The 113,201-nt window shown below is 71.1% G+C and carries 100 protein-coding genes and 1 tRNA gene (2 of these 101 only partly in view); 53 read left to right on the top strand and 48 right to left on the bottom strand.

Annotation, left to right across the window (positions count from 1 at the left end; genetic code table 11):
* A protein-coding gene (locus Q0937_RS13230) for an MATE family efflux transporter (protein WP_299304373.1) crosses the window boundary here: on the bottom strand, positions 1–398 show its start. The gene continues 958 nt to the left of window position 1, outside the view; the window shows 398 of its 1,356 coding nt (coding positions 1–398); its start codon is at positions 396–398; the stop codon falls past the left edge of the window.
* A 166-nt stretch (positions 399–564) separates the two neighbouring features.
* Here Q0937_RS13230 and Q0937_RS13225 point away from each other — a divergent pair, with 166 nt between their 5' ends.
* The gene (locus Q0937_RS13225) at positions 565–4,095 is read left to right on the top strand and encodes an efflux RND transporter permease subunit (RefSeq protein WP_299304370.1); all 3,531 of its coding nucleotides are present in this window, start codon (positions 565–567) and stop codon (positions 4,093–4,095) included.
* A 51-nt stretch (positions 4,096–4,146) separates the two neighbouring features.
* Here the strand turns inward: Q0937_RS13225 and Q0937_RS13220 are convergent, their stop codons facing one another.
* On the bottom strand, positions 4,147–5,313 hold the full coding sequence (locus tag Q0937_RS13220) for a glycosyltransferase family 4 protein (protein ID WP_299304368.1): 1,167 nt from the start codon (positions 5,311–5,313) through the stop codon (positions 4,147–4,149).
* A 354-nt stretch (positions 5,314–5,667) separates the two neighbouring features.
* Between Q0937_RS13220 and Q0937_RS13215 the strand changes: the two genes are divergently transcribed.
* From Q0937_RS13215 to Q0937_RS13205, 3 genes are all read left to right on the top strand, one after another.
* Positions 5,668–7,260 carry a cell wall metabolism sensor histidine kinase WalK gene (locus Q0937_RS13215; protein WP_299304365.1) on the top strand — a complete coding sequence of 531 codons (1,593 nt, stop codon included), beginning with the start codon at positions 5,668–5,670 and terminating at the stop codon, positions 7,258–7,260.
* The gene (locus tag Q0937_RS13210) at positions 7,257–7,946 is read left to right on the top strand and encodes a response regulator transcription factor (RefSeq protein ID WP_299304363.1); all 690 of its coding nucleotides are present in this window, start codon (positions 7,257–7,259) and stop codon (positions 7,944–7,946) included. Before Q0937_RS13215 ends, Q0937_RS13210 begins: the two co-directional genes overlap by 4 nt.
* Before the next feature lie 103 nt (positions 7,947–8,049).
* Entirely contained in the window at positions 8,050–8,580 is a 531-nt protein-coding gene (locus Q0937_RS13205) for a hypothetical protein (protein ID WP_299304360.1), read from the top strand.
* 88 nt (positions 8,581–8,668) lie between these two features.
* Here the strand turns inward: Q0937_RS13205 and Q0937_RS13200 are convergent, their stop codons facing one another.
* From Q0937_RS13200 to Q0937_RS13190, 3 genes are all read right to left on the bottom strand, one after another.
* Positions 8,669–9,457: a ferritin-like domain-containing protein gene (locus tag Q0937_RS13200; RefSeq protein WP_299304358.1), complete on the bottom strand. Its 789-nt coding sequence runs from the start codon at positions 9,455–9,457 to the stop codon at positions 8,669–8,671.
* Position 9,458: 1 nt separating this feature from the next.
* The gene (locus Q0937_RS13195; protein ID WP_299304355.1) at positions 9,459–10,391 is read right to left on the bottom strand and encodes a hypothetical protein; all 933 of its coding nucleotides are present in this window, start codon (positions 10,389–10,391) and stop codon (positions 9,459–9,461) included.
* Positions 10,392–10,514: 123 nt separating this feature from the next.
* Positions 10,515–10,883, bottom strand: a complete 369-nt coding sequence (locus tag Q0937_RS13190) for a hypothetical protein (protein ID WP_299304353.1) — start codon at positions 10,881–10,883, stop codon at positions 10,515–10,517.
* Between the two features lie 54 nt (positions 10,884–10,937).
* Here Q0937_RS13190 and Q0937_RS13185 point away from each other — a divergent pair, with 54 nt between their 5' ends.
* Complete coding sequence (locus Q0937_RS13185) at positions 10,938–12,278, top strand: hypothetical protein (protein ID WP_299304351.1); 1,341 nt, start codon at positions 10,938–10,940, stop codon at positions 12,276–12,278.
* Between the two features lie 73 nt (positions 12,279–12,351).
* Here Q0937_RS13185 and Q0937_RS13180 read toward each other — a convergent pair whose 3' ends face one another.
* Complete coding sequence (locus Q0937_RS13180; RefSeq protein ID WP_299304349.1) at positions 12,352–13,962, bottom strand: aminotransferase class V-fold PLP-dependent enzyme; 1,611 nt, start codon at positions 13,960–13,962, stop codon at positions 12,352–12,354.
* Positions 13,963–14,091: 129 nt separating this feature from the next.
* On the opposite strand from Q0937_RS13180, the gene Q0937_RS13175 reads away from it, so the two are divergent.
* The 4 genes from Q0937_RS13175 to Q0937_RS13160 all read left to right on the top strand — a co-directional run bounded on the left by Q0937_RS13175 (position 14,092) and on the right by Q0937_RS13160 (position 17,685).
* Positions 14,092–14,421, top strand: coding sequence for a GNAT family N-acetyltransferase (locus Q0937_RS13175; RefSeq protein WP_299304348.1), 330 nt, complete (start codon positions 14,092–14,094; stop codon positions 14,419–14,421).
* Positions 14,422–14,762: 341 nt separating this feature from the next.
* Positions 14,763–15,272, top strand: a complete 510-nt coding sequence (locus Q0937_RS13170) for a mycothiol transferase (protein WP_299304346.1) — start codon at positions 14,763–14,765, stop codon at positions 15,270–15,272.
* A 240-nt stretch (positions 15,273–15,512) separates the two neighbouring features.
* Entirely contained in the window at positions 15,513–16,892 is a 1,380-nt protein-coding gene (gene dnaB / locus Q0937_RS13165; RefSeq protein ID WP_299304344.1) for a replicative DNA helicase, read from the top strand.
* Positions 16,893–17,139: 247 nt separating this feature from the next.
* Positions 17,140–17,685 carry a 2'-5' RNA ligase family protein gene (locus tag Q0937_RS13160; RefSeq protein ID WP_299304342.1) on the top strand — a complete coding sequence of 182 codons (546 nt, stop codon included), beginning with the start codon at positions 17,140–17,142 and terminating at the stop codon, positions 17,683–17,685.
* 86 nt (positions 17,686–17,771) lie between these two features.
* Here the strand turns inward: Q0937_RS13160 and Q0937_RS13155 are convergent, their stop codons facing one another.
* The 3 genes from Q0937_RS13155 to Q0937_RS13145 all read right to left on the bottom strand — a co-directional run bounded on the left by Q0937_RS13155 (position 17,772) and on the right by Q0937_RS13145 (position 23,137).
* Positions 17,772–19,463, bottom strand: coding sequence for an HNH endonuclease signature motif containing protein (locus Q0937_RS13155; RefSeq protein WP_299304340.1), 1,692 nt, complete (start codon positions 19,461–19,463; stop codon positions 17,772–17,774).
* 79 nt (positions 19,464–19,542) lie between these two features.
* Entirely contained in the window at positions 19,543–22,131 is a 2,589-nt protein-coding gene (locus Q0937_RS13150; protein WP_299304338.1) for an excinuclease ABC subunit UvrA, read from the bottom strand.
* A gap of 40 nt (positions 22,132–22,171) precedes the next feature.
* Positions 22,172–23,137 carry a DNA topoisomerase IB gene (locus tag Q0937_RS13145; RefSeq protein ID WP_299304336.1) on the bottom strand — a complete coding sequence of 322 codons (966 nt, stop codon included), beginning with the start codon at positions 23,135–23,137 and terminating at the stop codon, positions 22,172–22,174.
* Between the two features lie 142 nt (positions 23,138–23,279).
* On the opposite strand from Q0937_RS13145, the gene Q0937_RS13140 reads away from it, so the two are divergent.
* Genes Q0937_RS13140 through Q0937_RS13125 form a run of 4 tightly spaced genes read left to right on the top strand, consistent with a single transcriptional unit; the run spans position 23,280 to position 27,778 of the window.
* Positions 23,280–23,948 (top strand): (2Fe-2S)-binding protein, encoded by a 669-nt coding sequence (locus Q0937_RS13140; protein WP_299304334.1) that lies wholly within the window; start codon positions 23,280–23,282, stop codon positions 23,946–23,948.
* Positions 23,945–25,021: a xanthine dehydrogenase family protein subunit M gene (locus Q0937_RS13135; RefSeq protein ID WP_299304332.1), complete on the top strand. Its 1,077-nt coding sequence runs from the start codon at positions 23,945–23,947 to the stop codon at positions 25,019–25,021. Before Q0937_RS13140 ends, Q0937_RS13135 begins: the two co-directional genes overlap by 4 nt.
* The gene (locus tag Q0937_RS13130) at positions 25,014–27,086 is read left to right on the top strand and encodes a xanthine dehydrogenase family protein molybdopterin-binding subunit (RefSeq protein WP_299304331.1); all 2,073 of its coding nucleotides are present in this window, start codon (positions 25,014–25,016) and stop codon (positions 27,084–27,086) included. The genes Q0937_RS13135 and Q0937_RS13130 overlap by 8 nt, the downstream gene beginning before the upstream one ends.
* 44 nt (positions 27,087–27,130) lie before the next feature.
* Positions 27,131–27,778, top strand: a complete 648-nt coding sequence (locus tag Q0937_RS13125; RefSeq protein WP_299304329.1) for a nucleotidyltransferase family protein — start codon at positions 27,131–27,133, stop codon at positions 27,776–27,778.
* Between the two features lie 34 nt (positions 27,779–27,812).
* On the opposite strand, the gene Q0937_RS13120 is transcribed toward Q0937_RS13125, so the two are convergent.
* Complete coding sequence (locus Q0937_RS13120; protein ID WP_299304327.1) at positions 27,813–29,045, bottom strand: XdhC family protein; 1,233 nt, start codon at positions 29,043–29,045, stop codon at positions 27,813–27,815.
* Between the two features lie 359 nt (positions 29,046–29,404).
* Here Q0937_RS13120 and Q0937_RS13115 point away from each other — a divergent pair, with 359 nt between their 5' ends.
* The gene (locus Q0937_RS13115) at positions 29,405–29,776 is read left to right on the top strand and encodes a DUF485 domain-containing protein (protein WP_299304326.1); all 372 of its coding nucleotides are present in this window, start codon (positions 29,405–29,407) and stop codon (positions 29,774–29,776) included.
* A complete protein-coding gene (locus tag Q0937_RS13110; RefSeq protein ID WP_299304324.1) occupies positions 29,776–31,362 on the top strand; it encodes a cation acetate symporter in 1,587 nt (528 codons plus the stop codon). The genes Q0937_RS13115 and Q0937_RS13110 overlap by 1 nt, the downstream gene beginning before the upstream one ends.
* Positions 31,363–31,593: 231 nt before the next feature.
* On the opposite strand, the gene Q0937_RS13105 is transcribed toward Q0937_RS13110, so the two are convergent.
* On the bottom strand, positions 31,594–32,526 hold the full coding sequence (locus Q0937_RS13105; RefSeq protein WP_299304322.1) for a hypothetical protein: 933 nt from the start codon (positions 32,524–32,526) through the stop codon (positions 31,594–31,596).
* Positions 32,527–32,585: 59 nt separating this feature from the next.
* On the opposite strand from Q0937_RS13105, the gene Q0937_RS13100 reads away from it, so the two are divergent.
* Complete coding sequence (locus tag Q0937_RS13100; RefSeq protein WP_299304321.1) at positions 32,586–33,149, top strand: DUF421 domain-containing protein; 564 nt, start codon at positions 32,586–32,588, stop codon at positions 33,147–33,149.
* A 135-nt stretch (positions 33,150–33,284) separates the two neighbouring features.
* On the opposite strand, the gene Q0937_RS13095 is transcribed toward Q0937_RS13100, so the two are convergent.
* Both Q0937_RS13095 and Q0937_RS13090 read right to left on the bottom strand, forming a co-directional pair.
* Positions 33,285–33,722: an OsmC family peroxiredoxin gene (locus tag Q0937_RS13095; protein ID WP_299304320.1), complete on the bottom strand. Its 438-nt coding sequence runs from the start codon at positions 33,720–33,722 to the stop codon at positions 33,285–33,287.
* A 129-nt stretch (positions 33,723–33,851) separates the two neighbouring features.
* Positions 33,852–35,786, bottom strand: a complete 1,935-nt coding sequence (locus tag Q0937_RS13090) for a solute carrier family 23 protein (RefSeq protein ID WP_299304318.1) — start codon at positions 35,784–35,786, stop codon at positions 33,852–33,854.
* Positions 35,787–36,076: 290 nt separating this feature from the next.
* On the opposite strand from Q0937_RS13090, the gene Q0937_RS13085 reads away from it, so the two are divergent.
* From Q0937_RS13085 to Q0937_RS13075, 3 genes are all read left to right on the top strand, one after another.
* Positions 36,077–37,414, top strand: coding sequence for an MFS transporter (locus tag Q0937_RS13085; protein ID WP_363323236.1), 1,338 nt, complete (start codon positions 36,077–36,079; stop codon positions 37,412–37,414).
* A 45-nt stretch (positions 37,415–37,459) separates the two neighbouring features.
* The gene (locus Q0937_RS13080; protein ID WP_299304317.1) at positions 37,460–38,278 is read left to right on the top strand and encodes an alpha/beta hydrolase; all 819 of its coding nucleotides are present in this window, start codon (positions 37,460–37,462) and stop codon (positions 38,276–38,278) included.
* 233 nt (positions 38,279–38,511) lie between these two features.
* On the top strand, positions 38,512–39,045 hold the full coding sequence (locus Q0937_RS13075; RefSeq protein WP_299304315.1) for a hypothetical protein: 534 nt from the start codon (positions 38,512–38,514) through the stop codon (positions 39,043–39,045).
* Positions 39,046–39,179: 134 nt separating this feature from the next.
* Here the strand turns inward: Q0937_RS13075 and Q0937_RS13070 are convergent, their stop codons facing one another.
* The 3 genes from Q0937_RS13070 to Q0937_RS13060 all read right to left on the bottom strand — a co-directional run bounded on the left by Q0937_RS13070 (position 39,180) and on the right by Q0937_RS13060 (position 41,837).
* Positions 39,180–40,556 (bottom strand): phosphodiesterase, encoded by a 1,377-nt coding sequence (locus Q0937_RS13070; protein WP_299304313.1) that lies wholly within the window; start codon positions 40,554–40,556, stop codon positions 39,180–39,182.
* A 118-nt stretch (positions 40,557–40,674) separates the two neighbouring features.
* The gene (locus tag Q0937_RS13065) at positions 40,675–41,559 is read right to left on the bottom strand and encodes a hypothetical protein (protein ID WP_299304312.1); all 885 of its coding nucleotides are present in this window, start codon (positions 41,557–41,559) and stop codon (positions 40,675–40,677) included.
* Entirely contained in the window at positions 41,556–41,837 is a 282-nt protein-coding gene (locus Q0937_RS13060) for a hypothetical protein (RefSeq protein WP_299304310.1), read from the bottom strand. Before Q0937_RS13060 ends, Q0937_RS13065 begins: the two co-directional genes overlap by 4 nt.
* Before the next feature lie 106 nt (positions 41,838–41,943).
* Here Q0937_RS13060 and Q0937_RS13055 point away from each other — a divergent pair, with 106 nt between their 5' ends.
* Positions 41,944–43,314 (top strand): serine/threonine-protein kinase, encoded by a 1,371-nt coding sequence (locus Q0937_RS13055; RefSeq protein ID WP_299304308.1) that lies wholly within the window; start codon positions 41,944–41,946, stop codon positions 43,312–43,314.
* A gap of 64 nt (positions 43,315–43,378) precedes the next feature.
* On the opposite strand, the gene Q0937_RS13050 is transcribed toward Q0937_RS13055, so the two are convergent.
* The 4 genes from Q0937_RS13050 to Q0937_RS13035 form a co-directional block, all read right to left on the bottom strand.
* Entirely contained in the window at positions 43,379–45,004 is a 1,626-nt protein-coding gene (locus Q0937_RS13050) for a serine hydrolase (protein ID WP_299304306.1), read from the bottom strand.
* A 5-nt stretch (positions 45,005–45,009) separates the two neighbouring features.
* A complete protein-coding gene (locus Q0937_RS13045) occupies positions 45,010–45,858 on the bottom strand; it encodes an SWIM zinc finger family protein (RefSeq protein ID WP_299304304.1) in 849 nt (282 codons plus the stop codon).
* Positions 45,855–48,917, bottom strand: coding sequence for a DEAD/DEAH box helicase (locus Q0937_RS13040; protein WP_299304302.1), 3,063 nt, complete (start codon positions 48,915–48,917; stop codon positions 45,855–45,857). Before Q0937_RS13040 ends, Q0937_RS13045 begins: the two co-directional genes overlap by 4 nt.
* A gap of 99 nt (positions 48,918–49,016) precedes the next feature.
* Entirely contained in the window at positions 49,017–50,837 is a 1,821-nt protein-coding gene (locus Q0937_RS13035; protein WP_299304300.1) for a chromosome partitioning protein, read from the bottom strand.
* Positions 50,838–50,954: 117 nt separating this feature from the next.
* Here Q0937_RS13035 and Q0937_RS13030 point away from each other — a divergent pair, with 117 nt between their 5' ends.
* Positions 50,955–51,722 carry a protein phosphatase 2C domain-containing protein gene (locus Q0937_RS13030; RefSeq protein WP_299304298.1) on the top strand — a complete coding sequence of 256 codons (768 nt, stop codon included), beginning with the start codon at positions 50,955–50,957 and terminating at the stop codon, positions 51,720–51,722.
* Between the two features lie 767 nt (positions 51,723–52,489).
* Here the strand turns inward: Q0937_RS13030 and Q0937_RS13025 are convergent.
* Positions 52,490–53,251, bottom strand: coding sequence for a winged helix-turn-helix domain-containing protein (locus Q0937_RS13025; RefSeq protein ID WP_299304296.1), 762 nt, complete (start codon positions 53,249–53,251; stop codon positions 52,490–52,492).
* A gap of 501 nt (positions 53,252–53,752) precedes the next feature.
* A complete protein-coding gene (gene upp, locus Q0937_RS13020; protein ID WP_299304294.1) occupies positions 53,753–54,391 on the bottom strand; it encodes a uracil phosphoribosyltransferase in 639 nt (212 codons plus the stop codon).
* Between the two features lie 157 nt (positions 54,392–54,548).
* On the opposite strand from upp, the gene Q0937_RS13015 reads away from it, so the two are divergent.
* The 5 genes from Q0937_RS13015 to Q0937_RS12995 all read left to right on the top strand — a co-directional run bounded on the left by Q0937_RS13015 (position 54,549) and on the right by Q0937_RS12995 (position 58,502).
* Entirely contained in the window at positions 54,549–55,103 is a 555-nt protein-coding gene (locus Q0937_RS13015) for a dihydrofolate reductase family protein (protein WP_299304292.1), read from the top strand.
* Positions 55,104–55,124: 21 nt separating this feature from the next.
* Positions 55,125–55,616 carry a tRNA adenosine(34) deaminase TadA gene (gene tadA, locus Q0937_RS13010; RefSeq protein WP_299304290.1) on the top strand — a complete coding sequence of 164 codons (492 nt, stop codon included), beginning with the start codon at positions 55,125–55,127 and terminating at the stop codon, positions 55,614–55,616.
* Between the two features lie 93 nt (positions 55,617–55,709).
* Positions 55,710–56,498 carry an ABC transporter ATP-binding protein gene (locus Q0937_RS13005; protein ID WP_299304288.1) on the top strand — a complete coding sequence of 263 codons (789 nt, stop codon included), beginning with the start codon at positions 55,710–55,712 and terminating at the stop codon, positions 56,496–56,498.
* Positions 56,495–57,340 carry an ABC transporter permease gene (locus tag Q0937_RS13000; RefSeq protein WP_299304287.1) on the top strand — a complete coding sequence of 282 codons (846 nt, stop codon included), beginning with the start codon at positions 56,495–56,497 and terminating at the stop codon, positions 57,338–57,340. The genes Q0937_RS13005 and Q0937_RS13000 overlap by 4 nt, the downstream gene beginning before the upstream one ends.
* A gap of 136 nt (positions 57,341–57,476) precedes the next feature.
* Entirely contained in the window at positions 57,477–58,502 is a 1,026-nt protein-coding gene (locus Q0937_RS12995) for an ABC transporter substrate-binding protein (RefSeq protein WP_299304285.1), read from the top strand.
* 231 nt (positions 58,503–58,733) lie between these two features.
* On the opposite strand, the gene Q0937_RS12990 is transcribed toward Q0937_RS12995, so the two are convergent.
* From Q0937_RS12990 to Q0937_RS12970, 5 genes are all read right to left on the bottom strand, one after another.
* A complete protein-coding gene (locus Q0937_RS12990; RefSeq protein WP_299304283.1) occupies positions 58,734–59,381 on the bottom strand; it encodes a response regulator transcription factor in 648 nt (215 codons plus the stop codon).
* Positions 59,378–60,547 (bottom strand): sensor histidine kinase, encoded by a 1,170-nt coding sequence (locus Q0937_RS12985; protein WP_299304281.1) that lies wholly within the window; start codon positions 60,545–60,547, stop codon positions 59,378–59,380. The genes Q0937_RS12990 and Q0937_RS12985 overlap by 4 nt, the downstream gene beginning before the upstream one ends.
* A 76-nt stretch (positions 60,548–60,623) precedes the next feature.
* Complete coding sequence (locus tag Q0937_RS12980; protein ID WP_299304279.1) at positions 60,624–61,490, bottom strand: ABC transporter permease; 867 nt, start codon at positions 61,488–61,490, stop codon at positions 60,624–60,626.
* A gap of 2 nt (positions 61,491–61,492) precedes the next feature.
* A complete protein-coding gene (locus Q0937_RS12975) occupies positions 61,493–62,515 on the bottom strand; it encodes an ABC transporter ATP-binding protein (RefSeq protein ID WP_299304277.1) in 1,023 nt (340 codons plus the stop codon).
* Between the two features lies 1 nt (position 62,516).
* Positions 62,517–62,813 (bottom strand): hypothetical protein, encoded by a 297-nt coding sequence (locus Q0937_RS12970; protein ID WP_299304275.1) that lies wholly within the window; start codon positions 62,811–62,813, stop codon positions 62,517–62,519.
* A 230-nt stretch (positions 62,814–63,043) separates the two neighbouring features.
* Between Q0937_RS12970 and Q0937_RS12965 the strand changes: the two genes are divergently transcribed.
* From Q0937_RS12965 to Q0937_RS12950, 4 genes are read left to right on the top strand one after another with little or no spacing between them, the layout of a single operon-like run.
* Positions 63,044–64,060, top strand: coding sequence for a methionine ABC transporter ATP-binding protein (locus Q0937_RS12965; RefSeq protein ID WP_299304273.1), 1,017 nt, complete (start codon positions 63,044–63,046; stop codon positions 64,058–64,060).
* Positions 64,057–64,758 (top strand): methionine ABC transporter permease, encoded by a 702-nt coding sequence (locus Q0937_RS12960; RefSeq protein ID WP_299304271.1) that lies wholly within the window; start codon positions 64,057–64,059, stop codon positions 64,756–64,758. Before Q0937_RS12965 ends, Q0937_RS12960 begins: the two co-directional genes overlap by 4 nt.
* Before the next feature lie 54 nt (positions 64,759–64,812).
* Entirely contained in the window at positions 64,813–65,652 is an 840-nt protein-coding gene (locus Q0937_RS12955; RefSeq protein ID WP_299304269.1) for a MetQ/NlpA family ABC transporter substrate-binding protein, read from the top strand.
* Between the two features lie 31 nt (positions 65,653–65,683).
* Positions 65,684–66,460, top strand: a complete 777-nt coding sequence (locus tag Q0937_RS12950) for an SDR family NAD(P)-dependent oxidoreductase (protein WP_299304267.1) — start codon at positions 65,684–65,686, stop codon at positions 66,458–66,460.
* Positions 66,461–66,479: 19 nt separating this feature from the next.
* On the opposite strand, the gene Q0937_RS12945 is transcribed toward Q0937_RS12950, so the two are convergent.
* Positions 66,480–68,603, bottom strand: a complete 2,124-nt coding sequence (locus Q0937_RS12945; protein ID WP_299304265.1) for a S9 family peptidase — start codon at positions 68,601–68,603, stop codon at positions 66,480–66,482.
* Positions 68,600–70,732 carry a prolyl oligopeptidase family serine peptidase gene (locus tag Q0937_RS12940; RefSeq protein ID WP_299304263.1) on the bottom strand — a complete coding sequence of 711 codons (2,133 nt, stop codon included), beginning with the start codon at positions 70,730–70,732 and terminating at the stop codon, positions 68,600–68,602. The genes Q0937_RS12945 and Q0937_RS12940 overlap by 4 nt, the downstream gene beginning before the upstream one ends.
* A gap of 520 nt (positions 70,733–71,252) precedes the next feature.
* On the opposite strand from Q0937_RS12940, the gene Q0937_RS12935 reads away from it, so the two are divergent.
* The 3 genes from Q0937_RS12935 (at position 71,253) to Q0937_RS12925 (ending at position 73,341) form a co-directional block, all read left to right on the top strand.
* Positions 71,253–72,173 (top strand): helix-turn-helix transcriptional regulator, encoded by a 921-nt coding sequence (locus Q0937_RS12935; RefSeq protein WP_299304261.1) that lies wholly within the window; start codon positions 71,253–71,255, stop codon positions 72,171–72,173.
* 157 nt (positions 72,174–72,330) lie between these two features.
* Positions 72,331–73,191: a universal stress protein gene (locus Q0937_RS12930; protein ID WP_299304259.1), complete on the top strand. Its 861-nt coding sequence runs from the start codon at positions 72,331–72,333 to the stop codon at positions 73,189–73,191.
* A gap of 64 nt (positions 73,192–73,255) precedes the next feature.
* Positions 73,256–73,341: transfer RNA gene (locus Q0937_RS12925), tRNA-Ser, on the top strand.
* Positions 73,342–73,472: 131 nt separating this feature from the next.
* Here Q0937_RS12925 and Q0937_RS12920 read toward each other — a convergent pair.
* Positions 73,473–73,754, bottom strand: coding sequence for an HPr family phosphocarrier protein (locus Q0937_RS12920; RefSeq protein WP_299304257.1), 282 nt, complete (start codon positions 73,752–73,754; stop codon positions 73,473–73,475).
* Positions 73,755–73,978: 224 nt separating this feature from the next.
* On the bottom strand, positions 73,979–74,833 hold the full coding sequence (locus Q0937_RS12915) for a hypothetical protein (RefSeq protein WP_299304255.1): 855 nt from the start codon (positions 74,831–74,833) through the stop codon (positions 73,979–73,981).
* 86 nt (positions 74,834–74,919) lie between these two features.
* On the opposite strand from Q0937_RS12915, the gene Q0937_RS12910 reads away from it, so the two are divergent.
* A complete protein-coding gene (locus Q0937_RS12910; RefSeq protein WP_299304253.1) occupies positions 74,920–75,597 on the top strand; it encodes a TetR/AcrR family transcriptional regulator in 678 nt (225 codons plus the stop codon).
* 58 nt (positions 75,598–75,655) lie between these two features.
* On the opposite strand, the gene Q0937_RS12905 is transcribed toward Q0937_RS12910, so the two are convergent.
* The gene (locus Q0937_RS12905) at positions 75,656–77,014 is read right to left on the bottom strand and encodes a M20/M25/M40 family metallo-hydrolase (protein ID WP_299304251.1); all 1,359 of its coding nucleotides are present in this window, start codon (positions 77,012–77,014) and stop codon (positions 75,656–75,658) included.
* Between the two features lie 221 nt (positions 77,015–77,235).
* On the opposite strand from Q0937_RS12905, the gene Q0937_RS12900 reads away from it, so the two are divergent.
* Complete coding sequence (locus Q0937_RS12900) at positions 77,236–78,120, top strand: hypothetical protein (RefSeq protein ID WP_299304249.1); 885 nt, start codon at positions 77,236–77,238, stop codon at positions 78,118–78,120.
* Positions 78,121–78,201: 81 nt separating this feature from the next.
* Here Q0937_RS12900 and Q0937_RS12895 read toward each other — a convergent pair whose 3' ends face one another.
* Positions 78,202–78,681, bottom strand: coding sequence for a SufE family protein (locus tag Q0937_RS12895; protein ID WP_299304247.1), 480 nt, complete (start codon positions 78,679–78,681; stop codon positions 78,202–78,204).
* Positions 78,678–79,592 carry a sulfurtransferase gene (locus tag Q0937_RS12890; protein WP_299304245.1) on the bottom strand — a complete coding sequence of 305 codons (915 nt, stop codon included), beginning with the start codon at positions 79,590–79,592 and terminating at the stop codon, positions 78,678–78,680. The genes Q0937_RS12895 and Q0937_RS12890 overlap by 4 nt, the downstream gene beginning before the upstream one ends.
* 211 nt (positions 79,593–79,803) lie before the next feature.
* Between Q0937_RS12890 and Q0937_RS12885 the strand changes: the two genes are divergently transcribed.
* Both Q0937_RS12885 and Q0937_RS12880 read left to right on the top strand, forming a co-directional pair.
* Positions 79,804–80,226, top strand: a complete 423-nt coding sequence (locus Q0937_RS12885; protein ID WP_299304243.1) for a VOC family protein — start codon at positions 79,804–79,806, stop codon at positions 80,224–80,226.
* A gap of 187 nt (positions 80,227–80,413) precedes the next feature.
* Positions 80,414–81,757 (top strand): alkaline phosphatase family protein, encoded by a 1,344-nt coding sequence (locus Q0937_RS12880; RefSeq protein WP_299304241.1) that lies wholly within the window; start codon positions 80,414–80,416, stop codon positions 81,755–81,757.
* Positions 81,758–81,775: 18 nt separating this feature from the next.
* On the opposite strand, the gene Q0937_RS12875 is transcribed toward Q0937_RS12880, so the two are convergent.
* The 3 genes from Q0937_RS12875 to Q0937_RS12865 form a co-directional block, all read right to left on the bottom strand.
* Positions 81,776–82,864: an asparaginase gene (locus Q0937_RS12875; RefSeq protein WP_299304239.1), complete on the bottom strand. Its 1,089-nt coding sequence runs from the start codon at positions 82,862–82,864 to the stop codon at positions 81,776–81,778.
* Positions 82,861–83,592 carry an SRPBCC domain-containing protein gene (locus Q0937_RS12870; RefSeq protein WP_299304238.1) on the bottom strand — a complete coding sequence of 244 codons (732 nt, stop codon included), beginning with the start codon at positions 83,590–83,592 and terminating at the stop codon, positions 82,861–82,863. Before Q0937_RS12870 ends, Q0937_RS12875 begins: the two co-directional genes overlap by 4 nt.
* Before the next feature lie 78 nt (positions 83,593–83,670).
* Entirely contained in the window at positions 83,671–84,873 is a 1,203-nt protein-coding gene (locus Q0937_RS12865) for a methyltransferase domain-containing protein (RefSeq protein ID WP_299304236.1), read from the bottom strand.
* A gap of 260 nt (positions 84,874–85,133) precedes the next feature.
* Between Q0937_RS12865 and Q0937_RS12860 the strand changes: the two genes are divergently transcribed.
* A complete protein-coding gene (locus Q0937_RS12860) occupies positions 85,134–86,210 on the top strand; it encodes a hypothetical protein (RefSeq protein ID WP_299304234.1) in 1,077 nt (358 codons plus the stop codon).
* Positions 86,211–86,255: 45 nt separating this feature from the next.
* Here Q0937_RS12860 and Q0937_RS12855 read toward each other — a convergent pair whose 3' ends face one another.
* The 3 genes from Q0937_RS12855 to Q0937_RS12845 form a co-directional block, all read right to left on the bottom strand.
* On the bottom strand, positions 86,256–86,723 hold the full coding sequence (locus tag Q0937_RS12855; RefSeq protein WP_299304232.1) for a DUF3817 domain-containing protein: 468 nt from the start codon (positions 86,721–86,723) through the stop codon (positions 86,256–86,258).
* A gap of 232 nt (positions 86,724–86,955) precedes the next feature.
* Entirely contained in the window at positions 86,956–89,607 is a 2,652-nt protein-coding gene (gene hrpB, locus Q0937_RS12850) for an ATP-dependent helicase HrpB (RefSeq protein WP_299304230.1), read from the bottom strand.
* A 267-nt stretch (positions 89,608–89,874) separates the two neighbouring features.
* A complete protein-coding gene (locus Q0937_RS12845; RefSeq protein ID WP_299304229.1) occupies positions 89,875–90,423 on the bottom strand; it encodes a hypothetical protein in 549 nt (182 codons plus the stop codon).
* 73 nt (positions 90,424–90,496) lie between these two features.
* Between Q0937_RS12845 and Q0937_RS12840 the strand changes: the two genes are divergently transcribed.
* Positions 90,497–91,270 carry a hypothetical protein gene (locus Q0937_RS12840; protein ID WP_299304227.1) on the top strand — a complete coding sequence of 258 codons (774 nt, stop codon included), beginning with the start codon at positions 90,497–90,499 and terminating at the stop codon, positions 91,268–91,270.
* 31 nt (positions 91,271–91,301) lie between these two features.
* Here the strand turns inward: Q0937_RS12840 and Q0937_RS12835 are convergent, their stop codons facing one another.
* Positions 91,302–91,973, bottom strand: coding sequence for a MerR family transcriptional regulator (locus Q0937_RS12835; RefSeq protein WP_299304225.1), 672 nt, complete (start codon positions 91,971–91,973; stop codon positions 91,302–91,304).
* A 140-nt stretch (positions 91,974–92,113) separates the two neighbouring features.
* Between Q0937_RS12835 and Q0937_RS12830 the strand changes: the two genes are divergently transcribed.
* The gene (locus Q0937_RS12830; protein ID WP_299304223.1) at positions 92,114–92,617 is read left to right on the top strand and encodes a DUF2306 domain-containing protein; all 504 of its coding nucleotides are present in this window, start codon (positions 92,114–92,116) and stop codon (positions 92,615–92,617) included.
* A 261-nt stretch (positions 92,618–92,878) separates the two neighbouring features.
* Here the strand turns inward: Q0937_RS12830 and Q0937_RS12825 are convergent, their stop codons facing one another.
* Positions 92,879–93,544: a DUF4352 domain-containing protein gene (locus Q0937_RS12825; protein ID WP_299304221.1), complete on the bottom strand. Its 666-nt coding sequence runs from the start codon at positions 93,542–93,544 to the stop codon at positions 92,879–92,881.
* A gap of 212 nt (positions 93,545–93,756) precedes the next feature.
* Between Q0937_RS12825 and Q0937_RS12820 the strand changes: the two genes are divergently transcribed.
* Positions 93,757–95,556: a BCCT family transporter gene (locus Q0937_RS12820; protein ID WP_299304219.1), complete on the top strand. Its 1,800-nt coding sequence runs from the start codon at positions 93,757–93,759 to the stop codon at positions 95,554–95,556.
* Positions 95,557–95,643: 87 nt separating this feature from the next.
* Here Q0937_RS12820 and Q0937_RS12815 read toward each other — a convergent pair whose 3' ends face one another.
* The 3 genes from Q0937_RS12815 to Q0937_RS12805 form a co-directional block, all read right to left on the bottom strand.
* The gene (locus tag Q0937_RS12815) at positions 95,644–96,651 is read right to left on the bottom strand and encodes a bile acid:sodium symporter family protein (RefSeq protein WP_299304217.1); all 1,008 of its coding nucleotides are present in this window, start codon (positions 96,649–96,651) and stop codon (positions 95,644–95,646) included.
* A gap of 141 nt (positions 96,652–96,792) precedes the next feature.
* Entirely contained in the window at positions 96,793–98,295 is a 1,503-nt protein-coding gene (locus tag Q0937_RS12810) for a glutamate--cysteine ligase (RefSeq protein ID WP_299304215.1), read from the bottom strand.
* A gap of 159 nt (positions 98,296–98,454) precedes the next feature.
* Positions 98,455–98,862, bottom strand: coding sequence for a DUF2695 domain-containing protein (locus Q0937_RS12805; protein ID WP_299304213.1), 408 nt, complete (start codon positions 98,860–98,862; stop codon positions 98,455–98,457).
* A 159-nt stretch (positions 98,863–99,021) separates the two neighbouring features.
* Between Q0937_RS12805 and Q0937_RS12800 the strand changes: the two genes are divergently transcribed.
* The 8 genes from Q0937_RS12800 to Q0937_RS12765 all read left to right on the top strand — a co-directional run bounded on the left by Q0937_RS12800 (position 99,022) and on the right by Q0937_RS12765 (position 107,639).
* On the top strand, positions 99,022–100,254 hold the full coding sequence (locus Q0937_RS12800; protein WP_299304211.1) for an NAD(P)/FAD-dependent oxidoreductase: 1,233 nt from the start codon (positions 99,022–99,024) through the stop codon (positions 100,252–100,254).
* A gap of 32 nt (positions 100,255–100,286) precedes the next feature.
* On the top strand, positions 100,287–101,126 hold the full coding sequence (locus Q0937_RS12795) for a sugar phosphate nucleotidyltransferase (protein WP_299304209.1): 840 nt from the start codon (positions 100,287–100,289) through the stop codon (positions 101,124–101,126).
* The gene (locus tag Q0937_RS12790) at positions 101,123–102,373 is read left to right on the top strand and encodes a galactokinase family protein (protein ID WP_299304207.1); all 1,251 of its coding nucleotides are present in this window, start codon (positions 101,123–101,125) and stop codon (positions 102,371–102,373) included. Before Q0937_RS12795 ends, Q0937_RS12790 begins: the two co-directional genes overlap by 4 nt.
* 32 nt (positions 102,374–102,405) lie before the next feature.
* Entirely contained in the window at positions 102,406–103,200 is a 795-nt protein-coding gene (locus tag Q0937_RS12785; RefSeq protein ID WP_299304205.1) for a hypothetical protein, read from the top strand.
* 352 nt (positions 103,201–103,552) lie between these two features.
* Entirely contained in the window at positions 103,553–104,704 is a 1,152-nt protein-coding gene (locus tag Q0937_RS12780; protein WP_299304203.1) for a DNA/RNA non-specific endonuclease, read from the top strand.
* A gap of 71 nt (positions 104,705–104,775) precedes the next feature.
* Positions 104,776–105,258: a hypothetical protein gene (locus Q0937_RS12775; RefSeq protein ID WP_299304201.1), complete on the top strand. Its 483-nt coding sequence runs from the start codon at positions 104,776–104,778 to the stop codon at positions 105,256–105,258.
* 170 nt (positions 105,259–105,428) lie between these two features.
* The gene (locus Q0937_RS12770) at positions 105,429–106,550 is read left to right on the top strand and encodes a hypothetical protein (RefSeq protein ID WP_299304199.1); all 1,122 of its coding nucleotides are present in this window, start codon (positions 105,429–105,431) and stop codon (positions 106,548–106,550) included.
* A 192-nt stretch (positions 106,551–106,742) separates the two neighbouring features.
* Positions 106,743–107,639, top strand: a complete 897-nt coding sequence (locus tag Q0937_RS12765; protein WP_299304197.1) for an aminodeoxychorismate lyase — start codon at positions 106,743–106,745, stop codon at positions 107,637–107,639.
* A gap of 184 nt (positions 107,640–107,823) precedes the next feature.
* Here the strand turns inward: Q0937_RS12765 and Q0937_RS12760 are convergent, their stop codons facing one another.
* Positions 107,824–108,780 carry a sugar-binding transcriptional regulator gene (locus Q0937_RS12760; protein ID WP_299304195.1) on the bottom strand — a complete coding sequence of 319 codons (957 nt, stop codon included), beginning with the start codon at positions 108,778–108,780 and terminating at the stop codon, positions 107,824–107,826.
* 132 nt (positions 108,781–108,912) lie between these two features.
* Between Q0937_RS12760 and Q0937_RS12755 the strand changes: the two genes are divergently transcribed.
* The 4 genes from Q0937_RS12755 (at position 108,913) to Q0937_RS12740 (ending at position 111,736) form a co-directional block, all read left to right on the top strand.
* On the top strand, positions 108,913–109,470 hold the full coding sequence (locus Q0937_RS12755) for a PTS sugar transporter subunit IIA (protein ID WP_299304193.1): 558 nt from the start codon (positions 108,913–108,915) through the stop codon (positions 109,468–109,470).
* Entirely contained in the window at positions 109,467–109,940 is a 474-nt protein-coding gene (locus Q0937_RS12750) for an NUDIX domain-containing protein (RefSeq protein WP_299304191.1), read from the top strand. Before Q0937_RS12755 ends, Q0937_RS12750 begins: the two co-directional genes overlap by 4 nt.
* A 75-nt stretch (positions 109,941–110,015) precedes the next feature.
* Positions 110,016–110,864 carry an aldo/keto reductase gene (locus tag Q0937_RS12745; protein WP_299304189.1) on the top strand — a complete coding sequence of 283 codons (849 nt, stop codon included), beginning with the start codon at positions 110,016–110,018 and terminating at the stop codon, positions 110,862–110,864.
* 305 nt (positions 110,865–111,169) lie between these two features.
* Positions 111,170–111,736 (top strand): PTS sugar transporter subunit IIA, encoded by a 567-nt coding sequence (locus tag Q0937_RS12740; RefSeq protein WP_299304188.1) that lies wholly within the window; start codon positions 111,170–111,172, stop codon positions 111,734–111,736.
* 190 nt (positions 111,737–111,926) lie between these two features.
* Here Q0937_RS12740 and Q0937_RS12735 read toward each other — a convergent pair whose 3' ends face one another.
* Both Q0937_RS12735 and Q0937_RS12730 read right to left on the bottom strand, forming a co-directional pair.
* Positions 111,927–112,394: an SRPBCC family protein gene (locus tag Q0937_RS12735; RefSeq protein WP_299304186.1), complete on the bottom strand. Its 468-nt coding sequence runs from the start codon at positions 112,392–112,394 to the stop codon at positions 111,927–111,929.
* A 29-nt stretch (positions 112,395–112,423) separates the two neighbouring features.
* Positions 112,424–113,201, bottom strand: partial view of a glycoside hydrolase family 15 protein gene (locus Q0937_RS12730; RefSeq protein ID WP_299304184.1) — the end only. 1,196 nt of this gene lie beyond the right edge of the window; the window shows 778 of its 1,974 coding nt (coding positions 1,197–1,974); its start codon lies beyond the right edge, outside the window; its stop codon occupies positions 112,424–112,426.

The following is a 113,201-nucleotide window of genomic DNA, read 5'->3' as shown; positions in this document are numbered from 1 at the left end:
TCCAGGGACGGGCCGAAAGCGGCCAGCAGGGTCCGCCCGGCCACCAGCAGCAGCACGGTCGACAGCGCACCCACGGCCAGCGCGAGCCAGCAGGCGTCGATCCCGCGGGAGATCGCCTCCCGGGTGCGGCCGGCGCCGAAGGAGCGAGCCACCGCGGCGGTCGTGGAGTAGGCCAGGAAGATCGCCAGACCCACGATCGTGGTGAGCACGGTCGAGGCCAGGCCCAGACCGGCCAGCGACGTGGTCGAGACCCGGGCTATGAAGGCCGAGTCCGTCAGCAGGAACAGCGGCTCGGCCACCAGCGCCCCGAGGCTCGGGATCGCCAGCAGCAGGATCTCCCGGTCGACGGTCCGACGGGCGCGCTCCTCGCGGGGGGAGGGATCGGGGGACGCGGGCACCCCCCTATTGTGCGACGAGATTCGCGACGTTCGTCGGATCCGAGTTCGCAGGCAGGCGTGAGACAGTGCGCGAGGAGCACTCGACGCCAGGACTCCAGACCTCAGCACCATGGGGTCGCGGCGACGGGCCGCACCACCCCGTCGCGCATCGCCCCTGAGGAGCAGGATGAACCGCCTGGCCACGCTGAGCCTGAACAACCGGTCCTTCATCGCACTGGTGTGCATCGCCGTATCGATCATCGGCGTGTTCGTCATGACCACGATGCGCCAGGAGCTCATCCCCTCGGTGTCGCTCCCGCAGATCCAGGTGGTGACCATCTCCGCGGGATCCTCCTCCGAGCAGGTTCGTGAGCGGATCAGCGCCCCGGTCGAGCAGTCCCTCTCCGGGCTCGAGAACGTCGAGGGGACCTCGTCGAGCTCGCAGGCGGGCCTGTCCATGGTCACCGTCGAGCTCACCTACGGCACCGACGTGGCCCGTGCCTCGAACCAGGTCGACGCCGCCCTCACCCGCATCGAGGGTCAACTGCCCGAGGAGGCGGATCCGCAGGTCGTCGCCGGCGGCAGCAGCGACCTCCCAGCGGTCGTGCTGTCCGTCTCCTCGGACCTGGAGCCCTCCGACCTCGCCTCCCGGCTCGAGACCTCGGTCACCCCGGATCTCGAGCGGGTGGACGGGGTCTCCTCGGTGGCCGTGATCGGCGCTCCCGAGCAGATCGTGCAGATCACGCCTGACGAGGACGCCCTGGCCGAGAAAGGCCTCACCGAGAGCGACATCACCACCGCTCTGGACGCTCACGGCCTGTCCCTGCCCGGCGGTTCCGTCGTCGACGGCGACCGCACCCTGGACGTGGTGCTCGGCCAGAGCCTCGACACCGTCGAGAGCCTCGAGCAGATCGTGCTGATGCCCGCCGAGGGCAGCCAGGAGGCGGAGGAGGGCCAGCCGGGGGAGGGCCAGCTGGGTGAGGAAGGCCAGCCGCAGCCCGATGCACAGCTCCAGGAGCCCGCCGCGCCGGTCACGCTCGCCGAGGTCGCCACGGTCGAGCGCACCGAGCAGGAGGCCACCTCGGTCTCGCGCACGAACGGGCGTGAGTCGTTGGTGCTGCTGGTCACCGCGACCGTCGGCGGGAACGTCGTGGATGTCTCCGAGGGCGTCGAGGGGGTCCTTGCAGACACCCTCCCGAGCGTCGGCGGTGACGCGGAGGCCGACGTCGTCTTCGACCAGGCTCCCTTCATCCAGGAGTCGATCCTCGCGCTCGCCGAGGAGGGCCTACTGGGTCTGCTCTTCGCCGTCGGCGTGATCCTGCTGTTCCTGCGCCGGGTGCGCCCGACGCTCGTCACCGCGATCTCGATCCCCACCTCGCTGCTGATCGCCTTCATCGGCATGTTCGTCACCGGGTACACGCTGAACCTGCTGACCCTGGCGGCGCTGACGATCTCGATCGGCCGCGTGGTCGACGATTCGATCGTGGTGATCGAGAACATCACCCGCCACCTCGCCTACGGCAAGACCAAGCGCCGGGCGATCCTCGACGGCGTCAGCGAGGTCGCCGGCGCCATCACCGCCTCCACCCTCGCGACCGTGGTGGTGTTCCTGCCGGTCGCGGTGGTCGCCGGCCTGGCCGGAGAGCTGTTCCGTCCCTTCGCCCTGACCGTCGGCATCGCGATGCTGTCCTCGCTGCTGGTGGCGCTGACCATCGTGCCGGTGCTGGCCTACTGGTTCCTCAAGGTCCCCAAGGGGCATGAGGACGTCGACCCCGACGATGCCGCTCAGGTCGCGGAGATCCGTGAACAGGCCGAGGCCGGGGAGGAGCGCACCTGGCTGCACCGGATGTACGCGCCGCTGCTGCACCTGGTGCTGGACTCGCTGCCCAAGCGCCTGCTCACGCTCGGCGCCGCGATCCTGGTGCTCGTGGGGACCGTCTTCCTGATCCCGCTGGTGAACATCAGCTTCCTCGGCGACACCGGGCAGAACATCGCCTCGCTCACGCAGACCCTCCCCGCCGGCAGCAGCCTCGAGCAGTCCTCGGACAAGGCGGCCGAGAGCGAGGAGGCGCTGCTGGCGGTCGACGGCGTCGAGACGGTGCAGACCACCATCGGCGGTGGCGGCTTCGGCTTCGGCGGAGCGGAGAACGAGGTCAGCTTCTCGATCACCACCGACCCTGACGTCGATCAGGAAACTCTCCTGGACGAGATGGTCACGACCCTCGAGGCCCTGCCGGAGCCGGGCACCATCGACGCCGCAGACATCGCCTCGCCCACCGGCTCCAGCTCGGTGGACATCCTCATCACCGGTCCCACCGCCGAGGACCGGCAGGCCGCGAATGACGCGATCCTCGCCGAGCTCGACCCGCTGCCCAGCGGCGTCGCCGAAGTGGGCAGCGACCTCCAGGCCGACCAGCCCACCGCCGTGGTCACCGTCGACCGGGAGGCCGCCGCCCAGCGCGGACTCACCGAGGAAGCCGTGATCGGCCTGGTCGCCCAGCAGATGTACCCCGGCGCGATCGGGACCATCACCCTCGAGGACGACGAGCTGGACATCTACGTCGCCGGCGGCGAGAACATCGACACCTTCGCCCAGCTGCAGGACCTGACCCTGCTGGGCACCATCCCGCTGCAGGACGTCGCGACCGTCGAGGAGCAGCTCTCGCGCCCCTCCATCGACACTCAGGACTCCCTGGAGACCGTGACCGTCTCGCTCGCCCCGGCAGGGGAGGACGTCGGGGTCGCGACCGATGCGGCGAACGACGCGATCGATGCCGCGGAGCTGCCCGAGGGCGTCGAGGCGACGATCGGCGGCACCGCCGCGGACATCGACGAGACCTTCGGCCAGCTCGGCATCGCCATGCTCGCCGCGATCCTGCTGGTGTACGTGCTGCTGGTGTGGATCTTCAAGTCGCTGATCCAGCCGCTGATCCTGCTGGTCTCCATCCCCTTCGCCGCCACCGGCGCGCTGGGCCTGCTGGTCATCACCGGAGTGCCGTTGGGGCTCCCCTCCATGATCGGCCTGCTGATGCTGGTGGGCATCGTGGTCACCAACGCCATCGTGCTGATCGACCTGGTCAACCAGTACCGACGGGACGGGATGACGCTCGACGAGGCCCTCCACCAGGGCTCGGCCAAGCGCCTGCGCCCGATCCTGATGACCGCCGCCGCGACCATCTTCGCGCTGATCCCGATGGCGCTGGGCATCACGGGCAACGGCGGCTTCATCGCCCAGCCGCTGGCCGTGGTGGTCATCGGAGGCCTGATCTCCTCGACCCTGCTGACCCTGGTCATCGTCCCGGTGCTCTACCGGATCGCCGAGGGCCCGGGCGAGCGGAAGCGGATCCGTGAGGAGGCCCGGCTCGGGCAGCTGCGCGAGAGCCGTACGAAGGCGGAGAACGAGAAGCGGGAGCGCCGCGAGGCCGAGCAGCGGGCGCAGGCGCGGGCGGCGCTGGGCACGGCTGGCGCGACGGGCACGACGGGCACGGCTGGTTCCGCCGAGGCCGGCGGCGCCAGCTCCGCCGCCCGCGCTGGTGGCACCGATCGCCCCAGCGGCACCGATCGCCCCGGCGGCACCGATCACCCCGGTGGCACCGATCACCCCGGTGGCACCGTGGCCACGAGCCCGGCCCCCGCAAGTGCCCATGGCCGCCGCAGGTCCCTCAAGGAGCGCGGCGGGTTGGTCGGGATCGTGAAGCGGCGACTCGGCAGGGGCTGACCCCACCTGATCAGCGCATCAGCGCAGGATCCGAACGCGTTGAGCACCGGATCAGAGGCTGTGCTGTCCCTTGTCGGGTCGACCGTCCGCCCTGCAGGCACGGGCGATCGTGGCGCGATAGGTCGCGTGATCGTGACGCCGCAGCGCTTCCTGTCGACTGATGGAGAGCGATCGGATGATGGAGGACCAGGAGCTGGCGACGGCCTCGAGAGCGTCTGCGATCGCCCTCGCGTCCCCCGGGGGGACGAAGAACGTCGTGCGGTAGCCTCCTGCGGCTTCCTTGAGTCCGCTGGAGTTGCTCGCGATCACCGGTCTCAGGGCGAGGATTGCCTCGATCGCCGAGTTCCCGAAGGGCTCGTCGAAGCGTGACGGGGCCAGCAGGACGTCGGCTCTGGCGAGGAAGGGCCAGACATCGCGGTGGAACCCGGCGAAGTGGACCTCCACGTCACCGTTGGCTGCTTGGTCCCGCAGCTGCTGTGCGAACCCTTCGTCTCCTTCCGCGGGGGAACCCAGAACTGTGAGCTCCACCTGGCGGCCCGATTGCTGGAGCAGGGTCGCTGCTTCGAGCCCGAGATCTGCTCCCGTGCGCGGCGAGAGATGGCCCATGTAGAGGATCCGCAGGGGAGACTCCAGCGGCTCGCGAGGGAGTGTCGGTTCGTGCGGGGAGACGATTCCATTGCTGACGATCTCGGCTCGTCGAGCAAGAGCGGGCAGCACGCGACGGATGGTCTCGAGCGAGAATCGACTGGTGACGAGCGTCCGCTGCGAGGCGAGGTGCGGCAGATACATGAGTCGACGCACCCAGCGGCTGCCGGATCTCTCTGCCTCGTGGATATGGCTGATCGAACGGATGCCACGGCTACGGGCTACCAGCGGCCATTGAGGGATCACCATGGTGGAGACGTAGACGACGTCCGGGCGGACTCGTCCCATCACGCGCCAGATGCGGGGCAGCCCGAGGAGCGATCGACGGGCCAGCGTCGGCCAGCTGCGAGGGCGGAGCAGCTGCTTGCTCAGGACCAGCATCCCGATCACCTCGACCTCTGCGCCGATGCGTTCCAGCTCGACGGACAGGGGCCCGGTCGCGGGCAGCGCGATGACCACCCGGCATCCTGCTTCTCGCAGGCCGATCACGCTCTCCAGCAGCATGCGGTCCGCACCGAAGAGTCCGGTGCCGGAGTGGGCTGCGAGGACTGTCCGTGCGGTGCCTCCCATCATGTTCGTCCGGGCTCTCGACACGACAGGCAGCGGTCATCGGTGTGGAGGGTGAGGGTGGCCGGACGGTGCACCGCCTGGCGGCGGGCGGTGTCCAGGGCACGATGTGTGCAAGGGCTGTCCCGCTCCTTCGCCGCGCGATGGGCGTCGATGCACGCCCGCCCGGAGGTCGGATGTCCGTTTTGTCCCATAATTCACTAATGTAGGTCGGAATGTGCCTGGGGTCCATAGCTGGGGCCAGCAGCACAGAGGCAGCGTCATCGAGCTGGTGGGTCGCCCCGGTGTCGTGTTCGCCCTCAGCTCCGACGCCGCCGCGCCGCGGACCCCGCCTCAGACCTGTCGCCTACCATTCCTTCCATGGCCAAGGAACGCCCCCGCGCCCGCCCCGTCGGCGCCTTCTCGCGAGGGCGCACGGTCCGCATCCGCGTGTTGACGGCGATGATGGCCTTCATGACCGTGGGCCTCGCCGTCACCGGGGTGCTCACCTACGCGGCGCAGTTCCGGGCGCTCGAGACGCGTGTCAATGCGGAGCTCTGGCAGGAGCACAGCGAGCTCGGCCTGATCGCCGAGAGCGTGAACGAGGACGGCAGCCGCGTCCACACCACGGTGGACAGCGTGCTGCTCCACGCGACCGATTCCGCGGCGCCGTCGAACTATGAATCCGTCATCACCTTCCTGGACGGGGAACCCCTCTACCAGCCCCGCGCGCAGGACTTCGCGCTGCTTCCGAGCGATTCCGCGGAGTCGCCGCAGTTGCGCGAGCAGCTGCTGGCCGCGCATCAGCCCGGTTCCGCGGTGATCGTCCCGATGGAGGCTCACGGCAGAGACCTGCAGGTCCTGATCGTCTCCGTGAATGTCGCAGGGGACGACGCCCAGGGCATCTTCGTGGTCGCCAACGACATCGGCGCTCAGCGTCGCGACCTGTGGCAGAGCGTCCTCACCTTCGCGGGGCTCTCGGTGGTCACCCTGCTGGTCGCGGGATGGGTGGGCTACGTGGTCACCGGGCGCCTGCTGCGGCCGCTGGAGGACCTCCGTGCGGCCACCGAGCAGATCACGGTCGACGATCTCGAGTATCGGGTGCCGGTCCCTGAGGACCGGGACGAGATCGGTGCGCTCGCGCAGAACTTCAACCGCATGCTGGGGCGCATCCAGGCAGGGTTCGCCGAGCAGAGTCGCTTCATGAGCGACGTCGGCCATGAGCTGCGCACGCCGCTCACTATCGTGCGCGGCACCCTGGAGACCACCGACATCGAGGATGTCGAGGATGTGCGCGAGTCCCGCGACATCGCGATCGAGGAGCTGGACCGGATGGGCCGCGTCGTCGGCGACCTCTCCGAGCTCGCGGCCTCCGCGCGCCCCGACTATGTGCGGCTACGACCCCTGGACCTGGCCGGCTTCACCCGCTCAGCCTTCGCACGCATCGAGCACATCGCCGAGCGGGAATGGATCCTCGAGCGCACCGTCGACGTGGTGGCCGATGCCGACGAGCAGCGCCTCGCCCAGGCCGTCGTGCAGCTGGCCGCGAACGCCGTGCGCTACAGCGACGAGGGCAGCCGGATCCGCTTCGGGGTGGACCGCGTGCTGGGGCCGGAGGGCCCCGAGATCCACGTGTCCGTGCAGGACGAGGGCATCGGCATCGGCACCGAGGACCAGCGACGCATCTTCGAACGGTTCGCCCGCGTCGACGGCAGCCGCGGCTCGGGGACGGGACTCGGCTTGCCGATCGTGCTCGCGATCGCCGAGGGCCACGGCGGAGTGGTGCGCCTGCTCTCGAAACCGGGGAAGGGGTCCACCTTCACCATCGTGTTCCCGCAGTTCGCGGAGCGGCCATCGGCGGACGAACGACCCCAGGACAGCCCCGCCGGGGATACTGGCAGGCGGGCGCGGGCTTCCGCCGCCGACACCGACACCACCCCCACAACCACCATCACGAGGAGGGACGAGGGATGAGGATCCTCATCGCCGAGGACGAGGCGCGGATCGCCCGGTTCATGGAACGCGGGCTGAAGGCCAACGGCTTCGCCTCGACCGTGGTGGAGGACGGCATCTCCGCCCTCGACCTCGCCTCCAGCGGCGACTTCGACCTGCTGGTCCTGGATGTGGGCCTGCCGCGGATGGATGGCTTCCAGGTGCTCAAGGCGCTGCGGGAGATGGACGTGCAGATCCCGATCCTGATGGTCACGGCGCGCACCGGCGTGGACGACACCGTGCAGGGCCTCGAGGGCGGGGCGAACGATTACATCGCCAAGCCCTTCCGCTTCGAGGAGCTGCTGGCCCGCGTCAAGCTCCGCGCGCGCGAGGCCACCTCCGGCGCAGGCACCGTCAGCGCGGACGTCCTCCAGCTGGGGGACCTGTCGCTGGACCTCCGTACCCGAATCGCGAGCAGCACCGCCGACGGACAGTCCCGCTCGGTCGAGCTGTCCTCCCGAGAGTTCACGATGGCGCGCGTGTTCCTCGAGAACCCGAACCAGGTCCTCACGCGCGACCTGCTCCTGTCCAAGGTATGGGGCTACGACTACGACGGCGCCTCGAACGTGGTCGACGTGTATGTGGGCTACCTGCGCGGCAAGCTCGGGGCGGCGCGTCTGGTGACGGTGCGCGGCGCCGGCTACAAGATCGTCGATCCTGGGGCCTGAGCGAAGAGGATGCGAACCGTCGCGAGGCAGGTCAGTGCACTGATGAGAGGTCTCTCATCTCGACTTCACAGGCGTCTCATCGGCGGCGGTGAGCATGCTTGACATGAAGATCCTGCGGACCCTCGGGCTCATCGTGGCGGTCGCGCTCGCGGTGATCGGACTCGCCGTGCTGCCCTCGATGGATGACGCCCCGCAGGCGCGGGCCGGGATCTCGGTCGGGGAGACCTCTGCCGCCGAGGGTGGGGCGGCTCCGGCCCCGGCGTCTGAGAGCGCGGCGCTGCCCGCGAGCGAATCGGTCCCTCTGCCCACGCCCACCGCCTCCGAACAGCCGGTGCGCGGCATCCATTCCGACACCGGGGTGGGCACGATGGAGCCCTTGGCATCGCCCGAGCCCGAGCCCGAGCCCGAGCCCGCTCCGCAGTCCGCCGCGCAGACGCCGCGCTCCTCGGGATCCGGCTCGTCGACCCGAGCCCCGACCGGCGGCTCCTCCGGCGGCTCGAGCGGGAGCGGCTCTTCGTCCTCCTCGGGCGGCGGCAGCAGCACCCCGCCGCGTCCGGCCGGTGTCTGCGAGTGGGACGACGGAGAGCTGGAGTGCGAGGACGATGATGACGACGATGATGATGACGACGATTGACCGCCCCCACGTCGGTCGTCCGCCCCTCGACTGACCACCCCTGGCGGCCCCACGTCGGCCGACAGCACCTCGGCCCGGCTGCCCCGCCTCAGGCGGGGACGCCGAGGCGGGCGAAGGCGTTGCGGAAGATGGTCAGTCCGTCCAGGCCCGGCAGCTTCTGGATCCGCTTGTCGAGCTTGTCCAGCTCCGAGGACTTGCCGCCGAAGAGATGGTTCATCACGTGCACCACCTCGGATTCGTCCATCATCCCGCTGCCCACGGGCTTCCAGACGCGGGACATGATCAGCCGCACGATCTTCTGGGCCGCCTCTGAAGCCTCGAGCCGCTCCCGGCCCTGGGTGGTGTAGAAGGCGACGTGGCGGGTCTCCTGCTGGGCGATGCGCTTCAGCAGCGGCGACAGCGCCGGATGCTCGGTCATCGCGGAGAGCCGACGATAGGCGGCCACGGCCGAGAGCTCGTTGGCTGCACCCCACACCATGTGCACGGCGACGAAGTCGGTCCCGGCGAGGTTGGTGAGCACGGATTGCTTGAGCGGCCCGAGCGCCCCCACCCAGCCCAGCTTCACGCGCTTGGCCTTGATCTCGTCATAGTCGACGACGATCCCGTGCCGGGCCAGCACCATCGAGAGCGCCTCCCCGTGCCAGAACTCCTCCCGGTTCCACATCGTCATGAACCCGCCGGCCTCCTCCTCACGGTGCGAGGGGGTGACCAGCAGATCCCGCAGGAAGCAGGACGTGTGGTATTCGACATCGCACATATAGCGCAGCGAGCGCAGCGTCTGCGCATCCAGCGGCTGGGAGTCGAAGGAGTCGAAGTCGAGATCCTCGTACTTGACGGGGGCCGAGGTCTGGGCGAACTGGTCGAGGTCGAAAGCCATGTCACACTCCGGTGCTGGGCAGAGAGCTGAGGGAGGGGTCCGGGAGGTCAGGGCCGGGCAGGAGCCGGGTGATCTCATACCGGGCGCGGTGCAGGGCCGCGCGGTCGCGAGGGTCCGCGCCGAGCACGGCGAGGGCAGGGCGGAGGTCAGGATCGATGAGCCCGCCGCCGTGGAGCGGGGAGTCGAGCGAGAGCAGCACCCGGGCGATCACCGCCTCGCGGCGCGAGCGGGTGAGTCGAGCGATCGCCTCGGTGACGAAGAAGTCCACGGCGGCCTGGTGCCGCTCGGCGATCACGTCGAGGACGCGTCGCGCTTCCCCGGAGGTCCTTCGCGAGATCGCCACCACGGCGGCCTGCAGGGACGCCTCCTGGATCGCCATCCGCGCCATGTGCCCGGCGGGCATCGCCTCACCGGCCGTTCCGTTCCATAGCGGGGTCAGCAGCGGCTGCACCCGGTCCACATGGACTCGGCGCAGGGCGGCCAGCGGATGTGGACGGCGCCGGGGCGACGGCCGGTCGGTGGGGTGGTCCCCGGTGAGCAGGTCTCGCAGGGCGCGGGACTGCCAGAAGCGGTCCACCAGCCAGGTCGCCAGGAAGGCGGTGATCCGGGCCTCGTTGCCGGTGACGGTCGCGAGCATCGCCCTCGACTCCGCGAGCGCCGAGGACTCCAGGCGCTGCAGCACCCCGAGGGTGAGGTGCAGGTCCTCATCGAGAGGTTCTTCGGTCGCCAGCAGCGCGGAGTCCACCTCGAGCCTGGCGGTGCCACGGCGCACATATTCCGCCACGTCGAAGTCGGTGTGCAGCACCGGGGTGACGGTCTCGTCGAAGTGGAGATGACCGGCGAAGCGTCCCGTGCGGGGGAGGGTGGTGTGAGGATCCTGCACCGTGGAGACGGGGGTCGATGCCGCAGCAGCCCCTGTCAGGTCGACAGCCACCTTCTACCTCTTCTCATCGGTCGTGGCCGCGAGGGCCTCGGTCATTCTACGGAGAAGATCTGGCTGTGGGCTGATACACGGGCGCTTGGTAGGTTTCGGTCTGTGATCATTTCTGGTGCCTCCTCACTCCCGGGCCCCGGTGGTGACGAGGTCCGGAGTGACCTGCCGGATCTGTCCCGGTTTCGGGTCGCGCTGCGCCCCGCTGAGCTGCCGCTGCCGCACCCGGGGGACGTCCATGAGGCGGCGCACCGGGCGAGTGACCTTCTTCACGCCGAGCACCCCCGCCAGGCGCGTCGCCTGGTAGAGGAGTTCCGACGAGCTCCCGCCGCGCCCGCCGATCGCTTTCATCTGCTGCGCACAGCGCTGCACGGGGCGCTGCTGAGCGGCGACTCCTCCCAGCTCAGGGATGACACTGCCGATCTGGTCTCCCTGCTGCGCCGCCAGGGCTGCTCCGAGCAGGCGGCGGCGACGCTGATCGTCCTGCTCGAGCATGAGCCCGCAGCGCAGGGCACCCGCCTGCGGGGGACCGCCGCGCGGAGCCGGTCGGTGCTCGAGACTGCACCCACCTCACGCGGACGTCGCCGCGGGCAGGCGCCGCAGGCGTCGGCCGAGATGCTGGTGGTGATGCGCGCGCTCACCCGCTCCTCGCTGCCCGGGCCGCGCGCAGCCCCCACGGATCCGCGACGGGATGCGGCCCGGCTGCGGGCGGCGCTGTCGGTGCTTCCCCAGGTGCGGGAGCGGATGCTGGTCGACCCGGAGCGGGAGCTGCGGCTGTACCTCGCCCAGTCGCTCGAAGGCGCCGGTGACCTGACCGGCGCGACCACCGCGGCGCTGGATCTGCTGGAGCTGATCGAGCTCGCGGGGGTCGACGCCGACGGCCCGCTCGGTGACCCGGCGCGCACGCTCATCGGTGCGCATGCGGTGCTCGCCCGCACCCTCGGCATCGAGCATCCGCTGCAGGCGGTGCACCACGCGCTGGAGGCGCTCGAGGCGCTGCACGAGATCGAGGACCCGCCGCTGCGGGTCGGTCTGATCACCGCGCTGCTGCGAGCGCTGATGGCTGCCGGGGTCACCACGCATGCCTCGTTCACCGCGGGCAGACTGCTCTCCCTCCAGCGCACCCTCGGCCGGGAGGCGCTGCGGGTCGAGCCCTTGCTCGCCGTCGCCACGCAGCGGATCCAGGCGGAGCGCTATGACGCTGCATGGGTGCCCCTGGAACAGGCTCGCGCCATCGCCCGCGAGCAGCGTGACCAGCACGGACTGCTCGAGGCCGCCCGACTGGCCGCCAGCATCCACGAGCGGAGGGGCGACCAGGTCGCCTCGCTGCGTGAGCTGCGCACGCTGGCGATCGCGGCCCGTCGGCTCGCCGATGACCTCGGCACCCCTGCTGCGGCCCGCAGCGAGCTGATCCGCACGGAGCTCGAGGCGAGCGCCCTGGTGCTGCGACGAGCGCTCGACCTCGAACGGCTCGAGCCCGTCATCGCATCGGCGCGCTCGATCGAACGCCGCACCCGCCCGACCGGCGGCCGCCCGGTGCTGCCCCCGGAGCTGCTCTGGGATCACCGGGTCGATGCCCGGGTGGGCCTGTTCATCGCCACCGGCGACGCCCTGGCCCGCGGCGTGACGGGTGTGGAGGAGCAGGACTGCGAGCTGCGGCGCCGCGAGGCGATGCAGGCGATCGATGAGATGCCCCCCGGCCACGATGCTCGCGCCCGCTACTGGGCGACCTACCTCGATGATCGCCATGCCCATCTGCTCGCTGCACGGGGAGAGCGGGTGCAGGCACGCCGGGCCGCCCGCCGCGCCCGCGAGGGCTGGGCCCAGCTCGGCCGGGGCGAGGACGTCACCCGGCTCGACGCCCTGCAGGAGCAGCTGGCGGAGGAGTGACGGGCTCGCTGGCTCCGCAGCCGTCGGCCCCGCCGCTCGCTCCGTAGCGTCCGGGGCCTCTGCAGCGGGCGCCTCAGCTGCCGTCGGCCGCCAGCATCGTGGTGCGCAGCACCTCGATCACTGCCGCCGGATCCGTCGCCGGATTCACGAACGCGAGCCGCAGCGCGACCTCCCCCTGGAACGCGGTGGGCACGCATAGGAGCGTGCCCTCTTTTGCGAGGCGCTGCGACCAGCGGCGATAGTCGGCCGGGGTCCAACCGGGCCGACGGAACACCACCACCGACAGCTCCGGCTCGAGCAGCAGCTCGAGATGCTCCGATTCCTGGATCGCGTGCGCCACGGTGCGGGAGGCCGCCAGGCAGCGCTCGACGGCGGCGGTGTACGCGTCGGTGCCATGGGTGGCCAGCGAGTACCACAGTGGCAGCCCGCGGGCGCGACGCGAGAGGTGCGCCGCGAGATCGGCGGGATTGGACTCCCCGCGGTCGATCGAGTCGAGATAAGCGGCGTGCTGGGAGTGCGCGGCCGCGGCCGGGCGCGGATCCCGGTACAGCAGGGCGCAGCAGTCATAGGGGGCGAAGAGCCACTTGTGGGGATCCACGATGAAGGAGTCGGCCTGCTCGATGCCGGCGAAGCGCTCCCGGGCGCTCGGCGCTGCGAGGGCCGCCCCGCCGTAGGCGCCGTCCACGTGCACCCAGGCGCCGTGGCGATGGGCGGCCTCGATCACGGAGGCGAGGTCATCCACGATCCCCGCGTTGGTGGTCCCCGCCGAGGCGACCACCGCGCAGATCCGCGGGTCGGCCTCGAGCGCCCGCGCGAGCGCGTCGCCGGTGAGGTGCCCGCGGTCATCGACCGGCACGGAGATCAGGTCCATGTCCAGCAGCCGCGCGGCCGACGAGATCGAGGAATGCGCGGTCGAGGCGCAGGCCAGGGCCCAGCCACCCTCCGGCCTGCGGCCCCGCACGCCCAGCGCGTGATCACGGGCGGTCGCGAGTGCCGAGAGGTTCCCGTGGGTGCCGCCGGCGACGAACACCCCAGCGGATTCGGCGGGCCAGCCCAGCAGATCGGCGAGCCATCGCAGCACCTGGTTCTCGGCGAAGATCGCCCCCGCGCCGTTCTCCCAGATCCCTCCGAAAACGTTCGCGGCGGAGACCACGGAGTCGAAGGCGACCGCGGCCCGGGTGGGTGCGGCCGGGATGTAGGCGAGGTTCATCGGATCCTCGGCGGAGCGGGTCGCGGGCAGCAGCACCTGATCGAACAGCTCCATCGCCCGCGCGGCGCCGATGCCGCCCTCCGTGATCGTCTGGCCCACATCCTCCTGCAATGCAGCGGCGCTGCGAGCTGTGGTCTTCGGATCGGTGGCGACCGTGGTGTGCGCGGCAGCCCACTGCAGCGCGATGCTCACGGCCTCACGCTCATCCCCCCAGACCTCCGAATGCGCGCGATGGCTCTGCAGGGCGTCGGCAGCCCGGGTGAAGGCTGCCTGCTCCGACAGCTCCGTGAGGTCTGCGGAGAGTTCCGCGGGGCGGGCGTCACTGTTCGCCGCCCCCGCACCACCCGCAGCGGCTGCGGCCCCCGCGGCCCCCGCAGCGGCTGCGGCCCCCGCGGCCCGCGCAGCGGTTGCGGCGGAGGATGCCGCCGCGGTGGCGGTGGGGGCGGACGGATGGTCGGCGGTTTCCTCGGTCACGTCCAGCATGGTTGCACGGCCGTGGGGACCGGCGGAGCAGAACGAGGCCCGCACCGTGCTCCCCTCGTCACTGCCTGGCAGCGCGGTCCCCTTGCCCGTACCGTGGAGGTAACGCCGGAAGGAGCTCGGATGAGCAGCAGCGACGTCGAAGATCATATCCACGGCCCGGACGAGACCATCGCGGTCCGCGACAACCCGGCGATCGGGCGCTATGAGGCGGTGCGCAGCGGCGAAGTCGTGGGCATCATGCTCTACGAGCGCACGCGTCACCGGATCGAGCTGATCCACACCGTCACTGACCCCGCGCACCGTGGGGAAGGGGTGGCCTCCGTGCTGGTGCGCACCACCCTCGCCGAGGCCAGGGCGATCTCGCTGCCTGTCCTGGTGATCTGCCCGTTCATCGAGAGCTGGCTGCAGCGCCACCCCGAACAGGCCGCCGGCGTCATCGTCGAGGACTGAGACCGGGTCAGCTCACCTCCGGCCTCGCACACCGTCTCTCCACCAGATACCGGCTCTGCCTGCTGTCTCCCCACCAGAGATCAGTTCCCCCTTCTCGCCACCAGAGATCTGTTCCGCCTTCTCGCCACCAGAGATCTGTTCCGCCTTCTCGCCACCAGAGATCTGTCTCTGGTGAGCTCTGAACAGCTGTGGACCGTTCAGAGCTCACCAGCGACAGGAAACTGGTGGCACAGATGGCGGCTGCTGGGCGGGACGACGGAGCGGCCGACGGCCAGGACGACAGGCAGCAGCAGGTGCAGGTGGCAGGCCGGGCACGGACCGCGGCGGAGTACCGTCAGGACATGGACTCTCTCGACCTCCTCCGTGACCTGACCTCCCGCCCCCGCGACGCCGCCGAGCGCCTGCGGCACCAGCTGAATCCGGTGACCCTCAATGCTCGACCCGGCGGACACCCGAACTCTGTGGCCTGGCTGCTCTGGCATACCGGGCGCGAGATCGATGTGCAGCTCGCCGATCTCGTCGGCGGCGAGCAGGTGTGGACCGCGGGCGGTTTCGACCAGCGCTTCGGCCTCGGGCCGGCCGGCGATGCCGTCGGCTACGGTCACACCGACGCCGAGGCGCGCCGCATCGTCATCGAGGACGGAGGCGGAGTGCTCGACTACGTCCACGCCACGCTCGCCGCGATGGACGACTACCTCGGCACGCTCTCAGCCGCCGCCCTTGACGACATCATCGACGAGCAGTGGGATCCGCCCGTCAGCCGGGGCGCGCGCCTGGTGAGCATCGTGGACGACGCCGTCCAGCACCTCGCCCAGGCGGCCTATGTGCTCGGGATGCCACTGGGGGAGTGATCCTGGGCCGCGCCAGCGCTCAGATCAGCTCGTTCTCGATCTGCTCGAGGTGGGCGAGGCCGACCGGGGCGAGTGCGAAGTCATGGCGTTTGGCACCGGTACGGGCCACATCGAGAACAGACTCGAGTGCGCGGGGCGGCGCTGCGAGGCTCGGGGTGACGCTCCCTCCCCATCTGCCCGCCGTCCCCAGGGGCGAAAGATCACGTCCCAGCAGTCAGCCGGACTTCCTACACTGACTCGGTGACATCTACTCAGGCCTTCGAAGCTGGACCCGACCGCGGCTTGGAGCGCACCCCGCCCCAGGACCTCCCCGCCGAGCGCGGTGTGCTCGGCGGCATGATGCTGTCCAAGGACGCGATCGCCGACGTGGTCGAGATCGTTCGCGGCAATGACTTCTACCGGCCAGCCCACGAGATGGTCTTCGAGGCGATCATCGACCTCTACGGGCGCGGGGAGCCTGCCGACCTGGTGACCGTCTCCGATGAGCTCTCCAAGCGCGGCGAGCTGGCCCGGGTGGGCGGCGGAGCCTACCTCGCCGATCTCATCGACATGGTTCCCACCGCGGCGAACGCCGGCTTCTACGCCGAGATCGTGGTCGAGCGCGCCACCCTGCGCCGCCTGGTCGAGGCCGGCACCCGGATCGTCCAGCTGGGCTATGCGTCCGACGGCGGCGAGGTCGAGGAGGCCATCAACGAAGCCCAGGCCCAGGTCTATGCGGTCACCGAGCGTGGACAGAGCGAGGACTTCCTGCCGCTGGGCGAGGTGATCGATGAGACCCTCAACGCAATCGAGGCCACCCAGAACCGCGGCGGCCAGGTCACCGGCACCCCCACGGGCTTCGCCGAGATGGATGAGCTCACCCAGGGCCTGCATCCGGGCCAGCTGATCATCTTCGCCGGCCGCCCCGCGATGGGCAAGACGACCCTCGGCATGGATGTGCTGCGCTCCGCGTCGATCCACAACGGCAAGACCTCGGTGATCTTCTCCCTGGAGATGGACAAGACCGAGATCACGATGCGTCTGCTCAGCGCCGAGGCACAGGTGCCGATGAACCGGATGCGCGACGGCTCGATGGACGACCGCGACTGGCAGTCGATGGCCCGCGCGATGAGCCGCATCGCCGACGCTCCGCTGTTCATGGACGACTCGGCGAACATGTCGCTGATGGAGATCCGTGCGAAGTGCCGTCGGCTCAAGCAGAAGCATGACCTCTCGCTCGTGGTCATCGACTACCTGCAGCTGATGAGCTCGGGCAAGAAGGTCGAGTCCCGCCAGCAGGAGGTCTCAGAGTTCTCCCGTGCCCTGAAGCTCCTGGCCAAGGAGATCCAGGTGCCGGTCATCGCGATCTCGCAGCTGAACCGTGGCAGCGAGCAGCGCACCGACAAGACCCCGATGATGAGCGACCTGCGCGAATCCGGCTCGATCGAGCAGGACGCCGACCTCATCCTGCTGATCCACCGCGAGGACTACTACGAGAAGGAATCCGCCCGTGCCGGCGAGGCGGACCTCATCATCGCCAAGCATCGTAACGGCGCTACCAAGACGATCCCGGTCGCCTTCGAGGGCCACTACTCCCGGTTCAAGGACATGGCCCACTCCGGCGGCGGTTTCAGCGGCTGAGCTGCGACAACGGATGAACACAGCGGCTGAGGCCGAGCAGTGGCTTAGCATGGGTTGTGGCTGAGCCAGGACGACGGCCGAGCCGGGACATCGATGGAACTGGAACGACGACTGCGCGGGACCGCGCGCGGACTGCGACAGCGGAAAGAGGCCTGAGATGGACGTCGATATCCTGCCGGGCACCGACGTGACTCGGAACCATTGGCATTGGCGGCCGGGGTGGGGACCCGGACGCAGGATGTACACGATGCACCTGACTCTGCAGGACGCGCCCAGCGCGGAAGCCACGATTCGCCGAGTGCAGGAGTCGCTGGCTGAGGTCGACGCCGTCCGGCCGGTCCCAGTCCAGGGTCTGCACCTCACGATGGCCGGCGTCGGGTTCACGGACGAGGTCGCCGCCGGGCAGCTTCACGAGGTCTCCCAGCAGGTCTTCGCGAGGGCGGAGGCCATCGAGAGCACTCCGCTGGTCCTCGACTCGATGCTCATCGCCTCGGAAGCGGTCATGTTCTGTGCCCGCGAGGAGTCCTGGCTCGAGGAGCTCCTCACCATCCAGCGTGAGGCGGTGGATCAGGTGGTGGGTCGCCGCGAATGGGGGCCGTTCCACCCGCATGTCTCGATCGCCTACGCAGACGCGATGACCGCAGTCGATGAGGTGCGCGACGCTCTCGCGGATCACGTCGCCGTGCTCGAGCCCGTGGAGATCGAAAGGCCTGTGCTCACCCTCATGCGGCTCGGCCGTGACCGGAACGTCTACGAATGGGATGTGGTGCGCGAGCTCTCGCTGAGTCGCTGAGTCGTTCGGGCGTTCAGCCGTCGGGCCGTCGGTGATAGGGCGTTCAGCCGTTCAGGTGAAGAGCCCGGGGAGAGCAGTCGCACAGCTCACGCGGCGAGTTCTACGATGCTGCTGCAGAGGACATCCACGCAGTCAGCAAGTCGAAAACCTTCCCCGCCAGTCGTTGCGGCGATGCGCTCAGGGTCAGCCGCCGGAGGCGGTGCAGAGCACGTCGTATCCCTCGCCCCGTCATCCTTCGTATCGATGGTGCTGCGGAACAGGAGATGCTCGAACATTGCGGGCCATCGTGCCTGTACGGGGCGCCCGTCGGCGTCGACGACCGCGAGACGTCGGCTCAGTGACGTTGCGGTGCGGAACCCGGATCCGGGCACGAGGCGTAGGCCTCCCTCGTGAACCATCACGTGGTGGCGACGGCATAGCAGGGCGAGCCCTTCGATGTCGGTGAGTCCGCCCTCCGACCAGGGAACGACGTGGTGGGCGTCGAGATGTTGGGACTGGTGGCAGCCCGGGAAGCTGCAGGTCGTATCCCGCATACGCAGCGCGCGACGCTGGGCTCGTGATGCCAGGCGCCGTGACCTGCCCAGATGAAGAATCTCGCCGCCGGCATCGGTGATCGTGATCGCGACCTTGCCGGTGCATGCGAGGCGCTCGGCGGTGCGAATCTCCAGCGGACCCATCCCGAGTACTCCACAACGCTCGGACGTTCCCGCGGGAACGTTGTGCGGCGGTGCGCCGGACGTGATCGTGGGCTCTCGACCGCGGAGAGATTCGGTGGCTTGCTGCTCGTCGGCGTGGGGGAGAGCCGTGAGCGGTGACGCGGAGGAAGGCGTTCCCGCGGGAACGTTCTGGGAGAGCGACTCGGCGCTGACCTGGATGATCACCAGATGGCGATCCTCGCCGGAGCGATCGTCGGGCTCTGCGTCGAGGAAGGTGCGTGCGAGGTCCAGGAAGGCGTCTGCCCGACGCTGCTCGAGAGTCGGCGCCGTCGTGACGTCAGCCGCGAGTTCAGCGGCCTGCGCGTCCGACAGCTGCTCCACCCGGGTGGCTGTCGGCGCGGAGTTGCTGCGCGTGGAGTTGGGGTGAGGAGCGGCGTCACGTGCAGGGCGGTCTACCACCGATTCGCTCTGCGGCGGTTCTGTCCCGTCGCGGCCCAGGGCGAGCTCGAGGGCCGTGATGAGCTCGGCCCCCATGTCGGCGGGGAGCACCGCGTGGATCTCGACCATTCCATCCTCCCGGACCTGCCAGCGGGCTTGGCGCACGGCATCCTGGCCGAGGCGGGTGCCGTCCACCGCGCGGAAGGTGGAGATGGCCTGGGCCAGCTGCGACGCCGTCATGGAGCGGGCGAGTTCCACGAGGGCAGCCTCATCGACTCGGTCGACGAGGCGCGTCATCTCGCGGACCTTCGAGTAGGACAGGCGACCGACCCGGAATTCGGCGACGGTCAGCGGCATCCTCGGCAGCGCGCGGGCCACGCGGACGTGCTCCCGGGCGGTGCCCGGCGACATGAAGCAGGACCAGCCCAGCCAGTGCGCGGTGGACTTCAGCCCGTCGAACCAGGCAAACCCTTCTCGGGCGTCGAACTCACCGACCATCAGGAGGAGCTCGCACGTGGCCTCGGCGATCAGTGCCGCCTGCTGCTGGATCCGGGTGCCGAGCTGCTCGGCATCGGAGCACGTGAGCCGGGCACGCGCCTCAGGCTGGGGAGCGTCCGAGGAGCTCTCTGGGCCCTCCGGGCTCTGGGCGCGCTCGGGGCTCTGGGGCGGCGGGGTGCTGGTCATCGCAGTCTCCAATGGACGTCGACTCAGATAGTCGACGTCAGTCCATCAGAGGGGTGTGACAGATGACGCCCGGCGTCGCTCACACCGGAACTGGCTGGGCGACCTTCCGCAGCTCGGCGCCGGTCGCGCTGCCGTCGGCCGCGGCGATCTGCGCCGGAGCGCCCTGGGCGATGATCCGGCCACCCTTCGCGCCTGCCCCGGGGCCCATGTCGATCACGTGGTCGCTCTGGGCGATCACGCGCTGGTCGTGCTCGACCACGACCACGCTCTGGCCCGCGTCCACCAGCCTGTTCAGCTCCCTCACCAGCAGGTCCACATCTGCAGGGTGCAGGCCCGAGGTGGGCTCGTCCAGCAGGTACACGCTGTGCCTGCGCACGGTCCGCTGCAGCTCGGTGGCCAGCTTGATCCGCTGCGCCTCGCCGCCGGAGAGCTCGGTGGCGGGCTGTCCGAGGGTGAGATACCCGAGCCCGATCGCGGCCAGCGCGTCCAGCGCCCGCGAGATCCTCGGATCGGCGGCGAACACCTCGCGGGCGCGGGTCACGGACAGCTCCAGCACCTCGGCGATGCTCAGTCCCTCCCACCGGACCTCGAGGGTCTCGGGGTTGTAGCGGCTGCCGCGGCAACGGGGGCAGGTCGCAGAGGAGCCGGGCAGGAACACGAGCTCCACCTCGATCTGTCCGGTGCCGCTGCACTCGGGGCAGCGGCCCTCGGCGACGTTGTAGGAGAAACGGCCCACGCCCCAGCCGCGCCCCCGTGCCTCGGCGGTGTCGGCGAAGAGTCGTCGCACCCGGTCGAACAGTCCCGTGTAGGTGGCCAGGCACGAGCGGGGCGTCCGGCCGATCGGCTTCTGAGTGATGTGCACGAGCCGGTCGATGCCGTCGGTGCCGCGCACCTCACCGTGCCCGATCCGGTCATCTGCGAGGACGGACATGGCGGCGGGCGCAGTGTCCTCGGGTCCGTCGGCCGACGGGTCGGGCTCGTCGGCCACCGTGGTGCGCACGCGCTCGCCGAGGATCGTGCCCAGGCAGTGCGTCACCAGTGTGGACTTGCCGGCCCCCGAGACGCCTGTGACCGCGGTGAAGGAGCGCAGCGGCAGGCGCAGGTCGACGTCGCGCAGGGTGCGCGTGCTCAGCCCGTCGATCTCCAGCCAGCCTCCGGGCGCGCGCACGTCGGCGAGCCCGCGCAACGCCAGCGGTTCCGGATCGAGGTAGCGAGCGGTCACCGAATCCTGCGCCTCGCTCAGCCCTTCGGTGACGCCGGAGTAGAGGACCTCACCGCCGTCGGACCCGGCGCCCGGCCCGACGTCGATGATCCAATCCGCGTCGGCGACCAGCGCCATGTCGTGTTCGACCAGCAGCACCGAGTTCCCCTCGGCGAGGAAGGAGTCCAGCAGGTGCTGGAGCACCGCCTTCTCGCTGGGATGAAGCCCGGCCGACGGCTCATCGAGCACGTAGGCCACGCCGAACAGCCCCGAGCGCAGCTGGGCCGCGAGTCGCAGCCGCTGCAGCTCACCGGTGGACAGGGTGCCCGCCGGACGATCCAGGGCCAGGTGCCCCAGGCCGAGGCCCACGATCGTGCGCAGCACCGGCAGCACGGAGGGCAGCAGGATCCTCTCGGCCTCCTGCTCCGGGGTGCCCTCCCCGCGGGGCAGCGCCTCGATGCGGGAGTTCAGCGCAGTGAGCAGATCATCCAATGGCAGCGCGGTGAGCTGCCAGATAGGCAGGCCCGCGTAGGTGACGCGCAGGGCGTCCGGTCCCAGCCGATGCCCCTCGCACAGCGGGCAGGGGGAGACCTCGAAATGGGTGAGCGCGCGGCGGCGGGAGGACTCCGCCTTCGAGGTCGCCACCGTGTCGCGCAGATACCGCTCGACGCTGCGCCACTGCCCCTGGTAGGTGCCGTGGGCCTGGCCGGGCTCGCGCACCGGTTCGACGGTCACCACCGGCTGCTCCTCGGTGTGGAGGATCCAGTCGCGGGTCTCCTCCGGCAGCTCCCTCCAGGGGAGATGGATGTCGATCCCGAGGGTCGCCAGGATGTCGCGGAAGTTCTTGCCGAGCCATGCCCCGGGCCATGCGGCGATCGCGCCGCCCGCGATCGAGAGGGAGGGGTCGGGGACCATCGAGGACTCCGTCGGCTCGCGCAGCACACCCGCGCCGTGGCAGCGAGGGCAGGCGCCGTCCGGGGTGTTCGGGGAGAAGAAGTCTGAGGTCAGGCGGCCGCTGGGGAGGCCGCTGTGCTGGGTGGCATGGAGGTTGGTGCCGCGCTCGAGGACGTCGGCCGGATGGTCCCCGGCCCGCGAGTACAGCAGCCGGATCGCGTTGGAGAGGTTCGTCGTGGTGCCGACGGTGGAGCGGGCACCACCGGCCGTGGTGCGCTGTTCGAGGGCCACCGTGGGAGGCATCCCGGTCACCGCCTCGACGCGCGGATCCACGGCGCTGCCGATCAGCCGGCGCGCGAACGGCGCGACCGACTCGAGATAGCGGCGCTGGGACTCGCCATGGATCGTGCCGAAGGCGAGGGAGGACTTCCCGGAGCCCGAGACGCCGGTGAACGCCACGAGCCGACCGCGCGGAAGGTCGACATCGACATCCCGCAGATTGTGCAGCCGGGCGCCGCGCACGTGCACATAGCCGTCATCAGCGCCGGTCAGGGAGAGGTCGGGAAGATCCATCCGACCAAAGTAGCAAGCGGCAGCAGGGCCCGAGACCCGGTCATCCCCGCAGCAGGTCCCGCAGCGCCGCCTCCGGGCTGCGCGATCCGTCCAGCAGCTCGTCGCGCTGATACCGGGTGAACACGCGCGGGTCGATGTACGAGCTGCGCGCCACGGCCGCCGTGTTCCCGAGCGCGCTCGCCGTGGCGCGGACAGCCTCCAGCTCGACCTTCGCACGGGCGCGGCCACCGCGCACCGGCCCGATCGGGGCGAGGGTCTGGGCGGCGATCACGGTGCCGTGCAGGGTGCGGAAGTCCTTCGCGGTGAACGCCCCGCCGGTGACGGCCGCGATGTGCTCGTTGACCAGGGCAGGGGTGAGCGAGCGCCGTCGTCGGCCCTCCCGCCAGCTCAGCAGGAGGGTGCGCGGGTCGCCGGCGATCAGCTGTTCGATCGAGGCGGCGAGGTCCTCGTCCTCCAGCTCCAGCTGATGCTGGATCCGGTTCTTGCCGCGGAAGGAGAGCCTCACCACCGGGCCCTCGACCTGGGCGTGCCGGCGCTGCAGCGTGGTCAGGCCCCGGCTGCGCCCGCTGCGCAGGGAGGCCGTCGACCCCATCCGCACGGCCGAGAGGTCCAGCAGGCGGAAGGCGGTGGCCAGCACCCGCTCCTGGTCGAGGTCCTCGCCCCGCAGCGCCTGCGTCACCTGGGCGCGGGCCCGGGGAAGCGTCTCGGCCAGGTCGAGTGCGCGTTCGTACTTGCTGCGGCCGCGCCGGGACTGCCACTGGGGGTGATAGAGGTACTGCCGGCGCCCCGCGGCATCGGTGCCCACGACCTGGATGTGTCCCAGCGGGTCCGCGCAGATCCACACGTCGGTCCACGCGGGCGGGATCACCAGCGATTCGACGCGGCGGCGGTCGCCGTTGCCCGCGGGGCGACCGTCGGGCCGGGTCAGGCGCAGGGCGCCCTGCGAGGTGACGGAGCGGGACAGGCCCTGGTCGCGCTCCGGGGACACCCGATGCAGACGCGCCATGGTTCTCCTCCCGGCCGGATGAGGGGATCGTAGAACCCGCCCCCCGAGCGCGGGCGAACGATCGGTCGGTGCGTGCGCGACCGGTTGCCGGGCTCCTCCGCGGCCAGTAGGTTCGAACCCCGACCCGATCCGGAGGCGCCCGATGGGCTATCCAGTGCACCTCGTCATCGACGGTCAGCAGCATGATCTGATCGTGGATCCCCGCACCACCCTGCTCGATGCCCTGCGCGACCACCTGGGGAACATGTCCCCGAAGAAGGGCTGCGACCACGGCCAGTGCGGCGCCTGCACCGTGCTGGTGAACGGCAGGCGGCTCAACTCGTGCCTGCTCCTGGCCGTCTCCGTCGACGGTGCGGAGGTCCTCACCTCGGACGGGCTCGCCCCGGACGGCGAGCTCTCCGAGCTCCATCAGGCCTTCCTCGACCAGGACGCCTTCCAGTGTGGCTACTGCACCCCCGGCCAGATCTGCTCCGCGGCCGGAGTGCTCCAGGAGGCGGCCGACGGGCGCCCCAGCGTGGTCACCGAGGACCCCGTCGGCGTCGACCCCGAGGGCGCGAGCGGGGAGGATGCAGGCCCCGCGGGCGACCGGCCGGAGAACGCAAGGCGTGAGGGTGCGAGGTCGCGAGATGCAGAGCCGGGCCGCCCGGTCGCGCTGACCGCGGAGGAGATCCGCGAGCGGATGAGCGGGAACCTGTGCCGCTGCGGTGCCTACGTCAACATCGTCGCCGCGGTGCAGCAGGTCGCCGCGGTGCAGCAGGCGGCGCAGCAGCCGGCAGCGCGGCAGCCGGCGACAGGAGAGGACGGACGATGAGGCCCTTCGACTACGAGCGGGCGAGCGACCCCGCCGCCGCCGTCGCCGCGGTCGCTGAGCGGCCCCGCGCGACCTATCTGGCTGGGGGCACGAACCTGGTGGACCATCTCAAGCTCGGGATCACCGCGCCCGAGCTGCTGGTCGACATCGGCCGCCTGGACCTCGCGGACATCGAGGAGCTCGAGGGCGGCGGTCTGCGCCTGGGCGCCATGGTCCGCAACAGCGACCTCGCCGCCGACCCCCGCGTGCGCCGCGACTACCCGATGCTCTCCCGCGCCCTGCTCTCAGGCGCCTCCGGTCAGCTGCGCAACGCTGCCACCACCGGGGGGAACCTCCTCCAGCGCACCCGCTGCGTCTACTTCCAGGACACCTCCACCCCCTGCAACAAGCGCGAACCAGGCTCCGGTTGCTCCGCGATCGGCGGCTACGCCCGCTACCACGCGATCCTCGGCGCCTCCGAGCACTGCCTCGCCACCCACCCCTCCGACATGGCGGTGGCGCTAGCCGCGCTGGAGGCCACCGTGGTGGTGCTCGGCGCCGAGGGGGAGCGGCGGATCCCCCTCACCACCCTGCATCGGCTCCCCGGCGCCGAGCCCGAGCGCGACACCGTGCTCGAGCATGGCGACCTGATCACCGCCGTCGAGCTGCCGCCGCCGCTGCGCTCGGCGCGCTCCACGTACCGCAAGATCCGCGACCGCGCCTCCTTCGCCTTCGCGCTGGTCTCGGTCGCCGCGGTGCTCGACCTCGAGCCGGGCGAGCCGCAGGAGGACCCGCAGCAGTACGACCCGCTGCAGGGCGGCCCGCAGCCGCGGATCCGCTCGGCACGCCTCGCCCTCGGCGGCGTCGCCCACGCCCCCTGGCGCGCTCACCGCGCCGAGGAGCTCCTGGCCGGGGCGCCCGCCACCCGCGAGACGTTCCGCAGGGCCGCGGCCGCCGAGCTCGAGCACGCCCGGCCCGTCGAGGGCAACGAGTTCAAGATCCCCATGGCCCAGGGCGTGATGGTGAGCGTGCTCGCCGAGCTCGCGGGCCTGGCCGAGGACGCCGGGGAGCCCGAGGAGGCCCGCGATGAGTGACCTGCTGCGCACCTCCGCGATCGGTACCGGCCGGGTGCGGATCGACGGGCCCGACAAGGTACGCGGCCGCGCCCCCTATGCCTACGAGCATCCTGTCGAGGACCCGCTGCACCTCTACCCCTTGTGCTCGCGGATCGCCCGCGGCCGCGTCACCGCGATCGATGCGGCCGCCGCGCTCGCCCTCGACGGGGTGGCACAGGTGCTCACCCACCTGGATGCGCCCCGCCTGGCCGAGACCGAGGACGGGGAGCTCGCGATCCTCCAGGACGACCGGATCGGGTTCCACGGCCAGTACCTCGGCGCCGTCCTGGCCGAGACCCCGGAGACGGCCCGCCACGCCGCCGACCTCGTCGCGATCACCACCGAGGCCGCGCCGCACGATGCCCGCTTCCGTCCCGATCACCCGGACGTGCGGGAGCCGGAGGACGGCGCCGACGACGTCGAGACCGGGGACGTCGAGACAGCGCTCGCCGCCGCCGAGATCGTCGTGGACCAGCGCTATTCGACACCGCTGGAGCACAACAACCCGATGGAGCCCCACACCACCATCGCGCGCTGGGACGGCGAGGACCTCACCCTGTGGACCTCTACGCAGGGCGTCCACCCGGCCCGGCAGACCCTCGCCCCGATGCTCGGCATCGACCCCGAGCAGCTGCGGATCATCAGCCCCCATGTCGGCGGCGGCTTCGGCTCCAAGGGCGTGCCCCACGCGGACATGATGCTCACGGCGCTCGCCGCCCGCACCGTGCCCGGCCGCGCGGTGAAGTACGCGGTCTCCCGCCAGCACATGTTCGCGATCACGGGATACCGCCCGGCCACCACACAGCACTTCCGGATCGGAGCCCGGGCCGACGGCACCATCAGCGCCTTCGCCCTCGATGTCGTCTCCAGCTCCTCCCGCACCAAGGAGTTCCCGGAGGAGGCGATCAAGCCCTCCCGCCAGATGTATGCCGGCGCGCACCGCCACCTCACCCAGCGGGTGCTCCCGCTGGACCTCGCCGTCCCCTCCTGGATGCGCGCCCCTGGGGAAGCGTCCGGCATGGTGGGCCTGGAGATCGCGATGGACGAGCTGGCCGAGGCCTGCGGCCTGGACCCCATCGAGCTGCGGGTGCGCAACGAGCCCGAGCTCGACCCGGACACCGGCCTGCCCTTCAATCAGCGGCGCCTGATCGACTGCCTGCGCGAGGGAGCAGAGCGCTTCGGCTGGGACGAGCGAGACCCGCGGCCCCGTGCCCGCCGGGAGGGCGGGTGGCTGATCGGCAGCGGTGTCGCCTCCGCGACCTATCCCGCCGCCCGCCAGCCCGGCTCGGTCGCCCGGATCCGTCACGCGGCGGGCACTTACGAGGTGGGCATCGGCGCCGCGGATCTCGGCACCGGCACCTGGACCGCGCTGACCCAGGTCGCGGCCGACGCCCTCGAGGTGGACCCTGAGCAGATCGCCCTGCAGATCGGGGACACCGCGCTGCCGAACGCGACCGTCGCAGGCGGGTCCACGGGCATGGCCAGTTGGAGCGCGGCGGTCATCGCTGCCGCGGAGACCTTCCGCCGGGAACACGGCCAGGCGCCGGCCGAGGGCGCCGAGGCGACCGGGGAGGCGGGGGAGAACCCGGCCGAGCAGAGGTTCGCGATGCACTCCTATGGTGCCCACTTCGCGCAGGTCGCCATCCAGGAGAGCACCGGAAAGATCCGCCTGGACCGCATGCTCGGGGTGTTCTCCGCCGGCCGGATCATCAACCCCCGCACCGCCCGCTCGCAGTTCCTCGGCGGGATGACCATGGGGGTGGGGATGGCGTTGCACGAGAAGGGCGAGCTCGATCCCCGCTTCGGCCACGTCGTCAACCATGACCTGGCCGAATACCACGTGCCGGTCAACGCCGACATCCGCTCCCTCGAGGTGCACTGGCTGGACGAGGAGGATATGCAGGCCGGACCGCTCGGCGCGCGAGGCATCGGCGAGATCGGCATCGTCGGCGCTGCGGCGGCGATCGCCAACGCCGCTCACCACGCCACCGGGGTGCGGGTGCGTGACCTGCCGGTGTTCGGCAGCGCCTTCCTGTCCCGGTGAGCGCGCCCGGCCCTGCCCCGGTGAGCGCTTCCGGCCCTGCCCCGGTGAGCGCTCCCGGGGCCGACGGCCCGCGGCCCCGGGGCGAGGCTGAGCCCCCCGTCGGGCTGATCCTCGCCGCCGGTGCCGGCACCCGCCTCGGTCGCGGCCCCAAGGCGCTGCTGGTCACGCGCGGCGTCACCCTGGTCGAGCACCTCGCCCGGGCGCTGCTCGACGGTGGTTGCACCGAGGTCGTGGTGGTCACCGGAGCGGAGGCGGCACGGGTGCGTGACGAGGTGGCGGCTGTCCCCGGCGCACGGGCACGGGAGAACCCGCACTGGCGCCAGGGGATGGGGACCTCGCTGCAGAGCGGCCTGGCCGCGATCGGCCCCGGCCGCGACGTGCTGGTCACCCCGGTGGACCGGCCCGGGGTGAGCGCTGAGGAGGTGGCCCGGGTGCTCGCCGCCCACCGCTGCGGGGAGATCACCGCCGCCGCGCACCGTGACGCCTCCGGGCGGCTCCGCCGGGGCCATCCGGTGCTCTTCGACGCCTGCTGGACCGCTGCGGCGGCGGACGCCGCGCATGACGACGTGGGGGCCCGAGAGCTGCTGCGAGCCCAGCGCGAGCGGGTGCAGCTGGTGGACTGCACCGATCTCGAGGACGGCGCGGACCTCGACCTCCCCGAGCAGCTCTGGCACCTGGGCGACCCGGGCTGAACTCTCTGGCGCCTGGGCGCCCGGGGCGGACCCCTCAGCCGCGGGGGCCGCGGCCCACGTGCAGCGGCCCGCTCCCATCGCGCAGCGGCTCCACCGTCCCGCGGGCCGCTCGCACGGCGAGAATCTCCGCGAGGATCGAGACGGCGACCTCCGCGGGGGTGTCCGCGCCGAGGTCGAGTCCGATCGGAGAGCGCAGCCTGGCCAGCGCCTCCTCCCCGACCCCGGCCTCCCGCAGGGCGGCCCGCCGATCACGATCGCTGCGCCGGGATCCCATCGCCCCCACATAGGCGACGTCGAGCTCCAGCGCGGCCGAGAGGGCCGGCACGTCGACCTTCGGATCATGGGTGAGCACGCAGATCATGCTGCGGGGATCGAGGTCGCCGCGCTGGGCGGCGTCGGCCAGGAACCGGTGGGGCCAGGCGCGCACCACCTCCGCGCCGGGGAACGACGCCGGATCGGTGAACGCCGGCCGGGGATCGCACAGGGTGATCCGCAGCCTCAGCGGGCGAGCGGCCTCGACCAGCGCCTGCCCGAAGGCGTTGGCCCCGAGCACCACCAGATGCGCCGGCCGGGTGCGGGATTCCACGAAGAGCTCGCTCGGCGGCGCATCTTCGCTCGGTCGCGCGCCCTCGCCGGCCGGTGTGTCCTCGCTCGGCGGCACGCCTTCGCTCCGTGGTGCGCTCCTGTTCTGCGGGGCAAGCCGGATCGTGCCGGTGCGGCCCTCGCGGATCATCCCTGCGACCTGGGAGACGGCGTCCGCCAGCTGCGCACCGGGAAGCAGCGGGGCGAGCGACCGCCGCACCTCGTCCGGCCCGGCGCCGGGCACGAGGGCGGCCAGCGGCGGGGCGGCGTCTCGTGGCACCTGCGCGACATACGCGGCGGGCGGGCGCCCGTCGGCGGTGGGCCCCAGGAGTTCCCGCGCCGGCTCGGGATCCTCGGCCGACGGGGGTGTGAAGGGCTGCACCAGCACGTCCAGGGAGCCGCCGCACATCAGCCCGACGGCGAAAGCATCCTCCTCGCTGAACCCGAAGCGATGCACCGCGGCGTCCCCGGTCTCCATCGCCTCCTGGCAGGCCTCGAGGACCGCGCCCTCGACGCATCCGCCGGAGAGCGAGCCGTGCAGCGAACCGTCGGCGCCGACCAGCATCGAGGTGCCGACGGGTCGGGGCACCGAGCCCTGCGTCGCGACGATGGTCGCGACGGCACAGGCCACGGGGGCGGACGCACAGGTCAGCCGCTGCTGGGCGATCGCCAGGACATCGAGCACAGCCCCACCCTATGCGTGACCTCGCGCCGGATCGATGATCCCGACCGGCTGACCGGCTGACCGGCTGACCGGCTGACCGGCTGACCGGGTGACCGAGAGCCCGGCGCCGGTGCGACATGCCGGGCCCAGCGTGTCCCGTCGGCCGGATCCCCGGCATCGAAACTTCCGCGCCCTCGTGCGGCACCATCAGCGACGGACTCTCGAAACATCGCTCTGACGTCGTGCGTGGGTGAGGCCGGCCCCGGCGCTTTCCGGACGAACGTTTGTTGTGGTCGCCATCACAACTGCTACTGTCACAACGCACGAGAGACACCCCGCTCCCCACTGGGTGTCCCCGCAGAACGAAGGAGTTGTGCACTGTGAGCACCCCGTCCCCCGCGGCCCCCGGGGCCGCGCCGGATCCCGGCGGCCCGTCGTCCCCCACCCCCGAGCAGTTCCTCGCCGTCCAGCAGTCCGAGGAGTTCGGCCAGCTGCGCCGCAACTTCCGCGGCTTCGCGATCCCGATGACCATCGCGTTCCTGGTCTGGTACCTGGCCTACGTGCTGCTGTCGACCTACGCCGAGGGCTTCATGTCGATCCACGTGCTGGGGAACCTGAACCTCGGGATCATCCTCGGCTTCAGCCAGTTCCTGATGACCTTCCTGATCACCTGGCTGTACATCCGCCACGCGAACAAGTCGCTGGACCCGATCTCCTCGAAGATCCGCATCGAGCTGGAGGGTGATCTCTGATGGAATTCGGCAATCCCGTCCTCAACATCGCGATCTTCCTGGCCTTCGTGGTCGTCACCCTGGTGGTCGTCATCAGGGTCTCGCGGACCACCACCAGCGCCAGCGACTTCTACCACGGCGGCCGTGCCTTCTCCGGGCGCCAGAACGGCATCGCGATCGCCGGCGACTATCTCTCGGCCGCCTCGTTCCTCGGCATCGTCGGGGCCGTGGCGCTGTACGGCTATGACGGCCTGCTGTACTCCGTCGGCTTCCTGGTGGCCTGGCTGGTGGCGCTGCTGCTGGTCGCCGAGCCGCTGCGCAACACCGGCAAGTACACGATGGCGGACGTCCTCAGCTTCCGCATGCGGCAGCGTCCCGTGCGCACCGCCGCTGCGACCTCGACCCTCGCCGTCACCTTCTTCTACCTGCTCGCCCAGATGGCCGGCGCCGGCGCGCTGGTCTCCCTGCTGATCGGCATCGAGGGCCGGGTCGGGCAGTCGATCGTGATCGCCGTCGTCGGTGTGGTCATGATCCTCTATGTCCTCATCGGCGGCATGAAGGGCACCACCTGGGTGCAGATCATCAAGGCGGTGCTGCTGATCACCGCCGTCGGCGTCACCACCGTGTGGATCCTCGCCCTGAACGGCTTCAACCTCTCCGCTGTGCTCGGCAACGCGGTCGACGCCCATCCCGACGGCACCGCGATCCTCGAGCCGATGCTCCAGTACGGCACCTCCGGCGCCTCGAAGCTGGGCTTCGTCTCCCTCGCGATCGCGCTGGTGTTCGGCGCGGCCGGGCTGCCTCACGTGCTGATGCGCTTCTACACGGTGCCCACCGCGAAGGAGGCCCGCCGCTCGGTGGTCTGGGCGATCGCCCTGATCGGCTTCTTCTACCTGTGCACCCTGGTGCTCGGCTTCGGCGCCGCCTACATGGTGGGTGTGGACGTGATCGGTGACCTCCCGGGCGGATCGAACTCCGCAGCCCCCGCGCTCGCCTATGCCGTGGGCGGCACGGTGCTGATGGCCATCATCTCCGCGGTGGCCTTCGCGACCATCCTCGCGGTGGTGGCGGGCCTGACGATCACCGCCTCAGCCTCCTTCGCGCATGACATCTACAACGGGGTGATCAAGCGCGGCCAGGCCGATCCGAAGAAGGAGATCGCGGTGGCCCGCCGCACCGCGCTGGTGATCGGCGCGGTCTCGATCGTCGGCGGCATCCTCGCCGCCGAGCAGAACGTCGCCTTCCTGGTCTCGCTCGCCTTCGCGATCGCGGCCAGCGCCAACCTGCCCTCGATCCTCTACTCCCTGTACTGGAAGCGGTTCAACACCCGCGGTTCGGTGTGGAGCATCTACGGCGGTCTGATCAGCGCGATCGTGCTGATCGCTTTCTCGCCCGTGGTCTCCGGCGCGGACAATGCGATGATCCCGGGCGTCGACTTCGCCTGGTTCCCGCTGACGAACCCCGCGATCATCTCGGTGCCGCTGGGCTTCTTCCTCGGCTGGCTCGGCTCGGTGACCTCCTCGGAGCGCAACGAGCTCAAGCAGGCCGAGATGGAGGTCCGCTCCATGACCGGGGCCGGCTCCGAGAAGGCGGCCATCGACCACTGAGGTCACGCGGCCAGACGTCGAGTGACCAAGTTCTGCGCTCGCGGGGACCGATCCGGAATCCGGCATCGGTCCTCACGGGCGCAGAACTCTGCATCCCCGGCCGACGGGCCGTTCACCGGTAACCCTGCCGTGGCCGGCGTCGCGGTCGAAGAGCCGGACGAGCTGCGCAGGAGGCTGTTCCCACGAGGCCACGAGGCAGGGACCTCGCCACCCGGTATCGGCCGGAGGAGCTCAGGCCAGGCGCAGCCCCGACTCCGGACGCACCGCCCGGTCGTGCAGGTCGATGATCTGCTGCTCGACGGGGTCAGGTGCGGGTCCGGTGCTCGACAGGAGCCGGCACACGGCCACCTCCGCAGAAGCGGTCCGGTAGCGCTCCACCCACGCACGGTGGATGTCATCGGTCGCGGTGCGGGTGCCGAGCTCCTCGAAGCGGTCCACCTCCACGCGCCAGGGCTTCGGGGTCAGGCGCGCCCGATAGGTGTCGTGGACCCGGCACAGGATCATGTACAGCTCATCGCTGCGCACCTGCCCCATCAGCTTCTTCGCACGCTCGCTCGACGGTGCCGCGCCGCTGCCGGTGATCAGCAGACGGAAGCCGTTGCGGGTGCGGTAGGTGCGCACCCCCAGCTCGGGATGGAGGGTGCGGAAGTCCTCGATCAGGGCCAGGGTGCGCTCGTGATGCTCACCCCGACGACCCGGTGAGCGCAGGCCGAAGGCGTCCGGATCCTGCTGCTGCTCGGTGAGCTCCTCGGCGCGGCGGCCCCCGAACAGTCGCGAGAGCATTCCTCTGCCGCCCGCCGTCACACGGTCCGTCGAGGACGGCTCGACCAGGTCGATGTCGCTGATCAGCACCGCATCGGTGTTCAGCACCGCCGAGCCGTAGCGGTTGCGGGTGATCGCCGCGATCAGGGTGTCGTCGGGCCCATGGAGCTCCTCGAGCAGCTCCTCGGGAAGGCGTCGCAGCGGGTAGTACTCCAGTCCGTCGTCGGTCCGTCGCTCGGTGCCTCCGGCCGCGGCCACGCGCTGCAGGCGCTCACGCGCATCGCGCTGTGCGTCCTCGGGCGAGGTGTCGGAGGCGCCATGGATCGTGAGCGCCCACTCGTCCCCGCCGGGGACGGTGACGGTCTCGCGGACGGTGGCCCAGTGGCGGGGGTTCGGCTGCATGCCCCGACCGTAGTCCGTCATCGCGACGGGGCGGCTGGGAGATGCGGGAGAATGGGCCCATGACCTTCTTCGAGGAGCTCTGGTCCCAGATCGGGGCGTCGCCCGCGGGAGCGCTGGGCGTGCTCATCGCGAGCATCGTGCTCTACCTGATCTTCACCCTGATCCTCCAGGTCGCCGGGCCGCGGCTCAGCGCGAACCCGTCGATGCTGAGCTTCGCGGTGATGGCGCTGCTGGGCTCCCTCGTCGCCCGCGCGATCCTCGGCAACACACCGACGCTGGTGGGCGGGCTGATCGCGGTGATCACCCTGCTGGTGCTCGAGTTCCTCCTGGGCAGGCTCCGGCTCGGTGTCGACCGCATCTTCACCCGGCGCGGCCCGCGGCCGACGGTGGTGATGGTCCATGGCCATGTGCTCCTCTGGCATCTTCGTCATCTGGGGCTGCGCGAGACGCAGCTGCTGACGCTGCTGCGGCGCGGCGGCGTGCGCCACGTGATCGACACCGACCTGGTGATCCTCGAGCCGCGCGGAGGGCTGACCATCGTGCGCCGCGGCGAGACGATCGACGAGCGGTTAGTGCGCAATGTGCGCGGTGCGGAGATCATCCCTCGCTCACTGATGCACTGAGCGGCCCAGCCCCCGTCCACGCCAGTCGCACCCGCGCCTGCCTCGCTGCGCGTCCGCATGCATCCGGCCCCGCACCGGCGACGGTGCGGGGCCGGAGCCGGGGCCCGACGTCGGAGCGTCGGGTGGTGGCGAGGCTCAGGCGAGCTTCGCCTCCAGGGTGATGTCCACGGCGGCGAGTGCCTTCGAGACCGGGCAGCTGCTCTTGGCCTCGTCGGCGATGCGCTGGAAGTCGGCGTCCTCGATCCCGTCGATCTGCGCGGTGACGGTCAGCGCGATGCCGGTGATTCCGCCCTCGGCGATGTTGAAGGTGACGTCGGCCTTTGTGTCCACAGCAGTGGGCGGGGTGCCGTTCTCGGCGAGCATGTTCGAGAACTGCATCGAGTAGCAGGCGGCGTGCGCGGCGCCCAGCAGCTCCTCGGGGGAGGTGGTGCCCTGCGCGGACTCCTCGGCGCGGGCCTTCCAGCTGAGGTCCATGGTGCCGAGCTGGGAGGTCTCCAGTGTGGTGGTGCCGGAGCCGGAGAGCAGATCGCCCTTCCAGGCGGTGGACGCGGTGGAGGTGACGGGACGGGGCATGGTGACTCCTTCGGTCGACGGTCGCCCCGCGTTGCCGCGAAGGGCGCTCGCCTCCCACCGTAGCCCCGGGCCGCGCCGAACGGGAAGGACCGTTCGTCCTGGAGGCCCCCGCACGCGCGGCCGCGCCGCCTACTCCAGGGACTCGAACTTGCGGATCCAGGCGGAGCCGATGGGGTTCGCGTCGGCGACCATGATCACGAAGCGGTCCCCGGCGATCTCGGCGACCTCGGTCAGCGCGACCCGGCGCTCGTGGGCGGGGGAGTGATCCAGGCGTCGCACTCCGTTCTCGATGATCTTCGCGAAGGAGTCGGTGCGGCCGAGGTACGCGACGAAGGGCATGTCGAACTTCTCGGCGTAGCGGGCCGAGAGGTCGCGCACTGCGAGGATGTCCTCCTCGGAGAGGTTGTCCAGGGCGAAGGAGCCCACGTCCTGGCTGATCGCGCCGGCCTGCTCCTCGTCGGCCGTGACCAGGGTGGCCATGTCCGGATAGGCGCGCACCAGCGCGTCCTGCTCGGAGCGCTCCGCGGTGAGCACCGCGTCCTCGATCGCCGCGCGCAGGGTGGGGGCGTCGGCGAAGGGCCGAGACTCCCAGGCGCGCTCGAGCGGCCAGGTGGCGCCGTTGAACAGGGAGCCGAAGGTCGCCACGAAGGTCGCGCGGTCCATGTCGTTCACGTCGTCGATGCCGATCCGCTCGCCGTCGGCGGTGGTGGTGACCATCGAGCCGCGCTGGCCGCCGATGTGGAAGAACAGCAGGTTCAGCACGATCGCGCTGATCGCGCCGACGGTCACGCCCGAGGAGACGAACACCTGCGCCCAGGAGGGGAACACGCCCGCGATGTCCGGCTTGAAGCTCACCAGCATCGCCAGGCCCAGCGAGGTGCCGACGATGACGGAGTTGCGATTGTCGGTGAGGTCCACCTTGGACAGGGTCTGGATGCCCACCAGCGCCACCGAGGCGAACAGGGCCAGCGAGGCGCCGCCGAGCACGGGGGAGGGGATCGCGGCGACCACGGCCCCTGCCTTGGGCAGCACACCGAGGATGATCATCAGCACGCCCGCCCCGGCGACCACCCAGCGGGACTTCACGCGGGTCAGGCGCACCAGCCCGATGTTCTGCGCGAAGCAGGTGTAGGGGAAGGAGTTCAGCACCCCGCCCAGCAGGGTCGAGAGGCCGTCGGCGCGGATCGCCTCGGAGATGTTCCTGGGGCGGATCCGCTTGCCCACGATTTCGCCCGCGGCGAAGACGTCACCGGTGGTCTCCACCATCGTGATCAGCATGACGATGATCATCGAGATGATCGCGGTCGCCGAGAAGGTGGGGATGCCGAAGTAGAAGGGGGTGGTCACACCGAAGGCGGAGGCCTCGGTGACGCCGCTGAAGGAGGTGTCGCCCAGCAGCACGGCGACCGCGGTGCCGACGACCAGGCCCAGCAGGATCGCGATGGTGCCCAGGAAGCCGCGGAAGAACCGCTGCACCAGCACGATGATCGCGAGCGTGCCCAGCGCGTAGAGGATGTCGCGGGTGGCGGGGGTGCCCTCGGCGTAGTTGGTGATGTCCCCGGCGGAGACGCCCAGCAGGGTGATGCCCATCGTGGTCAGCACGGTGCCGATCACCACCGGCGGGAAGAACCGCAGGATCTTCGCGAAGTAGGGGGCGACCAGGAAGGTGAACAGGCCCGCGACGATGATCGAGCCGTAGATCATCGGCAGCCCCTCGGCGCCGCCCTCGCCGCCGGTCGCGGCCAGGCCTATCGCGATGATCGGGCTCACCGCGGTGGTCGTCACGCCCTGGATGATCGGCAGGCGCACGCCCACCTTCCAGAAGCCGACGGACTGGATCAGCGTCGCGATGCCGCAGGTGAACAGGTCGGCGTTGATCAGGTGGATCGTCTGCTCGGCCGTGAGGTTCAGGCCCGAGGCGATCAGCAGCGGCACGATCACCGCACCGGCGTAGAAGGCCAGCACGTGCTGGATCGACAGCACGGTGAGCTTCCCGGCGGGGGGCACCTGGTCGACGGGATGGGTGCGGGCTGCGGGGGCGCTCGGCGCGGCGGCGGTGGTCATCAGGATCCTTGGGGTCCGTCGAGGATGGGACGCTCGACGCGGGGGAGGAGGCGGGGCCGACGGGACGGCCGCGCACCAGAGTAGGCCCCTGCGTCGCCGCGGGCGCAGTGCGACCGCGGGTGAGACGGGTGAGATGGGACAACGCGTGGGCAGGGTCGGCGGAAAGGGCTGACGACAGCGGCGGATGACCGCAGCGGAGCACAGCAGCGGATGACAGCGGTGTCAGACCGGGGGCGTGAGATGGAAGGCACCAGGTGGCTTCTCCTGCGCAGGCGGGGTAGAAGGGTGTGGTGACGACTTCCCTGCCCCGCGACAGCGCCCCGTGCCCGGCCGACGCTCCTGAGGCCGGCGCTCCTGAGGCCGACGCCGCTCAGGCCGACGCCCTTCGGTCTGGCCCCGCTCAGGCCGCCCCCGCATCGACGGGGCGGGTCCCGGCGCGCACCACGGCCGTCGGCACCGTGCTCGCCGTGCTGGCCATCGCGACCATCGCGCTGAACCTGCGCCCCGGCGCGACCGGCGTCGGCCCCCTGATGGAGACCATCGTGGGTGCCTACGGGCAGGGAGCCTTCGCCTCCGGCCTGCTGACCGCCCTGCCGTGCCTCGCCTTCGGCGTGCTGGGCCTGCTGGCAGTCCCGATCTCCCGCCGGGTGGGGCTGACCGGCGCGATCGTCGCCTCCTTCGTGCTGGTCGCGATCGGGCTGCTGCTGCGGCCCGTCTCCGACGTGTTCTCGGTGTTCGTGGCGCTGTCGGTGCTGGGTCTGCTGGGCCCGGCGCTCGGCAATGTGCTCATCCCGGCCTGGGTCAAGCTCCACGGCGGAGCGCGCACGGTGGCGCTGATGACCCTGTACAGCGTGATGCTCGCGATCGGCGGGTCGCTCGGCGCGGCCCTCGCGGTGCCGCTCGCGGGCGGCGCGGCCGACGGCTGGCATGACTCGCTGCGGTTCTGGGGAGTCATCGTGGTGGTGCCCGTGGTGGTCTGGGCGATCGTCCTGACCCGCACCGGTCATGACTTCCCGCCGGCCCCGCCCCAGGGCGAGCTCGGAGGCTCGCTGCTGCGCTCGCCCACCGCGATCGCGCTGATGGTGACCTTCGCGATGCAGTCGCTGAATGCGTACACCCAGTTCGGGATGCTCCCGCAGATCCTCTCCGACGCCGGGGTGACGCCCGCACGCGCCGGGGTGCTCGTCGCCGTGATCGCCGGCTGGGGTCTGGTGGGCGGGCTGGTGATGCCGAGCGTGATCGCGAAGGTGAACGGCCTGCGCTGGATCGTGGGCGGCTTCGGCCTGCTCACCACTGCGGGGTACATCGGTCTGCTGCTGGCGCCCGGCGTGAGCCCGATGCTGTGGGCCTGCGTGCTGGGCATCGGCGGATTCGTCTTCCCCACCGCGATCGCACTGATCCCCGCCCGCACCCGGAACCCGCTGGTCACTGCCCGGCTCTCCGGCATGGCCCAGCCCTATGGGTACATCCTGGCCGCGCTCGGACCGATCGTGGCCGGTGCGCTGCTGGGGGCCACCGGCTCTCCGGATGTGGTGCTGTGGTTCCTCGCCGCGACGGGCCTGATGATGGCGGTCTCGGGCTTCCGGGCGGCGCTGCCGCGGATGGTCGACGACGAGATCGCGGCCTGAGCGGGAGACCCCTGCCGGCGGACGGTTCCGTGGCAGGATGCTCCCATGAGCCTCGTCCGCACCCTGCGCATCCTGGCCTCCCAGCGGCCCTCCATGCCCTCGCGCGCCGTCGCCGCCCCCATGCGGGTGAGACGCCGTCGGCACGGGCAGGTGCCCGTCACCTGGCTCGACCAGGAGCTCGCGGGGGCAGCGACCATCGTCCACCTGCACGGCGGCGCCTATCTGCGTGGTGAGAGCCCGCAGACCTGGAGCTGGCTCGAGGAGATCGCCCGCCGCTCCGGCGCTGCGGGCGCGATGATCCACTACCGTCTCGCCCCGCGGTACCGCTTCCCGGCCGCGATCGAGGATGCCCTGCACGCGATCGACGACATGGCCGCCGCAGCGATCCTGCGTCCCGGCCGCTGGGTGCTCTCGGGGGACGGTGCCGGCGCCGGCCTCGCCCTCGCGGTCGCCCAGGTGCTCGCGGAGAACTCCCACGATGCGCCGGCCGCGCTCCTGCTCGAATCCCCCTGGGCCGACCTCAGCCGGGAGGAGCACGGGCTCGAGGAGCTGAGCACCGCGGCCCGCCTGTACGCGGGTGCCGTGCCGCGCACCGCGCCGCGCCTCAGCCCGCTGTACGGAGAGCTGTCCGGTGTGCCCCCGGTGCACCTGGTCGCGGGCGCGCGCGATGAGCTGATCGGCGACAGCCGGAACCTGGACCGCGCGCTCACCGAGGCCGGCGTCGAGCACGAGTATCTCGAGATCCCGGAGGCGTCCCACGCCGTCGCGATCCGCGGCGAGGGGCCCGCCTCGCAGCGTGCCCGCCGGTTCCAGATCGCCGCGGTGCGTGGCGCACTGGGGATGGATGCGGGTACCACGCGCTGAGCACTCGCGGGCACCACGCGCTGAGGATGCGGGTGCCGCGCAGGCAGCGCGCGGGCGCCGCGCGGGGAACCCGCGGGCACCGCGCAGGGAGTTCAGCGCCTGGGGCTACTCTGTCCCTCATGGCGCGAGGCGATCAGCGGGTCAGCAGCAGTGACAACAGCGATGACAGCGGCAGCACTTCCAGCGGCACTTCCCACAGCAGCACTTCCAGCGGCAGCCCTCACAGCGAGAGCGTGACCTGGAGCAGCAGCCCCTCCGCGGTGTCCGCGATCCGTGACGCCTTGATCGTGCACTCCTCGGCGGGAGCCCTGCGCCTGGTGCTGCAGCAGCTCACGCTGCGCGACGAGGGAGCAGCCGTCGGGAGCCACGAGGTGATCGATGGGATCGTCGATGTGGAGGGCAACCTGGTGGTGGTGCCGCTCGCCGAGGCGGTGCGCGCAGATCCCGCAGCGTCCAGCGCGCTCGATGCAGCGCTTGCTCGCCTGCGTGCTGAGATCTCCGCAGTGCTCGGGTCTGCGCCGGATTCCCTCGAGGTGGTGATCGACGCCGACCGCACGCGCCGCGTCTTCGTCGTGCTCACGATGGAGATCTCGCCCGCGGATGTCACCGGCCCGCCCCCGCACCCGGCACTGCACGACGGCCGCCACCACATCGTCCATCACGCCCCCGCCCTCGACGAGCTGCGGGACAGGATGGCTCCACCGCCTCCCGGGCTCCTGGCCCGGCTCCGTGGCGTGCTGGCCCGGGGAGCGCCTCGCGACCGCTGAGCGCAGGGTGCCGTCCGAGAGCAGGGTGTCGTCCGAGCGCAGGGTGCTCTCGGAGTGCAGGGCGCCGTCGTGCTGCGAGCCGGTCAACCCACCGCGAGGATGCCCCGCGAGGTGCCGTCCCGCAGAGGCGCCGGTCAGGCGGGCGCTGCAGCCGGGGCGCCCATCCCCGCCGCGGTGGCGCCGGGCAGGCTGAGTCCGAACGCCTGCGCGAGGGTCACGCCGAGGTCGGCCCAGGACCCCTCGACGGTGCGCTCCGGCAGTCCCGGCCCGCGGGCGAGCACCACGGCGAGGGCCGACGGGTCGCTGACCGTGCGCGGACCCGCGTAGTAGGGGTCGTCCCCCTCCACCAGCGAGCGATTCGTCGCGGAGAGCCCGAAGACGGTGCCGGGACCTCCTTCGAGCACCGCGATCACATCGGTCTCCTCACTCGCCTCCACCCCGTCATCCACCGGGCGCAGCGACAGCCGGTCATGCGTGCCGACCCCGTTGGCCGGGCCACCCTCGCTGAGGGTGCTGAGTGCGTGGAGGACTCCTTCGCGGACTGCGGCGTCGACCTCACGTCGTACATGCACCACGCCGCGGGGGCCGTCGGGCCAGACCAGGGCATCGAAGTCCCTCAGATGATTCTCCTCGGTGCGGAGCAGGCCGTGGGCCGCCAGGGCCGTGTTGGGGTGCACCAGCAGGGCGGTCGGGATCACCGGCCGCCCGGGCACCAGGAGCACGCGGTCCTCGGCGAGGGGGGAGAAGGCGGTGAGGATCTGCTCGAGGGCGTCGGCGGTGTCCAGCAGCGCACGCCGTGCCTGCGCGGTCCCGGGCCCGAGGGTGCGGCGGACGATCGCGAGTCCGGTCAGCCGTGCGGCGAGCAGATCGATGTGTCCGTGCCCGAGGGCCTCGGCGGCGATCTCGGCGACCAGGTCGTCGGGAGGGACCTGGGAGAGCTGGACCCCGGCCTCGCGTCGGCAGGCGAGATGCTCCGTGATCATCCGAGGTGAGCTCGTGGCCACCGCCATCTCCCAGCGATTGCGATAGCGGTGCAGGTCCTCGACCAGGGGAAGGCAGAGATCGATCTCGGCACCGGCGGTTGCAGGCCACTGCAGCGCGGCGGTCACCAGCCCTGCCTCTCGCGCCTGCGTGAACAGGGTGGGGGCCGCCATCGAGCTCGCGTACCAGGTGGAGCGGCTCTCGGGACGGTCCACGAGGAAGGGCTCCGCGGTGGCGACCCCGGTGCGGGCGACGGAAGCCCCCGTGACCAGGCTCGCGAGCACAGGCGCCGGCTCGGAGGGTCCGCCTGGGCGGATCCGCAGCTCGGTCATCCCGGTGAGCACGGTCCGTGCCAGTGCCGGGAACCGGGTGTCGCCGTCGGCTGGCCGGGCAGGCCCAGCAGCCCCGTTGGCCCCAGCACCCCCGGTGGCCCCAGCACCCCCGGTGTTCCCGGCGGCGTGGCGGAGCGTCTCGAGGTCGTGCTCATCGAGTCCGTCGACAGCGAGCAGCAGCGTGCGGGAGCGGCCCATGGGATACCTCCTCCAGGTCCTTGACAGCGGTCCAGTGACCATAGGAGGGCCCTCTGGCCGCGACACGAGAACCCGGTGAGCACCGGGCCACCGCAAGATGAACAGCGCGTGCGGCTCCTCAGTCGCAGGTGAGGTAGGTGAGATCGTCCTCGGCGAACAGCGAGGACTCCTCGTCCAGGAGGTCCTCGAGCGGGATGTGGGGCGAGGCGAGGACCTTCTCCTGAGTGGCCTTCTGCACCTCCCGGTGCTGATCGTCGTCGGCCAGAGCTGGGACCAGCAGTCCCTCGTGCTCCGCGATCCCGCAGCCATCCAGACCATGAATGGTCAGGCGGATCGCGGCATCGGCGGCGCTGCCGTCCCCGGCGATCTGGGTGACGATGCCGAGTCGGTAGGCGAACACCCCGACGGCTCGGGTCTCGTTGTGGAGGGCGGTCCAGGCGATGGTGGCTCCCAGGGCGAGGGCTGGGCCGTCCTCCTGCTCGGTGCGGTGCCAGTCGGCGGCGATCGCGGGGCGGCCGACGGTGCGGAACGGCTCGGCGAGCGCGATCGCGTAGAAGAGCCGGTTGCCGTCGTCCCAGGCCGTGCGCAGCCCCTGCTGCCAGAACTCGGGGGAGTTCTTCGCGATGTGGTCGTGGGTGGCCTCATCGTCCAGGCCGCGCAGGTCTTCAGGTGCGAGATAGGCGGCGCCGACGAAGGTGGTGAGGAGGTCGCGGGCCGGGTCGACGAAGCTGTCGTCGGCGCTGAGATCGGCCCAGCTGTCCAGCTCTACGCTCGCGCCCTGGACGCTCAGACCGCGCAGCTCCTCGGCGGAGCGTGCGTTCCAGACCGCGGGATCGAGCGAGGCGAGCGGGTCGCGGGCGATGTCGGCGGAGGTGGGGACCGGACTGGGGCCGCCGCAGCCCGTGGTCAGCAGGACGGCACCGGGGACGGCGAGCAGCGCGGCCAGAGAACGTCGGCGCAGGGCCGGGTTCCCTCGGGTCCGCGGGGCCTCCCCGGCCGTCATCTCAGCTCGGGGTCCGCGGGATCGGCGCGGCCGCTGTCCGCATCGAGCCGGCGCCGGACGGTCACCGCGCTCTCGCGATCGTGCCGGACCGCCTTGTCGACCAGCGGCTTGGAGCTGTTCTCGGGCTCATCCGGCTGCACCACCAGCCAGACGATGAAGCCGAGCGTGAGCAGCAGGCAGATGGCGACCAGGATGAGCAGCAGCGGCCAGGAGAAGGGGACCGGGTCCCAGAAAGGGTCGCCACCGAAGGCGACGACGCTCCCGCCGATGATGCTCACGAATGCCCCCTCAGAGGTGATGCCGGGCCGCGGGTGGGATTCCCGGCCGTGGAGATCCCGCCCAGCATAACGCCGCGCCGCTTTCTGACGTTATGCTGGAAAGACTATGGCTGACGTTATTGTCGGGCGCTTCGCGCTCATCGACCTGATCGCGAAGGGCGGATCCGGGTCCGTCTGGCGCGCCTGGGACTCGAAGGCCCAGGAGCTCTGCGCCGCCAAGGTCCTGCGCCAGCGCGACTCCGCAGACCTGATGCGGTTCGTGCGCGAGAAGGGCGTCAGCTTCGATCACCCGCATCTGCTCACCCCCTACGGCTGGGGTGCCGAGGACGAGCACGTGGTGATCGCGATGCCGCTGATCTCCGGGGGAACACTCGAGTCCGTCGTGAAGAAGAAGGGCAAGCTGGGCGAACCCGCCGTGGTGGTGATCCTCGACCAGCTGCTGGACGGCCTCGCCCATGTGCATGCCGAGGGGTGGATCCATCGCGACGTGAAACCCGCGAACATCATGTTCGAAGCGCGCGGACGCGCCCACCCCGCCTCCCGGCTCGCCGACTTCGGCATCGCGGTCCATGAGACCGACGTGCGCTTCACGCACGTGGGCATGGTCAACGGGACCCCCGGCTATATGGCCCCGGAGCTGTTCTCGATGGCGGAGCCGGCACCCTCCCATGACCTCTACGCCGCGGGGGTCGTCGCACTGGTCGCGCTGAACGGGCCGATCAAGCTGCACGACGGCGCCTTCCGCCCCGATGAGCTGACCCAGCATCTGCGCGGCGTCACCCCGAAGCTCTCGGCCGTGATCCGACGCCTGGTCGCCGCCCAACCCGAGGATCGCTACCAGGACGCCGCCGCGGTGCGCCGCGATCTGCCGCGCGTCCCGCAGGGCTACCCGCTGGCGCATGCCGACGGCACGCCGCTCGAGTTCACCGACACCCTGGATCCGATGCCGGAGAACGCCCCCGGTGCTGCACGTCCAGAGCGCCCGGCGGCTCAGGTCGCTCCGTCCTCGCTCGAGGCGATCCGTGCCGGGCAGGTGCAGCAGGGCTTCAGCTCAGGCTCTCCCTCCCCGCAGACCGGCCCGCAGTGGGCGCGGCAGACACCACCGGGCACCCGGCCGCAGCAGGCGGCCAGGTTCAACCCGCAGGGCTACACCGCCACCCAGACCTCCACCGGCTTCACCGGTCCGAGCGGCGGGCGCAATCGCGGCACCCTGATCGCGGTGGCACTCGGGGCCGGTGCCGCGCTGGTGCTCGGTCTGATCGTCGCAGCGGTGCTGCTCATGGTCTTCAACGAGAGTCCTGCCTCCGCGCTCAGGGGCGCGACGGGCCCCGTCAGCAGCCTCGACGCCTCCTTCGCCGAGGTCGAATCGGGGCAGGAGTGCGTCGCCGAGGACGAGGGCGTCATCGCGCTCACCGCCGACGGCCACTACCTCTCCTGCACCCTCGCCGCCGACGGCGAAGGCCACACCTTCGCCTGACCGGCGCTGCTCGCACGCGCCTACACGCACGCGCCGTCGCCTGGTCGCGCCCGCGAAGCCGGTGTCAGTGCGCTGTGACGGCGATGGTGTCCAGCGACTGCAGCAGCGCCTCGCGCCGGGGGTCCATCAGCAGGTCGATCCGCAGCGACCGTGCATCGTCGCCTGAGCCGGGCACCGTCCAGCGCAGCTGGGCACGGCTGAGCACCTGGGCATCCTGGATCCGAAGCTGCTCGAGCACCCGTGCCTCGAGCCCGGAGGCGGCGAGCGCGGCGGAGAGGCGGCGTCGGCGTTCGGTGCGCGGCACGTCGAGGTCCATGTTGTCCGCGAACCAGGCGTCGGCCACGGTGTCATCGTCGGTGCGCAGCCACTGCAATGCTGCGTCAGCCGCCTCGAGGGTGCGGGACGCGGCCTGCACCGGGCGTCGGGCCAGCAGGCTCGGGACCTGCTGCTGGAGAAGGCGCAGGGTCCTCATCGACAGCGGGGTCGCCGGGGCGTACTTCGAGTTCGCAAGCGCCACGACTCCCACTCCGGAGTCTCGGTGCCAGACCATGAACGAGCCGTAGCCGGGATAGCCGCCCGAGTGGGAGATGACCTGGCCGAGGTCTGGGAAGTGTTCGATGACCAGGCCGAAGCCGTATCCGCGCACCCGGTCGAAGCCGGGAGAGGCGCCGCCGGGGGCAGTGGGGCCGCCGGGGGCGGCGGGGCCGCCGGGGCCAGCGGGGTCGCCCGTGCCAGCGGGGCCTCCGGGGCCGGAGGGCTCGACGGGCAGTGCCGCGAGCGCTTGGTGGCGGTGCAGCTGCTGCATCTCGCGCCGGGAGGCGGTGGCCAGTGGGCCGGTCTCGCGCTGCACGGCGTCAGGGGCATCGGCCTCAGCGAGGAAGCGCACCCAGGCCGCGATGTCGTCGACGGTGGAGAACAGCCCAGCCATCGCGCCGTACACGCCGTGGTCGTCCAGGGGCACCGGTTCGAAGCGGGTGGCATCGGTGCGATCGGCGAGGCGGTGGCCGGTGGCGAGGCACGCGGTGTCGATCTCCCGGTCGGACCAGCCGCTGGCCGTCATCCCCAGCGGATCGAGGAAGCGGCGCCGGATCTCGCTCGCGTAGTCGCCGCCGCTGATCTCGTCGATCACGCGACCCAGCAGGGCGTAGCCGGTGTTGGAGTACTCGAATCCGGTGCCGACAGGGTGGACGTGGCCCAGGCCCTTACGCAACGTCGCTGCGAACGCCTCCCGGCTCATCGCCTGCTGCCGATCGCCCCAGGGATTGTCGGTCACCAGCCCGCCGCTCATCGACAGCAGCTGGCGCAGGGTGGGCTCGCGCTCGTCGGTGGCGAGGTCGAAGGTTCCGGCGGCCTCGGGGACGTAGGTGGAGACCGGGTCGTCCAGGTGCAGGCGGCCCTCGTCCCGCAGCGCGAGGATGGTCGCGGCGGTGAAGGACTTCGTCATCGAGGCGATACGGGAGACGGTCCCGCGATCCATCGGCCCGGAGCCTGCGGCCTGCACGCCGTCCGTGAGCTCCCGCGCGCCGGCGGCGCCGGCGGCGAGCACTGCCTGCTGGTGGTCGTGGCCGCCGATGATCGCCCAGGTGATCCCGGCCGTGCGGTGCTGGGCGACCGCATCGTCGAACAGTGCGGCGACGGCGGAGGTCACGGAATCGGGCAGAGCAGGAAGGCCAGGGCTGGTCTCAGGCATGGCTTTCACTCTAGAGGCCGGGACGGAGCGGGATCGATGCCGGTGTAGAAGCTGTGGATCACGGCCGCGACCTCCTCACCGAGCACTTCGGCCAGGTGCCTGGGGTCCGTGCGCGCAGGATCGAAGGGTGCCCGTGGGGCAGGCTCTGCCGCCTCGCCGATGGCGCCGGGTGTGTCCATCTCACCGGGGGGCCTACCCTTGTCGGAGGGGCCAGCCTTGTCGGAAGGACCAGCATCCCCGGAGGAGCCATCCTCGTCGGAGGCTCCCGTTTCGTCGGTGGGGTCCAGGGGGGCGGCAGCGCCCGTCGGCTCCCGGGTGCGGAGAGGTGCCGGTGCCACCAGGTCCTCGAGGTCGAGCCCGCGCAGGGTCAGCAGCAGCACCGGGCGCTCATCCACAGCCTCGACCAGCACGTACAGCAGTGCGGCCACGTGCCGGCAGGGCCCGGGCCAGTCCAGGCAGGAGCAGTCATGGGTGAGCTCGGCGGCGCTCCGCGGCAGCAGCGAGATCTCGGATCTGGCCAGCTCCGCCTCGACCTCCTGGGGGTAGCTCCCGCCGGCCATCCGGGCCGGGAGCTCGGGTCGAGCCCTGGCCACCTGCAAGAACACCTGCCGGTCGCCGTCCCGCAGGGCGGGCAGCTCGAGGCGCGCCTGGTACAGCTCCCCGTCGGCATCCAGGACGTCGCCGCGCGCGACCCCCCTCGCGACATCCAGCCACTGCACCCTGCCGGCGCGGGCATCGGCCTTGCCGCGGCCCACCCGCGCCGCACCCAGCAGGTTCTCTGCGCCGTCGCGCAGGGCGACGGCATGCCAGGCTCTGCCGATCGGGCCGCGACGCGAGACCAGCTCGATGCTCATAGCCCGTCCTCCTCGTCCTCGAGGGAGAGCAGGTCGAACAGGCGATCGTCATCGAGGGAAGCCAGCCAGTCCTCACCGGGGCCGACGGTCAGATCAGCGAGCATCTGCTTGTCCTGGAGCACGGTGTCGATCTTCTCCTCGACGGTTCCGGCGCTGACCAGCTTGCTCACCGTCACATCCCGGCGCTGGCCGATGCGGAAGGCACGGTCGGTGGCCTGGTTCTCCACGGCAGGGTTCCACCAGCGATCCAGGTGCACCACGTGGTTCGCGGCGGTGAGGGTCAGCCCGGTGCCGCCGGCACGCAGGCTCAACAGCATCAGCCCGGGGCGGTCTCGGTGCTCCTGGAACTCGGCGACCATCTGATCCCGGTCCCGTTTGGAGACACCGCCGTGGAGGAACGGCGCGGACGACACTCCCAGCTCCGCGAACTTCTCCTCCCAGTAGGGCACCAGCAGGTGCCCGAAGGTCGTGAACTGGGTGAACAGCAGCACCTTCTCACCCTTCTCGAAGGCGGCGCCCAGCAGGTCATCCACCAGTTCGAGCTTTCCCGAGCGATGTTCGCCATCGCGCACCAGCGGCGACCCGTCTCCGAGATAGTGCGTGGGGTGGTTGCAGACCTGCTTGAGACGGGTGATCGCGGAGACCACCAGGGTGCGGGGGTTCTTCTCCTCGGCGCCGTCGATCTGGACCATCAGGTCCTGCACGATCGCCTCGTAGAGCCCGGCCTGCTCCGGGGTCAGGTTCACCACCCGCGTCAGCTCGATCTTGTCCGGCAGGTCCTTGATGATCGAGCGGTCCGTCTTCAGTCGTCGTTGGATGAACGGGGAGGTGACGAGTTTGAGGCGGCTGATCGCGGCGCCATCTCCCTCCTCCTCGATCGGGGTCGCGACCCGGTCCTGGAAGCTCTTCGCGGTGCCCAGCAGCCCGGGGTTCACCACCTCCATGAGGGAGTGGAGGTCCGCCAGCCGGTTCTCGACCGGCGTGCCGGTCAGCGCCAGCCGGTGCGGAGCCTGCAGGGAACGCGCGGCCCGGGTGACCTGGGTGGCGGGGGTCTTGACGTGCTGGGCCTCGTCGAACACCAGGCGATGCCAGGGCACGGCGGAGAGCACCGGCAGATCGCGGGTGAGCAGCGAATAGGTGGTGACCACCAGGTCGAGGTCCGCGGACCCCTTCACGAACGCCTCATCCCGCAGCCGGTCGCCGCCGTGATGGACATGCACCTTCAGCTGCGGGGCGAAGGTGGCGGCCTCGCGCTGCCACGCCCCGACCACGGACATCGGGCACACCAGCAGGGTGGGGCCCACGGGCGGAGGAGCAGCTGCAGGGGCATCTGCAGCCTGCAGTGGAGCCCGGCCGGGCAGCCCCTCCCGCTCCCGGCACAGCAGGGCGAGCACCTGCATCGTCTTGCCGAGCCCCATGTCATCGGCGAGGATCCCGCCCAGGCCCTGCTGGTCCAGGGCCCACAGCCAGTTCAGCCCGTCGAGCTGATAGAGCCGCAGGGTGGCCCGCAGCGAGCGGGGCTGAGGATAGTGCGGCGCGCCGCCACCGCCCGGCATCAACCGTGCCAGACCCTGGTTGCCCCCGGAGACCAGCGCGGAGACCCCGAAGTCGACGTCCGCCGCCTCGGGGGAGAGGATCAGGGAGAACATCTCCAGCCACGGGGCGCGGCCCGCGACCTCTGCCGGCTCCGGGGCGGGCGGCAGCGCCACGGCGCCGTGGTCGCCGCGGACCGGTGGGGGGACCACCTGCTTCCGCGTCTCGCGGGTCCGGCCCGCGAAGGTGTCGAGGAACTTCTCCGCGGCGCGCAGGGTGGTCGCATCCAGGCGCACCCACTGGCCGCGCAGCTGCACCAGTTCGGACTGCGCCTCCCGGATCGTCTCCATCTCCTCCTCGGTCAGCTCGGTCTCTCCCACGGCGACCCGCCAACGGAAGGAGACCATCGCTCCCAGTCCCACCCCCGAGCCCTTGCGCTCGCCCGGCTCCTCCTCGACCTCCTGCGGGCGCAGCGTGGTCTTCTGCTTCGTCCAGTCGCGGGGCAGCAGCACCGTCACCCCGGCCTCCTCGAGGGAGGGGGTGTCCCGGGAGAGGAACTCCGAGGCCTCGGCGGTGGTCAGCAGCCAGTCCACACCGGTGTCATCCACGGCGGCACCACGCACGGTGGGCGCCAGGTGCATCACCGCCGCGGACGCCTCAGCGGCGCCGGCGGTGCTCAGATCGCCCACCGCGCGCAGATCGGCGACCGGATGCACGGTCCCGTCGGGCTCCCGCAGGCAGGTCTGCAGCGGCCAGGCGGTGCCCAGCGGCGGCTCGAACAGCCGCACCACCAGCTCGCTCTCGCCCGAGCTGAGCTTCACCCCGGGGCGGCCGGAGTCCACGAGGGTGTCGAAGGCGGCGGTGATCCGGCGCTGCGTGGGCAGGTCGGCACGCAGCTCGCCCTCGTCCGCCAGGGCCCACAGCACCCCGTGCCGGTCTGCGGCCGGGGGCGCGGAGCAGCGCAGGTGTGCGGCGAAGGCATGCCGGGCATGCCCATCCACCAGGGCGTGCAGCATCCGGGGCGCATCGTTCTCCGGGGCGCGCCACTGCATCAGCGGACGCCCGTACCGCTCCACGGCCCGTGCCCGCAGATGGCGCTGCTCCACCAGCGCCTGGGCGCGCAGATCCAGCACGATCGCGGCCACCAGATCGGGCATCGCGATCAGCCCGTCGCGGAGCTGGGCAGCGGCGCCGTCGCTGATCAGGGTTGTGAGGCGGTCGGTGAAGTCCTCCCCGAACCGCTCCTCGAGCAGGGTGGTCGCCCCGCCCACCAGTGCGATCAGCGCCGGGCCGTCGAGCGCCAGGGCGGGCACCCGGCGGTCGCCGTCACGGCCGGGGATCCGCACCCGATGGCGCAGCAGGTCGGGTGCTGCGGTCAGCGCCTGGGCGATCAGCGGCGGGGCGTCCCTGCGCAGGGAGGTGAGGTCCTCGAGCGCGCGCGATCGGCCCGGCCCGGTCTGCTCTCGCACCCACAGCGCAGGGCCCAGGTCGTCATCGACGACGAGGTGCAGGCGACGGACAGGCATGACCTCAGACTATGCGGCGGGACGGACAGCCGCCGGACCGGGCGCACGATTGTGGATGAACCCTCAGATCTCGTCGGACACTCAGAGCCCGCCGGATATTCAGAGCCCGTCGATGATCAGCGCCGTCGCGTCGAGCCAGGCTTCCTTCGTCTTGGCGGAGACCCGGGCCCAGTCCAGATGGGAGCCGTCCACGAACTGCTGCTCGTAAGGCACCTCGGTGACCACGCGGGTGTGGGCGCCGAAGTGGGCGAGCAGGCGGCTGCGCAGGGTCGGATCGAACTTCCCCTTGGAGGAGTGGGACAGGATCGTGACCGCATTGTCGACCTGCTCGGCGAGGCCCGTCGCGCGCAGCTCATCGATCATCCAGGCTGCGGCGTTGAAGGTGTCTTCGCGCACCGTCGAGACGATGACCAGCTGGTCTGCGCTCCGGACTGCTGCGAGCCAGTTCGAGGCACGCACGTTGTTGCCGGTGTCGATGACCTTGATCCGGTAGAACCGGGAGAGGGCGTCGTTCAGGTCTGCGAACGCCGTGCCGTCGATCGAGGCGGCCGAGCCCGGGTCCTCGTCAGAGGCGAGGATGTCGAAACGCATCTCACCTTGAGGGCGCACATAGGGGTCGAGGTCCGCGTTGCTCGCCGCGGGAGCGCGCAGGGTCTCGATGTCGTGGAGCAGATCCACGGCGGTGCGGTGATGATCTGTGGGGATGCCACGCCAGCCCAGGGTTCCGCGGGTCTCGTTGTTGTCCCAGGCCAGCACGTTGCCGCCACGGGTCACGCCCAGGGTCGCCGCGACCATCAGGGAGGCAGTGGTCTTGTGGGCACCGCCCTTGAGGTTCACCACCGCGATGTTCCGAGGGCCTTCGAGCGGCCGACGGATCCGCTCCAGGCGCTCTGTCTCCATCCGTTCACGCCGGTTCGGCTGGGGGGAGATCGCACCACCGGTGAGACGCGTGATGAAGCCGGGCATCCCGCGTGTGGCCTTGACCTTCTCACGCCTCGAGGTCGCGGACTGCAGGTCCTGGAGGGTGGGCCGGCGGGAGTCCTTCTCCGGGACGGTCCGTGCAGGCAGCGGGCGCTTCGACGCGTTCTCCTGCGCAGCGCGCGGCGAGGATGCCGCGGACGGGGCGAGGGATGTCGACGGTGCACGCGATGCCGATGACGCCGATGACGCCGACGGGCCCGACGGAGCTGACAGAGCCGACGGGGCGGACAGAGCCGACGGGGCAGAACTCGCCGACGACGCCGACGACGCCGACGACGCCGACGACGCCGATGACGCCGATGCGGCTGATGAGGCGGACATCGCGGAGGACGCAGAGACAGCCGCCGGAGCGGGCACAGCGGACGGCGCGGAGGCAGCGGACAGCGGGGAGACGGCCGAAAGGCCGGAGGCGGCGGAGGCGGTCGGCGCTGCGGAGGTCCCCGAGGTGGCGGAGGCGCCCGACGAGCTCGAGCCGTTCTGAGCAGCGGGCAGCGTCGAGGGCGGCATCGCCGCGGCCCGACGACGGCGGGCTCCGTGCGGACGCACGGTGGGAAGCTCCCCGGTGGCCGGCGAGCCGATCGCAGCATGCTCACCGGTGAACGGGCCGCGGAGCGCCCTCTGGTCGATGCTGCTGAGGTCAGCGGTGTCATCGGTGGGCGGCGCGATCAGCGGATCGTCGATCCCGGGGCCGTACAGCGGGCGATCGTCCGCCTCGCGGCCGGTGATCCTGCCCGTCGGCTCCACCAGCAGGTGATGACGAACGTGCGGCTCGACGATCACCACGTCGATGTCCTGCCCGGTGGTCTTCGCGGAGGTGATGAAGGCCTGCTTCACCCGGTCCCGGATCTCCGGCAGATCAGCGCCGGAGACCTCGAGCGTCTCGTCGGCGAGGTGCACGGTGGCAGTCGTATCGGAGGTGATCCGCGCCTGCGCGATCATCTGGGTTCCTTCCCGGGTACAGAGCGCCTCCGCGTCCGAGGACGGGCGGCTTGGACCGGGACTACTCTACGGGCGCAGAGCCCGGCGCTCCTGCTGTCGCACACCTACAGTGGCGGCGTGCACACCACATTGCTCAGTGACTCCGCTGTCCCCGGGATGGATGAGGACGCAGCCGGGGTGCTCGGCGAGGTCGCGGTGCTGCTCGATGGTGCCGGGGTGCCGCCGCGCTTCCGGGCCGGCTGCCATCACTCGGTCAGCTGGTTCTCCCATGTGCTGGCAGCGCATCTGCTCGGCCACGCCCAGGATCCGACGGTTCCGCTCCGGGCCGCGCTGGCCGCGGCGATCGAGGACGTGCGTGCACTGCATCAGGGCACCTGTGATCTCGACCGCGGCGGGCCTTCGGCGACCGTGGTCGCGGTGCGGCGCACCGAGGAGCACCTGGAGCATCTGGTGCTCTGCGACTCCTCGCTGCTGCTGCACGGCGGGGAGGGTGGGGTGATGCGGGTGACAGACACCCGGGTCGATGAGGTGGTGCGCACCGAGCGCACTGCAGAGGCGATCGAGGCGCGCCGCAACAGACCGGGAGGCTTCTGGGTGGCTCGACATGAGCCTGAGGCCGCTGCGGAGGCGATCGTGGGGAGCGCCCCGCTCGCACGGTGGGAGAGGGCGCACCTGGTCTCTGACGGAGTCACCCGCGCCGCGGACCTGCTGGGGCTCCACGACGACGCGTCGCTCGCGGAATCCCTGACGCGGGATCCGCAGGCGGTGCTGAGCCAGCTGCGGGAGGCGGAGAAGGCACTGCCTCAGTCCCGTCGTCCCTCGAAGCTGCATGACGATGCGACCGTTGTCACACTGTGCCTGGCCGGTTCTCTAGGACGCTCCTGAAGCTGGGAGCTCACCGGGTGCTGGCCATGGCCACAGGCGTCGGACGCGTAGTCTGCAGCACGTCCCGCGGTGGCGGGGAACCCCCTCCAACCTGGCGATTTGCCCGATTCATGACGAATCCTTGAATCGGGGAGCACCGAGGAAGACCTTTGCCGAACCTGCATGTCACCTGCAAGAACACTCAGAACTGCCGCGTTTACAGAGTGGGATCGAGGGCCTAGACTCAAGAACAGGACGGGGACGCCGAGCAGGGTTCCTGTTCGGCGGCCAGGGGTGGCGCACATCCCCGGCCCGGCTGGTACTCTTCCGCATGTCGGAAGACGTTGAAAATTTTATAGATGTGCCGTTCCTCAAGACCCCCCTCATGGGGAGCGGCCAGACGGGCATCAATGCCAGGTTCCCCCACCTTTGGCAGCCCGTCCGCCTGTTCGCCCGCACCCACCCCTGACGGACGACAGGCCTGACGAGCGGCCCGCGAGCCCCCGACGTTGTCGGTTGAGTGCTCCGGGCCGCTCGTCGCTTTCTGCGCCAGGTCGGGCCTGTGCCGCGCCACCCTTCTCTGCACCCAGCCTTTTGTCGCGCTCACCACGGATCCCGGACGATCCCGAGCCACGATCGGTGCGGATCTGGCTCGGAAACGGCCGGAATCGTGAGGCGATCGCACAGCCCTGCTTTCTGGCTGCGCTCCTCGCGCTCGTTCCTCGCGATACGTCGCTCAGCCGCGCCTGTGGGCCGGCTCCTCTCGCTCGTTCCTCGCGATACGTCGCTCAGCCGAGGATCGCGACGTCGCTGCCGGGGTCGAGCCGGTAGCCGGCTCCGCGGACCGTCGAGATCAGGCGACGGTAGCGACCGAGCTTGGTGCGCACCCGGCGCACGTGCACGTCGACCGTGCGCTCGCCGGTCTCCTCGGGCGCCTCGACCCAGACCGTCTCCATGAGCTCGGTGCGGGAGATCGTGCGTCGGGCGTTCTGCGCGAGCTGGGCCAGCAGCTCGAATTCCTTGTAGGTGAAATCCACGTCGTGGCCGTCGATCCGCACCCGGCGCCCGAACAGATCGATTACCAGGCTGTCCGCCGGAGCGGCCGACGGGCTCGACGGGCTGACCGCGGTGGCCTGCAGCGTGCGCCGCCGCACAGCCTCGGCATCCCGGCGGGCGGGAGAGTTCGGCGAGACGATGCCCGTGCGGCGCGGACGCAGCGGGCTGACCGCGGCGACCCCCTGGCTGCGGGGCGGCAGTGCGCGGGAGTCCGCCCGGCCGGTCGTCGCGAAGGAGTTCGGGCTGTTCACCGCGACGGTGGTGCGCCCGTCGCGGGCTGCGACCAGGCGCTGAGCCCGAGTGCGCAGCTCATCGGCGATCAGCGCCGTCTCGACGTCGCCGGTGCCGGCGGGCAGGGTGACGGACACGGTGATGGTCACCGCATCCTCCGCGGCCCGCGGACGTGGGGCGGTGCCGCCGACCCGGTACAGGGGGCGCGGCGCGGGGGAGCGGAGGGCGGTGTGGTGAGCGGGGCGATCCAGGGTGATGGTCATGATGAGAGTTCTCCGAGGTGCGGCGCGGTGAGCGCGGCGGCTGGTGGACCCGGGATCCCTGGAGATCGACGCCCGCAGGCGGATCGTTCAGGGGGTGTGCTCCCGGTAGCACCTGGAGCCCGCGCCTTCCGGCCGGCTCCTGTCAGCCGACCCTGGAGGTGTCTTGAGCTCTAGAGGCTCGGCTGACGATGCATCATCGGCATCATCATCATGGACATCATCGAGCGCATCGCGGAGCGGACCACCCGGGGGGTGGTCTCGCGGAATGCGGCGGTCGAGGTCATGGGAAGAGCATGCCCCGCCCCGTCCCGGGGAGCAAGAGGCTGTTCACATTCCGGGACGATGACGGGGGAGGCGCGGCTGCGGGGCACGACGTGAGCGGCCGCCGGCCGACTTCTCGAGCGAGTACATGGCGCCACCACCGGCGGCGCAATGCACCGCGCGCCCCCACCGAGTGATGGGGGCGCGCGGGTCGTGCGGGGTGCGGCGGGGGCGGTGCGGTCAGTCGACGACGCCGAAGAGGCGGTCGCCCGCGTCGCCCAGGCCCGGCACGATGTAGCCCTTCTCGTCGAGCTTCTCGTCGATGGCGGCGGTGACGACGGTGAGGTCGATCGAGGGGTCGATGCGCTCCTCCATCGCCTTCAGGCCCTCGGGGGCGGCCAGCAGCGTCACGCAGGTGATGTCCCGGGCGCCGCGCTCGTGGAGGTACTCGCAGGAGGCGATGAGGGTGTGGCCGGTGGCGAGCATCGGGTCCAGCACGAAGCACTGGCGCCCGGTGAGGTTGTCGGGCAGGCGGTTCGCGTAGGTGGTGACCTCGAGGGTCTCGTCATTGCGCACCATGCCGAGGAAGCCCACCTCGGCGGTGGGGAGCAGACGGGTGAGGCCATCGAGCATGCCGAGGCCGGCGCGCAGGATCGGCACCACCATCGGCTTGGGATTGGTGAGCCGGGTGCCGGTCATCGTGGTCACCGGGGTCTCGATCTGCACCGGGGCGACGGCGACGTTGCGGGTCGCCTCGTACGCCAGCAGGGTCACCAGCTCATCGGCGAGCTGCCGGAACACTGAGGAGTGGGTGGCGCGATTGCGCAGCACCGACAGCTTGTGGGCGACGAGCGGATGGTCGATCTCGAGAACGCGCATGGGGCGAATCTACCGGAGCGCCGCGGCCCTCATGCGCGTTCCGCCCTCGCAGGAGGGGTGAGTCAGACCTCGTCGCGCAGCTCAGGGACGAGAGGTGGAAGTGATCTGCGGAAAGAGCGGGATGCTCAGGGCGCCGTCGTGCCGGGATACTGGTGGGGTGACTCCTGCGTACCTCTATTACACGGCCACCACCCTGGACGGGTTCCTCGCCGATGAGCACGACGGCCTCGACTGGCTGCTCTCCCAGCCGCTGACGCAGGGGAGCCTGCTGGACTACGACTCCTTCTACGCCCGCGTGGGCGCGCTGGTGATGGGGCGGAGCACCTATCAGTGGATCCTGGACCACCCTGCCGAGCAGTTCGCGGACACCGCCGGGTGGCCGTACGACCGGCCGACGTTCGTCTTCTCCCACCGTGACCTCCAACCCGCTGCGGAGATGGTCAGCATCATCTCGGGCAGCCCGCAGGAGCACCACGAGCAGATCACGGCCGCCGCCGGGGACGGTGCCGTGTGGATCGTCGGCGGTGGCGCTCTGGCCGCGGAGTTCGCGCGTGCAGGACTGCTCGACGAGGTGCTGGTCTCGATCGCGCCGGTGACGCTCGGATCGGGGAAGCCCCTGCTGGGCGGCGCATTCGATCTCGAGCTGCTCGAGCACGGTCGCAATCAGGCCTTTCTCGAGGCCCGCTACCGGGTGGCGGGCGAGCGTCCCTGAGGCGCGCGCGACAATGGACCCATGACCGATGACGAGCTGATGGGCCTGGCGATCCACGAGGCCCGGGCGGCCGCCGCCCGTGAGCCGGCCGACGTCCCGATCGGCGCGGTCGTCGTCGGCCCGGACGGTGCCGTCCTCGCCACCGCCGGGAACCGACGCGAGGCCGACGAGGACCCCACCGCTCACGCCGAGATCCTCGCCCTGCGCCGCGCCGCGGAGGTGACCGGCCGCTGGAACCTCACCGGCTGCACGCTCGTGGTCACCCTCGAGCCGTGCACCATGTGTGCGGGAGCGATCGTGCTGGCCCGGACGCAGCGCGTCGTGGTCGGTGCCATGGATCCCAAGGCGGGAGCGGCCGGGTCCCTCTATGACCTGGTGCGCGAGCCCCGGCTGAACCATCGGGTCGAGCTCACCGCCGGGGTGCGCGAGCAGGAGTGCGGGGACCTGCTGCGGGACTTCTTCCGAGCGCGACGGAAGCGCGCCGCAGAGGGGAAGTCCGACCGGCTCGTCTGACCCAGGCCATCTGTCCGATACGTGGGCTTCAAATCTCGCCATTCGAACGCCGCCGCTAGACTGGCACGATATCGAGCAGGTCGAGGAGCAGTCATGAATGCACGCAAGTCGTCATCGGCCGTGGTCGCCGAGGACGTCTCTAAGGTCTTCTTCTCCGGGCAGGACCCGGTGTGGGCCCTCGAGGACTTCTCGCTGACCCTCGAACCGGGATCCTTCACCTGCATCGTCGGCCCCTCCGGCTGCGGGAAGTCCACCTTCCTGCGGATCCTCGGCGGGCTCGAGGAGCGCACCGTCGGCACCGTGACGATGCCCGATGACGGCCAGCAGATCCCTGCGGCGTTCGTGTTCCAGGAGCACGGCGTCTTCCCCTGGATGACGGTGCTGGACAACATCGGCTTCGGCCTGCGGATGAGCGGACTGAAGAAGGCGGAGCGCACGGAGATCGCTCGTGACTGGCTCAGCCGGGTGCGGCTCGACGACTTCGCCGACGCCTACCCCCACCAGCTCTCCGGCGGCATGCGCCAGCGCGTCGCGATCGCCCGCGCCTTCGCCACCGGCTCCCCGCTGCTGCTGATGGACGAGCCGCTCGGCGCGCTCGACGCCCAGACCCGCATGCTCATGCAGGAGGAGCTCATCGCCCTGTGGGAGCAGGAGCGCAAGACGGTGCTCATGGTCACCCACGACATCGACGAGGCGATCATCCTCTCCGATCGCGTGATCGTGATGTCCGGTCGGCCCGGCACCCTGCGTGAGGACATCACCGTTCCCTTCGAGCGCCCGCGCACCTTCGACATCGAGCGCACCCCCGAGTTCAGCGAGCTGCGCTCCCGCATCTGGAATCTGCTGCGCGAGGACGCGCTCACCGCTGAGGAGAACGCATGAGCACCACGTCCACGTCCCTGCAGGGTGATCGCGAGCAGCGCACCCTCGTCGCCGCCACCGCGCAGCGCGCTCGCGAGCGCTCCCTCGCCACCCGCGACCTGGTGCTCTCGATCTCCACGCCGATCCTGCTGCTGGTGCTGTGGGAGCTCAGCGCCCGCTACCAGATCATCGACCCGCGCTTCTTCCCGCCGCCCTCACAGATCGTCACCGCCGGCTACGAGATGATCCTCGACGGCGAGCTGTGGATGCACACCGCCCCCACCTTGATGCGGCTGTTCGTGGGCGGAGGTCTTGGCGCGATCAGCGGCATCGTGGTGGGACTGCTGATGGGCTCCTCGCGCGCCCTGAACGCGGCGCTGGGCCCGCTGTTCTCGGCCCTGTACCCGCTGCCGAAGATCGCGATCTTCCCGATCCTGCTGATGATCTTCGGCCCCACCGAGACCCCGAAGATCATCGCGGTCTTCATCACCACCTTCTTCATCATGCAGATCAACACCGTCTCCGGGGTCTGGGCCATCGACCGAAAGCTGCTCGAGGCGGGCGCTGCATACGGAGCCAAGGGCTTCGATCGCTTCCGCTTCGTGGTCCTGCCCGGCGCGATGCCCTTCGTGTTCTCCGGGCTGAAGACCGCCACCGGCACCGCCGTGGTGGTGGTCACCGCCGTCGAGTTCACGGGCGCGACCACCACCGGTCTCGGCTATCTGATCTGGAACTCCTGGCAGCTGTTCATCCCCGAGAAGCTGTACGTGGGGCTGGTGGTCATCGGTGTCATCGGCGCCATCGTCACCACCCTCCTCAGCCGCTCGGAGAAGCTTCTGCTGCCCTGGCGCCGCGAGCGCTGAGCCGCTCGCCAGAGGAATCTCGCACCCGAGCCGGAACCTCACCCCGAGCCAGAACCTCACCCGAGCCAGAACCTCACCCCGAGGCCCCTCGTACTTCCGAAGACCACCCCCGAAGACCCCTGCATAGGAGCATGTCATGCGTCGTCGTACCGTTCTCTCCCTCGCCTCCGCGACCGCCATCGGAGGAGCCCTGGCCGCCTGTGGCTCCGCCGTGACCGGTGAAGATCCTGCTGCCAGCGGTGGGGACGGCTCCGGCGCCGTGCGCGTGGGCCACCTGCCCTCGGCGCTCTTCGCGCCGCTCTACGTCGCGGACTCGATGGGCTACTTCGAGGAGGAGGGCATCACCCTCGAGCTCACCCCGCTGAAGTCCGGGCAGGACGGCATCCCGATGCTCTCGAACAACCAGCTGGACGTCATGGTCGCGGGCGTCAGCGCCGGCATGTTCAACGCGCTCGAGCAGGGACTGGCCTTCAAGGTCGTCGGCTCGATGGGCATCTCCCCGGGCGACCCCGAGAACTCGCCCACCGCCCTCGAGGTTCGTCAGGAGCTCATCGACGACGGCTCGGTCACCTCCGTCGCGGACCTCAAGGGCCGCACCATCGGCGTCGCCGGTGGTCCCGGCGCGACTGGCGGCTACCTGCTCGCGGCGATGCTCGAGGAGGGCGGCCTGACCCTGGCCGACGTGGAGATCTCGAACCTCTCCACCCCGGACCAGGAGCCCGCCATCACCAACGGCTCGATCGACGCGGCGACCCCCTCGGCGCCCTTCTCCACCTCGATGGAGGAGGCGGGCGTGGCGTCCCCGATCGCGGTCCCCAAGCAGGGCACCACCGGCACCGGCGTGATCTTCTCGGAGACCTTCGTGGGCGCGGAGCTCGCTCAGGGCTTCTTCACCGCGCTGACCCGTGGCGCGCAGGAGCTCTCGGCGGACGGCGTCCAGACCGATGAGGTCTACCAGATCCTCGCCGACACCCTCGGCCAGGAGATCGACGTGCTCAAGGCCTCGCCGATGTACACCTACCTGCCGGATCTCGCGCCGCAGCCCGATCAGCTCGAGGCGATGCAGGCGGCGTGGATCCAGGCGGAGCAGATCACCTACACCGAACCGCTCGACGTGGCCGGAATCGTGGACGCGAGCTTCGCGGAGAACTCCGCCGACTGAGTCCGGGGCCGCCTGCCGTCTTCTACTCACCGCACGCCGCCTGCCGCCGGAGGCGTCGACAGTCCTCATGTGTACAGCACTCCCGCATACGGCTCGGGAGGTACGTATGAGGACCGTGGATGCACTATCTCCGGGGAGCAGGGAGCGGCGGCGGGGGAGCGAGAACAGGTCGCAGGCCGGCGAACAGGCCGAGGGCGCGCGAGCTGGCCGCGGACCAGGCCGCGGGTCAGCTCAGATCCAGCCCTGGCGCCGCGCGATCGCAACCGCCTCGTGCCGGTTGCTGGCCTGCAGCTTCGCCTGCGCGCTGGAGAGATAGTTGCGCACCGTGCCCTCGGCGAGGTGGGCGCGGCGGGCGATCTGCTCGATCGCGGCACCATCCGCGGCGAACTCCAGCACATCGGCCTCGCGCGGGGTAAGGGGCGAGTCTCCGGAGGAGATCGTCTCGGCGGCGAGCTCCGGGTCGATCACGCGACGCCCCGCGGCGACCGCGCGCACCGCGCGCGCCAGCTGATCGGCGGAGGTGGTCTTGGGCAGGAAGCCGAGCACGCCCTGGGCCAGGGCCCGCTTGAGGTAGCCGGGCCGGGCATGCGAGGTGAGGATGAGGCAACGGGTGGCGGAGGAGACCTCGCTGATCCGGCCGGCCAGCTCGAGGCCGTCCCCGTCGGGCAGCTGCAGGTCGAGCACCGCGACGTCCGGCTGCTCGGACTGCGCCAGGCGGATTCCGTCTGCAACCGTCGCGGCTTCTCCGCGCACGTCGAGGTCGTCCTCGAGGGAGAGCATGGTGGCGAGCGCGGAGCGGATCAGATTCTCGTCGTCGACGAGGATCACCCGCAACGGGGTGGCGGCAGTGCCAGGAGCAGCAGAGGGGGCAGCGGTCATCGGGTGTCTCCCGGGGAATCGAAGCGGACATCGAGGGTGAAGATGCCGTCCTCACGGCGCACGCTGAGCTCGGACCCGGCGCCGAGGCGTTCACGCATCCCGATCAGTCCGCTGCCCTCGAGGACCTCGTCGGTCCCAGGCGCGCCGTCGTTGACGAGGGTGACCCCGTCGGCGCTCAGCGTCATCGTCACGGCGGAAGGGTCTGCGTGGCGCAGGATGTTGGTGCCGCCCTCGCGCAGCACCCAGGCGGCGGTGCCGGCGTGCCGGGCCGGGACCTCCTCGGCTTCACCGCGGATCGTGACGTCGGCGTGGGCGGAGCGCAGCAGCGAGGCGGTGCCGCGCAGCTCCGTGGCCAGATCCGCCTCGCGGTAGCCGCGCACCAGGCCACGGATCTCGGCAAGCGAGGTGCGGGCGATCTGGGCGACCTCGCGGCTGTGCTCCACGGCGCGGGGGTCCTCGCGCTCGGCCAGCTGCGCGACCAGCTCCGCCTTCACCGCGATCACCGAGAGGTCCCGCCCGGTGACGTCGTGCAGGTCCCGTGCGAAGCGCAGGCGCTCCTCGGCGACGGCCAGCTGAGCCTGTGCCTGCCGGGCGTCGTCCAGCTCCCGCACCATCGCCGCCAGCCACAGGGACATGCGGATCGAGAGCACGGCGGCGACCACGATCGCCCCGCAGGAGACCGCCGTGGCGACGGAGGGCTGCAGCAGGGCCACCATCCCCGTGAACACCGTGGCGCAGAGGGCACCGACCTCCCACCGCCAGCGGAAGCCGGCCGTGGTGGTCAGCACGGAGAGGGAGACCGCCAGGGGACGACCGTCCACCTCGCCGAACAGGACCAGTCCGGCGATCAGTGCCGAGGAGGCGGCCACGGCGAGCAGGGACAGATCCGAGGGAAGCGTGCCCACCCGGCGGATCCCCCAGCGGTCCCTCCCAGGGAAGGCGTCCGCTGCGGACCACCCCTCCAGGGCGCGCCAGCCCGACCAGGCGCCGAGGGCGATCTGCGCGATCAGCACGGCGGTCGTGATCGGCTCAGTGGCCAGCAGGGCCGAGACGTTCGCGTCGAGGAACAGGATGATTCCCAGCGGGACCATCACCAGCACGAGAACGACTGACCACGCCGTGTACGCGTAGAACACGCTCCACTGGCGACCGATGGTGGTGTCCACGTCAATCCTCTCGTGGTCGCCGAAAGGGCCGACGACCTGGTGGGAAGCTTATCGGTTCAGACGATGGCGGCGATGCTCAGCCGCGCGGCTCCCAGCGGAAGTGCTCGCGCACGATCAGAGCGCCGACGAGGGTCCAGGCGAGCAGGATCCCTGTCTGCCCGGCCGTGAGGAGCCAGGCGTCGGCACCGGCTACGGCGGCGCCGTCGGCGTCGATGCCCAGCCAGCCCAGCCGCACCAGCGCCGTGATCGGCGCGGAGGGCAGGAACGTGATCAGCCGTGCCGCCCACTCGGGCAGGAGATCGAGCGGCAGGATGCCGCCGGCGCCGATCATCAAGACGGCCATCGCGGGCAGCGAGGTGACCTGCGCGGATTCGACGGTGCGGGTGATGTTCGCGGTGACCAGGGCCAGCGGCACGAGCATGACCGCGCCGAGGCCCAACCCGAGCGCGAGCACGAGGGGGTTCTCGGGCAGGGGCAGATCCAGCAGCGGGATCGAGAGCGCCGTGGTGAGGGTGATCATCACGGCCGCGAGCAGCAGTGCGGGGGTGGCCGTCGCGGCGAGCACGGTGGCGTCGGAGGCCTCACCGGTGCGCAGCCGCTTCAGCACCAGGTCCTGGCGGCGGGCGACGTAGGCGGACAGCAGGTTGTAGTAGACGACGAACAGCAGCACGACGACGAAGCCCGTGCCCAGCACGCCGGCCAGCGCGGCGCCGGAGGCTCCGTTCTGCGCCAGCGGCAGGAAGAAGAACGGCAGCGCGAGCGGCAGCACGATGGCGGTGCCGAGCTGCATGCGATTGCGTCGCAGGAGGGACAGCTCCGCGGCGGCCAGGCCCAGCAGGCGGGGCAGGCGGCGGGTGCGGGGGGCGGCGGCGGATCCCGGGGCGGAAGCGGCGAGAGGGGACTCGGCGCGGGGAGCGGACACGAGAGCTGGGGAGGAGGTCATGATCATCCTTCGAGGGTGTGGGTGGAGCCGGCGATCTCGAGGAACACCGATTCGAGGCTGGCGGCGCGGGCATCGAGGCTGCTGAGCTCGACCCCGGCGGAGCGGGCCCAGGTGAGCAGGGTGTGGAGGTCCTCGGGGAGCGAGGAGGTGGTCACCTCGAGGCGACCTTCGGGGCTGCGTACGGCCTCGCCCTGCAGCTCGGGGAGCGCAGGGGCGCTCGCCGGCAGCGTGGCGCGGATCCGGGCGGCGTGCCCGGCGACGACGTCGGCCACCGTGCCCTCGCGCACGATCTGCCCGCGGTGCATGATCGCGAGGCGGTCGGCGAGGGACTCGGCCTCATCGAGGTAGTGCGTGGTCAGCACGATCGTGGTGCCGCGCGCCTTGAGGGAGGCGATGAGCTCCCAGGCCCGCGCCCGCGACTCGGGGTCCAGCCCGGTGGTGGGCTCGTCGAGGAACAGCAGCTCCGGGTCGCCGGCGATCGCGCTGGCCAGGTCGAGGCGGCGCAGCTCCCCGCCGGAGAGCGAGGAGATGCGGGTGCCCGCCCGATCGGCGAGGTCGACGTCGGCCAGCACGTCGAGCACGGGCCGCGGGGTGCTCAGCGTCCTGCTCCACATCCTCAGCGCCTCGAGGGCGGTGAGGTCTGCCGGGAAGCCGCCGGTCTGCAGCATGAGCCCTTGTCGGGGGCGCACGGCACGACGCTCGCGGTAGGGGTCGTGCCCGAACACGCGCACGGTGCCGTCGGTGGGGCGGGCGAGGCCCTCGAGCACCTCGAGGGTGGAGGTCTTGCCGGCGCCGTTCGTGCCCAGCAGGCCGAACAGCTCGCCGCGGTGGAGGGTGAGGTCCAGACCGTCGACGGCCAGATACGAGTCCTTGCCGCGTCCATAGCGACGGCTGAGGCCGCTCGCCTGGAGCACGATGTCGGCAGCGATGTCGGTCGCGTCGGTGCTCGTAGTGGCGGCGGAGGCGGTGGTGCCGGTAGAACCGGTGGAGCCGGTGGTGGTCGGTGCCTGGTCGAGGGTCGTCATCTCAGCGCCCGCCCGTCAGGTCGCGGGCGTAGCCCTGGGTGCGGAAGCCGACCACCAGGCGTACCCCCATGAACAGGCCGACGACGCCGAGCATGACGGCGGTGACCAGCGGCTCCGGCTGGATCACGAGGACGAGGAGCCCGATCAGAGCCACGTTCGCGATCAGGGCGAGCAGCTCGCGACCGAGGGTCGCGGAGGGGGTGAAGGCCATCAGGTCCATCAGGACTGAACGCTCAGGGGCAGGGGCAGGGGCAGGGGCAGGGGCAGGGGACGAGGCAGAGGGCTGTGTCGATGTCATGCCCCTACTCTTCCGAGAAGCGCCTGCCTCCAGTAGGGCGCCACCTCACGGGCTGGGATGGGAACCTCATCGACCACCCATGAGAAATGTCAGACGAGAACCCCTGTGTGGTTCGGGGATCAGCCCTGAGCGTGACCCCGTCCACACGCGGACCTGCAAGTCTGTGACCTTTGTTTCGCCATATGACGTGATGCTTCGATGCATCCGGTCGCGGGTGCTGTACTGCCCTGGTGATCACTCTCGACAGCCTCACGAAGGTCTTCCCCGCACCCGGCGGCGGAGACCCCGTCGTCGCGCTCGACGGTATCGACCTCCATCTGGAGCCGGGCCGCGTGCATGGCATCGTCGGTCGCTCCGGCGCCGGGAAGTCCACCCTCATCCGCTGCCTGACCGGGCTGGAGAAGCCCAGCTCGGGGCGCGTCGAGGTGGACGGCACCGACATCGCCGCGCTGGAGGGTGCCGCCCTGCGCACCGCCCGCCGGAACATCGGCATGGTCTTCCAGCACGCGAACCTCCTGGACTCCCGCACCGCCGCCCAGAACATCGCCCACCCGCTCGAGATCGCGGGCGTCCCCCGTGCGCAGCGTCAGCGGCGCGTGGCCGAGCTGGTCGAGCTGGTGGGGCTCACCGGGCGCGAGCATAACCATCCCGCGCAGCTCTCCGGCGGGCAGATCCAGCGCGTCGGCATCGCCCGCGGGCTGGCCGCTGAGCCGAAGGTGCTGCTGTGCGACGAGCCCACCAGCGCCCTCGACGGCTCCACCACCCGCCAGATCCTGCGCCTGATCAGCGACCTGCGTGAGCGCCTCGGCATCACCGTCGTGATCATCACCCACGAGATGGGGGTGGTGCGCGAGGTCTGCGACACCGTCACCCTGCTCCAGGACGGACGGATCACCCAGACCGGCGACCTGCTCGACGTCGCCGCAGATCCCCACGGTCCGCTGAGCGCCGAGCTGATCCCGCTGCCCCCGGCACCCACCGGCATCGATGCCCTGGTGGTGAACTGCGACTATGGGAACTCCGAGCGCTTCCACACCACCGACGACCTGATCCGGCTCGCCGAGACCTACGAGGCCGAGGCGACGCTCGTCGCGGGCACGATCGAGACCATCGGCGGCCGCCAGGTGGGCCGCGTGCAGCTCGCGCTGCGCAACCGCTCCGGTGCCGCGATCAGCGCCGAGGGGCTCGCCGCCTTCCTCGCCGAGCTCGAGGCGGCCGGCGTGGTCGCCAAGGAGGTGACCGCATGATCGAGATCCTGCAGGAGTGGCTGTCGAACCCGCTGCTGACCCGCTGGGACGGCGGCCCCTGGCAGGCCACCCTGGTCACTCTCTACATGACCGTCGTGACCATGCTGCTCACGGTGCTGCTGGGCCTGCCGCTGGGCATCGCCCTGTTCGAGACCGAGGGGTCGACGTCACCGCTGGTGCGCACGTTCAACCAGGTCGTCGGCTTCGTGGTGAACGTGCTGCGCTCGTTCCCGTTCTTCATCCTGATCATCGCGCTGATCCCGGTCACCGCAGCGATCACCGGGCGCTCGACCGGCCCGAACGCGGCGATGATCGCCCTGACCATCGCTGCGGTGCCCTTCGCCGCCCGGCTGTTCGAGCTGAACCTGCGGGAGATCCCCGCCGGGAAGATCGAGGCGGTGCGGATGATGGGCGCGAGCCGCTGGCAGGTGATCCGCCAGGTGCTGATCCCTGAAGCGCTGCCCGGCATCATCGGCTCGATCACCACCACCACGATCGCCGTCATCGGCTACACCGCCATGGCCGGCTCCGTGAACTCCGGCGGTCTCGGCCAGCTCGCGTACAACCGCGGTTACACCGGCTATCAGACCGAGATGATCATCGTGACCGTCATCCTGCTGGTCGCCATCGTGATCCTGGTGCAGCTGCTCGGCTCCCGCCTCGCCCGCGGGGTCGACCATCGCGCCCGCACCGTCTGACCCGCACCACCCCATCGCCACCCCCCACCCCATCGTCCTTTGGAGGACCCCGCCATGAGCACCATCTCCCGCCGCACCCTGTTCGCCTCCGGCGCCGGCCTGGCCGCCCTCACCCTCGCCGCCTGCGGCGGGGAGGAGGAGGCGCCGCTGACCGAGGAGAGCGGCACCACCACGATCCGCATCGCCGCGACCCCGCTGCCCCACATGGAGATCCTGACCTTCGTCAAGGACAACCTCGCCGCGGACGCGGGCCTCGAGCTCGACCTGCAGGAGCAGACCGAGTACCCGATCCCGAACCGCCTGCTCAGCGAGGGCGAGGTGGACGCGAACTTCTTCCAGCACCTGCCCTACCTCGAGACCGAGATCGCGGAGAACGGCTACGAGCTGACCCCCTTCGAGGGCGTGCATATCGAGCCGCTCGGCATCTTCTCCGAGTCGCTCACCAGCCTTGAGGAGATCGAGGAGGGCGCTGCTGTCGGCGTCCCGAACGACCCCACCAACCGCGGCCGCGCCCTCGCGCTGCTCGCCGCCGAGGGCCTGCTGGCGCTCATGGACGGGATCGAGCCGACCGAGGCGACGGTCGACGACATCGCCGAGAACCCCAAGAACCTCGAGTTCCAGGAGATCGACGCGGCGCTGCTGCCCCGTACTCTCGGCGACTACGCGATCGCCGTGATCAACGGCAACTACGCCCTCGAGGCGGATCTCAGCCCCGCCGAGGATGCCCTCGCCCTCGAGTCCGGCGAGGAGAACCCGTACGCGAACATGCTGGTGGTCCGCACCGAGGACGTCGAGAACGCGGCGCTGAAGAAGCTCGACGAGCTGCTCCACTCCGAGGACGTGCGCGCCTTCATCGAGGAGACCTACTCCGGCGCCGTGATCCCCGCCTTCTGAGCGGACGAGGGACGGCCGCTAGCCTGAGGAGATGACCTCTCAGGATCTCTCCCGTCCCCTCGCCGGCCGCAGCGCCCTGATCACCGGCGCGAGCCGCGGGATCGGCGCGGATATCGCCCGTGCTTTCGCGGCCGCCGGCGCCGACCTGGTCCTCAGCGCCCGCGACGCGGCCTCGCTCGAGGCGCCGGCCGCGCGGCTGGCCGAGGAGCACGGGATCCGCACCGCGGTGCTCGCCGCGGACCTCGCGGACCCGGAGGTCCCCGACCGTCTCTGGGCAGAGGCCTCGGCGCTGATGGAGGGCCTGGACGTGCTGGTCAACAACGCCGGCCTCTCCCACCCGGAGACGGTCCAGGCGCTGGATACCGCGCACTTCGATGAAACCCTCCGCGTGAACCTGCGGGCCCCCGCCCTGCTCGCCGCCCGAGCCGGGGCGGCAATGGCAGCCTCCGGCGGCGGCGCGATCATCACGATCGCCTCCGCCGCCGCGCTGCGTCCCCTGGTCGAGCACTATGCCTATTCGACCGCCAAGGCGGGCCTCGTCATGGCGACCCGCACCCTCGCCCTCGAGCTCGGCGAGCACGGGGTGCGCGCGAACTCCATCTGCCCCACCGTGGTGCTCACCGACATGGGGCAGACGGTGTGGGGTGGGCAGCCGGCCAAGGCCGCGCCGATGCTCGCCCGCATCCCGCTCTCCCGTTTCGCGCGGCCCCGCGAGGTCTCCGACGTCGCGGTCTGGCTCGCCTCCGACGCCGCCTCGATGATCAACGGCGCGGAGATCCCGGTCGACGGCGGATACCTGGTCAGCTGACGGCGGCTGCTCGTCCGGCTCAGATCAGCTCGGTCGCCCCCAGCTGATCCAGCAGCCAGGCGAGCTCGTCCGCGCGCTGCTCCCACTTGCGGTAGCGACCGGAGCGGCCGCCGTGCCCGGCGACCATCTCGCAGCGGAACAGGATCGGCCGCTCCGCCTGGTCGGAGGTGACGGTCTCGCGCAGGCGCGCCACCCACTTCGCGGGCTCCACGAAGAAGACCCGGGTGTCGTTCAGCGAGGTCGAGGCGAAGATCGCCGGGTACTCCACCGCGCGGATGTTCTCGTACGGTGTGTACCCCTTCATGTAGGCGTACACCTCCGGATCGTGCAGCGGGTCGCCCCACTCCTCCCATTCGCCCACGGTCAGCGGCAACGAGGGATCCAGGATCGTGGTCAGCGCGTCGACGAAGGGCACGCCCGCGATGATCGCGCGGAAGCGCTCCGGAGCGAGGTTCGCGATACTGCCCATGAGCAGGCCCCCCGCGCTGCGCCCCTCGGCGGAGAGCCGGCCCACAGCCACCAGGCCCGAGTCGGTCAGGTGCTTCGCGGCGGCGACGAAGTCGCTGAAGGAGTTCTTCTTCTCGAGCAGCTTGCCGTGCTCGTACCAGTCGCGGCCCATCTCGCCGCCTCCGCGCACATGCGCGATCGCGATGACCACCCCGCGGTCCAGCAGGGAGAGACGCGTGGGGACGAACGACGGGTCGATCGAGACCTCATAGGAGCCGTAGCCGTACAGGTAGCCCGGGGCGGTGCCGTCGACGGGGACATCCCGGCGCGCCACCACGCTGAGCGGGATCGCGGTGCCGTCCTCGGCGCGGGCCCATTCGCGGCGCTCGACGTACAGCGAGGGGTCGTAGTGGGGCACCGGGGTGACCCGCAGGACGATGCTCTCACCACTGGCGAGGTCCCGCTCGGCGACCGTGGTGGGGGTGAGCATGCTGGTGAGCTGATAGCGCACCGTGCGCTGGTCCCAGTTGGGGTTCGCGTCCAGCTCGACGGTGTCCAGCTCTCCGCCGTGGGTGATGTCGGTGGCCTCGGCGACCAGCAGCGTGCCATCGGCCGCGCGGGGGATCAGCCGCACGCTCGCCAGACCACCGCTGCGCAGCTCGAGCGCGACGACGCTCGCGAAGGCCTCGACCGCGAGCAGCCGCTCGCCCTCGTCGGCGACCAGCAGCTCCTCCCAGCGCTCCGGCGCCTCCAGCGGCGCCTGGGCGAGCGCGAAGCCGCGATGGCCGTCGTTGTGCACGATCAGGAGCCGGTCGCCGGCGTGCTCGACGCCGTAGTCGACTCCGTCGCGGCGCCCACCGGCGGGCACCGGGGCCGCGGCCGGGTTCGTGAGATCCAGCAGCCAGGCCTCCGTGGTGGAGGTGGAACCGGCCTGGATCACCAGGGTCGAGCCGTCGCGTGAGCGGTCGAAGCCGATCATGAAGCGCTCATCGGGCTCCTCGATGACCAGCTGGTCCTCGCTCGCGTCGGAGCCGATCCGGTGCCGCCAGATCTGGTGCTGACGCCACGAGTCGTCCACCCGGGCGTAGAACAGCCACTGCTGATCGGTGGAGAAGGCGAGCCCGTAGCCGGCGCCCGTGACCGCCTCGTCGATGATCTCACCGGAGGCGAGGTCCTTGATCCGGAGCGTGAAGCGCTCATCTCCGGCGGTGTCGACCGCCGAGGCGTAGAGGGTGTGGTCGGGGGACGGGACCAGCCCGCCGAGCGAGTAGAACTCGGCTCCCGCGGCCTCGGCCTGCGCATCCAGCAGCACCTGCTCGCCCTCGAGCATCGTGCCCGCCTCGACCTGAGGCATCGTGCCGGTGTCGGCGACCCGGGTGAACCTCGGATAGTCGTCGCCCGCAGTGGTGCGGGTGATGTACCACCAGTCGTCGCGGCGCACCGGCACGCTGAGGTCGGTCTCCTGGGTGTGCCCGATGAACTCCTCCACCAGCGTCGCGCGCAGGCCCGCCAGGTGGGCGGTGCGGGCATCGGCGTAGGCGTTCTCCGCCTCGAGGTGGGCGATCACCTCGGGGTCGGTCTTCTCCCGCATCCACTCGTACGGATCTTCCACGGTGTCGCCGTGGAAGATCCGCTCGGTGGGTCGGTGGAGGGGAACGGGGGCAGAAACGGACGCGGTGGGGTGCTCCTTGGTCATTCCCCGAGGGTAACCGCGCCCAGCTGATCGAGGAGCCAGGCCACGCCCTCGACCCGGGGATCACCGGCGGAGCCCATGGTGGGGGTGGTGCGCAGCAGGATCGGGCGCTCCGTGAGGTCGGAGGTGACCCGCGCGCGCAGCTGTGCGATCCAGATCGCGGCGCAGGCCACAGGGGTGTTCGTCCCCTCCATCGCGGTCCAGGCGAAGACCGCCGGGTACTCGGTCTCGCGGATGTTCTCCGCAGGGCTGTACCCGCGCTGGGAACGGTAGGTCGCCTCATCACCCGCCGGATCGCCCCACTCCGCCCATTCCTCGAGCGTGAGCATCACGTCGGTGTCCAGCAGTGTCTCCAACGGGTCCACCAGGGGGGTGCCCGCCAGCACCGCGCGGAATCGCTTCGGGGCACGGTTCGCCGCTGCGCCCACCAGCAGGCCACCGGCGCCGGTGCCGACCGCGCCCAGCCTGCCCTCGGCCGCCCAACCGGTCGCGACGAGATGATCCGCGCACGCCACGAAGTCGTCGAAGGAGTTGGTCTTGCTCAGCCCTCGCCCCTGGCGGTGCCAGTTCGGGCCCAGCTCGCCGCCGCCGCGCACGTGCGCGACCGCGATGACGACGCCGCGGTCCGCGATCGCCAGCGACTCGAGCTGCAGGATCGGGTCGACCGCAGCGCCATAGGCCCCGTCGCCGTAGAGCAGGCAGGCAGCGGTGCCGTCGGTCGGGACGTCACGCCGCGCGAACAGCGAGATCGGCACCCGGGTGCCGTCGGCCGAGGTCGCCCACAGCTGTCGCTCGACATAGCGCGAGGCGTCGTGGCCGGGCACATCGGCGCGCAGCAGCTCGGTGCTGATGCCGGTGTCCAGATCGTGCTCGAGGATCGTGGGCGGGGTGAGGAAGCTGTCCAGCCGATAGCGCAGCGACCGCTGGTCCCAGTCCGGGGTGGGTTCCATGCGGACGGCGTCCAGCTCGCCGCGGCGTCCCACCACATGCATGCTCAGGATGTCGAGCGAGCCGTCGGCGCAGCGCGGGAGGATTCGCACCTCGGGCAGTCCGTTCCACCGCACCTGCAGGGCGACGAACCCGGCGAAGGCTTCGACGGACTCGAAGTGCTCGCCGGCGCGGGCGGTCAGCAGCGCCGGCCCGCGCGGCGGCTCCCCGGTGGTGCCCAGAGATGTCTGACGGAGCACGCTGTGGCGGCTCCCGGGCTCCTCAGTGATCACCAGCAGCCGGTCCCCGGCATGCTCGACCACGAGATGTGCATCCCGGACCCGCCCGATCACCGAGCGCGGCGGGGCGCAGGGAGCTGCGAGATCAACGAGCCATACCTCGCTGCCGGTCGGTGAGGAGGAGCGGATCAGCACTGCGGAGCCGTCTCTCGAGCGGGACATCGACAGGTCTGACCAGTGATCCTCGTCCTCGACCAGCACCGTGTCCTCGGTGAGCGAGGTGCCGATCCGGTGGCAGAGAACCTGATGGCGACGACCGAGGTCGTCGAGCCCGGTGTGCAGCAGGCTGCGGGAGTCGGCGGAGAACACGAGGTCGGGCCCGGCTCCGAGGATCGAACGGTCGACCTCCTCGCCGGTCTCGGCGTCGGTGACGATGACCCGGCAGCCGCCCAGCGCGACCTCGGCCCGGGCGATCAGCCGATGGTCGGGGGAGATCGCGATGCCGATCGTCCCCACGCAGCCCTCGATCAGGACCTTCTCTCCGTCGAGAAGCCTGCCGGGGGTGACCTCCGGGATCCCGGCGGGGCCGCGCAGGGCGGCATGGTCCCGGACCCGCGAGAAGGTCGCACCGTCGGCGGGATCCGCACGGTCGATGTACCACCAGCCGTCCAGCAGCACGGGAGCGGAGAGCTCGACGTGCGGCACCGGCTTTTCGGTGCGGGCAGTGAGCTCGCGGCGCAGCGCATCGAGGTGGGCGGTGCGCTGGTCCGTGTAGGCGTTCTCGGCGGCGTAGTGGTCGATGACCTCGGGGGAGCGGGAGTCCCGGAGCCAGCGATAGGGGATCGGGGTGATGTCCCCGAACAAAGTGCGTTCGAGGTTCTGAGGGACGGGAGCGGGTGGTGCGGAGGAGGGTCTTTCCGAAGGGGTGGGAGCAGAGCTTGTCGGAGAGACGGTGTGCTGAGTCATGGGGCGGCTTTCCTCTCGAGGCGACCGTTTCGTCGAACTGCGTCACCCCACGACCGTGTCGGTCACACGGATCGTGGTGTTGGTAATGTCAGGCGCCTTTCGCTGCTCAGGGGGCGCGGGAGCCGATGGCTCCGTCGCCGTACGGCACCGTGCAGGGTCGACCCCACCGCGAGTTCAGGTGCATGATGGAGGTCCCTGTCGCCATTGCGGCGGCTCGACGGTGAGCCGCCATGACTGAGCATGGGCAGGGGCGCTGCGACCGGTGGAGGTGCCGGTGATCGTCGATGACCACCGGGACAGCCGGAGAACCGCGCCTAGACCGGACTGCAAGATGCATAGTGCCCTGACCTTTCGATCGCTCAAACCTGAGAACTTGATGTGAGGTCCGTCATGAACGGTACGCTCAGGGTTTTAGCGGTTAGTAGGAAATGGTGAACGGGTGTCTGGATGATCAGGCGTCCCGTCGATGGCGAGCAGACCTGAACGCGGCAGCGGGCAGAAGAGAGTCGAGGAGGTGACGATGGGCGAGGGAGAACGCTTCGCCTCCGTGCTGCGCGAGTCGATCGAGCAGAGCGGCCTGTCGCTGACCGTGATCTCCCAGCGTCTGCGGGCCCGGCACCGCCCGGTGAGCGTCGCGACCCTGAGCAACTGGCAGTCCGGACGCAGCCTCCCTGGCGGAGAGCAGTCGCTCGGAGTGGTCGCGGCGCTCGAGGAGCTGCTGGGAAAATCGCCCGACGACCTCGCCGGCCTGGTGGGTGCACCGAGGCCGCGTGGACGATCCATCCAGCCCGCCAATTACGTGGGCAGAGGCAGCCGCCGGGAGGTGTTCCATCGAGCGCTCGAAGAACTGGGTTTCGAGACGCCGCAGCAGTACGCCCACGAACGGGTGTTCCAGCAGCACGTCGTCATCGACTCGTCACGGGAGGTGCAGCGGTTCGACTACCGGTTGACCGTGCGTGCGCTCGAGTCCGGGATCTGCCGCCTTCCCGTGGTGCACCTGCTCGAGCCCTCCGAGCCGAACAACTCCCCGGAGTTCATCCCCCTGGAGGGCTGCGCGGTGGGCAGGCGGGTGGCGTGGCCCGAGCACCGGGCCTACGGCGTGGAGCTGAAGGTGGAGGGTGTGCTCGACGCCGGCCAGGTGGCGACGCTCGCCTATCGCGTGGAGATGACGGCGAAAGCCACCGACCTGACCGCGGCGATGTACAGCGTGCCGCGCCGTGCGAACGATGTGCTCCTCGAGGTCGAGTTCCGGGGTGAGCGCAAGCCGCTGGTGTCCGAGCGGTATCGGCGCACGGAGTCCGGGGAGTCGGTGACGCCGGTGCGGCTGGATCGACGTGATCGGCTCCAGGTGAGCGATGCTCGTTTCGGTCCCGGCACCTTCGGCCTGCGCTGGGACTGGGGGGAGGACGACGAGGACGACGAGGACGAGGACTCCTGCTGAAGGCTCGTGCTGCCGGCGCTGCACGGTGCATGCCGGAGGGCTCGTCAGCGCGGGTGCCGACCGGTCGCTCCGGCAGGAGCTTCACACCTCGTCAGGACGCGGGCGGCGGCGTAGGGTGAGGGGAGTAGTCGCCCGGCCGCACAGGGAGGTGTGGGTCATGGCTCTGACCGGTTCGAACATCGTGGTGGGATATGACGACACCACCGCGGCGATGGCCGCCGTGCGCTGGGCCGCGGAGCTCGCGCAGAGCACCGGCTCCGGGGTGCGTCTCGTCCACGCCTGGTCCTGGCCGCTGCTCGGGCAGGGCATGCCCGGGATCCCCGTGATCGATCCGGCGGGGGCCCGCAACCAGGCCAGGCGCCTGCTCGATGATGCCGCGGAGAGGATCAGCGCGCAGTTCCCGAGTGTGCCGGTCGCCGCCGAGCTGCGGGCAGGGATGCCGCGTGAGGTGCTCGAAGAGATCTCCGGCACCACGGATCTGCTGGTGGTGGGCACCCGCGGTCTCGGTGCGGTGATGGGTGTGCTGCTGGGCTCGGTGAGCCGCGGCATCCTCCATGACGCCGGCTGCCCCGTGGTGGTGATCCGCTCCGACCAGTACCGGGCGGGCCCGGTGCTGGCCGCCTATGACGGCTCCGAGGCGGCGGGCGAGGCCGTCGATCTGGCTGCGGATCTCGCTGCGGTCTGGGGTTCCGTGCTCCGGGTCGTCCACGTCCAGGACGGAGGCCATGCCCCCTACGGCAGCGGGGCGGAGGCCTGGAGCGCAGGCAGCCGCTCACGAGGGATGCTCGACGAGGGCGCGGCGCGGGCGGCCGCACGGCACGGGGGGCTGGAGGTCCAGGCGCGGATGCTCGAGGATCGCACCGTGGCCGAAGGGCTGCTGTCCGCAGCGGATGGTGCCCGGATGCTGGTCCTCGGCCATCGCGGGCTGAGCCGGGGCCGGGTCGGCTCGACCGCGCAGGCGACCGTGCTGCACGCGACCGGCAATGTCACGGTGGTCCGCAGGCCCTCGGGCGAGTGATGTGACTCGCGTCTACGGTCGACGGGATTGAACGCGCGGCGTCGCGGTGGTTAAGCTGTCCGACGGTAGCGTGTCCGAGCGGCCGAAGGTGCATCACTCGAAATGATGTGTGGTTCATAGCCACCGCGGGTTCAAATCCCGCCGCTACCGCTCCTGACCTGGAGATATATCAGGTCGACGAAGGCCCCCGTCGGGATCCGACGGGGGCCTTCGTCATGTGCGGGAGGCGGCGGGGGCATTCGTGCTGTGTGCCGGCGCCGCGTCTCAGCCGTCCGCGAGTCTCAGCGGTCCCGGAACTCCTTGTCGAGATTGGTCTCCAGAAGGGAGGCGAGCGTCTCGAGGGCCTCCTCGGCGCCTTCGCCCTCGGCGCGGAGCGTGACCTCATCGCCGTGGTCGACGTTCAGCGTCAGCAGCATGAGGATGCTGGACGCCTTCACGGGTCCGGCATCCGCCGTCTCGATCGTGACGGCGACGGGCTGCTCGCTGGCGGACTGGGAGAAGATCGCCGCAGGGCGGGCATGGAGGCCGCTGGTGCTCGCGACCTTCACGGTACGTGCTGGCATCGGGGCGCCTTTCTCGACGTGGGACGACCCTCAGCGTAACGCCGCTCACCCTCCGCCGGTGACGCGCCCGAGGTTTGACTGCCGTTCACCAGATATTCGGACTGCCGGAGAGAAGCCTTACAGCTGAACAGAATCGATGCGGTCCGGGCGGCGTCCGTGCTTATCGTGGCGGAGAACCGTCAGGGGTGGCGGACAGCGCGCCGTGGAGAGCTCGTCGGGCATGCTCACCGGAAGCCGCCGACCACGCCGGGGGAGTCGTATCCCGACATCCCCGGCGGCGTGGTCTGGTCGCTGGTGGGTCCCAGGGCGCCGCGGCCGACGTCGGTGAGCTCGAACCAGGCGATCATGTCGGCACCTGGCGAGCGCCCCCCGATCGCTGTCCAGGTGGTGGCGATGTGCTCGATGATCTCCTGCAGCGGCAGGTCCCAGGGTGTGAAGCGGCCCGCAGTCACGAAGCCGGCCCGGACCTCCTCGCGGGCGATCAGCCGGGCCAGCAGCAGCGGCCCCCGCCGCTCGAACTCCGCATCATCCAGGGCCCCTGCATTCGCGAGGACGGCCACCACATGCCCGGGATGCAACCACTGCTCACGGCCCATCGCCAGCAGGCGCTCCTCGATGCCGCTGCGGGAGGAGGCGGCGTGCTCGGCGAGGGCGGCGGTGGTGGCGTGCATCGGCGGTCCGGCCGGGCGGTCGATGAGCTCGCCCTTCTCCTCAGCCTGGAGCCTCGCCCCGCGCGGCGCATCGAGCTGCCAGCGGGGGACGGTGCTCAGACGCAGCGGGCCCTGCGGATTCCGCAGAGTCAGCGTGAGGAGCCCGTCGCCGAGCAGCTCTGCGCCGTCGATGGTGGCCCCCACCAGGCGGGGGTCTCGCAGGCCGACGACGGCCGAGAGATCGCCATCCAGCGCGGGGCCGTCCAGCCGCTGGATCCGGGACTGCAGCACCCAGCCTCTGGCCGTGATGGTCCACGTGCCGCGGGAGGCGACACAGGTGTGGATGACCGTCTGTCCGCGCAAGCCGTCCAGCAGCGGGTGGCCCTGCGGCTGGAGGCGTCCGGTCAGGTCGGACAGGAAGGAGCGCATGGCCCCCATCCTGCCCCACTGTCTGCGGTCTCAGCTCGCTGCATCGGTGCAGGCCTCGTACATCTTCTCGGCGCTACTATGGACAGATGCCCAGCACGAGCGACCGCGCCCCGGATCCCCGACCGGCCCGCACCAGAGCCGCGATCTTCTCCGCCGCCCGAGACCTCACCTCCATGGACGGCGAGGTGACCGTCAATGCCCTCGCGAAGCGCGCCGGGGTCAGCCGGGCCGCGTTCTACAGCCACTTCTCCGGACTCGATGAGCTGATGGGCGCGATGTTCCAGCAGATGTTCGATGCCGCCTGGGCGCGCGGACGCGCGTTCGCCGTCGAGAAGCAGAACCAGCAGGACGCGGTGCAGTTCGGCTTCGGGATGTTCGTCGCCTATGTCGAGCGTCATCATGCGTTCCTGCGCGGCGCGCTGGACTGGAAGTTCTCCCACCGCACCTACATGATCCTGGTCGACAAGATGACGATGCTGCACGGGGAGGCCTTCGGCTACCTCGGCGATCAGGTGCCGGAGCGTCTGCGGACGGAGTCCACCGGCCGTTCCATCGCGGGCTCGGAGCTGGCACTGGCGGCACAGTGGCTGGTGGAGACCGAGCAGCAGGCCGCCGAGGGCGCGCCGCTCGACGCCACCTCCCTGCTGGAGAAGATCCTGACCTTCGCGCCCAGCTGGTACACGGGGATCGGCCCGGAGGATCCGATTGCGGCGGGGGAGCTGCTCGCACTGTGCCGCGCCGCCGGCGAGGCCGCCGAAGACTGAGCACCGACGACTGGGCGCCGTGCGCTCAAGGTCGAGGGCATCGAGGGCTGAGCCCCGCTCAGCAGTCGCTGACCAGGCGCAGCAGCACCCTTGCGCCGAAGCGCACCGCATCGACCGGCACCCGCTCGTCCACCCCGTGGAAGAGCGGGGCGAAGTCGAGGCCGGCGGGCAGCTGGAGCGGTGCGAAGCCGTAGCCGATGATCCCCAGGGCGCTCAGCGGCTTGTTGTCGGTGCCGGCGCTCAACGCATAGGGGAGAACCCGGGATCCCGGATCTTCGGCCTGGATGGCGGCGGTCATCGCATCGACCAGCGGTCCCTCGCGAGGGGAGTCGACGGAGACTCCGACGTGGTCGATGATCACCTCGACGTGCTCGCCGCTGAGCTCGTCCAGGAGCGCCAGCACGTCTTCCTGGTGGCCCGGGAGGAAGCGGCAGTCGAAGCCGGCTTCCGCGGTCTGCGGGATGACGTTGACCTTGTAGCCGCCCTCGAGCATGGTCAGGTTCGCGGAGTCGCGCAGGGTGCCCGAGACGAAGTGCCGTGCTCCGCCGGTCAGCGGCAGGAATGACTCGATGTCCGCCTCGTCCCAGCCCTGGCCGGTGATCTCGGTGATCCCGTCGAACAGGGCGCGCACGCTGGCGATGTACTCGACGGGGAAGTGGTGGGCGTCGATCGCAGTGATCGCACGGGCCAGGCGCACGATTGCGTTCTCGTCGTTGGGGACCGATCCGTGGCCGGCCCGGCCATGGGCGCGCAGCCGACCCCAGGCCAGGCCCTTCTCCGCCGTCTGGACCAGGTAGGCGCGCACGTCCTGGCCGTTCTCCTGCTCGGGGAGGGTGATCGAGTAACCGCCCACCTCGCTGATCGCCTCGGTCATGCCCTCGAACAGCTCGGGATGGTTCTCGACCAGCCACTGCGCACCCCACACGCTGCCGTTCTCCTCGTCGGCGAAGAAGGCGAACATCAGATCCCGGGGCGGAACCTGCCCGGTGCGGGCGAGGTGACGGGCGATCGCGAGGAGCATCGCGACCATGTCTTTCATGTCCACCGCGCCACGGCCGTAGATCATGCCGTCGATCAGCTCGGCGGCGAAGGGGTCCACCGACCAGTCCTCCGCCTTCGCAGGGACCACGTCGAGGTGGCCGTGGAGGATGAGGCCGCCGCGCGAGCGGTCCTCGCCCGGCATCGTCACGAGCACGCTGGGGCGGCCCGGAGCTGATTCGATGACCGTCGGCTCGAGCCCCACCTCACGCAGCGCCGCGACGACGTGGGCGGCCGCCTCGCTCTCGCCCTTGCCCCAGGTGGCGGGGTCGTTGCCTCCGAAGTTCGTGGTGTCGATGCGGATCAGCTCGCGGGTGAAGCGGACCGCCTCGTCCTGCAGCGTGAGGAGTTCATCGGCGGTGGGGGCGGCGATCGGCATGCCGGGGTCCTCCTGGGGTCGGGTGCTCCCACCGTACTCGGCGGCACGCGGACCCCGCGGAAGGGATCAGTCCTCGACGGGGGAGGGCACGGCTGCTCCTCCGACCGTGCCGACGGGGGAGGGCACGGCTGCTCCTCTGATTGTTTCGACGGACGTCTCGGTCCCGGCCGCCGAGGTCCGTACGATGGGGAGCTCACACCCACTCCTCCAGGAGGTGCCCCATGGTGCAGATCTTCACGTTTCGAGAACGGCTCGCCGCGCTCCCGGGCACGGTGCGCAAGCGCGCCGAGGCATCGGGCACCCGTGCGTCCCTGATCGCCGACGCGCGCGCGGTGGCGCCGGAGATCCCCCGCGATGCGGGTGCCGGTCATCTGGAGAGGGCCGCCCGTCGCCTGCTGCGCCGCGCTGCGCGGGATGAGTTCGCCCGGGAGGGCGTCTCCCGGCTGCGGCTGCCCGACGGGACCAGCAGGGTGGAGCTGCGCCAGGCCGATGTGCCGGGGGACGCCGCCTTCCATGCCTTTGTGGAGGATGTGCTGAGCGCCGTGGACATCGCCCCCAGCCCGCTCGAGCGCGATGATGCGGTGGCGCTGCGAGATGCGCGGGGCTCCTCCGATGCCTACGGGCTCTCGCCCGAGGTCGCCTCTGACCTCGCGTCGTTCCTGCTGGGCAGGGCCTTCACGCTGCAGGACGGCGCCGCTGCGCTCGAGGACTATCTCGACGAGCAGGCGGCACAGATCCGTGAGGACGTGCGCACCGCACTGGTGCGGCAGGTGCGGGTGCCGCTCGAGCTGAAAGTGGCCCGGGATCGGCACGTCCGGATCGAGAGCGGAGAGGCCGACGAGGACTTCGCCTCGCCGGCCGGCGGCCCCGGGGACGAGCACGCCACTGCCGAGGAGCGCGCCGACTTCAGCCGACGAGCTCGCTCGGCCTTCGAGTTCGCGCAGTCCGAGGCGGGACGTGCGGCCTTCGGGGTGCTGCGCTCGGGTGCGGAGCGCGCCGCGGGCAGGGCGTACGAGCGGTACGGCCACCGTGACCCGACGGGCGGGCAGCGGAAGCCGCCGGGTACCGGGTCGCAGACCCGGCCCCGTACGCCGCCCTCGGTCTGAGTCACCGCTCGCCGACGGGTCTCCTCCAGCAGCTGCGCCGTCTCTTTGCAGGTCAGAGCTGCGGGTCAGATGCCCTGCAGCTCAGAGACCGGCCTTCACCGTGAGCTGACGCTTGATCCGGGCGAGCATCCCGGCCATGCCGTTCAGCCGCAGCGGGCTGACCACCTCGGCCAGCCCCAGTGCACCGGTGACCGTCTCCGGGGTGTCGAGCACCTCGCCGACGCTGCGACCGTCCAGCGCCTCCGCCAGGATGGACGCGAAGCCGCGGGTGGTCGGCGCTTCCGGCGGGGCGGAAAAGAACAGGCGCGCGGTCGCCTCGCGCCCAGAACCCTCCACCTCTGTGATCAGGAAGATCGGTGACTGGCATTCCGGAACCGGCTCGAGCAGCTCGGGATGCTCGGCGTAGCGCTCAGGCAGCGCCGGCAGATCGTTCGAGAAGTCCAGCAGCAGCTGCAGCCGGTCCCGCCCGGTCAGGGCGTGGAAGTCCTCGGCGATCTCCGCGAAGGCGGACGGGAGGCCTGCGTCGGAGGCAGTGCCGGAGGTGGTGGTGCCGTCGGTCATCGCGTGGGGACCTCGCCCGGCTCGGTGCCCTGCGCGATCGGCAGGCGCACGCCGTTGCCCCACTCGGTCCAGGAGCCGTCGTAGTTGCGCACGTTCTCGAAGCCCAGCAGGTAGGTCAGCACGAACCAGCTGTGCGCCGAGCGCTCTCCGATGCGGCAGTACACGACCGTGGGGGTGGCGGTGTCGAAGCCGAGCTCACCCTGGTAGATCGCCTCGAGCTCGGCGCGCGACCTGAAGCGGCCGTCCTCGGCGGCGGCGCGAGCCCACGGCACGGAGCGCGCGGTGGGGATGTGCCCGCCGCGCACGGTCCCCTCCTGTGGGTAGTCCGGCATGTGGGTGCGCTCGCCGGAGTACTCCTGGGGTGAGCGCACATCGATCAACGGCCCTCCGAGGAAGTCCAGCACGTCCTCGCGGTAGGCGCGGATCGGGGCGTCCTCGCGCTCGACGACCGGATAACCGCTGGTCGGTGCGGGGCGGGCGTCGTCGGAAGTGGTCATCTCGCGGCCCTCGGCCTGCCAGGCCGCACGGCCGCCGTCGAGCAGGCGCACGTCGGCGTGACCGAACAGCTCGAAGACCCACAGGGCGTAGGCGGCCCACCAGTTGGACTTGTCGCCGTAGACCACCACTGTGGTCTCGCGCGTGATGCCGGAGGCGTCCATGAGCTTCGCGAAGCCCTCGCCGTCCACGTAGTCGCGGGTGACCGGATCGTTGAGGTCCAGGTGCCAGTCGACCTTCACCGCCCCGGGGATGTGGCCGGTCTCGTAGAGCAGCACATCCTCGTCCGATTCGACGATGACGAGTCCCTCGGGATGGCCGGCGGCGAGCTGATCGGCGAGCCACTGCGTGGTCACCAGCTTCTCGGGGTGGGCGTAATCCTGCAGAGCAGGGGTGGGATCAACAGGAACGGTCATCAGTTCACCTTTCGACGGTCGATGGCACGCGGCAGATAACCCCAGTCTGTCACCGGAGCGCGGGCAATGGCGCATCGGGCTCTTCGCCCTCGGCGGATTCACCGCCCCCTCGGTGGATTCACCACCGCCCTCGGCGCGCAGCCCTTCCCCGCCGCTCGGCAGACAGCCCGTCCCCCTTCCCCTGAGCCGCTCCGGCTCCTACGGTGGGCGCATGGAGAACCTGGACCAGGAACCCGTCATCCCCACACTCGATCTCACCGTGCTGGACTGCCCCGACGCGCTGCAGCTGGCAACCTTCTACGCGAAGCTGCTGGGCTGGCGGGTGGAGGAGGGCAGCGACGCCGACTGGGCGGAGCTGACTCCGCCGCAGGGGCGGATCTCGCACGACGAACCCGGCGGGCAGGCCTCCCTCGGCTTCCAGCGCATCGACGACTTCCAGCGTCCCAGCTGGCCCGCCGGGGCGCATCCCCAGCAGTTCCATCTCGACTTCGCGGTGAGTGACATCGACGCCGCCGAACCGCGCGTGCTGGCGCTCGGCGCGGTCGTCCACGATCATCAGCCCTCCGGTTCGGGCAGCTTCCGGGTCTACCTCGACCCGGCGGGCCATCCGTTCTGCCTCTGCCTCTCCGTCTGAGAGACCGCTCGCCGAGAAGCCGCTCCACCTCCGGACAGGGGGAGCGGCCCGGCGGGGCGATGACCGGGTGACGATGAACAGATCCGAGGAACCTGTTCCTGCCATGTTCACCGCGGCGCCCCCGGGTGGTGGCCGGGCACTCCTAGCGTGGGAGCGCTTCCACCCGCACCGCCCCTGAGGAGTCCCCGTGAGCGACACCGTCCAGACCTCCCGCCCTGAGAGTCTCGCCGCCACCCCCGGGAAGCGCCACCGCCTGGTGGTGCTCTCGGTCGACGCGATGAGCGATGTTGATGTCCCCTTCGCCCGCAGCCTGCCGAACTTCGCCCGCATCCTCTCCGGCGGCTGGGGCAGTGCCGAGGCGATCTACCCCACGGTGACCTACCCGAACCACACCTCGCAGACCACCGCCCGCACCGCCGAGGGGCACGGCATCTACGCCAACGAGAAGGTCTCCCCGGGAGTGCGGACGCCGGACTGGTTCTGGGACGCGCGCGACATCACCACCCCGACGATCTTCGATCTCGCGAAGGAGCAGGGCCTCACCACCGCCACCGTGGGCTGGCCGGTGACCGGCTGGTCGCCCTCGATCGACATCGCGGTGCCGGAGATCTGGAACCGCGGCGGCCTCGAGCCGACCCTCGCCGTGCTGCGGGCAGCCTCCACGCCCCGCGGTCGCGAGTACGTGGACCGCCACGCGGGGGAGATCAGCTGGGACCGCAAGCACGTCTTCGGCCGCTTCAACACCGCCGTCGCCACCGACATCCTCCGCACCGACCGACCCGACGTGCTGTTCGTGCACCTGGTCGACGTGGACTCCGCCCGCCACTCCACCGGCCGCTTCACCCCCGAGGTGAAAGCAGCCTTCGAACGGGTCGACAGGTGGATCGGCGAGATCTTCGCGGCCCTCGAGGAGGCCGGGATCGCGGAGGAGACCAACGTCGCGATCGTCTCCGATCACGGGCACGTCGAGGTGGGCCGATGCTTCCGCGGCAACAACCTGCTGGTCGAGCGCGGCTTCGTGAGGCTCGATGAGTCCGGAGAGGTCAGCAGCTGGGATGCCTGGGTGCACGGCTGCGGGCTCACCGGCCAGCTGCACCTGAACCCCGAGGCGGATGAGGTCACCCTCGAGAAGGTCCTCGCCCTGGTCGAAGAGTGGATCGACGATCCCGAGATCCCCGTCGCGGACTTCCACCCGCTGGCCGACATGACGAAGGACTACGGCTACTCGGGCCCCTTCCTCGGCGTGCTCGAGGGCACCAGCGGCACCAACTTCCAGAACCTCTGGGAGGGCCGCTCGCTGTACGGCCGCTTCGATGCGGACTACACCTTCCTGCTCTCCCAGCACGGTCACCTGCCCGAACAGGACATCCAGGCAGTGTTCGCGATGACCGGCCCCGATATCGCCGAGTGCGTGCGATTCACCCGCTGCACCGTGACCGATGAAGCGGCGACCTTCGCCCACCTGCTGGGCCTGGAGTTCCCCGAGGCCGACGGCGCCGTGGTCGGCGAGGTCCTGCGGGCCCGGGTCTGAGAGCCCAGTTCTGGGAGCTCAGCTCGCGTAGGCCTCGAAGGACTCGCGGATCTGATCCGGACCCGCATCGTCGGCGAGGAGGACCTGCAGGAGCAGGCGGGCCTGAGCCGGGGGCAGGAACCCTGCCATCAGCGCACCCGCGTCCAGCAGGTCCACCTCGCTGCCCGGATAGGCGTAGTGGTAGGTCGAGGTGCCGCCGGAGGCGATGCGGGTCGCGACGACCACGGGCGTGCCGGCGTCGAGCAGCCGGCGCAGGCGCGGCATGGCGGCGGGGGAGACGTGCCCCATCCCGACCCCGGCGATCACGAGCCCCGCGATGGATCGCGCCGGGACGTGGTCCAGCAGGGTGAGATCCTCGTCGAGGCCCGCGGTCAGGATCGGGACCGCAGGGAACCGGTTCGGGGGCACGCTCTCTGCCTGGGCCACCCGGGCGACGCGGTCGAAAGGTCGGTGCAGCAGGTGCAGGTCTCCCTCGTCGACCTTCGCGAACGGCCCTGACGGGCTGGAGGCGAAGGCGGAGACGGAGCGGGAGGATGCCTTGGTGGCCTGGTCCGCGAGATGTACGTGGCCGTCGAACACCACCAGCACGCCCCAGCCGCGGGCCGACGGGGCGGCCGCCGTGGCCACCGCGTCCCGCAGGTTCGCCGGACCATCCGCGCCCGGAGCGCTCGCCGGCCGCATCGCACCCGTCACCACCAGCGGTGCCTCGCGGTCCCAGTAGCGGTTCAGCACGAAGGCCGTCTCCTCGAGGGTGTCGGTGCCGTGGGTGAGCACGACCCCGTCCGCGCCCTCATCCACCGCACGCCGGGCGTGCTCGAGCACCTCTCGCAGGTGGCGCGGGCGCACATCGGAGGAGGAGACGTTCGCGATCTCTCGCGAGGTGAGGTCGACGCCGTCCATGTGCGTCCCGCGCAGGCGCTCCCCAGCGGCCGCGTCCGGGACGGCATGTCCGCCCTCGGAGTCCTGGGCCATGAAGATGGTGCCGCCGAGCGTGAGCAGGGTGATGGCGGACGCTGTCTGTCCATCCTGTGTCGCCTGCGCCTGCGCCTGCGCCTGCGCCGTGGGCCCGTGCTGCGTCGGCTGCCAGGGTTCCGACGTCCCGATCACGACAGCTCCGGCTCCTCGCCGAGGTAGAAGGCGGCGGTGCGTACCGAGGCCTTGCGGGCCGGCTTCTTGTCCACCCCGGTGGCGATGTGCGCCTCGAACCAGGCCTCCGCGGTGGCGCGGGTGAACTCCTCACCCTCCTCGGAGCCGGCGAAGTCCCCGAGCTGCGGGATCAGGTCCACCGACGGGTCCTGCAGGTGGAGAGCGAGCGCGTAGAGCGCCGCATCCCAGCCGAGACCGGTTGCCGCGGGGCCGAAGGTCTTCCAGTGGGCGTCCTCCGGGACGGTGTGACGGAGGGTGAAGCGGGAGCCGACCGGAGCTGCCTGCTCCTCGGCGTCTGCGGCCTGATCTGCCTCGTCGGCGCCTGCGGCCTGATCTGCCTGGGCGGTGTCCGCAGCAGTGTCCGCAGCGGCGTCCACGGGGGCGACCAGCAGCTCCAGCCGGGTGCTGCTCTTGCCGACCTCCCAGCTCAGCAGCAGGCGGGCGGGCTCTTCGACGGCGATCACGCTGCCGCGGGTCTCCATATCCGGAAGCGTGTAGCTGCCGCCCTCGACGACCTCGCCGCTGGCGCGACCGAACCACACCTCGAGGTGCGAGCAGATGGTGAGAGCGGACCACAGCTCCTCGGGGTGCACGGGGAAGGTCTGCTCGAGCGTGACGGTGTTTCCGTCCTCGGCGAGGGTGACGGTGCGGGTGACGGCGGTCAGCTGGCTGGAGGGTGTGGCGGTCATGGGGCTCCTTCGAGGGCGATGTATGGGACCCACTGTGTCAGCTCGGGCGGGTCAGGCAGGTCAGGTGGGGCGGACCGGTCAGGTGGGAATGCGGCGCAGTCGCACGATGACCTCGGCGTGCTCGGTGTGCGGGAACATGTCCACGAAGCGGCCCGCAGTGATGCGCAGCGAGGGCATGGCGGCGAGGTCGCTCGCCAGGGTGGTCGGGTTGCAGCTGGAGTAGAGGACGTCGCGTACGCCGGAGTCCTCGAGCCAGCCGGCCAGGCGCGGCCCCAGCCCGCGGCGGGGAGGGTTCACGATCACCATGTCGGGAGGGCCCTCAGGTCCGGCGGACTTCTCGATCGCCCAGTCGGTGGCATCCGCGGCGAGGAAGCTCGCCGCGATGCCCTGGGCCGAGGCAGCCTCGAGAGCCCCCTCGATGGCCTGTTCGGAGACTTCCACCCCGGTGACCCTGGCCGCCGGGGCGGCCAGCGCTGCATGCAGCGCGAATCCGCCCAGCCCGCAGTAGAGGTCCCAGAGCCGTGGAGTGTCCTCGTGTGCGGTCTCGCCGCGCGCGGCGTCACGTCCCGCACCCCGCTCCGCCACCCACTGCGCGACCCATTCCGCGGCCTGGCGGTAGAGCTTCCCGGCGACCTCGGTGTGGGTCTGCAGGAAGGATTGCGGGCGGGCGAACAGGGTGACGTCCCCGGTGCGCACGGCGATCGATGCGGCGCCGGCCAGCGGTATCTCCTGCTCGCCTTCGACCGCGGTGGTGTGGTCAGGATGGATGTTCGCGGAGACCGCGACCACTGAGGGGTGGGCCTCGAGCAGTCGGGGCAGATGCTCGCGGATCCGTGGAAGCGCCTGCTCGCTGCGCAGCACCAGACGCAGCACGTGCTCGCCGTCGGGCGACGCGGTCACCAGCACGTTCTTGATCTCTCCGCGGCGACGGGCGACGTCATAGGGAGGCACCTGCGCGCGGCGGATCAGGGCTTTGGCCCCTTCGAGCACCTCCTCGACCCCGTCCGGGTAGAGCGGGCAGTCGCAGAGGTCCACGCCCGCGGCCTGGCCCGGCAGGGTCAGTCGCGGCTCCTGGGCGGTCCCGGCCACGGCCATCTTCCCGCGCGCCCGGAACCCGGAGTCCGCACCGACCAGTGGGCCGTCCCACGCGGTGCCGGGGGAGAGGAATGGTGCGAGCAGCTGCTCGACCCGGTCGCGGCCCTCGGCGATCTGGCGGGGGCGGGGGAGGTCCAGGAGGGTGCAGGACCTGCACTCACCGGACTCGAAATGATGACACCGCACCCCTGGAGTCTACGAGGCCCAGGACGGCGGCTGCTGCCGGAGGGTTCGCCGCCGTCGGAGGCGCTTTCACGGTCGCCGCCTTCGGCTGTCGGACCCCTCCGCTACCGTCGCGGACGGGTCATGAGTGTCGGCTGCACGTCGTCGACAGAGGCCGCGCGGCAACCGGATCTGAGCTCGGAGCCCGTCGAGGAAGACCCGGCCGGAGAGCAGCCGCTCGTCCGCTCAGGGGTCCGTGAGGCCCACGTCGGAAGGCAGAGGACATGACCCTGGACCACGACCCGGTGGAGAGCGACCCCGTCGCAGCGAGCTGGCGCGACCAGCTGATCGAGCTGGACCTGCCGGGCGTCGGCCCGATCACCGCGAGCGCTGACCCGGGGCTGCTGGTCGACGCGCAGACCGCCGCGAACGACTCCGTGCAGGACTATGGGGAGGGCTCCGAGGAGGAGAGGGAGGAAGAGCTCCTCTACCGTCGGCGTCGCCCCACCGTCCCGCCCGCACCGCAGATCGTGCGGGCCACCCTGCGGGACCGGCGACCGCTCGAGCTCGCGCACTCCTGGCTGGTGGTGCCGGCGCTGGGGCCGGTGCTGCCCACCCTCAGCCCGGAGGGCACGATCGTGGCTGATCTCAGCGGCGGCCAGGCACCTTTCGAGGTGCGCGGGCAGTCGTCCGAGCAGCTCGCACGACCCAGCCGGGAAGGGGCCCGCGCCGGTGCCCCGGTCGAGGGCAGTGCCCGCGCGGTGCGCCCTGCCGCGCTGAGCTGGTTCCGGCGCCCCGCCGTGGCTGCCGCGCTGCGCCGTCGCGGCGGACCGGTCGCCCTCGGAGCACTCGTCGGGACCCGGCGGGACTGGTTCGAGCCCGCTGCCGCTGCGCGCGAGGACCTGCTCGCCTCCCACCCGGACCAGGCGCTCGAGAGCGCTCTGCTGATCGCCGTCGAGCAGGGACAGGGAGCGGTGCTGCGGATCGGGCCGGGAGGCCTGGACGTGATCCCCACCGGCGCGGACCCCCGCATCCCGGAGCTCGAGGGCCTGGATCTGATGGTCACGGCCCGGCCTGCGCAGTGCCCGCTGCAGGGACAGGACGGCGCAGGGCCCTGCCGGCCCCATGGTGGGCCCTGGATCCGGGCCGCGCATTCGGCGCAGGTGGACTGGGAGGCACGGCGCTCGCAGGCGCTCGCCGTCCAGAGCTGCGGGGTGTGCTTCGGCGAGGCGCTGCCGCCGGAACCGGATCAGCCGCCCGTCCCGCGGCTCTCCCATCGGACCCCGGTGGTCGAGATCAACCGGCTCCACCTGCGCGGCGGCGAGTTGGTGCGGATCGACCCGATCGTGCCTCCGCGCTGAGCGGCGGCCGCGGAGGGGTGCTCAGCGGGCTCGCTCAGCGACCGTTCAGGCGAACCACTCGGTGGGCGGGCCCAGCGAGAGCAGCACCGAGAACACGATCGCGATCGCGACGAGCGCGATCAGCACCGCCGGGAGCGGGTGGCGCAGCGCGAGGGAGACCAGGCGCTCCAGCGAGGTGCGGCCTCGCTCCTCGCGCAGCCGCCAGGCATCGCTGAGCAGGCCGCGACGCATCGCCGAGCGCTCGAAGGGGACCGTGAGGTACGGGATGATCGCCGAGCCGAGGCCCAGCAGCAGATCCTTCAGCCGCCACTGCTGATCGATCGCGACCAGCACCGTCACCACCACATAGGCGATGAAGGTGAAGCCGTGCAGCCCGCCGCCGATACGCACCAGCACCTCGGTCGACTGCACGACGTACTTCAGGAACATCCCCGCCAGCAGCAGGGTCCAGGTGATCATCTCGGCGAAGGCGAGCGCCCGGTAGAGGCGGGAGGGGGTAGAGAGCAGGCGCATGGTGTCGATGGTGCCAGCAGATCCTCAGGGCCCGCTGGATGCACGACCCGAGGAGAGTCCGACGGAAGACGGACCCGCTGGTAAACGGTCAGGGGTGACAACCTCGCGTGCCGAGCGTCACAGCGGGGAGATGACGACGCACACGATCCCCGGAGAACTCTTCCCGCTGCTGGACATGACCGCGGTGATGATGGCGACCACGACCACCGCAGTCATCGCGACCTGATCTCGTTCAGCGCCCGACCGCACGCTTCGTGCGTGCGGTCGCCGGCGCGGTCCACGGATCCTCCGGCCAGGGGTGCCGCGGATAGCGGCCGCGCATCTCCTTGCGCACCTCCCGGTACGGGCCGTCCCAGAAGGACCGCAGATCATCGGTGATCGCGAGCGGCCGACGGGCCGGGGAGAGCAGGTGGAACAGCACGGGCACCCGTCCCCGCACCAGGCGCGGCGTCTCGGCCAGGCCGAACAGCTCCTGCAGCTTCACCGCCACCACCGGGCGGCCGTCCTCGGCATCCGGGGCCGGATAGTCGATGCGTGCGGTGTTCCCCGAGGGCACTGCGAGCCGCTCCGGGACCAGCTCGGAGAGCTCGGAGGCCTCCGGCCAGGGCAGCAGCAGCCGCAGCCCGCCGGTGACGTCGATCCCGGAGAGCTTCGTGGTGCGGGCCGAGAGCTGCGGGGCGAGCCAGGTCTCCAGCGTCTCCAGCAGGGAGGCCTCGTCCATCGCGGGCCAGGGCGCGCCGAGCTCGCGATGCACGAGCCCGAGCCGGGCACGCAGCGCCGTGGCCGGCTCGTTCATCGCCAACCCGGCGAGGCCCCGAGCGTGCACCTCGGTGAGCACCGCGGGGACCGTGTCCTTGGCGGTCGCGGTCACCGGGGTCGAGGTCAGCTCGATCGCCCCGAGCAGGCGCCGCTGCCGGGCCCGCACCGTCCCGCTCTCGAGGCGCGCGGTGCGCTCGGAGACCAGCAGGTCGGCCCCGGCGAGGAAGGCATCCTCCTCGTTCAGCGGGGCGGCGGCACGGATCACCGCTCCGGTGCCGTCGGCCGCACGGCCCTCACCCCGCTGCACCTCCCACACCGCGAGCCAGTCCCGGCCCAGCAGGCCGCTGCCCTCGGGCAGCGCGGCGCGGGTGCCGGAGGCCAGGAGGTAGGAGCGGGAGCCTTCGGCGGTGAGATGGGCGATCCGTTCGGGCCGGGCGAGGGCGAGGACGGCACCGGCCTGGTGGGCGGCGTCCGTGGCCGTGAGGAGCGGGGGTGCGGCGCTGCGGCGGCCCTCGGAGAAGCCGCGGCGCTGCCCGGAGGGGCCCTGACGTCCCTCCGCGGAGCCCTGACGTCCTTCCGCGGAGCTCTGGGCGATGCGGGTGAGACGGTCGCGTTCGCGGCGCCAGCGCTCGACACCCGGCGCGCGACCGGCGCGCAGGTCCACCAGCAGCCGTGGCAGGTCAGCGCCCGTCGGCCGATGATCGTCGGAGACGGCCGCGACCACCTCCGCTGCGGTGCGGGCCGCGTCCCTGCCCGGCAGGCGCTGCGCCCCGTCCACCAGCGCACGCGCCTCCCGCACGCCGACGGGGAGGCGGGCCACGCGGGTGCCCGACGGGGTGGGCCTGCCCTCGCCATCGACCAGGCCGAGGGCGTGCAGGGTCTGTTCCGCAGCAGCGATCTCTCCGGCCGGGGGCGGGGTCAGCAGCGGCAGGCCCTCCCCGCGGGGCGTGCCCCAGCAGGCCAGCGACAGCGCCGCATCGGTGAGATCTGCGGAGCTGATCTCCGGCGGCGACTGGGCGGGCATCCCGGCGAGGTCGGACGGCGCGAAGACCCGCACCGCGGCGCCCGGACCCTGCCGGGCCGCACGGCCCGCCCGCTGCTCGGCCGCGGCACGTGAGGCGCTGACGGTGACCAGGCCCGACATATCCCGTCCGCGATCCCGCCGCACCTCCCGGGAAAGTCCCGCATCGACCACCAGGTGCACGCCCGGTACGGTCAGCGAGCTCTCCGCGAGCGCGGTCGAGACCACGATCCGGGGCAGCTCGCCGGGACGGCGGCCGCCGGTGGCGCGGTCCTGCTGGCTGGCGGGGAGCCGGCCGTGCAGGGCGAGCACCTCCACCTCGTCGCCGACCAGGCCCCGCAGGCGTGCGACCACCTCGTCGACCTCCCGGGCACCGGGCACGAAGACCAGCGCATCGGTGCCGTGCTCCCGCTGGGCGCGGGCCGTGGTGCGGGCGAGATGGTCCAGGTACTCCCGGGTGATGCCGCGGGCATCCAGCCGCGGGACGGGGGAGGGGGCGTAGGAGACCGTCAGCGGATGCAGGGCACTGGGCACCTCGACGATCGCGGCCCCGTCCAGCACCCCGGCCACCGCTGCGGCGTCGAGCGTCGCGGACATCGCCCCGACCAGCAGGTCCTCACGCAGCTGCCGGGCCTCGGCGAGCATGCCCAGCAGAAGATCCGTGTCCAGGGAGCGTTCGTGGACCTCGTCGAGCAGCACTGCGGCGACCCCGGGCAGCTCCGGCTCTGCGAGCAGGCGGCGCAGCAGCACGCCCGGGGTGAGCATCTCCAGCCGCGTTCCGGTGCCCACCTCCCGCTGCCCGCGCACCGTGAACCCCACCGGACCGCCGAGCGGGGAGCCGTCCAGCTGCGCGATCCGCCGCGCGGCCGCCCGCACCGCGACCCGGCGCGGCTGGGTGACCAGGGTCAGGCCGCCGGCGAGGTTCGCGACCAGCGGCGGCACCAACGTGGTCTTGCCGGTGCCGGGCGGGGCCGTGACCACCATCGCACCGCTGCGGGCCGCCGCCTCGAGCTCGCTGCGTGCGTCCGCGACCGGCAGCCCCGCGCCGATGGCGTCGAGGTCGAAGCGGTGCGGGGCGGGTGGAGCACTCGGAGCAGCGGGCATCCACCCATCATGCCGCGCCGCACGAGGCAGGTGCTCCCGGCCCGGGCGCGCGGTCCGAGCACCCGGCACCGTCCTCGGTCGTGCGCGAGCTCCCCGAGAGCTGCCCGCGCACTCGCCCGTCTCCGAAGGGGACCTCACCGAGGTGCTGCCGGCACCGGCGTGAGCGCGGCGATCACCGCGACGGCGCTGGCGCTCGTGGCCGGCGGATACTGGCTCGTCCGCCGCTCCCGCCGGGCTTGAGCCCGACGCTCAGGGGGTGCGGGGTGCTCAGTTGATGAGGTCGAACTCGACCTGCTGGGTGTCCCCGCAGACGCTGGTGACGGAGATCGTCCACAGATCGATCGTCACGGTCTCCCCGAGGGTGACCGCTTCGACCTCCCGGGCGCTGCCGTCGCCGAGGGTGGCGGTCAGCTGCGCGTCCTCGCCCTCGATGCCGACCACATCGATGGTGAGCGTCTCCCCGGCGCGCTCCGGCAGCTCGGGCGTGGCCGTGCTCCCGACCTCCCCGAAGTAGGCGCCCTCGCCTGAGCAGGCGTCCGGGGCGACGAAGCCGTCGGGGGCGGGGGTGACCGGATACGGATCCTGAGGGACCTCGGCCGCCGTCTGCCCGCCGCCGTCGGAGGCATCGCCGGCCGTGTCGCCATCGGCATCGGACCCGCCGCCGTCCGAGCTGCCGGCGGTCTCGCTGGAGCTCGAGGACGGCTGCTCCGGTCCCGGGCTGCTCTCCCCGCAGCCGGCGGCGAGCAGCGTCACCGCGAGGAGAGCCCCGGCGAGACGTGCGGCGGACCGACGGGCGAGGGTGGAGCGAGCAGACACACGGATCCTCACGAAAGGGGGAGTCGACGAGTGCAACGTTAGCGGACGGCTCCGGCATGCCACCATCTCAGGGGTGAGCACATCTCGACCACGCCCGAGCCCCAAGGCCCTGCGCGGCATCAGCGATCCCGCGCGGCGGGTGCGTCCGGTGGACTGGAGCGCGAGCGGTCGGCGATCCGGGAACGGGACGAACCCCGCCGGAGAGCCGTCGGCGGCCCAGGGACAGAGCCCGTCGGCCCAGCTGCCGCGGCGCCGGGCCCGCACCGTGGAGCTGCCGCGCCCGGTGCCGGCCGCACCACCCGGCGCCGTGCACACGTTGAGCGCCGAGGACCCGCGCCCCGTGCCGCGCCCGCTGCGGATCGCCGACGGGAACATCCGCGCGGTCGGGGTCCAAGGACTGCCCTCCGAGCAGATCGTGCAGACCGTCGCCGATCCGGAGGATGCCTGGACCGCAGATGCAGGCACGAGCGACCACTTCCTCCGGGAAGAGCTGGTGGTGCAGGTGCGGCGGGCGGACAATGCCGTGATCGGGCTCTTCTCGACCCGCTATGCGCTCTCCGTGCGCCCGGCGGAGTACGAGCCCGCCCTGGACATCGCCGAGTCGGCCGCGGGGCCGGGCACCCGGGGTGGGCAGGGGACCCGGCACCCCACCTCCCGGCGCGAGCTGCTGCGCCGCATGGAGGAGGCCGGCTTCGTGGTCACGCCGGGATCCACCCACGGCCGGGTCACCCATCCGGAGCATCCGGGGCTGGTGCTGCCCTTCGCCTCGACGCCCTCGGACCGGCGCTTCACCCGTCATGCGGTCGCGCAGATCCGGCGCGTGTTCGGCATCGACCTGCGGCACTGAGCAGAGGAGGGGCAGCGGAGGAGGAACCGGCTCAGCCGGGGTCCCGGGCCTGCAGGATGCTGTACGAGGTGTGTCCCAGGGCGCGCAGCAGCTGGATCAGCCGATCGAAGGCGATCGCGCCGGCCACCGCCCGCATCACCTGCACGTCGTCGCTGACGGGGGAGCCGTCCGGCCCGTCCGGCAGCTCGCCGCGCAGGTCTCGTATCGAGGCGACGTCCGCCCGCGCGATCTCGGCCACCGGCTCGGCGAAGCGGCGCAGCACCTCGTCGTCCGTCGGCATCCCCCAGCCCTCGAGCGAGCGCAGCAGCGTATCCAGCGCCGACCGCGGCGCCGTGTGCACATCCGGCCAGCCCAGGTGCGAGAGCAGCGGGGCGATCGACGGGTGCTCCGGCAGGCCTGCACCGGCGGTATCCGGCTCCTCGGCGGGCAGGCCCAGGGAGATCAGCTGGGCTGCCCCGAGGGCGCTCAGCAGCGGTTGCTCGGGGTCGTCCAGGATCGCGGTGAGGTGAGCGATGCGGGCGATCGGAGCGCCTGCGACCTCGCGCAGCACCTGGATCAGCTCGAGGCGCTCGAGATGGGCAGTGCCGTAGTCCTGCCGGGTCGCCGTCAGCCGCGCCCCGGCGGGCAGCAGGCCCTCGCGCCGGTAGAACTTGATCGAGGCGACCGAGACCCCGCTGACCTCGGCCAGCTCTGCCAGCAGCATCGCGGGACCTCCTGGAACGTGCGTCGTGGCTGTCGTGGCTGTCGTGGCTGTCGTGGCTGTCGTGGCTGTCGTGGGATAGCGCGTCGACCGGCAGCTATCTTGATGGCGCGGAGTGGGATAGCGGCACTATCGTGCACCCCATGGACGCCTTCACGCCAGTGATCACGCTGCATGCCCTCGCGGCGACGTATGTGCTGCTGCTGGGGCCGCTGCAGATCCTGCGTCGTCGACGGGACCTCGCCCATCGGCTGGTCGGGGTCACCTGGGTGGCGGCGATCCTGATCGTGTGCGTCTCGAGCTTCTGGATCGCGCCCGACGGCTTCTCGTGGCTGCACGGGCTCTCGATCTGGACCCTGGTGTGCATGGTCGCCGCGATCCTCGGGATCCGGGCGGGGCAGGTGAGCGTCCACCGTGGTTTCATGATCGGCTCGTATGTCGGGACCCTTTCCGCCTTCGCCTTCGCGGCGCTGGTCCCGGTGCGGCTGATCCCGCAGCTGCTGCGCAGCGAACCGTTGATCGCGGTGTTGACCGTTCTCGGCGTCGGCATCCTCGTCCTCCTGGTCCACGTCCGCGTGGTGCGGTCGGCCGGTCAGCGCCCGCAGCGCCCGCGGCGTGAGCGCGAACCCAGCACTGCCGGCGCCTGAGCACAGCCAGAAGCACCCCGGACAGAAAAGTGCCCCGGCTCGTCCCCACGAGCCGGGGCCATCCCTTCCCCCGCGCCCCCGGGAGTGATGGAGCCTGCTTCCTCCTCAGTCGGCAGGTCCTCCGGTGACGCGTTGAGACCAGTAGACCCCGGCTTCCGGAAAAACCACTGAGGTGAGGCTGGTCAATCCCTGAGTGCGGTGGCCTCGAGCGCGCCATCCGTCTGTGACCTGCGCCGGGATGGCTCCGGACCGGTCGGTCGCTCAGCCGACGGGGATGATGAACTCCTCGCCGCCCGTGCCCACCGCATCGGTGTAGCTGACGTTCTCGAGCACCATGTCCGAGGGGACATCCGCGTACAGCAGGGCGGTGGCCTCCTCGCCGGGCGTCACCTGCGGCCCCGAGGTCGAGAACGAGGCGTAGCGCAGCGAATGCTCATTGCCTGCGTCGTCATAGAAGCGGAAGTTCTTGCCCGCCAGGCCGATGTCCTCGCTGCCATTGTTGGTGATGGTCACGGCGACACCGATGAACTTTCCGTTCTCGGTCTCCAGGGTCTCGTCCTGGGTGTCCAACGTGGAGCCCTCGGAGGGGGCGGAGGCCTGGATCGAGATCGAGGCGCCCGCGCTCGAGGTGGGATCCTCCGACGGGTCTTCGCTCGGCGTCTCGATGGGATCGTCGGTCGGATCATCGCTGCCGGGAGCGTCCGTCGGATCGTCCTCCGTCGTCGGATCCTCCGACGGGGACTGGCTGGTGCTGGGACCGCTGGTGGGGTCCTCGCCGCCGCTGTCACGGGAGAACAGCCAGAGGCCGGCACCGATGACCACCACCAGGATCGTCACCAGCAGGAGACAACCGCAGGCGACGCCGACGTACAGACCGGTGCGGCTCTTCTGTGGAGGTGCGCTCGGCACGCCATAGGGGTTGCTCATGGTCTCCTCCACGATGGCACTCGATTTATGGTGCCCACGGTATCGGCAGGTTCACCGCCGCGCGATGGGGAGGACTCCCCCGGGACCAGGTCGACCCCTGCGATACTGTCGGACAGCCGGACAGCCTCGCCACGGCGTGACGGTCCGGTCGAGTTCGCTCCCCACGACGCCCTCCTGCACCAGACGCCTTCCGCACCACGAGGAGACTGGCCATGTTGACCAGATTGCACGATGCGCTGAGACTGCGCACCTCACCCGTGATCTTCTTCGGCTCGGCGGCGATCATCATCGCCTTCGTGATCGGCACGATCGCCTTCACCGAACCCATGGGCAGAGCGACCGACGCCGCCTCGCAATGGCTGATGACGAACCTGGGCTGGTTCTACATCCTCGGCGTCACCGTGTTCCTGGGCTTCCTGATCGTCATCGCGGCGGGCCGCTTCGGCCGCGTGAAGCTGGGTCCGGCCGAAGAACCGCCGGAGCACTCCGGCGGCGCCTGGTTCGCGATGCTCTTCGCGGCCGGCATCGGCTCGATCCTGATGTTCTGGGGTGTCGCCGAGCCGGTCAGCCACTTCGGTGACCCGCCGCGCGCCACGGAGCTCGGCCTCGAGGCCGGCTCTCTGGGCGCCGCGCGCGACGCCATGAACTTCACGTATTACCACTTCACGCTGCACACCTGGACGATCTTCACCCTGCCGGCGCTGTGCTTCGCCTACTTCATCCACAAGCGGAACCTGCCACCGCGCGTGAGCTCGATCTTCCAGCCGCTGCTGGGTGAGGGCATCCACGGACCCATCGGCAAGGCGATCGACATCATCGCCATCATCGGCACCGTCTTCGGCATCGCCGTCTCGGTGGGCCTGGGCACGCTGCAGATCAACGGCGGCCTGAACCAGCTGTTCGGCGTCCCCGAGACCGCCGGCTGGAACCTCATCATCATCGGTGTGGTCTGCGGGCTCGCACTGATCTCGGTGTCGATGGGTCTGGACAAGGGCATCAAGGTGCTCTCGAACTTCAACATCGTCGTGGCGGTGCTGCTGCTGCTCTTCGTGCTGTTCGCCGGTGGTGCCACGCTGTTCATCTTCAAGGGCACCATCGAGTCCTTCGGCAGCTACCTGGTGAACCTGCCCGAGCTCGCCCTGTGGAACGACACCTTTGCGAACACCGGCTGGCAGAACACCTGGACCGTCTTCTACTGGGCCTGGACCATCACCTGGTCGCCCTTCGTGGGCATCTTCATCGCCCGGATCTCCAAGGGCCGCACCATCCGCCAGTTCGTCGCCGGCGTGCTCGCTGTGCCCTCGGCCTTCTCCGTGATCTGGTTCGGAGTCTTCGGCTACGCGAGCTTCGACATCGAGCTCAACGGTGAGGGCGGGCTGGTCGAGCGGGTGGTCGACGACGGGGACATCCCCGGGGCGCTGTTCGCCTTCCTGGACCACTACCCGCTGGCGTTCCCCATCTCGGTGATCGCGATCATCCTGGTGGTCATCTTCTTCGTCACCTCGGTGGACTCCGCCGCCCTGGTCACCGACTCGATGGCCAACGGCCACGAGGACTACAACCCGCTGGGCCAGCGCATCTTCTGGGTCGTGGCGATCGCGCTGGTCACCGCCGCGCTGCTGGTGTTCTCCGGTGCCGACGGACTCACCGCGCTGCAGTCCACGATCATCCTGGTGGGACTGCCGTTCTTCGTCATGGGCTGGTTCCAGATGTATGCCCTGCTGAGAGCGCTCAAGGAGGACGCCGGCGAGCTGCCGCCGATCCGCACCCGGGAATGGGCGCAGGTGCTGCCCCCGGAGGAGTACGAACGCCGCGAGGAGGACGCGGAGTTCTCCACCGACGACTACGTCGTCGAGCCGACCTTCACCACCGAGGTGCCGGTGCTCACCGACCCCTACGAGGAGGACGGATCCCTGGACGAGGGGGCGGGACCGGACGCCGGGACCCTGCCCTCCCGCACCGGCAGTGGGAAGGCTGACCTCCCAGAGGCCGGACGCCCGCAGTCGATCTGACCCGGTGTCCGGCAGGCTCCAGACGTGACGGAGGGCCGATGCGCGCGTGAGCGATGCATCGGCCCTCCGTCATACCGGGTCAGAGGATCAGGTGGGATCGACCTGGTGCTTGTCGGCGCTGCGGCGGTAGTACATCGCGAGCACGGCACCGGAGAGGTTGTGCCAGATCGAGAAGATCGCGGCGGGCAGCGCGGCGGTCGGGCTGAAAGCGCTCGCGGCGAGCGTCGCGGCCAGGCCGGAGTTCTGCATGCCGACCTCGATGGAGGTGGTGCGGGCAGCGCGCTCGCCCTGACGGAGCAGGCGGGCGGCCCAGTAGCCGAGCAGGTAGCCCAGGCCGTTGTGCAGCACCACGGCGAGCAGCACGATGCCGCCGGCGGTGACGATCGCCTCCGTGGATCCGCTGACCACGGCGATGACCACGAGGGAGATGCCGGCGACGCTGACCCACGGCAGAGCAGGAAGGATCTTGTCCACGAGCTTGCCGGCGATCAGTCGGATAACGAGGCCGCCGATGACCGGGATGAGCACCATCTTCACGATGGACATCGCCATCGCTCCGGCATCCACCGGCAGGTAGGAGTCCGCGAGCCAGAGGGTCAGCAGCGGGGTGAACAGCGGCGCGAGCAGTGTGGAGATGGAGGTCATCGTCACCGAGAGGGCGGTATCGGCCTTGGCCAGGTAGGCGATGACGTTCGAGCTGGTGCCGCCCGGAGCGGAGCCCACCAGGATCATGCCGACGGCGAGCTCCGGCGGCAGCTGCAGCAGCACGGCGATGCCGAGTCCGATCAGCGGCATGATCACGTACTGGGCGATGACGCCGATGAGGATCGGCAGGGGCCGTTTCACGACCAGGGCGAAGTCGGGCAGGGTGAGGGTCAGGCCCATCGCGAACATGATGATGCCCAGGTAGATGCTGGTGTACTGCGCGAGCGACTGGCCGACGCTGGGCATGAAGAAGCCGAAGGCCGCCGCAGCGAGGATCAGGGCGGGGAAGACGGTCACCGCGATGCGCGCGGAGCGGTCCTCGGAGGTGCGGGCGGTGGACGCGGCCGGAGGCCGGGTGTCCGTGGACGTGGGGGGAGGAGGAGTGCTCATGCGCCACATCGTATCGCTCGATGAGATGGCATCCCATGATGTGGACCATCAGTTGCCGCTGTGCGTCCCGCCACTTCAGCCCGCACTTTCGCTCCGCGGACCGAGCAGCGGTCAGCAGCGGTCAGCAGAGCTCCGCTGTGCTCAGCTGCGCTGGCGGGCCGGGACCGGCCAGGCGTGCACCGGCTCCCCGGTGTCCACCGCGGCCCGGTAGAGACGGGTCATCTCCGCGAGCGCCTCGGAGCGGGTCGCGCCGCGCAGCTCGAGGGAGGTGACGGTGTCGATCTGCCAGCGGGCGCCGTTGCGGCCGGTGCGGGCTCTCTGCGAGAGGATGCCGTCATAGCGCTCGACCACCGAATCGTCCGCGCCGAGGTTCCGCAGCCCCTCCATGGCCTGGGGGATCAGCTGCTCGAGCAGCAGATCCGCCACCCGCACCCGGCCCACCTTGGGCCAGCGCACCCGGGCCTCCAGACCCCACCGGGCGCACTGCTGGAAAGCCTCGTCGGCCTGCTCGAAGCTCATCCGTGACCACAGCGGCCGCCGCTCATGGACCAGCGAGTGGAGGATGCCGTAGAAGAACGCCGCGTTGGCGGCCATGTCCGCGGGCGTCGGCCCCGCCGGCAGCAGACGGTTCTCGAGCCGCAGGTGCGGGACATCGACCCCGGGGTCGTAGATCGGTCGGTTCCAGCGCCAGACGGTGCCGTTGTGGAGCATCAGCTCGTGCAGCCGCGGCGAGGAGCCCTCGGTGAGCAGGGGCTCCTCCGCCATCTCCCGTGACTCGGGGATCAGTGCCGGGAACAGGCGCACGTTCTCCTCGAAGAGATCGAACATCGAGGTGATCCAGCGCTCGCCGAACCAGACCCGGGGGCGTACTCCCTGGGTGGCGAGCTCGGGCGGGCGGGTGTCCAGGGCCTGTACGAAGGTGGGGATGCGCGTCTCGTGCCACAGCCTTCTGCCCAGCAGGAAGGGCGAGTTCGCGGCGAGCGCGACCTGCGGCCCCGCGATCGCCTGGGCGGCGTTCCAGGCGGCGGCGAACTGCTCCGGAGGGACCTGCAGGTGCAGCTGCATCGAGGTGCAGGCGGATTCGGGCGCGATCGAGTCGAACGACGCTTCCAGGCCCTTGCCCTTCCCCTCGCCCTCGATGCTCAGATAGATCTCCTCCCCGCGCGCCTCGAGGACGGTCTTCTCGAGCGCCTCGTAGCGGGCGCCCGGGGCGCGCCACTCGTCGCTCGAGAAGAGCTCCTCGGTGATGGTGGGCAGGTGGCCGATGGGGATCACCCGTGCGCCGCGGGCCCGGGCGGCGGTATCCGCGCGGTCGATCTTCTCGGTCAGCTCGGTCTCGAGATCGCGCAGTCCCTGCCCCTGGGGGCGGGAGACCGGCAGGTTCGCCTCGAGGTTGTAGCGGCCGATCTCATGGACGTAGTCCTCATCGTCCAGATCCTCGAGCAGCAGATCGGAGATCAGGGCCGGTGCCATGGTGTCCGACTGGGCGAGGTTCATCTCGAGCTCGACCCCGACAGTGCCCTCGTCCACGAACTCCGCCGTGTCCAGGAAGGTCTCGAAGAGGTCGAGGTTGCGACGCAGCTCCCTGCGGTAGCGCGTGCGCTGCGAACGGGTGTACTCGGTGCTGCCGATCTCGCGTCCCATGGTGACCTCCGGTCAGTGGCGGGGCTGATGGCGCTCATCCAAGCACGACCTCGCCCTCAGGCGGCAGTCAGGCCCGCGGGACGGAACAGCCGGTCGGGTCCCGCCGGGCGCGATCGAGGCTGACGGGTCTCACTGCGAGGTGCCTCATCGGCACCCGCCTCACCGGTACCGGCCCAGCCGACGCCAGAGCGCGCAGGGCCGGGTCGATCCCGCCCGGGCGCCCTGGCAGGGCGGCATCACCTCGGGATAGTCGAGGTCGCCGGGATGGGCACGGCCGTCCTGGTCCAGTTCGATCGTGCGCACCAGATGCGCATCGTGCAGGACGTACCCGTTCCAGAAGATCTCGCAGTCGCAGCCCGCGCCCACCTGGCGCAGGCGCCGCACCAGCGCGGTCGCCTGCGGCGCCCGCAGATCCCGATAGCGGCGGGCCCAGCGCAGCCCGCGACATCCGTGCTCGAGCATCCGGAACACGTAGCACAGCAGGCATTCGGGCGGGACGGGATCGGTCAGCCGGGCCGAGAGATCCCGCAGCATCTCCTCGGCCTCCGTCAGCGGCGTATCAGTCATGACGGCAGTGGACCATCACCGCCGTCGGCGGCGCCGGGCTGCGGCGCAGGATGTGGATGACCAGGCATTGTGGAGGAGAGCTCGGAGCCCGGGGCGTTGCCGAAGCGACCGCACGGGAATATCGTGGCAGGACCCATCCGTTCGGCGAAGGAGCCTGCGATGTCGGACCTCAAGCACCGCTACGACCACGTGATCATCGGGGGCGGCATCGCCGCCGACAGCGCGGCCCGAGCGATCCGGGCGACGGATCCCGACGCCACCATCGCCATCCTCTCCGCGGATCCCCACCCTCCGGTCTACCGGCCCGCCCTGTCGAAGTCCCTCTGGAACGGCGAGAACCCTGACCCTCATAGCGAGGATCTGCACACCGCGGCGGAGACCGGCGCCGAGCTGTTCACCGGCACCGTGGTCACCGAGCTGCTTCCCAACTCGCACAGCGTGGTCACCGCCCGCGGGCACCGCACCCACTTCGGCAAGGCGCTGCTGGCCACCGGGTCCTCGGCCCGTCGGTTCCCGGGCGTCCACGACCCACGGGTCACCTGCCTCCGCACCGTCGGTGACTACCGCCATCTGCGCTCCCTGGCCCAGGAGGGAGCCCGGATCGTCGTGATCGGCGGCGGGTACATCGGGACCGAGGTCGCCGCGTCGTTGACCCGCACCGGTGCGCAGGTGACGCTCGGCCACGCCGGCAGACAGATCCTCGAGCACATGCTGCCCGCCTCGCTCACCGCCCATCTCGAAGGGGTCTTCGCCGCTCACGGCATCACAGTGGTGCCGGAGTTCCGCCTGTCCGGCATCGAGACCGGGGAGCACCTGGTGCTGCGCGCCGCCTCGGGCGCTGTGCTGCCGGCGGATGCGGTCCTGCTGGGTCTGGGCGCGGAGCTGAACACCACCCTCGCCGAGCACGGCGGGCTCGACGTCGAGCACGGCGCGGTCGTGGTCGACCCGTACCTGCGCACCAGCGCGCAGGATGTCTATGCCGCCGGGGACATCTCTCTGTTCGACGACCCGCTGCTGGGGCTGCGCCACGTCGAGCATGCCGACCACGCCGAGGCCTCCGGCACGGTCGCCGGCCGGAATATGGCGCGGGCCCTGCTGGATGACTCGCTGGCCCTCGAGGAGTACTCCTCGACGCCGCTGTTCTTCTCGGACCTCTTCGAGGACGGCTACGAGGCGGTGGGACGCCTCGATGCCGGGCTGGAGATGCGCGAGGTCTGGAATGCGGAGCGCAGCGCCGCGGTCGTGTACTACCTCGAGGGTGGCCGGGTCGAGGGCGTGCTGCTGTGGAACACCTGGGACTCGGTGCCCCGGGCCCGGGAGGTCATCGCCGCCTCCCAGGAGGGTCAGCTCCCCTCCGACGCGCTCGAGGATCAGATCATCCCGGGCGGCTGAGACCTTCCCGCAGACCCCCGTACACTTCCTGCGTGGCTGATCAGAACCAGAACGCCCCCGCAGATGCCCCCACGCGGGCCGTGATCCTCGCGCGGGGGCTCGGCACCCGCATGCGTCGAGCGGATGACACCGCGCATCTCGATGAGCAGCAGGCCCAGGTGGCCGCGAGCGGGGTGAAGGCACTGATCGACGTCGGCCGTCCCTTCCTCGACTACGTCCTCTCCGTCCTCGCCGACGCCGGCGTCACCGAGCTGTGCCTGGTCATCGGCCCGGAGCACGACATGCTGCGCGACTACGCCGCGCGCGTCACCGGTGGCCGGGTGACTGTGACCACCGCGATCCAGGCCGATCCCCGTGGCACCGCCGACGCTGTGGTCGCCGCCCGCGACTTCGCCGGAGACCAGCGGGTGATCGTACTGAACTCGGACAACTACTACCCGCGCGAAGCGCTCACCGCGCTCGCCGCGGCCCCCGGCAGCGCGCTGGTCGGCTTCGACCGTGCCGCCTTGGTCCAGAACTCGAACATCCCCGCCGATCGCATCCGTGCTTTCGCCCTGGTCGCCGCAGATGCTGAGGGCCACCTGCGCGACATCGTCGAGAAGCCCGACGACGAGACCCTCGCCGTCTACGGCGAGGACGCCCCGGTCTCGATGAACGCCTGGCTGTTCACCCCGGTCATCTTCGACGCCTGCGAGCGCATCGAGCCCTCGGTGCGCGGCGAGCTCGAGATCATCGACGCCGTCCGCCTGCTGGTGGAGGAAGGGGAGGAGTTCACGGTGGTCCCCGCCGCCGTAGGCGTGCTGGACATGTCCTCCCGCGGCGACGTCGCCGCCGTCCAGGCAGCACTCGCCGGGATCGAGGTGGCGCTGTGAGCGACGTGCTCGCGCAGCTCGCCGCCGGCATCGCGGGGGACCGCGTGGCCTGGTTCGTGCCGGGCCGCATCGAACTGCTCGGCAAGCACACCGACTATGCGGGCGGGCGCTCACTGCTCGCCGCGGTCGACGCCGGCCACACCATCATCGCCACCGCCCGCCCGGACCGGGTGCTGAGCGTGCACTCGGAGGTGGTGGGCGGCACCGTCACCGTCGACCTCGACCAGCGCGAGGCACGCCCCGCCGGGGCCGACGGCCACTGGGGCGGCTATGTCCGCACCGTCGCCGACCGACTCGATGCGAACTTCCCGGGCCGCCTGCGCGGCGCGGACATCACCATCAGCTCGACCCTCCCGCTCGCAGCCGGGATGTCCAGCTCCTCGGCGCTCGTGGTCGGCCTCGCCCTGACCCTGATCGACCTGGCCGGCATCGCCGCGGACGGAGCCTTCACTGCTGAGATCACGACCCCCGAACAGCTCGGCGAATACCTCGGCACCGTCGAGAACGGGCAGAGCTTCGGAGCCCTGGAGGGCTACCGCGGGGTGGGGACCTTCGGCGGCAGTGAGGACCACACCGCGATGCTCTGCGGGATCCAGGACGCCCTGGTGCAGTACTCCTTCTGCCCGGTGCGCCACGAGCGCACCATCGCCTTCGGGCCCGAGCTCGCGCTGGTGGTCGCCGTCAGCGGGGTCGAGGCGGAGAAGACAGGAGCCGCGCTCGCTGCCTACAACCGCGTCTCCCTCGCCGTCACCGAGATCCTGCGCCGCTGGTGCGAGGACTCCGGACGCGAGGACCGCACCCTCGCCGCAGCGGCTGCGAGTGGACCCGCAGCGGTGACCCGGCTGCGGGAGCTCACCGCGGCGGACGAGTACCTCCGGGGCCGCCTGGCCCAGTTCCTCGCAGAGTCCGAGCGGCTGATCCCCGCCGCCGGGATCGCCCTCGAGGAAAGGGACCTCGAGGAGTTCGGCCGCCTGGTCGACGAGTCCCAGTCAGGAGCGGAGCAGGGCCTGCGCAACCAGGTGCCTGAGACCATCGCGCTGCAGCGGAGCGCCCGGGAGCTGGGCGCCCATGCCGCGAGCGCCTTCGGAGCAGGCTTCGGAGGCAGCGTCTGGGCACTGGTCCCGACGGACGGCGCCGAGGAGTTCGGGCAGCGCTGGCTGGCGGCCTACCGGGCCGCGCACCCCGAGCACAGCGGCGCCACCGCGTCTGTCACCCGCCCCGGCGGAGCGGCCCGGCGACTCCTCTGAAACGGCCTCGCCCGGCGTGACACACTGAGCGCGTGAGCACGCCCATGAACCCCTCCCTGCCCTGGCCCACCGACGCCGAGGTGCTGCCGCTGGCCTCCGTACGACCGGTCCTGGACCGCCTGGCCTCCCTGGTCAACATCTACGAGCAGGACGCCGCCGCGATCCCCGGCCTCGCCGTCACCGAGGAGGAGGTGGCGGCCGATCCGCCGCCCGCTCTCGAGCAGATCGCCGACGAGCTGGGCGGGGTGATCGTGCGCGGGCTGACCATGCTCACCCTCCAGATCGAGGACCGCACCGACGTGGGCCCGTACACCCTGCTCGGCGACTCGACCACCTTCTACCCGCTGTACGAGACCCCGGAGGCGGCGGTGGTGCTCGCGCTGGATCCGGATGGCACCCCCGGCGCCGTCTTCGGGATCGGGGAGGATCTCGCCCTGCAGCTGGCCGCCCCCGATCTCGGCGCCTATCTGGTGCGCTTCGCCGATGCGCTCGAAGCCACCCTCGTCACGCTCGCCGAGCGGGGCCCGGTCGCAGAGGACTCCGAGGACGCCCGCACCGACGCCGCGGAGCAGCTGATGGACGAGCACCTGTTCGCCGAGCTGCTGGGCATGACCGAGCTCGCCGAGACCATCGAGGTGCCCCTGCAGGACCCCGCCGCCTCGGGCCTGGCGAATCTGCCGTCCGGCGCGCTCGCCGTCGCGGACCTGCGCGACGCGCCCGTCGGCGCCCGCGTGGACCTGATGGAGGTCGAGGTGCCCGGCGACCCGCTCGAGACCCACGTCGCCTGGAGCGAGCACGGCCGTGTGATCGCGGTGCTGGGCGGCTGAGGGCCGCTGCGTGCCGGGCGCTGCCTGCTGGCCGCTGGCTGCGAGGCCTCTGCCCGCTGCCTGCAGCCTGTAAGTCCTCTGCCCGTCAGGTCTCGGAGACTGGGTCCGCTCAGTCTGTCCGGTGACCTGCCGGTGAACACTCGGCACCGCCGTGCCTGAGGGGCGCCCGATGGGGAGAACTCCCCATTCCCGGCGCACGTCACCGCTCCGTAGCGTGAGGCTCACATGGCCACGAGCGGGGGAGATGACGTGACCGGTTTCTGGGGGGGCCGATACCGAGGCCCTGCGGCGGCTCTCAGGCTCCATCGGCAGTGGCGGTGAGCAGCTCGACGACCTCGCCGCCCGGCTCAGCGTGCTGATCGACTCCGTCGACTGGATCGGGCCGGATGCCGACACCTTCCGCGCGGACTGGAGCGGCCAGGTGCGCCCCGGCCTGGTCGAGCGCATCGCCCAGCTCGATGAGCGGGGGCGAGAGCTGGACCAGCATGCCGAGGAGCAGGACGAGGTCTCCGCCGGCGGCGAACCTCCTGGAGCGGCCACCCCTGCCCCCGTCGACGCCCTGCCCGCTGGCGCCGCCCTGCCCGCCGGTGATGTCCCCGTCGTGGATGTCGCAGACCTGCAGCTCATGGCCGCGAGCATCCCGCCGCTCGCGAGCACGGCGCACGCGGTGAGCGCTGCAGATGCCTCCATCGCCATCGGGGAGAGCGCGCTCGCCTTCCCGGACTCCGGTATGGAGCTCAGCCCGCCGGAGACCGACTCCACCATCACCGTGGACGGGAACCATGAGCTCGCCCCCAGCGTTGACGACGAGCCGTTCGGCCTCGACGCAGACGGCGCGCCCCTCGCCCTCGCCGCGGACACCGCCTATGAGGTGGGCGACCACGGCACCTACTACACCGATGGCGAGGGCCGCATCACCTACGTCGAGGCCGCCGGCGGTGGGAAGGAGATGAATCCCAACCTCCGCGAGGTGTTCCCGGAGGCGACCTACCACGTCAACGACTCGACCTTCTATCGCACGGATGAGCTGGGCAGGACCGAGCACATGTATGTCCCGGACGTCATCGTCGACCGCGAGATGTCTCGCAGCCAGTCGATCCAGTCGAAGATCGCCGAGCGCTGGGACATGGCCGGGGACGGCTCCTCCGAACCGGTCGAGTTCAACGCGGGGCACGTGCTGGCCCGCCAGCTCGGCGGGATCCGCGAAGAGATCAACTACACCCGCCAGTGGGACGAGGTGAACCAGGCCCGCAGCGGCCAGGACACCATCTACACCTATGAGTCGATGATGGCCGACGGCATCTCCGAAGACGGCAGCTCCTACTCCTACGAGACCCTCGTGACCTGGGGGGAGGAGCAGCCCGAGGGAGTGGGCCCGGCACAGGGCAGCGAGCCCTGGGAGTACGTGCCCAGCGGCTATGACGTGCGCATCCACGAGAACGGTGAGCAGATCGTGGATCAGCACCTGCCCAACTATCCTGACGGGGCCCGCTTCCCGGGCTGATCTGCGCCCCTGCGACCACATCGTCATCCTCCGACCGACCCTGCGAACCGACCCATGTGGAAGGACCTCCGTTGACCCAGACCCCGCCCCCGCCCAGCGCTCCGATGGAGCGCCAAGGTGCTCTCGTCCAGGATCTCGTCGGGGTGCTGCTGAGCTCGCTCGAGCTCTCCGAGGACTGGGCTGCCGTGGGAGCAGCCTTCATCCCCCACGGTGAGGAATGGGCCGGCCGCCTCGTGATCACCGAGCGCGACGGCACCACCGGCGGAGGTGATGCCACCTTCGCGAGCGACTCGCAGATCACGCTGCTGCTGGATGCTCTCCAGCACTCCGCCGCCGAGCAGGGGCAGGCCTTCGTCTCACTCCGACTGGAGGCGAGCCGCAGCCCGGAGGAACCGGACCGCATCCGGCTCGACACGGACCTGAACTACGACAGGGATCCGGGCAGCTTCGGCGGGCTCGGGGCGATCGATGCGGCCTACGCGCACCTGCTCGCCGCACGGGTCGGCGAAGACCGTCTGCCCGCCTGGGTGAGGTCCTTGCTCAGCGAGTCCTGATGCCCGCGGCCGCGTGGTCGGTCCACTCCCCGTTCGCCGGGCATCGATGCAGGCTGGAGCATGGGTAGTCCTCCCCATGGCCCAGGGGCCGCGGACTCATTACGGTAGGTATGACAACGGGGGGATCCGGCCTGGCCGGTGATGGGGATGAGGAAGGGGACCAGCAGCGGATGAACGCATTCTGGGGCGCGGACACCGAAGCTCTGCGGACGATGGGGATGGTGTACTCGCGCCGAGCGGAGGCGCTCGCCGATCTCGAGACCCTGCTGACCTCGAGCATCGACAACATCGAATGGATCGGTGAGGACGCCGATCGCTTCCGTGCCGACTGGTCCGCCATCGTGCGACCCTCCCTGCAGGATCAAGAGGTCGAGCTGCGCCAGCGGGCGCGCCGGCTCGCCCAACATGCCGATGAGCAGGACGTCGCCTCCGCTCCGGACGGACCCCTCGGAGGAATCGGGAGAGGCGTCGGTTCCGGAGGAGGCGGCGGCTGGTCGAGCCCCGGGGAGTTCCTGCGTGACGTGCTCGAGATGGCCGAGGACGCGCTGCGCGGTGCGGGCGGGGGCCAGGATGGCCCCTTCGCGGAGCTGCTCCGCGAGGTGCTCAGCACCCCGGAGGGGCGCGAGGCCTTCCTCGGCGCGTTCCTCGGCAGCCTGCTGGGCGGCGTGCTCGCCGACATGATCCGCAGCGCGCTTGGGATGGGGCTCGCGCTTGAGAACCTGCTCACCGGGCTCGGCCTCGCCGGTGGCCTCGGCAACCTGATCGGCGAGTCCGGCCAGATCACCCCTGGGGAGTCGCTGACTGCTGAGAAGGCTCCCCCCACGAAGGAGCAGGCGGGGGAGCCGAGCGGGGCAGCCTCCAGCGCCGACGGGGGCTCCAGCGGTGGGGACTCCGACGCAGGGGGCGCTGGTGCAGGGGACTCCGGCGCGGGAGGCGGCGGCGGCGAGTCCGCAGGCGGCTCCGGCGGTGGCTCCGGTTCCGGAGGAGGCTCGGGTGGCTCGGGCAGCGGTTCCGGTGACGGCGGGGCGGGAGCGGAGTCCGGTGCAGGCGCGGAGGGCGGGACCGAGGGGACTGCCTCGGAAGCGCCTGCGGGCGGCCGGCCGGTCGGCTTCCAGGGGACGGAGAACGCCCCTGCGCAGAGTACGGGCTCCGGATCTGCCGAACGCCTCACGCACGAGGGCGACCAAGGGCCCCGCTCCCTGCTCGAACGGCTGCTGGAGATGCTCGGCGACGCCCTCGACCCCGGTGCCGGCAGCGGTTCCGTGATCGGCGACCGCATCGGGCACTCCTGACCCGTCGGCCCTGACCCTGCCCGGTGGCCCTGACCCGTCGGCCCTGACCCTGCCCGGTGGCCCTGGCCCGTCGGCTCTGACCCTGCCCGGTGGCCCTGGCCCGCCGGCCACCGACCGGCCTCTCCTCCGGGCAGGGGTCTACCCTGGACAGAGCCTCCACCCCCGTGAGGCCCCCCGATCAGGAGCCGTGCCATGACCACGACCAGCCCTTCCCCCGCTCCGGTCCTCGTCCTCGTCCCGGGTGCCACCGGCGCCCCGGCGGACGGCGGCGCCCGTTTCCACCTGGCCGACGCGAACGTCCCGCAGCTGTTGGTCACGGACCTCGTCGCCACCCGCGGCGATGGCGTCTTCGAGACCATCGGTGCCTTCGACGGCGTGCCCGTCAACGTCGGCCCCCATCTGGCACGGCTTGCCCGCAGCGCCGCCCAGGTCGAGCTGCCTGCGCCGGATCTCGCCACCCTCGCCGAAGCGGTCGAGGCCGCGATCGCCGCCCATGAGCCGGTCGCCGAGCTCAGCGTGCGCGTGATGTACACCCGCGGCATCGAGGGCACCGGCGTCCCCACCTGCTGGATCCACGCCCGCGCCTCCGACGACTGGACCCCGTACCGGGCCGGGATGAAGGTCGCGGCGCTGGATCGCGGACTGTCCACCGCCGTCGCCGGGACCAGCCCCTGGCTGCTGCCCGGTGCGAAGACCCTCAGCTACGCCGTGAACATGGCCGCGGTGCGCGAGGCGAAACGGCGCGGCGCGGCCGACGTGCTGTTCGTCGCCAGCGACGGCTACGTGCTCGAAGGACCCACCTCCACACTGCTGGTGCGCCGCGACGGACAGTTCCTCACCACCCCCACCAGCGCCGGCGTGCTGCCCGGGACCAGCGTGAAGACGCTCTTCGACTGGCTGGCCGAGCACGAGGGCGCCGCAGTGACCGAGCAGCTGATGACCGTGGCCGACGTGACCGGCTCCGACGGCGCCTGGCTGCTGTCCTCGACCCGGCTGGCCGCCCCGATCACCCACCTCGACGAGGCCGAGCTGCCGGTGGACCACGAGCTCACCGCCCGCTTCGAACAGGTGCTCAAGGGCCAGGCCTGAGCTGCCCCGGCCCGCTGCGCCGTGGATCGGGCGATTCCGAACCAGAAGCGGGCCGGATCCGGCTCGGAATCGCCCACTTCGAGGTGAGCGGGTGCGATCCGAGGCGCGCAGGCCCGAGCTGACGCGAGCGGGCTCGATCCCGGCCCGAGCCGGTCAGCGTCTGAGCGTCGCGCCGAGCGTGGGCTCAGTTCCGGGCCAGCACCTCACGGGCGAGGTCGACGTCGAACACCACGGAGTCGATCGCCCCGCTGCGCAGGACCCCGAGCACCCCCGCGGCCTTCTCCGCTCCGGCGGCCACCCCCAGCACCTCGGGGATCCGCAGCAGCTCCGAGAAGGTCACCGCGAGCACCCGCTGATCCGTCGGCCCGCCCAGCGGCACCCCGTGCGCGTCGATGAAGCGCCCGCACACATCGCCCACCGGCTGCTGGGCCTCGAAGGTCGCCCGCTCGGACTCGCTCAGCCGCATCAGCTCGAGCACATGCGGGGAGGAGTGCACCCCGTGGGAGCCGATGCCCACGAGCGCGAGCTCCACCTGCGCGGCCGCCGTCAGCACCCTGCCGATGCTGGACTCGGCGCGGAGCGTCGCCACCGTGGTCGCGGATTCGAGCACCGCCGGGGCGTAGAGCGTCTGCGGCGTCGACCCCAACCGGGAGGCGAGCACCTTCAGCACGGACTCCCCGGAGTCGAACTGGTCCAGCGCGCTGTGCCCGCCCACCAGCGGCAGCACCGCCGGGGTGCGGCGCAGCTGGAGGGTCTCCAGCTGCGCGACCACGTTCTGGACCGTCCGCCCCCAGGACACCCCGATGCTGCGCACGCCCGCTGCCCGCTCGGTGAGCACCGCAGCGCCTTCGCGGGCGACCGACTCCATCGCCGTGGCCCGCGGGGCGGAGACCACATGCACCGCACGCAAAGAGAATGCCGCCCGCAGCGCCGCCTCGAGGGTCTCGTCCCGTCGCGGCGGCCCCTCCGGATCATGGATCGTGATCTCCACGATCCCGCGATCCCGCGCCTGCGTGAGGATCCGCGAGACGTTCGAGCGGGACAGCCCCAGTTCCTGCGCGACCTCCGTCTGAGAGCGATTCTGCTCGTAGTAGAGCCGCGCCGCCCTCACCACCACGGCGGAATCACGAGGGGCAGGCATGGGCGCTCCTGATCAGGTGGGGTCATGAGGGGCTGGCGGCGCACGGGACGCGTCCGGCCGGATCAGCCCAGGGTACGCAGGCTGTCGACCGGGAGGTGTCAGAATCAGGGGGTCGCTACCCACGGAGGAACCATGAGCACAGATCCGAGGCCGCCCGCGGCCGAGGGGCCCGCCGCGCCTCTCGCCCTGACCGTGGTCCTGTCCCACCTGGACGTCTCCGACAGCGAGGACGCACTCCGTTCCCTCGCGGGCCGGCTGCTGGACGCCGGGGCGGTCACCCTGGACTTCCCCGAGGCGCTGCGCACCCGGGAGCGGACCTATCCCACCGGCCTGCCCACCCCGATCCCCACCGCGATCCCGCATGCGGATCCCCTGCACGTGCTGGTGCCGGGGCTCGCGGTCGCGACCCTCGCCCGGCCGGTCACCTTCGGGGAGATGGGCACCCGAGACGGCACCGTCGAGGTGCGGCTGGTGGCGATGCCGCTGCTCACCGACGCCCGTGAGCATCTCGCCGCCCTGCAACAGCTGATGGGCCTGCTCAGCGACGAACTCGCCGTGCAGCACCTGCTGGATGCCTCCGACGACGAGGAGCTGCGCCGACGGTTCGAGGCGCGCCTGGCGAGCATCCTCCCGGCCGTCTCCGGACATGAGCCGCCGCCCACCGCCGGGGCTGAGGAGGCCGGCGCATGAGCCCGAGGACCCCGCGAGTGGCCGTGAAGGCGCTCATCATCCGTGATCGGCAGGTCCTCATGAACCGGTACGTCCATCCCGCCGGACACGAGATGTTCGAGCTGCCCGGTGGCGGCCAGGAGCACGGCGAGGACCAGCCCACCGCCCTGATCCGTGAGTGCCGGGAGGAGATCGGTGCCCGTGTCGAGGTGCATCAGGTGGCCTGCCTGTATGAGTTCATGACCGAGCGGAGCGTGCGCGACGACTCCCCGATCGCGCCCTTCCATCAGGTCAACGTGGCCTATTGGTGCGGGCTGGCCGAGGGGGAGGAGCCCGGTGAGGGCACCGCCCCCGACGGCCGCCAGGCAGGGACCGCCTGGCTGGCGCTGGATCGACTCGACGACTACGACGTCAAACCGCCCGCGCTCGCCCGCTGGCTCGAGTCCGATCCCAGCGACCGGCCGCTCTCCCTGGGGGTGAGCCGAGCCTGAGCGGCTAGTCTGGAAGGGCTTACCCACGCGGCACCCCGCCGTGCCCCGGAGCAGGTCCCCAGCGCAAGGAGCACCATGACCACCTCGCCCAGCATCGCCTTCCGCGACGGCCGTTCGATCCCGCAGCTCGGCTACGGCGTGTGGAAGGTCGAGAACGCAGTCGCCTCGGACGTCGTGGTCAAGGCCCTCGAGGCCGGCTACCGCCACGTGGACACCGCTCGCGGCTACAACAACGAGGCCGGTGTGGGCCAGGCGCTGAAGACCGCCGGGCTCGCCCGCGACGAGGTGTTCGTGACCTCCAAGGTCCCCAACCAGGACCAGGGCCGCGACAAGACCCTCGCCTCCTTCGACGCGACCATGGAGGATCTGGGCCTCGAGGAGCTCGACCTCTATCTGATCCATTGGCCCGCCCCGTCCAAGGGTCTGGCCGTGGAGACCTGGAAGGCTCTCGTGGAGCTGCAGGAGCAGGGCCGCATCCGCTCGATCGGCACCTCGAACTTCCGGATCGAGGACATCATCGCGCTCGAGTCCGAGACCGGGGTGCTGCCGGTGCTCAACCAGATCGAGCTGCACCCGTACATCAACCAGCCCGAGCTGCGCGAGTTCCATGCCGGCAAGGGCATCGTCACCGAGTCCTGGTCGCCGCTCGGCCAAGGAGGCGGTGAGCTCGAGGACCCCGTCATCACGCAGATCGCGGACGCCCGGGGTGCGACCCCTGCGCAGGTGCTGATCGCCTGGAACCTGGCCCTCGGCAACGTGGTGATCCCGAAGTCCGTCACCCCTGAGCGCATCGCCTCGAACTTCGCCTCGCTCGAGCTGACCCTCACCGAGGACGAGCTCGCGCAGATCAACGCCCTGGACAAGGGCGCCGAGGCCCGCCGCGGTCCGGACCCGGACGAGTTCGCCGGGCACCAGGGCGCCTGATCCGGCGTACTCCGTCTCGAGGTCGCCGGCGCCGCGACGTTCTGCGCCCGAGAAGACCGATGTGCCGGTCGGCATCGGTCTTCCAGGGAGCAGAACCTCGCCGCTGGGAACAAGGTCGCCGCTGGGAACAGTGCAGGGCAGGAGAACGCGGGGCCGGCAAACTAAGATCTGGGGATCCCACCGCGGTCGTCACCGGGGCGGTCCGTGCTGGCCACCACCGGCACAGGATCGATCACCCACCGCGCCCTCACTGCGGAGGACGTGGAACAGGCAGAGCGCACCGAGGCGCATGAAGGAGCCGGAGCATGAGCGAGGACAGCACTGAGGGCGTCACCGTCACCGGCCCCACGGACAGCACCGACGACTCCACGGCCGCCGCCACAGCTGTTCCTGTGCCGGCCGGCTCGTCGAGCGGTGCGAGCATCCTGCCCGGCGCCGCGATCGTCGGCCTCGAGGCGGATGACGCCCCCGCCGCGCTGAAGGCGCTGTCCGCCCGGCTGCGGGAGCTCGGCGCGGTCACGGACTCCTTCGAGGCGGCGGTGCTGCTGCGCGAGGAGCGGCAGCCCACCGGCCTGCCCACCTTCGTGCCGGCGGCGATCCCGCACACCGACCCGGAGCACGTGCTCACCCCGGGCCTGGCCATCGCGATCCCACGGGACCCGGTGGCGTTCGGCGAGATCGGCTCCTCCGGGGAGCGGACCATCTGGGCGGAGCTGATCGTGATGCTGGTGCTCTCCGACGCCCACAGCCAGCTCACCGCGCTCCAGGATCTGGTGGCCCGGCTGCAGGAGCCCGACGGAGTGCGCGAGCTGCTCGCCGCGACCGACGACGCGGACCTCGAACGCCGTGCGAGGGAGTGGCTCGCGGAGTGAGCCCGCTCCGCACCCCACAGGGTCGGGACATGACCCTGCCGACCGCCGCCGCTCCCGAACAGACCGGCGTCACCGACGCCCTGCTCGACGCGCCGGTGAGGTGGACCGTGGAGGACGTGTAGGGATTCCAGGGCCGCCAGTGCCACGGCACCGCGGCCCGGACTGCGGCGGGGGCCAGTTGCCACCTGGACTAGCCGCGGGTGCGGGCGGCGGCGGCGATGTCCTGCAGGTCCTGCTCCATAGCGGTGCGGGTCGCGCGCGTCCCGATCCCGGCCAGCATCGAGGTGGCCAGCGCCTTCAGCCCGCTCTGCGGAGGCTGCTCGGCGCTGAACGCCATGTGCAGCTCGGTGCCGCCGGCCACCCGGGGGCGCAGCGTGAACTCGGTGCGGTAGAGCAGATCGCCCACGGGGGAGAGGATCACGGTGCTGCGGTGCGGCGTGGACTCGGCGACCTCCATCTCCATGGTGTCCTTCATCCCGAACATCGTGCGGGTCTCACGCCAGCGGGTGCCCACATCGTAGGGGCCGTCGGTCAGCAGCTCGATCGCGTCGACCCCGGTCAGGGTCTCGGCCGCGGAGCCGAGGTCGGAGATCGCCGTCCATACGGCCTCCGGGGAGGCGTCGATGAACTGGGTCAGACCGATCCGGGGTGTGCTCATGGACACCAGGCTAGGCCCTGTGCCCGGGCCTAGGAGCGTGCCGCGGCCAGAGCGTCCACCGCCCGGATCAGCCCCAGGTGGCTGAAGGCCTGGGGGAAGTTCCCGGCCATCCGGCGGGCTCCGGTGTCGTACTCCTCGGCCAGCAGGTGAAGGTCGTTCCCGCAGGCCAACAGGGTGTCGAACAAGGTCTTGGCGTCGGCCGTGCGGCCGGAGGCGGCGTACTGCTCGACCAGCCAGAAGCAGCACACCAGGAAGGGGTGCTCGTCGCCGGGCAGACCGTCCTGGCCCTGGGTGCGGTAGCGCAGGATCAGACCGTCCTCGACGTGGAGGTCCTGTTCGATCCGGCCGACGGTGGCGAGCATGCGGGGATCATCCGCCGGCAGGAACCCGGTGTGCGGGATCTGCAGCAGCGACGCATCCACCTCGGTGGAGCCGTAGGTCTGGGTAAAGGCGCCGTCGGGGCCGACGCCGCGGGACAGCACCTCCTCGCGCACCTGCTCCCGCAGCCGCTCCCAGAGCGCCAGCTCCTCGGCACTCGCCGGCAGCCCATGGCTGCGCACCGCGTCGATCGCCCGGTCGAACACTGCCCAGACCATCACCCGGCCGTGGGTGAAGAAGGCCGGCTCCCCACGCATCTCCCAGATGCCCTGATCGGGCTGGTCCAGACGGTCGATGGTGAAGCGCACCAGCGCCTTCTGCAAGGGCCAGGACCACTGCGTCTCCTCGACTCCGGCGTCACGCATCATCGCCAGTGCGATCATCACCTCGCCCACCACGTCGGCCTGGAACTGTCCGGCCGCGCCGTTG

Source organism: uncultured Brachybacterium sp. (assembly GCF_947500705.1).
Classification (GTDB): Bacteria; Actinomycetota; Actinomycetes; order Actinomycetales; family Dermabacteraceae; genus Brachybacterium.
Note: the sequence above shows the minus strand (reverse complement) of the source record. Positions and strands in the feature narration are given on the sequence as shown.

Excerpts from the sequence above, each read along its gene's own strand:
- Q0937_RS12975 (WP_299304277.1), bottom strand. The coding sequence starts at position 62,515 with ATGACGACCCTCGACCAGGCACCGACCACCACCGGCTCCACCGGTTCT.
- Q0937_RS12735 (WP_299304186.1), bottom strand. The coding sequence starts at position 112,394 with ATGAGCACACCCCGGATCGGTCTGACCCAGTTCATCGACGCCTCCCCG.
- Q0937_RS13170 (WP_299304346.1), top strand. The coding sequence starts at position 14,763 with ATGGACTCTCTCGACCTCCTCCGTGACCTGACCTCCCGCCCCCGCGAC.
- Q0937_RS12970 (WP_299304275.1), bottom strand. The coding sequence starts at position 62,813 with ATGACATCGACACAGCCCTCTGCCTCGTCCCCTGCCCCTGCCCCTGCC.
- Q0937_RS13025 (WP_299304296.1), bottom strand. The coding sequence starts at position 53,251 with ATGACCATCACCCTGGATCGCCCCGCTCACCACACCGCCCTCCGCTCC.
- Q0937_RS13090 (WP_299304318.1), bottom strand. The coding sequence starts at position 35,786 with ATGACCACCGCCGCCGCGCCGAGCGCCCCCGCAGCCCGCACCCATCCC.
- Q0937_RS12770 (WP_299304199.1), top strand. The coding sequence starts at position 105,429 with ATGAACGCATTCTGGGGCGCGGACACCGAAGCTCTGCGGACGATGGGG.
- Q0937_RS12815 (WP_299304217.1), bottom strand. The coding sequence starts at position 96,651 with ATGAGCACTCCTCCTCCCCCCACGTCCACGGACACCCGGCCTCCGGCC.
- Q0937_RS12915 (WP_299304255.1), bottom strand. The coding sequence starts at position 74,833 with ATGCGCTCCTTCCTGTCCGACCTGACCGGACGCCTCCAGCCGCAGGGC.
- Q0937_RS12935 (WP_299304261.1), top strand. The coding sequence starts at position 71,253 with ATGGGCGAGGGAGAACGCTTCGCCTCCGTGCTGCGCGAGTCGATCGAG.
- tadA (WP_299304290.1), top strand. The coding sequence starts at position 55,125 with ATGACCGATGACGAGCTGATGGGCCTGGCGATCCACGAGGCCCGGGCG.
- Q0937_RS13005 (WP_299304288.1), top strand. The coding sequence starts at position 55,710 with ATGAATGCACGCAAGTCGTCATCGGCCGTGGTCGCCGAGGACGTCTCT.
- Q0937_RS13035 (WP_299304300.1), bottom strand. The coding sequence starts at position 50,837 with ATGATCGCGCAGGCGCGGATCACCTCCGATACGACTGCCACCGTGCAC.
- Q0937_RS12995 (WP_299304285.1), top strand. The coding sequence starts at position 57,477 with ATGCGTCGTCGTACCGTTCTCTCCCTCGCCTCCGCGACCGCCATCGGA.
- Q0937_RS12905 (WP_299304251.1), bottom strand. The coding sequence starts at position 77,014 with ATGCCGATCGCCGCCCCCACCGCCGATGAACTCCTCACGCTGCAGGAC.
- upp (WP_299304294.1), bottom strand. The coding sequence starts at position 54,391 with ATGCGCGTTCTCGAGATCGACCATCCGCTCGTCGCCCACAAGCTGTCG.
- Q0937_RS13140 (WP_299304334.1), top strand. The coding sequence starts at position 23,280 with ATGGGCTATCCAGTGCACCTCGTCATCGACGGTCAGCAGCATGATCTG.
- Q0937_RS12810 (WP_299304215.1), bottom strand. The coding sequence starts at position 98,295 with ATGGGACGCGAGATCGGCAGCACCGAGTACACCCGTTCGCAGCGCACG.
- Q0937_RS12945 (WP_299304265.1), bottom strand. The coding sequence starts at position 68,603 with ATGACCAAGGAGCACCCCACCGCGTCCGTTTCTGCCCCCGTTCCCCTC.
- Q0937_RS12950 (WP_299304267.1), top strand. The coding sequence starts at position 65,684 with ATGACCTCTCAGGATCTCTCCCGTCCCCTCGCCGGCCGCAGCGCCCTG.
- Q0937_RS12920 (WP_299304257.1), bottom strand. The coding sequence starts at position 73,754 with ATGCCAGCACGTACCGTGAAGGTCGCGAGCACCAGCGGCCTCCATGCC.
- Q0937_RS13065 (WP_299304312.1), bottom strand. The coding sequence starts at position 41,559 with ATGACGGCCGGGGAGGCCCCGCGGACCCGAGGGAACCCGGCCCTGCGC.
- Q0937_RS13045 (WP_299304304.1), bottom strand. The coding sequence starts at position 45,858 with ATGAGCATCGAGCTGGTCTCGCGTCGCGGCCCGATCGGCAGAGCCTGG.
- Q0937_RS12805 (WP_299304213.1), bottom strand. The coding sequence starts at position 98,862 with ATGACTGATACGCCGCTGACGGAGGCCGAGGAGATGCTGCGGGATCTC.
- Q0937_RS13095 (WP_299304320.1), bottom strand. The coding sequence starts at position 33,722 with ATGCCCCGTCCCGTCACCTCCACCGCGTCCACCGCCTGGAAGGGCGAT.
- Q0937_RS13215 (WP_299304365.1), top strand. The coding sequence starts at position 5,668 with ATGGCCAAGGAACGCCCCCGCGCCCGCCCCGTCGGCGCCTTCTCGCGA.
- Q0937_RS12760 (WP_299304195.1), bottom strand. The coding sequence starts at position 108,780 with ATGCCTGCCCCTCGTGATTCCGCCGTGGTGGTGAGGGCGGCGCGGCTC.
- Q0937_RS12955 (WP_299304269.1), top strand. The coding sequence starts at position 64,813 with ATGAGCACCATCTCCCGCCGCACCCTGTTCGCCTCCGGCGCCGGCCTG.
- Q0937_RS13130 (WP_299304331.1), top strand. The coding sequence starts at position 25,014 with ATGAGTGACCTGCTGCGCACCTCCGCGATCGGTACCGGCCGGGTGCGG.
- Q0937_RS13150 (WP_299304338.1), bottom strand. The coding sequence starts at position 22,131 with ATGGATCTTCCCGACCTCTCCCTGACCGGCGCTGATGACGGCTATGTG.
- Q0937_RS13205 (WP_299304360.1), top strand. The coding sequence starts at position 8,050 with ATGAAGATCCTGCGGACCCTCGGGCTCATCGTGGCGGTCGCGCTCGCG.
- Q0937_RS12830 (WP_299304223.1), top strand. The coding sequence starts at position 92,114 with ATGGACGCCTTCACGCCAGTGATCACGCTGCATGCCCTCGCGGCGACG.
- Q0937_RS12765 (WP_299304197.1), top strand. The coding sequence starts at position 106,743 with ATGACCACGACCAGCCCTTCCCCCGCTCCGGTCCTCGTCCTCGTCCCG.
- Q0937_RS12800 (WP_299304211.1), top strand. The coding sequence starts at position 99,022 with ATGTCGGACCTCAAGCACCGCTACGACCACGTGATCATCGGGGGCGGC.
- Q0937_RS13160 (WP_299304342.1), top strand. The coding sequence starts at position 17,140 with ATGCACCTGACTCTGCAGGACGCGCCCAGCGCGGAAGCCACGATTCGC.
- Q0937_RS13050 (WP_299304306.1), bottom strand. The coding sequence starts at position 45,004 with ATGCCTGAGACCAGCCCTGGCCTTCCTGCTCTGCCCGATTCCGTGACC.
- Q0937_RS12895 (WP_299304247.1), bottom strand. The coding sequence starts at position 78,681 with ATGACCGACGGCACCACCACCTCCGGCACTGCCTCCGACGCAGGCCTC.
- Q0937_RS13055 (WP_299304308.1), top strand. The coding sequence starts at position 41,944 with ATGGCTGACGTTATTGTCGGGCGCTTCGCGCTCATCGACCTGATCGCG.
- Q0937_RS12900 (WP_299304249.1), top strand. The coding sequence starts at position 77,236 with ATGGTGCAGATCTTCACGTTTCGAGAACGGCTCGCCGCGCTCCCGGGC.
- Q0937_RS12745 (WP_299304189.1), top strand. The coding sequence starts at position 110,016 with ATGACCACCTCGCCCAGCATCGCCTTCCGCGACGGCCGTTCGATCCCG.
- Q0937_RS12980 (WP_299304279.1), bottom strand. The coding sequence starts at position 61,490 with ATGACCTCCTCCCCAGCTCTCGTGTCCGCTCCCCGCGCCGAGTCCCCT.
- Q0937_RS12825 (WP_299304221.1), bottom strand. The coding sequence starts at position 93,544 with ATGAGCAACCCCTATGGCGTGCCGAGCGCACCTCCACAGAAGAGCCGC.
- Q0937_RS12940 (WP_299304263.1), bottom strand. The coding sequence starts at position 70,732 with ATGACTCAGCACACCGTCTCTCCGACAAGCTCTGCTCCCACCCCTTCG.
- Q0937_RS13155 (WP_299304340.1), bottom strand. The coding sequence starts at position 19,463 with ATGACCAGCACCCCGCCGCCCCAGAGCCCCGAGCGCGCCCAGAGCCCG.
- Q0937_RS12890 (WP_299304245.1), bottom strand. The coding sequence starts at position 79,592 with ATGACCGTTCCTGTTGATCCCACCCCTGCTCTGCAGGATTACGCCCAC.
- Q0937_RS13220 (WP_299304368.1), bottom strand. The coding sequence starts at position 5,313 with ATGATGGGAGGCACCGCACGGACAGTCCTCGCAGCCCACTCCGGCACC.
- Q0937_RS12820 (WP_299304219.1), top strand. The coding sequence starts at position 93,757 with ATGTTGACCAGATTGCACGATGCGCTGAGACTGCGCACCTCACCCGTG.
- Q0937_RS12960 (WP_299304271.1), top strand. The coding sequence starts at position 64,057 with ATGATCGAGATCCTGCAGGAGTGGCTGTCGAACCCGCTGCTGACCCGC.
- Q0937_RS13105 (WP_299304322.1), bottom strand. The coding sequence starts at position 32,526 with ATGCAGCCGAACCCCCGCCACTGGGCCACCGTCCGCGAGACCGTCACC.
- Q0937_RS13110 (WP_299304324.1), top strand. The coding sequence starts at position 29,776 with ATGGAATTCGGCAATCCCGTCCTCAACATCGCGATCTTCCTGGCCTTC.
- Q0937_RS13225 (WP_299304370.1), top strand. The coding sequence starts at position 565 with ATGAACCGCCTGGCCACGCTGAGCCTGAACAACCGGTCCTTCATCGCA.
- Q0937_RS12885 (WP_299304243.1), top strand. The coding sequence starts at position 79,804 with ATGGAGAACCTGGACCAGGAACCCGTCATCCCCACACTCGATCTCACC.
- Q0937_RS13175 (WP_299304348.1), top strand. The coding sequence starts at position 14,092 with ATGAGCAGCAGCGACGTCGAAGATCATATCCACGGCCCGGACGAGACC.
- Q0937_RS12870 (WP_299304238.1), bottom strand. The coding sequence starts at position 83,592 with ATGACCGCCACACCCTCCAGCCAGCTGACCGCCGTCACCCGCACCGTC.
- Q0937_RS12930 (WP_299304259.1), top strand. The coding sequence starts at position 72,331 with ATGGCTCTGACCGGTTCGAACATCGTGGTGGGATATGACGACACCACC.
- Q0937_RS13100 (WP_299304321.1), top strand. The coding sequence starts at position 32,586 with ATGACCTTCTTCGAGGAGCTCTGGTCCCAGATCGGGGCGTCGCCCGCG.
- Q0937_RS13200 (WP_299304358.1), bottom strand. The coding sequence starts at position 9,457 with ATGGCTTTCGACCTCGACCAGTTCGCCCAGACCTCGGCCCCCGTCAAG.
- Q0937_RS12860 (WP_299304234.1), top strand. The coding sequence starts at position 85,134 with ATGACCCTGGACCACGACCCGGTGGAGAGCGACCCCGTCGCAGCGAGC.
- Q0937_RS12740 (WP_299304188.1), top strand. The coding sequence starts at position 111,170 with ATGAGCGAGGACAGCACTGAGGGCGTCACCGTCACCGGCCCCACGGAC.
- Q0937_RS13000 (WP_299304287.1), top strand. The coding sequence starts at position 56,495 with ATGAGCACCACGTCCACGTCCCTGCAGGGTGATCGCGAGCAGCGCACC.
- Q0937_RS13040 (WP_299304302.1), bottom strand. The coding sequence starts at position 48,917 with ATGCCTGTCCGTCGCCTGCACCTCGTCGTCGATGACGACCTGGGCCCT.
- Q0937_RS13135 (WP_299304332.1), top strand. The coding sequence starts at position 23,945 with ATGAGGCCCTTCGACTACGAGCGGGCGAGCGACCCCGCCGCCGCCGTC.
- Q0937_RS12835 (WP_299304225.1), bottom strand. The coding sequence starts at position 91,973 with ATGCTGCTGGCAGAGCTGGCCGAGGTCAGCGGGGTCTCGGTCGCCTCG.
- Q0937_RS13190 (WP_299304353.1), bottom strand. The coding sequence starts at position 10,883 with ATGCTCGAGCAGGACGATCAGCGTCGCCGCCGCCTGCTCGGAGCAGCC.
- Q0937_RS13145 (WP_299304336.1), bottom strand. The coding sequence starts at position 23,137 with ATGGCGCGTCTGCATCGGGTGTCCCCGGAGCGCGACCAGGGCCTGTCC.
- hrpB (WP_299304230.1), bottom strand. The coding sequence starts at position 89,607 with ATGCCCGCTGCTCCGAGTGCTCCACCCGCCCCGCACCGCTTCGACCTC.
- Q0937_RS12755 (WP_299304193.1), top strand. The coding sequence starts at position 108,913 with ATGAGCACAGATCCGAGGCCGCCCGCGGCCGAGGGGCCCGCCGCGCCT.
- Q0937_RS12910 (WP_299304253.1), top strand. The coding sequence starts at position 74,920 with ATGCCCAGCACGAGCGACCGCGCCCCGGATCCCCGACCGGCCCGCACC.
- Q0937_RS13210 (WP_299304363.1), top strand. The coding sequence starts at position 7,257 with ATGAGGATCCTCATCGCCGAGGACGAGGCGCGGATCGCCCGGTTCATG.
- Q0937_RS12855 (WP_299304232.1), bottom strand. The coding sequence starts at position 86,723 with ATGCGCCTGCTCTCTACCCCCTCCCGCCTCTACCGGGCGCTCGCCTTC.
- Q0937_RS12990 (WP_299304283.1), bottom strand. The coding sequence starts at position 59,381 with ATGACCGCTGCCCCCTCTGCTGCTCCTGGCACTGCCGCCACCCCGTTG.
- Q0937_RS13080 (WP_299304317.1), top strand. The coding sequence starts at position 37,460 with ATGAGCCTCGTCCGCACCCTGCGCATCCTGGCCTCCCAGCGGCCCTCC.
- Q0937_RS12750 (WP_299304191.1), top strand. The coding sequence starts at position 109,467 with ATGAGCCCGAGGACCCCGCGAGTGGCCGTGAAGGCGCTCATCATCCGT.
- Q0937_RS13070 (WP_299304313.1), bottom strand. The coding sequence starts at position 40,556 with ATGGGCCGCTCCCGCACGCTGCTGCTCGCTGTCGACGGACTCGATGAG.